The sequence below is a fragment of the Salmonella sp. SJTUF14076 genome (assembly GCF_015534835.1).
In the GTDB taxonomy this organism is placed as follows: domain Bacteria; phylum Pseudomonadota; class Gammaproteobacteria; order Enterobacterales; family Enterobacteriaceae; genus Salmonella; species Salmonella enterica.
Genome location: NZ_CP064676.1, coordinates 1 through 103,445, shown reverse-complemented (window position 1 = coordinate 103,445; position 103,445 = coordinate 1). Strand labels below are relative to the sequence as shown.

Genomic DNA, 103,445 nt, shown 5'->3' with positions numbered 1-103,445 from the left:
ATCACACCTTTAATCACTGATTGGGCTTTATCTGCTGCCCGGCATTCTCTGTTTAAGCACAACCATTTCCTGACGGCATAACACAGCAATAGCGGTCCTGACTCCAATTTGCTTACCAACCAGGTATTGCTTTACCTTGCGGCGACTCACGCCATCAAGAAGCATCTTTAACGCTTCAAGGGACAATTTGTTGTATTTGCGTGCCATTAATCTACTCCGCAGAACCATACAATCTACGTAACGTGTCGGCGACAGAAGATACAGATATCTCGCCAGTCGCAGCGCCTACAGTAAGGTCTGCCAGTTCAGGTGAATCAAATACCTGCACCCCGTTACGGCGTAGAAATAGCAGCGCACTGTTTAGCGCGGTACGCTTATTGGCATCATTGAATATATGCCCTCTCGCTGTAGCCACCAGGTAGGTGGCGGAGACTTCGAAAAGGTCGGTGATCTCTTCGTAGGCAACTCTGGCCTGAACTCTCCCGATAATGGCCTCTGCCCTACCCGGATCAGACATTCCCGGCAGGCCGCCGTAGCGGCTTATATTCGCATCATGAAGCGCAATAAGTTCTTCCGGTGATATATGCCTCATTATCGGTTAACCAGTTCCTTGTTGGTGGAGTCCAGGGTGTCAAACAGGGATGCAAATTCAGCATCCAGCGCCGCTTTTTTGTAGGCTTCGAAAGTAGCCTTGCTGACAATTACTGCTGGCTCACGGCCTCTGCGGGTGATTTCAACCTCTTCCCCGGCTTCAACATTGTTGAGCACTTCAGAAAGGTTGCCACGCGCGGTACGGAAGTTAATGGATTGCATAAACACCTCGTGTACTCGTTATGTGTACACAATTATAAACTTCACAGGCATAAAGCACCAGCACTTTGCAGCTTAAATAACCGGACAATCATCAAATTCCCCACTTCGGGCATCATTGATGACATGAGTGATCACACCAAAAACAGCATTACTGCCCGTGTATCCATCGTCATCTACTGGTAACGCCTCTTTCTTCCCGGTGCTTAAATCCTCCAGGTGCTGGCGCGGATACTTCCTGTATCTCTTTATGCGATATTCACCCTCCATAGCGCACACAAGCAGAGAACCATCAACCGGAGTAAGCGAGGAATCAACCACCAGCAAAGCACCCTGCAATATTCCCTCACGGTGATGGCTATCAGCTGCCCGCATGAAGTAGGTTGCTGATGGATGCCTGATTAGTTGCTGATCAAGAGAAATTCGGCTTTCAACATAATCCGCCGCAGGAGAAGGGAAGCCCATAGCGTTTTCACCTCAATAATACTGTTCATTTATACAGTATACATTAAAGAGACACCTTTGGTGCAAACGCGTTACGTACATCAACCACCGCTGATGATTTTGTGCTCTTTGCTACTATTCATCACCAACGGATCAGCGTAACCTCGTTGCCAATCAGTTAATAAGGAATTAGCTATGCCTAATCGCATTCCTCTCGATCCTGTATTGCCCAAAAATTTTGACTGCACTCCTAACGAGAAACGCTCTAAAGCTCAGCTGGACGCCTGGTGGGACCATCCATATGGGGTTACACAACCTGACGGGAAAATTGTAGTTTATTGTCTGAATGGTGGGGCGTGGGACCGTCCATCCGTGCTTTGTTTGGCAGATAACTATGATGAAGCCTGTGAACTTGCCGAAAGACAGCAGGCAAGCTGGGTAAAAACACGGTCTGAACCGACATTCATGTTTTCAAAAGAACCGCCATTTATACTGGCGAGGATGCCGCAGCGACCGGATCATCAACAAGAAATTGTTGCTGAATTTTCCTCAAGGGATGAGATAAATCTCTTCTCATTAAAGCAGGAAGAAAGGGATCGCGTCGAAGTGTCTCCAACTCTCGACCACAACCGGATGAACCTGGCCCAGCTCGCCTGGTACAGCAAAGAATTAGAGATGTCTATTGCCCGGCTTGAAAACGAAAAAGCCGCTATCCAAGTCCAGCACGAAGTAGTTCTGAACCGGATTAGAGAAATGCAAAACGATAACAGGGGATTTTGAATGGCTAAAATCGAGTACCATCGTGATCGCGGTAATTACCTGGAAATATACGATCATGAATCTCTTAACGATATCAACGATGCGTTATATGAATACTGTGAAAAAACGAGCATCACAGATGCACCTGATGCATTTGTCGAGCTGCCGGTATATCTCCGCGACATCTATGCAATACGAACACCGCCCGTATCGGTGATTCACATTGGCTATGTCCGCCTGTCCATCGAAGAAGATGAAGATCGTTATATCGTGCGCCACTATACATTGGACAGAAAAGAACTTCCTAATGAATGGAACATGAGTAATTTCTACAACGGTGAATATGGCTTAAAATCCGCTAATAATTTACGGTCATAATCTATACAGGCATGTATAACAACAACGAGCCTATTAGCTGTCAACAACGTTATTTCCTCAAATAAGAAAAAGCAGAAAACAAATTGTTTAAGGTCACAAATTGTGGCCTTGATGGAGGAGGGAGGCTTATTGGCTATGGCTAAAAATCAAATTAGACACTTCATGTTGCTGTAGCTCATCAAGATCCGAGGCCACAAAACCTTTTCCGAAAAACTTCACAAGTAACTCACTAGCCGCATCATTGTCACCTATTACACGAAAGTCATACGGCAACGTCGCAAGTTGACGATGTAATCCTGCTGAGAAAGTCGAATCTAACAGCACCCAGAATTCCCACCGCAGGATAATACTCGCCTCTTAATACTGTATATATGTTGTTACGATATGTTTTTCTGTCTCTAAAAAAAGATGTTAATAGAATGCTAACCATTGAAGGGGATAGAAATATACAATTCCAACAAACGTTATTTTTAACAATTTTTTTCTTTGCGTTGACTTTCCCGGACACCTTGTCTGACCGAAGGTGCGCGAAAGCCACTTTTTCCTTCCTGAGTTATCCACAAAGTTATGCACTTGCAAGAGGGCCATTTTCTACATATTGTGGTGGCTAACAGATGAAATGAATGTAGATTAATTGAAGATAAGGAGAAAATTTGAGATGCAATCATGACGTTAATAGATAGGGTCTGCATTACAGACCCCACCCGCATCAAGGAATTAGCCGTTCCCTGATGTTTTTCCGAAAACATGTGCCGTAAGCTCACGTTAACGACTTTCATTCACCGAATCCAACTATATAGGGGTTGGGTTTCTACGTCAACGTGAGCAAGTGCACCTTTACATTTGACAAGGAACCACCTGAATGAACGCTTTTTTTCAGTTCCTGAGTGCATTTTTAGATGCGCCTATTATTAGCCAGATTCTGGCTATTATCCTCATCATCGTTTTGATTTTGCTTTTAAGGTCAGTAAAAAATGGAATTATGCACTGGCTTACTTAATGTTTCAGTGAAACATTAAAATCTCCTTGATGTGGAAACAATCATTTTCTGTATGTGCTGGTGGGCACCTGTAGTTCAGCTTTCGTTGGCATTTAACTTCGTCTTTGCTTTCTCCACCAGCAACTTCCAGATGCCTATTTCATTAGCAGCCGCCTTGATGGCGGCATAAAAAGCATCTTGCTGATCGTAACGCTGGATCTGTTTTTTCAGTTTTGCCTCCACCAATTTAATTTCATTACGTGCTTTCTGAAGCCGCATCACCGCCCGGTTACGTCTGTTCTTGTATAGCGTGTTAATCTCTGACAATTGCTTTAATTTACCAGCCTGACTGCGGATTATCGCCTCCCTGGCTTCTGCCGTGCGTCTCATCTGATCTCTTAAGAGTTCACCGTTTTCGATAATTCTTTCAAGGTGTTTGATGTGATCTGCAACTCTCATACTTCACCCTCGCTTGTATCACCAGCGTCCACCAACGACAATAAAGCCATGGCCATCTTATGAACCAACAGTGCATCAATAATGCCAAGCGTATGCCCCGGCTTAATGTTTAATGCTGCCTCAAGATGACACCTTTCCAGACCGCTTTTCTCGGCTTGTTTATGATGATATGGCGTAATAACGTCGCCCAAAACACGGCTAATTCTTTCTCGTAATTGCTGGGTGCCAGCACACTTGATCGCTGTATCGTGGAGACGGTTAACCAGTTCGCGATAAACATGCGGCTTAATGCGGATACGTTCACCGGTGACGCCCTTTCCTGGCGCTGGCACCGAACTATCCGGAATATCCGGATAGTTGCCAGCCTCGTAAGCTACCCGCAGCCAGTGCATGAATGTTTCAGTGGACACACAACCACAGTCCACATCGATTTTCCCGCGTTGCTGTTCCAGCCATTGCCCAAAATCCAACCTGTAAGTCTTACTTTCAAGTTCATCACCATTGAACTCGACTTTCTGCGACGCTATGAGAGCTGATTCGTATTGTTCGCGAGTGACAACTGACTGGTATTCATCGCTATCAAGGTCACCAATTGGAAGCTCAATATCACAACAAAAATTGCGCCCAAAGAAAGTGTCTTTTTTGTGGTCTGAGCCAAAAGCAAAAGTCGCGCATGGTGCCATTAAATTGACACTGGGTAGGTAACAATAACTCATTCCATCAGGCCACCCGCCGCACTTAGGCAGCTCCTTCACTAACAAGTCGATAAACTTCATTTTTTTATCATCTTTGCAAGCCGCCAAAACCATTTGGGCAAGTGCCAATACTTCATCTGCCGTATATCCAGCACCGTGACCATACATTTCGATACGGGAAATAATCTCTGATATACGCTCTTCAGTGATTCTGGTCATTTCTTTTTGCGCCATTTCTTTTCACATTCCTTAGTCCATTTTTCAATGTTCATTTTGGCAATATCAGTCATTCCATCACCTAAGAAATACTTTCTCCGGTACGTCTTGCACTTAAACCACACTACAACAGCCACCAGCCAGAAAATAAAAGGCCATACAGCAATACCAACGACAGCCGCGATAAAGCCCAATAGCCATAAATGAAGCTCTCCAACTTCTGTTTCCGGCAATATTCTTAAAGAATTAAACAGCAGGCTGAACGAATGGTCGTATGCATTGGCAGTATAAGACATGCAATCCATATAATTAAAGTCATAGCCTGCGGCTGCCGCCCATAATGGGCGGTCAAGAAAATGTTTTAGTGTCATCATATAAATTTAAGGTTCAGACCAGTTATCTTCAATAGCAATGCTTAATCTTTGTAGCCATTCTGCTAATTTCAGCATTGCTTCTCTTTCGCTTAAACCACGAGGAAAATCATCAAGCGAAATTGTTGGCTTGAAGCCACCGTAATTATCCATTTCAACAGTCAGATTTTGCTCCAGCACGGTATTCCTTACGCGGCTATTGTGCCGAAGCAAATATACTGAACGTGATTTATTGGTTTTATGGTCAAACTGATATTCGGTAAGTATCATCTGGCTTTTGCCATGACTATTACCTCTCCACATACTTACCTCACTTAATAAAACAACTCCATGCGTAGTTGATGATTTTTTCCCACGCAATATAAATCTGCACTCCGGCAGTAAAACCAAAGCCAACAATTGCTGAAAAAATCAAAACATTTACTTTTGACATTATAAATTTTCTCTCGGTGTCGTAGGTGATAGCACCATAATTGATAATTTAGTGAGTTAGCAGTTCCATTTTTTTGATGATTTCCGCATGAGCATCATCGTTATCAACACTTAGCTCGTTTAATGCTTCTCGCACTACATCAACTTCTTCAGGCTGAAAGAAGTCGTCGCGGTAATCACCAAATAGAACCGAAACCAGCCTGCCACCAGCAACATCAAGATTGGCGCTAACAGGTGGCTCTTTGCCATCCTCAAATTCGACAACAAAAGTTAATTTTCCCATCGTTACCCCCAGAAGATAAAAATAGCGGCAATCGCCATAGCTACGCCTACAATCGCAAATGCTTCAGGCCAGCTCATTACCGCACCTCAAGTCTCCATACCGCCTGACCAATCCGGCTGGCATGGGTATCTTTGGATACTGTTCCGTCTTTAGCCAGCTCCATAAGAATTTTGCGCAAATCTGCCGAGCGCCATTCTTCATCAGGAAATTCCTTCTCCATTGCCAACCGCAGATTCCAGGTTGCTATCGTGAATGGATATTCACCGCCGAGAGCTTTCTCTTGTAGGGCAGCACGGGAACGCATCACCTGCAAAACCTTCTCTTTTACATCCATCATTTCGCCTCCTGCGGCGGTTCTGGTAGCGGCATCCAGTGTGATGGAATCCACGACGCACCAGGTATTACCCACCCATCATTAGCGTCAGGATGCCCCGGGATGTAAGTCGCCCATTTCATTCGCCAGTCACCTTTCCTGTCAAACTCCCTGGCAACAAGAACGGCTGTTTTGGTATCCGGCATTCGCTCACTACAGCTTATCCAACCATCCGGAGTTACCGGAACTTGCGGAATGGCTGTCTGCTCTCGAACGTCATTAGGCGCTATAGGTTCTGCTGCCAACTGACTGGCATATTTGTTAATGGTAACGATAAGCTCTTGCTCAGCCTCATCCAGACAATCACCGATACCTCGCCTGTCACCGTCAAAATCATCGAAATCGGCACGAATCTTGGCAACCTTCAAGATTGCGGACAACACCTCACTAGGAATTACCGGATAGTTGGTTGACGTTTCCGCGATTTCCCGAAAATTATTGGTTGACGAATTCTTGTTTTCCCGAAAGTTTCCGGACTGAAGCATGGCGGCGCGGCAGGCGTTCCAGCCATCAACATAATCAAACGTATTGCTATCGTCTGGCTCGATTTCATCCGGCACTACCGGCTCTGGTTGGATAGTGACGTTGGCAAAGGCAGCACGCAAACCGGCCTTAATTTCCTCTACTTCATCAGCGCCTAGCGATGAATCTGACAATGCGTGATGGAATGCGTAAGCCATGTCGTCGTTTACTGCAACCGGTTCGGCTTCCAGTGATGCCAGCGCAATTCGTGCCAGTTCCATTTGTTCGCCACGGGTAAGCCCGTTATCAAGCGGATTTTTAATGAATAATTCGATACGTTCTTTGGTTATAGCGCTCATATCACTCTCCTTTGATGCGAATGCCAGCGTCAGACATCATATGCAGATACTCACCTGCATCCTGAACCCATTGACCTCCAACCCCGTAATAGCGATGCGTAATGATGTCGATAGTTACTAACGGGTCTTGTTCGATTAACTGCCGCAGAAACTCTTCCAGGTCACCAGTGCAGTGCTTGATAACAGGAGTCTTCCCAGGATGGCGAACAACAAGAAACTGGTTTCCGTCTTCACGGACTTCGTTGCTTTCCAGTTTAGCAATACGCTTACTCCCATCCGAGATAACACCTTCGTAATACTCACGCTGCTCGTTGAGTTTTGATTTTGCTGTTTCAAGCTCAACACGCAGTTTCCCTACTGTTAGCGCAATATCCTCGTTCTCCTGGTCGCGGCGTTTGATGTATTGCTGGTTTCTTTCCCGTTCATCCAGCAGCGCCAAGACGGTAGCCGGATTGGCTGCAGCGATGAATTCAGCATTGGCCTGCTGTTCCATTTGGAAATCTTCATCGAAACCGCTTTCTGGATGCGCTCCTTCAATTCTGCAAATGGGAATATATCCAGCAACTTCACGATGAATTAGCGCATCATCACCATCAAATCGGCTCTCTCCATATTCGAGCGACCACTCACCACACGTTGCTTTCTCTGCCTTTTCACGCAGTGCCTGATAGTCAATTGTCATTCTCGCCATCCTTCACAGTTGTAATCACTACAGCCTTCAAAATCATATGGGCTGTACTGCCAGGTTATTTTTCCGCAATGCGGACAATTCCAACGCACCTTCCCGCTTCGCGACTTCTTTCTTCTGTTCTGCTCTTTCAACCAGTCAGGCATGACCAAACCTGCGCCCTGAACCATTGTTCTGCGGTTAAAGTTATTGATATTGAACGTCCGACGCTTTGCTGCATCAGCAATGGAAAATGGCAACCAAACTATTCCTGGTTCGTTTTTGTTGGCGACGCTAAAGATGGTCGCTTTACTGAAGTCATCTGTTGGCAATCCACCGTGTTGAAGCCAGTAAACATCGTTGCCGTTCCAGCTACCTTTTTTGTAGGCCACATACGCAGTGCAATCTGACTCAATCAGGCTTTCTGTGGGGATGTACTGGCAATCAACGTGCCACACAGCCATTGCATCCACGCTATCAGCGCAAACAGGCTGATCGATATCTCGTCCACAATTCCAGGCTTTTTGGGCTTCTTCCAGCGTGTAAACATGAGCGCGATCGATATCAGAACTGTAACCATTGCCGTTATGGCAATGGAATGAGGCGTTATTACCCACAGTTTCACGCAAGCACATCATGTAAAAGCGGTTATTCACTGGTTGCCTCCGCTTCCCACGTTTTCAGACTTTCACCACAGAACGGGCAAAATGAAACTCGAATAGGCGATTTAGAAAATTCACCAGACCGCAGCATGATCAGGTCTTGTGAATGAATTAATTCATGGTTATAGATTTTGTATTTCAGCAGACCTTTTCGCGTCGTGTATTCAGCGTCATGCTCCAGGGATTGTGCCAACGCCGCGCACGGTTCTATCTTGTTGCCATTAATTTGGCATTTTGACTCACTCACTGGTTGCCCCCTGAATACGCTCAAACTCTATTACCCACACCCAAGGATTAGCGTTCCAACTATCTTCGCCATAAATTGATTTCCATAGGCTACGGAAACCTGGGTAATGCTTATCGCCAATGAGGGTCGATTCTGTTGGTGCGCCCTCAGCCCTTGCATCGCATTCGCTGATATCGTTCAACCGCTCAACGCGCACGTTGGTAATTTCCAGAAGAATGCGCGATGCCCAGCGCGGCATGTGAATTGATGGCGTCCACTTTTCTGATACTGGTTTATTACAAACCTCGACCGGAACCCGGTGCGTTTGTTCTGTCCAGGAGTTACGCACGCTTGCGCGATAAACCAGCGTTGCGACGTCCGTCGCTTTGCCATGTACCCGGTAGGTTTCGCGAACCCAAATACGATCGCCCGGTTGACCATATGGACAATGCTTGGCAAGCAACTCTGCGGCCACTGCCCGTCCATAGAATTTTTCTTCAACAATCCTGCGAGTCTGTGTTTTATTCCCGCCAAGAATTGCCCGGACCATCTCATCGTTAAAAATCATGCCGCGCTCTTTCACTTCGCCTTTCATGCATCCCCCTTACCCATGTGCGACGATGCCGCCAAAAGTGATAGAGAACAGCCAGAAATAGATCGCGGCCATAATGATTTTGAATGCCGTGTTCATATTTTCAGCTCCTGTGATTGATTGGATACATGCCGCGCCTTGCGGCATGTTTTTATTTTCACTTCCTCTGTTTTAAAAATCAATATTTATTAGAGCAATTATTGTTGATGGAGAAGCGCGTTTTCATACTCCCTGACCATTAACGTAAGCACGCCGTGCCTCCTGAAAACACGCGCCACTTCAATCTTATCTTCCAGCGCGAACGCGATTTTACTTAGACCAATTTTCTTAAGGAGATCAATCTTTGCTGGGCCGTCATTTCTGTCATCGGTGGCAGGACGCATAGATAGCAAAGGCTCTGCCCCGTTTGTTACGTACTTCCGCAGCCAGGCTCGTGTTTTATCCCTTGCGATCTCACAGCGCCCGGTTACAAACCAGACCGTGTAAACGTTAAATAACTGGCGCACCATATCAATAACTGGAGTGATGGGAGTATCGGTGTCACAGGCGAGATTAAACTCGTTCCAGTCCTTTGTTAATGCACCTTTACCTGGTGGCGGAAGCAAATGCAGTCTGTCTTCAGTTGCCTCTGATATTGTTCCATCAATATCAACTATGACGATATACGGACGTTCCTGGTGTGCGTGTTTATTGAAAATACTCAAATGCCCTCCTCATTGGACGAAAAAAATGCTGGTGGGCGCACTCCACCAGCATTAAAAGTGACACTGTAACTGTCAGCGAACGTAAATAGTGCCGCCGTTCTCTTTTTCCCATGCATCGCTACGTGCATAGCAAACATCGAGAAGTCTTCTTGCCGCTGTTTCCTCTAAACCCAATTCGACAACCAACTGCTCATGACGGCGGGTAACCACATCAAACAGGGTATGCAGCCCTTTAGCTGCCAGATCATCAATAAATTCCGGTTCGAACGGCAGCTCTGCATCTGCCAACATAACCTCTTGCGCCCACTCGACACGGCGGACCAGTTCCGGGCGGCGGCTTTCCATCTCTTTACAGATCAATTCATGGAAGAACTCTACCCAACCTTCCGGCTGGAACTCGCGGAAAATGGCCAGCGGCTGGAAGTTTGGCATCAACCATTCGTTGATTCGGATATCAATGGCATAGCCCATGTCGCAGCAGAACTGATAAGCAAAGTCCAGCTTAGAAACGATATAAGGACGCTCGTTATTGAACTCTTTAGGCGATGAGATCCCATAAGCCAGGAGGCGCGGGAAGAAGGAGATTTGCCCTAACGTCGGATGAAGTTTGCTTGCAGGGAAACGGCGCTCAGTAATGCCATACATTTCCTTCTTGAGCGTCGCAAATTTGGCATTCTCATTAACCAGCGCGGTAACCTCTGCTTTTTTATTAGCAAATGCCACGCGCGCTTCGCTTGCATCTTTAATAGTTTTTTTGAGCTGTTGGTTAAGGTCGGCGACCTGCTTACGCAGTTCCTGTCGCTCGCTTTTAGCTTTGTTATAGCGTTTCTCAAGGTTAAAAGGATCAAGTTTCATGATCTCTTTATATTGAGATTTTAGCGTTGAAATCTGTGAGTTCCGCAGTTCAACCATCGCGGTCATTTCATTGAGTTTTGTTTCCAGCTCAATGCTTATACGTTCGGCATTATCAGCACGCTGGTTGGCGTCATGCGTCGCATCGTCGATCGCGTCCTGTTGCTGGCGTTTCAAATGTTCAATTTGCAGCTGAAGCTCTTCAATTTCTTTACCCTTCAGACCGAGATCCAACTGCATATTTTCAGCTGCATCTACCAGGGAGTTATGGCTATCAGCTTCTGCGTTATAAACATCAATAAGCTGTGCGTGAAGCATCTCCGCTGACTGAACCGCATTATCAAAAAAACGTGCTGTGAGGTCATCACAACTAACGCGGCGTTGCGCGGCCCGGATGTTCTGGATAATGGCCGGGATACCGGCATTCAGGACATCAGGGATAGATACATTTTCGATTGATTGGTTTTGTGCTGAAGTGCTCATTTCAAAGTTCCGTATTAGCTTGTGCTTCGGTCATTTTTCCTAAGTATGAAGGAGGAAGGACTACGCAATTTGTATCCAGTCCCTCACCTATGGCAGCCTGTAAAATTCTGGCTAAGGTGAGTCTCTTGTTGCGATACCTGGTGATGACATGCCTGATACCGCCGGTCGGCGTAACAAAGGCGATCAGCCAGTAGTGATATTTCCGTCGGAATGGCCACATAGTGCACCTTGTAGATTGCTCTAATAAAAAACGTGATGAGTGTACATCACGTTTTAAAAATATGGAATTATTAGAGCAATATTATTCTGATTCTCGCTCAAAAAACGAGCTGATAAGGGGAAGCCAATCCTCTGACACTTCGCGAGGTCGCGGTTTGCCGTGGAAAAAGATTATTCGGCAGTCTTTTGGTAATGCCCCATTCCCCCTGGAGTAACGCGCGCTCGCATATTTTGAACCAGGTTCCACAACATCGGCCTTGTAACTTACAAACCATCCTGGATACAGATCCTGAAATGCTGGTGTATCATCGCCCATAACCTTTCGTAAGAACCCCTGGTCACCCCAGCACTCAGTAGTGACACAACGAGAAATCCAACCTTCCGGATCTTGCCAGAATGAACTCCAGATATGCGCTTTAACACTATTTGGTATCCACAGGGCACCGCTGCCACGATATTGTGGATGGTAAAAATCCCTAAGCATGGTGAAGCTGGTTGGTGGATGCTCTAGGATTGGGCGTATATCACCGGCAATAACCGTGTCCAAATCCAGATAGAACAGATCATCGGTTATATCCGGTCGGAACAACTCGATTTTCGCCCACCAGCCACGGCACTTTTGCCACTGGTTGATCAATGGGACAACTTTGACGCCAGGTACATGTAAACGCTTCAGGTCTGTCAGGCAAATAATTTCATAGCCTTTTGGCAGTTGATTAACCAGCCACTGCACATCGGAAGCGTTATAGTCACCACCAGAGCGAAAAACTAAAGCAATCTTCATGCTGCACCATCACCTTTCACTTTCATCAATGTCAGGTTTCCGCAAAATACGGCACCAGTGTCGATATACTGCTGATTCCAGAATGTCTTCGGGCTTTTCACCGGAGTGTGACCAAAGATAAAACGATCTGCGCCCGAAATTTCGCCACCAATATCATCCATCGAATCACTGATACGCTCGCGCGCCCAGACAACGTTGAAAAGCGGCACCTCCTTACCGAATTGGTATTCATTATCCGGATAGTCGGCATGGGCTATAACGATAGTTTCTTGCCCGGTGTTCAACTCAATGATATAGGGCAGACGCTTTACCAGCTCCACCAGCGCCCAAGCTAATATTTCCTGATCAGTGTCCAGCATGAAGAACCATTGTCCGCCATTCATTAGCCAGTTATTCACGTTGCCATCTGGACTTAACGCATCAATCATCAGCCGCTCATGGTTCCCCATCACTGCCCTGAACCAGGGCATCTGCAATAGTTCCAGACATTCGACATTTTCAGTACCGCGATCGATAAGGTCGCCGACCGATATCAGTAAATCCTGCGCCGGGTCAAAATCCACACGATGGAGTTCGGACATCAGTCTGGTGTAGCAACCATGCAGATCACCAACAACCCAGACATTCCTGTATTTGGTACCGTCGATACGGTGATAAATTGTGGGTGCCATCATGTATTCTTCAGCCATTCTTTAAGAGTCATCTGCGGAATACCTCCCATTTTCCCGCATGAAACAACGTCAATCCGTTCACGCGCAGACTGGAATAACAAAGGCAGGTGACTTAGATTTTTTGGCGTGCCGCCGGAGTGAACGCGTGGTTCTTGTGTAGCGTCAACGCCCACCAGGGCGACATGTTTGAATCCGATATGGAAAGCCAGGTTCAGAGCACCATATGCACTATTGCCGCTGGCAATTTCATTCTCATCTTCGCAAAGTCCGAAATGTGCGGACCAGCGCCACGCCCACCACTCGGGAGAATTCGTATTGTTTGGCTCCATGCCGCGTTCAGCCACACGACGGAAGCACAGAACGCCATCTCTGACTTCACGTTCTTTAACATCGGGTAGTGCCATGCAATAACAAACACCACGGCGACGGCGGCCACGACCAACGCGCCGCATATTGTCTGGCGATGGATCAAGTGTGAAAAAATAAGAAGCGCGGTTCAGCCAGTCGATGGCCCCATTGACCGCTATAATCGGCACTCCGCGCGGCGCAACAAAGTTTGCGGCGCTTGGGCCACTGCCGACGATAATAACGCGATCACTGCCTCTAAATTTATTCTTGGGAAACATTGAATTGCACTGCTCCTACTTGCATTCAAAATATGTAAATCTGCGTGTTTTTTGCGGGTATCCAGGAACTGCTGTTGCCATTTTGAAATAGACACCTGCGTTGGATTCCGTAGGGCTTGAGGGTGCGCGCCATGCCAATGAAGGCCGTTTTGCAGAGAACAGTCATAGCCGACTAATACCACTACTTCAGCCCCTGATTCAGCAGCCAGACTGATAGCCTGCGCGCCGCTATTTACCCCTTCCGCCGGTCCACAATATCGCCTGTACTCCAACGAAAATGATTTCGCCGCCGCCAGGTTGGCTGTCACTTTGCGGAATCTCCCTCCCGGTATGGTGGATCCGTATTGCTTCCACCATGACAAATCACCGGCGTATAAGGCATAAATGTCATCGAACATCTGCCAGGAATTGTTAACCGCGATGATTGAACAGCCAGTTTTTTCTATAGCAGCACAGTCCTCACGAGTGAGTGACGGACCGCTACCGACACAAAAAACAGTCCTAGTCGCCCTGGGTGGTATGTTCATTCTCAGCTGCAAATTCAGCCTCCAGGCGAGCATTCATTTCAGCGATTACAGGGTCCACTACAGCATCTGTTTCCTGTTCATTACGCGGCATGACCGATGCCAGCGACTCATAATTAACCTTGGATGACACGATTATTCTCCCGATGTTAAAGTGCACTACCACAAAGAGTGTACATGCACTAATTAATTTATTATTTTAAGCGACAGACAACCACTTATCGCCGTTCAATACATGCTCAATAGCCTCACCCTTTTTAAGGCTTATGTATTCCAGGATGGCGGTAATCGCTTGTTCTGCACCATACGCAAGAACAACGTAGTAGCCTTCCTCTCTAAGCCTGCGCATCCAGGCGATCTGCTCTTTCGTCGGGGCTTTACCATTTGGTTCTTTAAGCTCAATTCGCATGCCGTGATAAATACCGCATGCTTTATCGAGACTCATGTCCGGATAACCTTTTTTCTGCCCTTCAGCCTTCATTTTCCCAGCGGTTGCTTTTGAACGCTTCCCTCCGTTAGGCGTTGCATGCAACAGATCATAGATGTCAGGGTGCTTGCGTTCGAAGTAATCAAAAATGAAAACCTGCTCGAAGTGCTCGCAATTTCCGTCGCGCAGGTCTGGGTTCTTTGCCAGTGCTGCAAGTGCCTTCGCATGTGGAGAAACTTCTTTTACCGGCGCAAGCGATAAGAATGGATCCTTTTTGGTTTTTGGCCTGGACCGCCCCTTATTTCGACGCTCACTAAAAGCCTGAAACTCTTCCTCAGTAAAGCGCAACATAATCAGTCAAATCCTGCCGGTCGCATGCCATATTTACGCTGTTTTGCGGCCTGCTCTTCCCTGTGCCATTGTGCACACTCAGCGTCACAATAGATGCCTGATTCAATCGGTTCATTGCAGTAACGACACTTCCCTGTAAATACCTGACTCACGACCTGTGCCTGCTTTCTGATGTTATCGATGGCCATGTCTTTGAGAGCTTCTAACTGATTCATGCTCAGCTCTGCATCATCAACACGTTCTGCCAATTTTGTTTCCTCGTGAAGAACCTACTTAAGGGCAGAATGATACATTTCACAACCAAAATTGCACTAATAATTTTCTTTTATTGAGTTAAATAATCAACAAATGACTAGCAGTAGAATCACCATCATCTATTTCTGGCAGGCTGACTATGGCTACATCAATCACTACAACCCAAAGCACCCGGCAATATCCTCTGTCGCGGTATGACGACCGCAACATAGCCGATCCAATACTCAGGGCAGAGCTGCGCAAAGAGGTGATGCTTATGTGTGAATCGAACGACAAGAATCTGACGATTTATTACGTTCTTCCCGATGAGCAATATCGCCCGGATTTGCTGGCTTACCGTATGTGGGGCATAGCAGAGCTACGCTGGGTTGTGACGCTCGCCGCCGGGCTTGAGGATGAGTCTCAGGGTATGACTGTTGGCAAAAAATTAAAACTCCCACCTGCCACCTGGATCCGCGAAATGATTCGCCATTTCCAATACGACGGCCAGGTAATAGGGACATTATCCATTGCGTAAGGGAATTGAATGCCAACTGAATATGCTCGCGACAACCTTGGTCGCTATCAGACTGATGGATTAAGTGCAAAAGACTTTAACAAGGTCTTCGATCTTATCCGTAAACAGCAGCGTCAGAATCGGCGAAACGCGCGACGTACACTCACCCCAAGGATTATGGGGATGCGTAACCGCGAACTTGAGGCATTCCTCAGCCTTGGGAAAAAGAAAGATGGCACCTACTTTACGCCCGAAGATATACGCAGTTTCAACACCTCAAGGCAGGCTCATAAAACCAAATTCAAGAGCACGGTACCCGGCATTACCTATGCTCAGCTGGTGGCGCAGTCCACCAGCATTGATATAAAACGCGCTAACAACAAGGTTTCTGATGGCACAGGGATCAAAGCCGCGACATTCCTCGGGCTAAAACACAACCTTGCATTGATATCTGTTAATGCCTCGGATGAGTCGGTCCACCAGCATCACCGTGTCAGAATTCGATTTGAGGAATGGGATAAAGCCGTTGAGGAAATTGCTGAAGACGGTGCGAAAAAAGCCCGAATCGCTGCCGATCTCTGCAAGGGCCGGGTATCTTTCGACTGTGATTGTGGACGCCATCAATACTGGTATCGTTATATGGCCACTGCTGGTAACTATGCTGTCGCGCCGCCAAAAGAGTATGCATTCCCCAAAATCCGCAACCCTGATCTGACTGGTGTAGCCTGCAAACATGTGTTGCACGCTATGACGCGTTTTCAGTCTCCCACATGGCACAAGGCCATCATTATTGCCCTGGAAAAAGCAGCTGAACAGGTGGCCTTCGGCGATGACAAGCGGAAGACAACAACCTATTTCAAAGGCGAACTGGCTAAATCGCTCGCGCGCAACCGGACAACAACGACGGATCAGGCTAAAGCGGCGCGTGAGTATGAGTTATATCTGAAATCTCAGGATGCATTAGGCAAAAAACTACGCGCCAAAGATAGCGCCACGGACAACGTTCGCCGGTTGTTAAAAAAAGCTCGCACCACGGCAAACAGGAAGAATGCCGAACTAAAAGCCTCGCTGGTGAGGGAAGCCCAGGCTCGCGCTGAAGCCGACGCTCTCAAAAAAGCCCTGCAAACGCAGGCGAACAACCTCATAAAGTTTTTCATGAGTCAGGGAATGGACAAGGCCGCTGCCACCGCGCAGGCGCGAAGCATTCTTGAGACACAAATTAACGAAGCCCGTAAACGGAAAGGATAATCGATGGCTGGTTTCTTTGATGACATGTTTGAGGACACAGAACCATCACAACAAGTGACTGGTGATAACCTCCCGGACACCGAATCGGATCCGGATATTCCAGGCGAAGGTTCTGAACTGATTGAAGAGGAAGATATTGATGCTGAAATCGAAACCGATGGTGTTAACGTTGGTAATATTGTTGATCCTGTGGAGGACAATCACCTTCCCAATCTGGATCACGGCCTGCTTAGTGATTCTGGTGTGCGCCACCGTTATCAAGGTCATGCAGTTTTTAATAACCTTGTGCGGATGGACTGGCTCAAAGCAATCAAGCTAGACCCTGACTCATTCGATGCAGTTCTGTATCGCGCAATACCTTACAGAAACAAAAATGCACCTGAAACGGCACCTGAAATAATAGAACCGAACCAACGCATATATGACTATCAGGATCCAGAACTGATAACGGCCCTCGACTGCCCGGATGAGATGGACGCCTTCTACGCGCTATACGACGGCAGTGATAATACGGGAATTAGCGACAGTGCTTTAATCCTTCGGTTAGCCGCCGTCAATGTGCCAGTGGGTTCTATGCTCGAATGGCTGGAACAGCTGTCAGACGGCACAACCATTCGCCGCTTCTGGTACATCCATAAAATATTCAATTACGGCACTGCCAGGGTAGGCAGTTTGTTTTATTGCGTGCCTTCACGCGCCTTTGAAGGGAATTTCATCGGTGATTCTGAATAATCAGGAATGGCTACTGGCCATCTTTAAGAAAAAAGGTCTTACTCCAACTGGTAAGCTGGAATTTGCCACTATTGATGGCATTGATTCGGCGCTCGCACAGGCTTTAAACGAAGCGTTCGACTCACAAGTTGTCAGCTTTAATGATCGCATTAACCAGTCGTTCCGGGAGTTCCTGAAACGCACACCAAGAGATCGCATAACGCTCGGCACTTTTAGTGATGTGAAGGAGTGGTTGTCGTCATTTGAAGCCGATCGCGCCGGGCGCAAAGATACAGCCTCTGCTGGCCCGGTAAATAAGCTGGCAATGCCGCTTGTGAATCTGTCTCGTTCTCCCGCATTTTCAATTTATGAAGGTGAACTGTGCCGGGATAATTACGATGAAGGGCATGTCACCAATGAAAATGATGAGATTGAAGCCCTGGTATCGACTATCCCTTTCTCACTGGAATATTCGCTATGGATAGCCAGTGACGAGAAGGAATCTCTTGGGATGGTTACAACTGCATTAGCATTCTGGCTACGAATGTATGCCAGCCTCGGGCAGGCATCTTTCACTCACACTGCCAATGTCGGCGGTTATGAGATACCGGTTACCTGTTACATAGAAGGGCAAAAATCAATCGCATTTCAGGATCTGACCACCGGCACCGCCGACAACAGGCTGTTCGCGGTTGGATTGAACCTCACAGTAGTGGCGGAGCTTCCTATCCTGGCTTATATGCAGCAAACCACCGGCACCATAACGGTAAAAGCGAAAATTCTGGAGGAATGAGATGGCCACAAAGACCACCACAGCCCCGGAAACTGATTCAAAACGCACTCAGCTATTCCTGCAATCTGTTTCAATTGGGCAGAACGAAATCCCTCGCGAAATGATCGTAGGATGTACCTATGTCGAACCCGGGGAGCTATCTGGTCCCCAGCTTATGCTCATGGTCAGGGATTCAACGGCTTACGTGGTCAATAAGCTGGGGGTGAAATTTGGGACAATACTGACCGTTTCACTTGGTGATCCGGAAGGTCATGGCGGCATCCTCTTCTCGGAAGAGTTCTTTGTTCTTAAAGCGCCGCGCAAGGACGATACTGTACTGATTTACGCGTTTAGTAACCCGGTGCGGTTATTAAAAGTTCCGTCCACCAGCGCACAGTATTTTGTTGATAAGCCCCCATCAGCCGTAGTTTCCTCTCTTGCCCCTGGTCTGAAGGTAAATGCTGACTCATTCAGAAAAACATCCACATACCACCTAAATGTTGGAGAAAAACCGACCAAGGTATTGCAGGAGATAGCCAGGGATACCGGTTCTATGTGCTGGGCATCCAGGGGGACGATCAATTTTAAAAGTATGGAAAAAATGGCAAACGCCGCTCCATCGCTTACTTATGAGTCCGCCAATCCCAACACATCCGGATTTACAATTAGTCAGTTCAACATCCTGAATGCCGATTATGAATACCAGCGCCGCCATAATTACAGAATGGCCAGTTATGACATGACCAAAGGTGTGGTTTACTCAGGTAACCAGGAAGACCCCATTAAATTTACGAGCAATCCCGATCCTACCGCGCTGGCGAACTACAACAAATTCATTCTCCCCCGCCTCGATATGCTGGTGGAAGGAAATGCCGTGCTAACTCCGGGTACGACGCTGAAAATTGTCGTGCATAACACGGCAGGTGACGGAGAACTCGATGAATCTATCCCTGACAAAATGATAGTGATGTCCGTGACTCATTTCGAAGACCGCTTCCGTTTTGTCAGCCGTGCACAGTTAGGAGTGGTGAATGGGTAGTTTGACAGGGAAGTATCGGGCTGTAGTGGTAAGCGTCGATGACCCTAAAGGTCTGATGCGTACGCAAATACGCGTTGTCGGCATGATGGATGGGCTACCAGATGCCTCATTGCCGTGGGCAGAAGCCATATTGTCCAATGCAAACACGTTTTCACCATTTCTGCCCGGCGATAAAGTATGGGTAGAATTTCCCTACAATGGGGATTCGCGATGGCCATTGATAATCGGTTATGCACAGGATGCATCCGGTGGCGCTCCCAATGTGCCGCCTGAAGCGTCAGGACAAGGTGAAGGCTATGTACCGCCTGAAGTTGAAGGTGCACCAGCACAACCATCAACCAGCGCCAAAAAAGACTTTATTTCGTCGCGGAACGGACTAATGGAGATCCGGACGGCGGGCGGAGCCTGGGCCGTTACGCACTTGAAAAGTGGAACAACAATCGGGTTCAACGAGGCCGGGGAGTTATATGCCATTTCTCAAGGTCCGGCATTCATCTCTTCCGCAGGAAATCTCGATATAAAGTCAGGCGCGGATGTCGCCCTGAAGGCGGGGGGAAGTATGGCGATAGAGGCCAGCGGGAATCTATCCATAAAAGCCGCTCAAGTCTCTGTTGACAAGGCTTAAGAAAAGCCCGGCGTTCGGGCTTTTCTGTTATGACGGGTTCAATTTTTTATCCGTTACCGCACGACGGTTTCTGCGTGATAAACGTCTCAAGCATCTTTTCCGCAATTGCCGACCAGGTGTGACACTGGACCTTTTCAGCATTTTTCACGCGATCAACGCGAGCAATAACCTCATCCCAATCAATCCGCGACTTGATAACCATATGGTTCACCAAAGCCAAGCGATCTGGCGGAAGGCAATCGGGAGGCGTTAATACCAACGCCCCGCACATTGCCGCCTCAAGTACAGTTAATCCAAGGCTTTCGGGATGCGTAACGATAAACACGTCACTCTTACGCAATTCAGCTGCAAATTCGGTTGCTGGTACCGGCGTCCGTCTGTATGGGGTTACCGATATATTCCCCGGATCAATGGTAATCAATCCGTCATCGGTCAACGTTCTGGCCTCATACGGAACGGTCAGACGCTGAAGGTTCATAAGGATACTTAAGGAGTGATCAAACCCACTAACATCAAATGCAGCGTGGTCTACAAAAATACGCAGAACATCGTCTGTTTTGGTTTCCAGATGGAACAGATCCTGATTCGCTGCCCATCCAACATGTTTGTTAAAGCGATTATGACGCTCTAACCTGCCTGGATTATCCAGGTACCGCCAGGTATCATCGCGGACAGTAAAAGTAATATCGACTGGTGCCGAATCCAGCATAGAACCGTCGTATACCTGGGCTACCCATCCAGTGAATCGACGACGCAGTTGCACGCCTATTTCCCTGGGCACCGTAGTAAAATACCGCAATCCTGGCGCTAAAATGGCTTTCGCAGAACACGAGGTCGCAGCGGTCAACACAGCTTCAACATAATCCTCCGGGCTTTCGACGCCGGGGGAATATGGACGATGGTATTGCAATGTTACCCCTGCCTCACTAAAGGCGCAGGCCAGGTTGTAAGCCCACATTTCCGTATATGTTTTCACATCACTGATAGCTTCAAATTTTCGCCCAATGATCAGGATGTTCATCGGCTTTTCCTCATTCCATTGCATTAATAATCCTCTTGCCAGTCAGCACCAGCATAGTTATCAAACCGTGAGTATTGGCCGTTAAAAGCCAATCTCACCGTGCCAATTGGGCCATTTCGTTGCTTTCCGATAATTACCTCGGCAATGCCCTTCATTTCGCTATCCGGGTGATAAACTTCGTCGCGATACAAAAACATGATCAGGTCTGCGTCCTGCTCAATTGCTCCTGATTCACGTAAATCTGAATTTACCGGTCGTTTGTCCGCACGCTGTTCAAGCGATCGATTAAGTTGTGACAATGCCACCACCGGTACTTGTAATTCCTTCGCCAACGCCTTCAGTGAGCGAGAAATCTCGGCAATTTCCAGCGTTCGGTTATCTTGCAGCTCCGGGACGCGCATAAGTTGCAGGTAGTCGATCATAATCATGCTCAAACCACCATTTTCTTTATAAACACGACGAGCGCGGGAACGTAGCTCTGTCGGCGTCAGGGCGCTTGAGTCATCAATAAAAATATTCTGCTTGTCCAACAGAATACCCATTGCGCCAGAAACCCGCGCCCAATCCTCGTCGTTAAGTTGCCCTGTTCGAATACGAGTCTGATCAACGCGTGCAAGAGAAGCCAGTGAGCGCATCATCAGCTGGTGGCTCGGCATCTCAAGGCTAAAAACCAATACGGGCTTATCGTTACGAACTGCGGCATTTTCGACGAGATTCATCGCAAACGTGGTCTTCCCCATAGATGGGCGGGCGGCGACAATGATGAGATCGGACGACTGAAGCCCTGCCGTCTTCTTATTGAGATCGGTAAATCCGGTATCAAGTCCCGTTACACCATCATGCGGTCGCTGAAACAACTCTTCTATGCGAGATACCGTTGCATCGAGAATGCTGGCGATATCTTTTGGACCACTACCGCTCTTTTGTCGTTTTTCAGCTATTTCAAAAACGCGGCGTTCGGCCATATCCAGCAATTCATTGCTGCCCCGGCCATCCTGCGCATATCCAGCTTCAGCTATTTCATTTGCGACGGAAATCATTTCACGAACAACCGCGCGTTCACGAACGATATCCGCATAAGCACAAATATTTGCCGCGCTGGGCGTGTTCTTTGACATCTCCGCAAGGTACGCAAAACCACCGGCGCGTTCTAATTTACCGTTCTGTTCAAGTGCTTCAGCAAGTGTTATCAAATCAATCGGTTTGCCATGACTTAATAACCTCTCCATCTCACTGAAAATTTCACGATGAGCATTGGTATAAAAATCATCAGCAACTATACGATCTGCCACTTCATCCCAGCGGCAGTTATCAAGCATTAAGCCACCAAGTACAGCTTGTTCTGCACTAAGGGAATTTGGCATGGATTCAAGAGGGGATGCAGACATTAGCACTCCACCCAGGCGTGCTGAATGTCAGATATAATCGGCATACTCAAATCACTCCTAACGATATGAGTCATCACCAGAAAATCAGGATTAATTCGCCGGACTCTTCCCGGCTGTCACACCGAATCGCCAAGATGGTGAATCCGCAGTCCGACGCTATGAACGGGGCTTGCACATTCCGGCTACCTGGTTTGTTGCCTGAGCTAGGGGAAAAGGTAACCCCTTTAACGTCACCAGACCGCTAACGACGCATGTGCCAGACGCCGTGTTACAACCAAATATGGTGGCCCCTACCGGACTTGAACCGGTGACCGTGCGATTATGAGTCGCCAGCTCTAACCACTGAGCTAAAGGGCCGGATTACTGTTTCCTAAGTGCTTCAATGGCGCTAACAATACCGCCTACAACTATGGCAACAATGATAATGAGAACAATTGGATACTTATCTGCAAAATCCCAGAAGCTCATCACTGATCCTTCGAGGCTGGTTTAAATATCGGCCATACCAATGTTACAGCTACTGCTACCAACGCCCCGTCGGATAAAACCGACAGGATTGTGCTGGTGAAATCCACCAGCACAGATAGCACGAGAAAAACCAAAGCCAGAATTAGACGTGCTTTTATAACCATCAGATATACTGTTCCAGTGGCAATTGAAGAGCCTGGGCAATTTTCTTCAATTGCTCCTGCTCTTCTGCCCCAATGCCATCCTGGTCAGCAATATCAATGCATAGGCACAGAACATCTACCGCATCATTAGTTCCAGACACGTCAGCCAGTTCACGTAAAGCCTGGGCATTCGCTCGGCGCGGCGAGGCTTCATATTGAGCGCGAATATTGGCGCTCATCTGGGCAATTTCACCGGAGAACGGCGCAAAGGCAGGAAGTGCTGCAATGGTTTTTTCCAATACTGCAATTTCTTTCGCATCGCAGGTGCCGTCAGAGTATGCAATGGAATATGCGCCCCAGACAGTCGCTTCCACCGCATCACGGTTTTCCATCTTCTTGACTCCGCCAGCCGCTTTGCGGAATTTCTTTTTGAGAATGCCGAGCATTTATTAACCTCATTACTGGTTGGGAAATAAGGTTGCGGTGCCGGGTGCCTCCCGGTGTCCTTTGGCTGGTTATCCACCGTGGACGTGGAAACAAGGAGAAATAATGGACAGATATAACCATTTCCCCGCGTGCGCTTAGCCGCATTCACCGCAACGGAAAGAGCATTCTTGGTGGACCTGTAGATTGGGATATGACCCCGTTACGCCAGTGTTCTCAACGTTGTAGTGCCGGTTACGGTTCCGGCCAGGCCTCTTCCTCAACGGGGTGTTCTCCATACGGACTACCGTTTATTGGTCGTTCCTGCGGTTTATGTTGTGAAGCCAGATGCTTATCTTCTGGTTGCTTCAAAGAGCTGCACTTCATCACAACGGTAAGGGTACTTCGTAGGGATTCGAACCCTCTGCCAAGCTCGGCGATCTCCGACGTCGCAAAATACCCTTACCTGTTGTGCTGGTGCCGATTAACGGACTCGAACCGCTGACATCCTGCTTACAAGGCAGGCGCTCTACCAACTGAGCTAAACCGGCATTGGCGATGGTGGATGGATTTGAACCATCGACCCGTTGATTAACAGTCAACCGCTCTAACCGCTGAGCTACACCATCACTTGCCGGGTACGTCTCCGGCGAGGGCTTCCACCTCCGTATGCTTTTCGGCGCACCGCGCCCTGACTGCAATTCGGTAACAGGGGATGCATAACCCTGGCTTCCAGCGTGATTAGCGCCTTCAGCATGACGGGATATACCCGTAGCAAGACGAAATTCCTGAATTGCTAAAAGCAATTGCTGTTACGCCGAATGAAAAAGGACGTAACAGGTAAGGACGCTGACCAAAAAGATGGCCCCTTCTCGCTCATCTGGTTAATCGAACCAGCGCCCTTGCCTGTTATGCCTCCCCGTTCCCTAATACACAGACGGGGACACTCTGCGGTCGATTTTTTGACGGGGGACGACTCATACCCCGTGGCGTCTGGCTTCTTAGGCCGCTACCATCATCAGATCATCGTTTGCATTTACTTTAATGGTCAGTTTCTAAACCGCCGCAAAGTCGCTAACCATGACGAAAACCCTGAAAAAAAACGCCCACCCGAAGATGGGCAAACTGGAAGCTCGTAACGCACTTCGGAGTTGCCACTTAGGCGCATGGTCAACCTGGCAACTCGGTGGTTTGTCTGGGAGGACTAGGCCCAGCCATGCTTACCGCCGCGCCTGTCGCGGCTAACAGCTAAATCGCTCTATAAATCACGATTCATTGAGGCTATATTACACTAATAAATTTATTAGAGCAATATACCTAGAACGTCATGAGCTACACCTCGAGTGTCCCCCTTACAAGACACAGAACGTCTGGCAAAAAGAGGTTCCACTCTGAAGCCACTGTCATGATAAAGCTCTCTGATATTTGGCGCGCCACTGTTAGTAATTAGAACCTTTGCACCTCGGCGATGTGCATCCGTCAACAGAGACACCAGGCGTTTTTGCTCTTCAAACTTAAAGTCATGACCGGAATAGTTCGTGAATCCCTCTGTATTTGGAAGCGGTTCATATGGCGGATCGCAAAAAATGACATCTCCTTCTCCGGCAGCTTCAATCACCGCAGCAAAATCACCACATACAAACTCAGAACGCCCTTCCGCACCAAGGAAGGCTTCCATCTCCTGCAATGGGAAATACGGAGTTTTATACTTCCCATAACCGACATTGAACTCACCGGCCTGGTTGTAACGCGTCAATCCGTTAAAACAATGTCGGTTCAGGAACAAAAACGCCGCTGCGCGATGTAAATCATCATAGACTTGTTTGTTAAACGCATTCCGTACTGCCAGGTATCCTTCCTGTGTGTTGTAGTCCTGGAAAAACCGATGTGCCAGTGTGATAAGTGAATGCGCCTCGCGTTGCAGAGTCTTGTAAAAGTTAATCAGGTCAGCATTCACATCATTTAGCAGATTTTCCTGGTATCCGGCATTCATGAAGACAGCTCCGCCACCGACGAAAGGTTCAATCAGGCGCTTCCCTTCTGGCAAATAGCGAAAGATTTGTTCCAGAACACCAAATTTTCCACCAGCCCATTTGAATATGGACCGTTCGAATTCTGCCGCTGGTTTAACTTTTCGCTCTTTTGTTTCATTCCCTTCATTCTGCCGACATGCAGCCTTGGTAATCCGATCGCCAATCCAGCGCATTACTGGTATCGCCATACTATTGCCGATCGCTTTGTAACGCGGTCCGTCAGTTGCAAGCATCGCGGCCTCTTCTTCGCTTAAATCTGGATAGTGATTGCGAAGATATGCCAGTTCATCTGAATTAACTTTTTTACGCTTTTCCGTCGGGATCAACGTATGCCCATCAGGAAAACCTTGCAGCCTTTCACATTCGATAGGGGTAAGACGGCGAACACTCATCATATGAGGTAAGTAACCATTATCACCTAATTCGCCTTTTTCAATACTTTTCTGCCCCCCAAAAGATAACGCAACGGCGTCAGCTGTAGCGCGGGAATCAAGAGTAAAACTTATCTCTTTTTGCCACCCTTTACCCTGCGGTCCAGCATCATCTTTTCGCCCAATTTGTGCATGTTGTAGCGAATACGCAACAGCTGGTGGGCATCCCGCGTTTTGATTGCTATTAGCAGAGTTACCAGCTCGTAAAGTTGGGGAAATCTCAACACCCGCATCCTGCCCATAATTTTTGCTTGTAAACGCAATAGTTTTCTTGCAAGAAAACACAATTGGAGCTTCATGATTACAAGTAAGAGTAGGTGATGTCCCATCATTTTTTATTTCTGCCCCCCCTTGCCCATGCGCCATGCAATACACAAGTCCGCTGCCTCGCTGCGCAAAAATCTCCTGGTTACTTGCACCGATCCCACCAGTATTGTGTGACTGGTTAAGTGTCGGGTGAGGATTTACAGGGTTATCCCAATGGCTCCCGCTTTTAATGCCATTTCCAACATTTCCGGCAACTTCCTTCCCCTCGCCTCTGCTCGGCGCAATATTCCGGCGCACGCCTTCGAACTCAAAAAGTACCGTTGCGGGATCGAGGTCTGTTCGAGCACTTGCGACAACAAACACGCGTCGGCGTCGTTGTGCCACTCCGAAGTATTGGGCATCAAGGATTCTCCAGGCCACCTTTCGCTGCGGTCCATAAATACAACCACACTGCGGCCACTTTGGAACATGGCAACCGGTTTTGCCATCCCACCGCCAGAACGCGTTGCTTTTTCCTGATTCAGGTCGATCACCTGGTTCAAATGGCACATCTTCTCCAGCCAATCCAGCAAGGAAACATCCGAAGGCGTTATCTGCCGATGACAAGACTCCTGGGACATTTTCCCAGACGATAACTGTCGGTTTGAGGAAGGACTCAGACCGTTTGTCGTCAATTGCATTTGCAAGCTCCACATACTTCAAAGTTAGCGCGCCGCGTTCATCATCAAGCCCACCACGTAAGCCCGCGATACTGAATGCCTGACAAGGCGTACCCCCGACGAGCACATCAGGGGATTCGATTTCCCCAGCCAGGACTTTTTTGGCAAGTTTTGTCATGTCGCCAAGGTTGGCGACATGGGGCCAGCGGTGCGCAAGAACGGCAGATGGAAAAGACTCGATTTCAGCAAACCACACCGGACGCATACCCAACGGTTCCCAGGCAATACTCGCGGCTTCAATTCCACTGCAAACAGATCCATAGCACAGCTCTTTCACTGCTTAGCCTCTCCACCAAGGGCATTTACCAGAGCATCAACCAGGCACGAAATTTCACTGGTCAACAGGAAGAAATCTGCGTCCAGTCGCTGCGCAACATCTTCACTATCAATATCAGAATTCTGCTCAAGCAATTCATCCGCAAATTTGACGCTGGTAAGGCTGAAGTTATGGTCCAGTGTAAATTTAATGCGGTTCTGCCAGTCGAGTGCCAACTTAGTGACGAGCTTGCCAGCTTCCAGGTGTGTGGATATTTCATCACTTCCCAAGTCCTGCTTTTTCACTCGGGCAATACCGCCATCCTCAAGCACTGCCTTAAGTTCTGCCGCATCCCCCATTTGAAATCCCTGTGGAGCACTACCATCACGTACCCAGTCGGTCAGCGTTAATTCAATGGGATTTTCAACACTCAGGGGAACAACAGGAAGAGAACCCAGAGACTTACGCATAAGCGCGAGCATATCCTCTGCCTGCCGCGCGCTGGCATTGATATAGATACGTTTAGTTGAACCGTCGTAGATCGCCTGGATAACAGAAAACTTTGAAAAAGCCCGTGGCAGAAGAGAATGCAGAACTTCGTCTTTCAGGGAGTCCTTCTCTGTTTTCTTCAGTTTACGCGCTTGTTCTTGCTCAAGTTTTTCAATTTTTTCTTGAATAGCTCGCTGGATAACCGGCGGGGGAAGAATTTTTGTTTCGCGCTTTGCTTCAACAAGGATAAAACCATTTCCATGCATAGCGATAACTTCGGAATTATCACCAAATGGAGATACAAAACCGAACTTGGCCATATCCTGACTACCGCATGGCGTGAAAAGGATCATTTTCTTTTTATCTTCTAAGTCGGTCAGATCCGCCTCACGAGAAAGTTTATAAATAGTAATGTTTTTCCAGTGCTTAAACATGTTGTAACCCTTGAATATCAACCACAGAAAGCTCGTCTTTGTAGAAAAAGGCCAGGTTGTGGCACCCCCTCGTTTGAGCGTATGAGCTGGGACCAATTTCGTTCTTCCAGACAAATGGCTTCAAATCCGTACGGCGAAGCATAAAAACGCGATTTGTTCCGCTCTGATTCCCAATGAGGCAAAAGCCTTCTTTCACCTTGATCGCCTGCAAGTTGTCGAGTTCACCGCTGGTTACACGGCTATCGAACTCCTTGCGGCTTATTAGCTCCATCTGCATCTGACGACTCCAAACAAATGCCCATTGAAGGGCGATGGCTGAATGGTACCGAAAACACGACATAAAAAACAATATTTATTAGAGCAATTTTGCAATAAGTAAACGCCACACAGACCACAAATAACCTAAGTTAAAATAACGAAAATCAGAGCAAATCATTGGTGATGACGTGGCAAGTATTGCAACAAAAGACAGCATTTGTTCGGGGCACGGAGGATTCCCATCCAGGCCTCCCGTAGAGAGCGAACCACTACTTAAAGTCAACGGAGTCGAAGTGTTAGTTGATGGTAAGCAATATGCACAGCATACCGATGGGAACAGCACGCACGGCGGGCAAGCTATATCAACCAGGGCATGGTTTACCGTCAACGGGAAAGGGATCGTATGCGTTGGTGATCCTGTTTCATGCGGCTCTACCGTTGCAGCCGGAGACGGCCTGGTTCAGGTAAGTTAGGAGATATCATGCTGGAAAAAGACTACCAGTTATCCGCATATAAAAAATTGGCCGCCGCCGGTGGGATGAAAACACCTGGTGCCATAACATCGGCACGAAACAGTGCTAACACAGCAAAACTGCTTGCAGAAGAATTGACCGGATTAATTCTGGATACAATTGTCTATCCCGACACTATTACCAGCTATGTTTCAACGATCAGAACAACCGCAACCGGTTTAACGAATATTGGAGGGCTGGCAACTCAGCACGCGGACCTGTTGGCTGGTTATGCTGATCTGTCAATGCTCCTTCAACTCGATATTGGTTGGGATGTTTACTGTCGTGCTAATGAGCGAGAAGTTTCAGAACTGCCGATCTCTATTGCCATTGGTGATGTGACTATTACTAAATCGCTTGAGGACGCTGTAAACGCGCTTAATACATCAAGTTTAGTCGCGGCTATGGGGGAGATTAACCAGACCCTTAACACTGGCTCAGGAAGCTCGTCAGGCTCTGGTTCAGGCGGCGGCACTGCCACTCCCCCACCAGCACTAACAGAAGAGCAAATTGAATCTCTGAAAGTAGCAACTGAACAGTTTGGGGTTGTTTTCAACCAGACAACAGCACCCACAACTGCGTTACAACAGCAGTATGAACGAGCGAATGAAAGCGCCAACGTAGCCATAACTGCTTATAACCATGCTATCGGTACCGCGCTTGCGGAAGCATCAGCAAATAAGGCCAGCACAGCCAGCGCAATCGCCGCTTTGGTTCCTGATTCTGTTCTTGATGAATTAAACAAAGCGACACAGTAACAAAGGACTTCATTGATAATTTTTCTTCAGGAGGAAGACATGTCATTCTTTTCTACATTAAAAACAGCTTTGTCTTTGAAGGAGAAACTTGCTGCTACTGGTGTTCTTGTTCTGATTTGCGCACTTGTTGGTGCTGGGTTTGCGTGGGAACGTCATCAGCTAAAGCAAGCCATGGAGAAAATTGGCAGTCTTGATCAGGCTGTTAAGGAACGTGATAAGTCAATAATGGATCTTAACCAGACCATTGAGACGATGAACAAAGCAGAGCAACATTTTCACAGCCAGGAAGTGAAAAATGAATCAGAACAAGCCAAGTATGCTGACAGGCAAATGGAACGAAAAGCTGAAGTTCAGAAACAACTTGTTGCGGCGGGTAATGTTCGCCAGCGTATTCCTGCTGACACTCAGCGGTTGCTCCGGGAGTCGATCAGCGAATTTAACGCCGACGCCGACAAAGGTTAACCACCCTGCCCCAAAAAGTGCATTTATGTGCAGGATGCCAGAGTTTAGCAGTGAATATTTTGATGATCTGCCAGCGTATATCCTCGATACAGAAACGATGCTGATGGGGATTAACAGGAAGAATCGCAACGTTAATGATTACAACCGCGCTATCAGCGGTAACTAAAAGGGATTTTTATGTCTGATAAAGTAACAGTAAAGCAAACTATCAACAAAGCGACTTCAATCTACAAAATTGAGCACATCACTGTTGGCAAGCCAGGATCTGAACAATACCGTCATGCTTTCGAGCTTGCCGATCAGCTTGGTTTAAAACACCCGGATTGCATCGAGCATGTATTTCCGACCTATGCTGATGAGCAATGTACTCATGTTCTTACCGAAGAGGATTTTTTCAGCACTGAAGAACGAGAAGGCGTTGATCGCTGCATTGGTGTGATTTGTTCTTCGGTAAGTGATGAGTTATTCCCTAATGTGCCTGAATATGGTGGTATTGGATACCAGTTCCTGTATGAAGGCGATGAGCTTAAATGCTATGAACATGGTCTTCTTATCGAAAGCGTAGAATAATACGGCTTCCTTCCAACCGGCTTTATTGGCCGGTTTATTCAACTTATCCACAGCATAGATCCAATAAACAGATCCTAAAGAGAACCTAGGAAGATCCAAAGAAGATCCCGGATCGCTGTAAGCCGCGCCATTTCTGGCCTGAAATGGGATCAACATTGACTATACGCGATTTTATGTTGACTGTGCACGATTTATTGTTGACTGCACGCGATTTATTGTTGACTATACGCGACAGAAACATTGACTGTACGCGATTTTAGAGCCTGACTATTCACAGTTGTTGATAACTGCAATCCAGATGACGCCAGGCCGCGCCACATATGGAGAAACCACGATGCCGGAAGAAAATAAAGGCTTCCTTAGCGTTGAAGAAGTTGCTGGAAATACAGGAGAAATCCACAGCCTGAAACCCAATAACAATAGCACTATACAACCCATCGCTTTGTTGCGCTTAGGTGTGTTTGTGCCAACCTTAAAATCTACCAATGTGGCACTACGTCGCGGATCGTCAGTTACTACAAACACAACGAACGCAACCGAAGAACTATCAAGCCTCAAAATTGTTGAGCAGGAAGGCTATGAGGGAATTGAAATTCATGGTCCACGCCTGGATATGGATACTGATTTTAAGGTGTGGGTGGGCATAACCTCCGCGTTGTTTGACTACGCACCTGATGATGACGGTATAATCACCCTGCCATTCTCCGAGTTTGCCGATCGATGCGGCTATCCACGTAAGCGCCTTTCAAAGGCGTTCCGTAAAAGTATTGATGATTCTCTGACACGCATTCAGCAGACAGTTGTCAAATTCCGCTTCCCGGCGGCAAAAGGTCATCTCAATAACATTAACGTCAACTTGTTGGCATATAGCAGCCTGAATACCGAGCTTGATGTTATCGAGATCCAGCCGCAGAAACAGCTATCTGAACTTTACTATGTTGACTATAAGCGAATCCTGAAGCTGAAGATGCTGGATAAACTAGGGCGCAAAGAGACGGCCAAGGTACTGTATACATTCTTTGAGGCTCTACCCGCCAACCCGGCACCTGTCAGCATTGAGCGCCTTAGAGCGAGGCTTAATCTCAAATCATCCGTTAGCGTGCAAAATAGCGTTATCAGAAAAGCCATGAAAGATTTGGAAGCTATTGAATATCTTAAATTTTCAGAGATAAAAAACGGCAGGAAAATCGGCTTCCAGATCCATAAGCGCAATCCATAATATTGACTATATGCGATAGCGAGAAGTTGACTATAGGCGACATTCGTTGACGCTGGTGGATTTTTGCTGGCGTCAATATTCTGCAAGTCGCTATTGAGATGGCTTTTAGGGGCATTTCATCGCGTATAGTCAACGTTTCTCCCGACAATATCTTACATAGTCGATCTTTGGTGGAGTTAAATCGACTACAGTCAACTTTTGACTGTAGTCACATCGCGCATAGTCAACTATTCACATTAACCTTCGCGCATAGTCAACATTTGCGCGGTTCTCATCAAGCAGTGGTATTGATATGCAAGAAGAGAAACAACACTACCTCTACGTTCTGGTGCCAGAGAACGGAGATACTTTTAAAATCGGCATTTCATGTGGTCCATTGGCACGGTTTAAAGGGCTACAAGTGAGTCCCGATTTTGCGCTTTCACGGGTCTATCGTGGTACGCGTTTGGCAATGGTTAATCTTGAGCGGGCTTTACACGCAACCTTTTTCCCCTGGAATGCGCCGTGGGAGAAAAGCGTCGGTGGCGGGCATACTGAATGGTTTACACGAGAGTGTCTTGATAAGGTTTTGGCTCATATCGAATATCTAAATGATATGTGGGGAGGGATTCTCGAGCGCATTAAGTCGAATGATTTACTTCAGCGTCCAGTAGATGCTGCTTGCTCTTTCGAAAAAGAGCTGGATGTTACTTCTATCGTGACTTTCAAAGATGACGCAGGAATGAGGGACGTGGCTTATGTCTCCATATCTGGCTATGAACCGGACGCGATCCGCGCTCAATGTGAATTGCTGAAAGCAATGTTTATGCTTCGGACTAAATATCCCTGGGATACAGGGCGGGTGTGCTTCCCTATGGAAGAGTTAACCGCCACCATTGATTCCCAGCTTTACCACGATAATCCAGAGAAGTTTTTTAGCCTTTTAGCCGGTAATGGGCTTAACTGTGTGTCCGGGCTGGGGCGAAGTAGAATCTAACATGCCTCGCTCTTCGGTCCCTTCTTTTACGATCGACACGGGTACTTTGAGGCTGAACTTCCGGCGCTTACGCGTGCTATAGATACTATCGATTTCGAACGATTATTCGCTGCTCTTAGCAAATAACACTGATGCCCCTGAACGGGGCTTTTTTGTGCCCTCCTTGTAACTCTCAATCGTGCAAAATGAACCAAACATGCAGAGAATGCTATGTACAAGCATCTACGCATACATTATTATTTTATGCAGCATTTTTAATTAAATTCAAAAATACAGCATAAAGGATGACTTTCGATGAGTGATTCCAGCCAGCTTCACAAGGTTGCTCAAAGAGCAAATAGAATGCTCAATGTTCTGACTGAACAAGTACAGTTGCAAAAGGATGAGCTACACGCGAACGAGTTTTACCAGGTCTATGCGAAAGCGGCACTGGCAAAATTGCCTCTACTGACTCGTGCGAACGTTGACTATGCCGTAAGTGAAATGGAAGAAAAGGGTTATGTTTTCGATAAACGCCCTGCTGGCTCTTCAATGAAATATGCGATGTCAATTCAGAACATCATTGACATATATGAACATCGCGGAGTGCCAAAATACCGGGATCGCTACAGCGAAGCGTATGTGATTTTCATCTCTAATCTTAAAGGCGGTGTGTCAAAAACTGTATCGACGGTTTCTCTGGCGCATGCAATGCGTGCTCACCCTCATCTTCTGATGGAAGATTTAAGGATTCTGGTTATTGACCTTGATCCGCAATCTTCAGCAACGATGTTTTTAAGCCATAAACACTCTATTGGTATCGTAAACGCAACATCTGCACAGGCTATGTTGCAGAATGTAAGCCGTGAAGAGCTGTTAGAGGAGTTTATTGTTCCTTCTGTTGTACCTGGGGTTGACGTTATGCCTGCGTCGATTGACGATGCCTTTATTGCATCCGATTGGAGAGAGCTGTGCAATGAGCATCTACCGGGTCAGAACATCCATGCAGTCCTGAAAGAAAATGTGATTGATAAGCTGAAGAGCGATTATGACTTTATCCTCGTTGATAGTGGTCCTCACCTTGACGCCTTCCTGAAAAATGCTTTGGCCTCGGCCAATATACTGTTTACACCTCTGCCGCCTGCAACGGTTGATTTCCACTCATCGCTTAAATACGTTGCCCGCCTTCCTGAGTTGGTGAAACTCATTTCGGATGAAGGCTGCGAGTGTCAGCTTGCAACTAACATTGGTTTTATGTCCAAGTTGAGTAACAAGGCAGACCATAAGTATTGCCATAGCCTGGCTAAAGAAGTGTTCGGTGGGGATATGCTTGATGTTGTCCTCCCTCGCCTTGACGGTTTTGAACGCTGCGGCGAGTCTTTTGACACTGTTATTTCAGCTAACCCGGCAACGTATGTTGGTAGTGCTGATGCATTGAAGAACGCGCGAATTGCTGCGGAAGATTTTGCTAAAGCAGTTTTTGACCGTATTGAATTTATCAGATCTAACTGAGGAGTAAGAAACCCCCATGTCAAAGAAAAACAGACCAACAATTGGGCGAACCCTTAATCCTTCAATATTAAGCGGATTTGATAGTTCTTCAGCCTCTGGCGATCGAGTCGAGCAGGTATTCAAGTTATCAACTGGTCGCCAGGCCACATTTATTGAAGAGGTAATACCTCCGAACCAGGTAGAAAGCGATACCTTTGTTGATCAGCATAACAACGGGCGTGACCAGGCATCTCTTACGCCAAAATCATTAAAAAGTATCCGAAGCACTATTAAGCATCAGCAATTTTACCCTGCAATAGGTGTTAGACGGGCTACAGGGAAAATTGAAATTTTGGATGGTTCCCGGCGTCGAGCTTCTGCCATCTTAGAGAACGTAGGGTTGCGGGTTTTAGTCACGGACCAGGAGATCAGCGTTCAGGAAGCGCAAAATTTAGCGAAAGACGTTCAGACAGCATTGCAGCACAGCATTCGAGAAATAGGTCTGCGTTTGATGCGAATGAAAAATGATGGGATGAGTCAGAAGGATATTGCAGCCAAAGAAGGGCTGTCTCAGGCGAAGGTCACGCGTGCTCTCCAGGCAGCGAGTGCTCCGGAAGAATTAGTCGCCCTTTTCCCTGTGCAGTCGGAATTAACCTTTTCGGACTACAAAACGCTTTGTGCTGTTGGCGACGAAATGGGGAACAAGAATTTAGAGTTTGATCAGCTTATTCAAAACATATCCCCGGAAATAAACGACATCTTATCCATTGAAGAAATGGCCGAAGATGAAGTTAAAAATAAAATCCTGCGCTTGATAACAAAGGAAGCCTCACTACTCACGGATAAAGATTCTAAAGATAAGTCCGTAGTTACTGAATTATGGAAATTTGAGGACAAGGATCGCTTTGCAAGGAAGCGCGTGAAAGGCCGTGCATTTTCTTATGAGTTTAATCGACTTTCAAAAGAGCTACAGGAAGAACTCGACAGGATGATTGGGCATATCCTTAGAAAGAGCCTCGATAAAAAGCCGAAGCCTTAAACTTTCGCCATTCAAATTTCACTATTAACCTACTGTTTTTAAAGTAAATCCCTCTAAAATTTCAAGGTGAAATCGCCACGATTCCACCTTGGATTTTACCTTCCTCCCCTACTCCCGAAAAAAATAAAAAAATTGCTTGTCACGAGAAAGTCAACAAGTGACTTTCAATAAAATCTCTTCCGAAAAGGGATTCACACAAGTGCCTTGTGTTTAAGGAAGAGTAAATTGAGTAACTTACGCGAATACCAGAATCGTATTGCAGATATCGCAAAACGCTCTAAAGCTGTGCTTGGCTGGGCAAGCACTGCGCAGTTCGGTACTGATAACCAATTCATTAAAGATGATGCCGCGCGTGCCGCATCTATCCTTGAAGCTGCACGTAAAGACCCGGTTTTTGCGGGTATCTCTGATAATGCCACCGCTCAAATCGCTACAGCGTGGGCAAGTGCACTGGCTGACTACGCCGCAGCACATAAATCTATGCCGCGTCCGGAAATTCTGGCCTCCTGCCACCAGACGCTGGAAAACTGCCTGATTGAGTCCACCCGCAATAGCATGGATGCCACTAATAAAGCGATGCTGGAATCCGTCGCAGCAGAGATGATGAGCGTTTCTGACGGTGTTATGCGTCTGCCTTTATTCCTCGCGATGATCCTGCCTGTTCAGTTGGGGGCAGCTACCGCTGATGCGTGTACCTTCATTCCGGTTACGCGTGACCAGTCCGACATCTATGAAGTCTTTAACGTGGCAGGTTCCTCTTTTGGTTCTTATGCTGCTGGTGATGTTCTGGACATGCAATCCGTCGGTGTGTACAGCCAGTTACGTCGCCGCTATGTGCTGGTGGCAAGCTCCGATGGCACCAGCAAAACCGCAACCTTCAAGATGGAAGACTTCGAAGGCCAGAATGTACCAATCCGAAAAGGTCGCACTAACATCTACGTTAACCGTATTAAGTCTGTTGTTGATAACGGTTCCGGCAGCCTACTTCACTCGTTTACTAATGCTGCTGGTGAGCAAATCACTGTTACCTGCTCTCTGAACTACAACATTGGTCAGATTGCCCTGTCGTTCTCCAAAGCGCCGGATAAAGGCACTGAGATCGCAATTGAGACGGAAATCAATATTGAAGCCGCTCCTGAGCTGATCCCGCTGATCAACCACGAAATGAAGAAATACACCCTGTTCCCAAGTCAGTTCGTTATCGCGGCTGAGCACACGGTACAGGCGGCGTATGAAGCACAGCGTGAATTTGGTCTGGACCTGGGGTCCCTACAGTTCCGCACCCTGAAGGAATACCTGTCTCATGAACAGGATATGCTGCGTCTTCGCATCATGATCTGGCGCACTCTTGCGACCGACACCTTTGACATCGCTCTGCCGGTTAACCAGTCCTTTGATGTATGGGCAACCATCATTCGTGGCAAATTCCAGACTGTATATCGCGACATTATTGAGCGCGTTAAATCTTCTGGTGCGATGGGGATGTTTGCTGGTGCTGATGCAGCATCTTTCTTCAAACAGTTGCCGAAGGATTTCTTCCAGCCAGCCGAAGACTATATCCAGACTCCGTATGTTCACTACATCGGTACCCTGTTCGGTAACGTGAAAGTGTACGAAGTACCTGCTGGTATTTGTAAGAACTTAACGACAGAGAACATTCAGTTCAGCTCGATGGATGTGCTGTGCTACGTCCGTGATGAAAATCCGGGTAAAGCAGGCTTCGTGACTGGTGATGCTGTCCCGGCCATCCCGTTCCAGCATCCGACCACTCCGGCGCTGGTCAATCGTACCACGCTGTGGGGTTCGGCTATCAATGATATGCACCCACGCAACGGCGCTGATTACTTCACTCGTGTAACGCTGACAATGGCCAAAAAAGGCGGGCTTAACTTCATTAGCGGCGACACGATTGATGCCGGTGACTCTGAGTAATCAGGGGAAGTTCTCCGTTTAACATAGCGCCCCCGTGCGGGGCGCATAACAGGGAAAGTTATGTCTCAATATTCAATTCAACAGTCATTAGGTAATGCATCCGGCGTCGCGGTTAGCCCGATCAATGCCGATGCGACGTTATCTACCGGTGTTGCATTAAATAGCAGCTTGTGGGCTGGTATTGGCGTATTTGCGCGTGGCAAGCCGTTTACTGTTCTTGCGGTTACTGAGTCCAATTACGAAGATGTTCTCGGCGAACCGCTGAAGCCGTCTTCCGGCTCACAGTTCGAACCAATTCGCCATGTATACGAAGCTATTCAGCAAACATCTGGTTATGTTGTTCGCGCTGTTCCGGATGATGCGAAGTTCCCGATTATTATGTTCGATGAATCAGGCGAACCGGCTTACAGTGCGTTGCCATACGGTTCTGAAATTGAACTTGATAGTGGCGAAGCCTTTGCTATCTACGTTGATGATGGTGATCCGTGTATTTCACCTACCCGTGAGTTAACCATCGAAACAGCAACAGCGGACAGCGCGGGTAATGAACGCTTCCTCTTAAAACTGACCCAGACGACTTCGCTCGGCGTGGTAACGACCCTGGAGACACACACTGTGTCTTTGGCGGAAGAAGCGAAAGATGACATGGGCCGCTTGTGTTATCTGCCTACGGCTCTGGAAGCCCGTTCTAAATATCTGCGCGCGGTTGTTAATGAAGAGCTGATTTCGACAGCGAAAGTAACAAACAAAAAATCGTTGGCGTTCACTGGCGGTACCAACGGCGATCAGTCGAAAATCTCAACCGCTGCGTACCTGCGTGCGGTGAAAGTGCTGAACAATGCGCCGTACATGTACACCGCTGTTCTCGGCCTGGGGTGCTATGACAATGCGGCGATCACTGCGTTAGGTAATATCTGTTCTGATCGCCTGATTGATGGCTTCTTTGATGTCAAACCGACATTGACGTACACGGAAGCGATCTCTGCTGTTGAAGATACCGGTTTACTTGGTACCGATTATGTAAGCTGTTCTGTCTATCACTACCCGTTCTCCTGCAAAGACAAATGGACCCAATCCCGTGTGGTCTTCGGTCTGTCTGGCGCGGCGTATGCGGCGAAAGCTCGTGGCGTCAAGAAAAACTCTGATGTCGGCGGTTGGCATTACTCACCGGCTGGTGAAGAACGTGCCGTCATTGCTCGTGCGTCAATTCAACCGCTGTATCCGGAAGATACCCCGGACGAAGAAGCAATGGTCAAGGGCCGTCTCAATAAAGTATCTGTTGGCACCTCTGGCCAGATGATCATCGACGATGCTTTAACTTGCTGCACGCAGGATAACTATCTGCACTTCCAGCACGTCCCATCCCTGATGAATGCAATCAGTCGTTTCTTTGTCCAGTTAGCCCGACAGATGAAGCATAGCCCGGACGGTATTACTGCGGCTGGCCTGACTAAAGGGATGACCAAACTTTTAGATCGCTTTGTCGCCTCCGGCGCTCTGGTGGCTCCTCGTGATCCTGATGCTGACGGTACAGAACCGTATGTGCTGAAAGTTACGCAGGCGGAATTCGATAAATGGGAAGTAGTCTGGGCCTGCTGCCCGACTGGCGTAGCCCGTCGTATCCAGGGCGTACCGCTGCTTATTAAGTAAGGGAATACAATGAGCAAAAACTTTTTTCAATCCGGGGCATTTTTGGGGAATGGACTGTCTCGTTTCGCTTTGAACTCTGATCCTGTGCAGCTGATGGAGTCTGCCCGAGCAAGCGCCGAACCGCCAACAGATCCGGTTATTAATAATAATCCGGAACCGGCGGCACAGACTAACGATAACATTCCATCTGCCCCGGCTCCTGAGCAAATCCTGGAAGGGAAAGACGGTAAAGAATGGACCGTCGAACAGGCGCACCAGATGATTCTGGAAGCTGCAAATCGAAGTGCTATGCAGAATGCGTTGAGTGATGCGGCCGACGCCGTTTTCGCCTGGGCTGATAGCGGTGATCTGACTTTCGACTCCCTTGATGGTTTCGTTCAGGCTATCGCTGGTATCTCTGATGACGACGACTCCGAAGTTACAGAAGAACAGGACGATGCCTATAACGAAGCATGGGCAAATGTTGCTGACTTCCTCGCAGCATGCGGTGTAGATGATGACCTGATCGAAGCACTGGCTGACGATGAAGACGACGACGCAGCTGCTGATGTTGGTGCCTCTATCGCTGGTTTAGATAGCGACGACCGCGACGAACTGGAAGCGGCGTTTGTTGTTGCTGGCACTTCTGATGAAATGCTGACTGAAGCATTTAAGAAGGTTGTTCGTAACGGTGAGATCAAACTCATCCGTAAACGCCTGCGTAAAAAACGTCTGACTGCGGCTCAAAAATCGGCGCTGAAAAAAGCGCGTCGAAAAGCCCAGACCGGCGCGGCAAAACTTGCCCGCAAAAAGTCAATGAAACTGCGCCGTAAGCGCCTTGGCTAAAGGAGGAGGCCGGGGAACTCCGGCCTTTAACTTGAATGGCTCCTATAGCTTATGGGGTTTACAGCCAGGCTGACGGTGTATCGCCATATCTGAAAGTTACTTTAACGAACTCTCAGTACCAGGTTACCGGATATATCAGCCAGGGAGCGGCAATGAACATGGCCCAGAATTGGGAAGCGCCGTTTACCGGTATGTCCATGGGATCTGTTTCTGGTGCTCTGGGTGGTTTTGTGCAAGTAGGTACTGAAACAACGTCGGTTGCCCGTTGGAATAGCTTAATGGTTTGGGAAGGGGGGACACCGCCGACGTTCACGCTGCCCGTAATTTTCATTGCTTTGAACAATCCATTCATTGAAGTTTCAGGCGCTATCGCCGCGTTGACAGCCATGATTAGCCCGGAACTAAAAGCGGCCAATGTTGGTGGTCGAATCCCGGAGCGTGTGACGCTAAACATTGGTCGCCGGATCAACATCACCGATGTCGCTATCCAGGACTTAAGTTTTGATCTCGATGCGCCAAGGGACAGTAATGGATATTTCCTGAAAAACACCGTCAACCTCCAGTTGACCGGTTCTTCGATATATAACAGCTCCGATATTGTTCGGGCGTTCCAGTAAAAGGATTTTATATGGGGCACAATAACACTAAGGGAAACCGTAAATTTATTAAGGGCCGCTATACTGCCAACGCGGCCAAAGGCGAACGACTGGTATCTTCTGAATTCCAGCTCACTTTTGCAGGCCATGAAGATATCAGTGTACTGGTTCGTACGTCGCAAATCCCTGAAATGACTCGCGAGGATGTGGAGGACTATGGTCCGAATGGTGTGAAGTTCAACCAGCACGGACCAATTCGAAACTCTGGGGAAATCCAGGTCCAGTGCGTGGAGACTATCGAAGGCGATATTCTTCAGTTCATTAAGGATCGCATTGCGGCGAAGGACTATGTTGATATCACGATGGCTGCTACCCCTGAATCCAAATCTTCCGGGGTTAACGCTGTGACAAAAGCTGCTACAACAATTGAAATGTTGGACTGCAAAATCTACAGTGATGCAATCGACTTTAGTACCGAAGATGTGACTGCCGCTGTGCGCCCGTCACTTCGTATCGTCTACAACTGGATTGAGTGGGATTAAGAGTCATCCCTTGTATTTTAAAGCTCCTTCGGGAGCTTTTTTTATAACCTTTTTATATAAAAATGCATCGATAACATTGTCTGGAGTTTTATGTTAGATTATTAATGTTCTAATAAACTACAATTATTGAGGTAGATGTTTGTGCCTGTACTGTTAAAGGGGGACTCTAAAATGGCTGTGATTCCAATGTCGTACTCCCCGGGTACTGTCGCTCGTCGATTTTCGATCCTGGACGGAGTTACCATCCAGGGTGTGCTTTACCAGGTTATATGGGATTCCAAAACCCCATTTGCTGCCGTAATAGAGGCTGCTCCTTCTGTTATCGATGGTGATATGCGCCATAAGGTTGTCGCTACTCTTGAACTTCAACGTCGCCCACAGCTTGAAGGCGTACTGGTGAGGAAGTTCTGGGAAGATAACGATGTTGCCCAGATTGAAGGTATCGTGGTTGATGGAATCGTCCGGGATGTCGGTTTAGCCACTTTTGTTTATGAAACCGTAGCTTCAAAAGCCGGAGTTGTTTTGCTAAGTGACAATGAGCAATACGAAGGCGGAAAGGCTCTTTGGCAGCACATCGCTCGTCGTTCTTCTGAACTAAAAGTTTTTATCCTGGACACCGATACTGCTCAGTATTACCCATTTGATGGCGAACGTGTTTGCTATGACGGGAAAAGTATTCCTGAATCCGAGATATGGAGTGAACATCCGGATCGAAGTAAGCATGGGGTTGTTCTTGTCGCAGAATCCATAACTGGAAAGGCGGCATAGCAGTAAAAAATTCCTTGCTCCTTGACAGAGGAGAGGATTAATCTAAGTACGCTAAGCATAGGTATGGCCCCGGTTAATGTTAAGCGTTGTGCGGGACGCATAATGTTTACTGGGGCTTTCTTTTATCTATTTTGGGATAATCCTGAATTCCGTAGTATTTGGCATCGGCTGCGGCTACATCAGCGTTTGACTCTATTTCTATAGAAATCACCTGGAAGGGTGAATATCCACATCAGAAGAAACGTTGCAGCAAACATGATCCCTAATGGCCAGAATATGCCAAAAAAAATCATTATCCAAAAACGATCCCACCAGGCCATTTCTGCATTAGCTCGCAAAATATATCGACTTAATGCGTATATCAGTCCACCAATTAGTATATAGATGGGAATAGATACCAGGATAGTCATAGCGTTAGTCTCAATGAACATAACGAATATCACCAGAGCAAAGTATAAATCCCTCTGCGTAGGGCAGAGGGACTAAATAGTTAAAATCGGTAACCGACACCAAGCATCCAAATGCTATTGCTTAGATCACCTGGTTTAGAACGTTCATACGAGAGATCAACTGCAAACTGCGGAGATGGGTTAAATTGAAGCCCAAGTCCATAAGCAAAATCGGTTCCAAAGCCAGCATATGACTGTCCATTCAGTTTTGCTGTTGCATCCGCATGGCTTAAACCCACCAAGCCGTATGCACTCATTAATTCATTGAATCTGTATGACGGACCAAAAGTAAATGAGGCATACTCAACCTTGGCTTTGGCGGCATTCCATAGGTTTGTGTTTGACTTTTCGTAAGTGACCGAAGCTAATCCACCCCACGTAGAATCCATTTCGTAGCGATATTTAATATTCACGCCTTTTGGATCTTTTATATCTCCGCCTTTAACCGTTGCGCTTCCTTGGGCAAAGTCTAAGGAGAGTGTGTGCTGATATGCGGAGGCAGTCCCAGCAACCCCCAAGGCACATGCCAGAAGGGCCGTTAAAACTACTTTTTTCATGGAAAAAGTTACCTATAAAAACGTTAAAAATAATACTGGTGACAAAATAGTGTGTATTGAGCGTTAAATACACGTAAAGATTCTATCATTCGCGATCATCCGCGAAAACCAGTTGGAATATAAAATTCCTTTTCTTTTCTTGTAGATAGGACCATATCCAGAGCTTCGTTTACCGTCATGCAATGCGGCAGATTATCGAAGTTTGATATCCCGCCAATATCAGGAGAACGCTTGCTCTTCAGGTAAGCATATTTCCGGGCCGCTGCCTCAACTTTCTGCTGGAACTCATGTTTTTGAGCGCGTTTTTTGGATAACCGCAGATTGTCGGCCTTTGCTTTTGCACCAGCGATCCATGAAGTCAATTTTTTGAGTTTGGTCGTTCCGGCAGCGCCGGAAACTGATCTTTTTGTTTTTTTAACTTGTGACTTCTTATTCTTTATTGCCACGTCATCCTGACAGGGGGAGGGGGTATCATTTTGACATGGGGGTGTGGATAAAAAATTAAATAAAGTCAATGTCTTAGCGAGAACAGCTTTAACCTTGGTTGCCGCTGAAGAGATCTTTAATTTGCTTTCAATCAGCGCATTTTTGGCTTGTTGTGCGAAGGCCAAAAAGGATGGTGTAAACCGGTACAGGTTAGCGCGACGTTCACGGTGATCGCCGATAACAATCTCTACAGACAGGATTCCTTTGTTTACAGCTTCACGGAATGCACGAACGACGGTTGATTGGCTATAACCAGTTTCTGCCGCGATCAGGCGGTGAGGCTTGTGAATGAAGTATTCACTGGTTGTTGCCGCGAGATTTGCACATTGCGACAGGATATGCCCGGCGCTACGGGATAGACCGGAGTGTGTTACAAAGCAGGCCAATTCATAGCCAGAAAAAGTAAAATCGCTCATCGTTATACAGCTCAGGAAAGTGACTTTAGCCAGCATTACAATGCTGGTGGTTCTTACTACGTCTGTTAGCGCGTTGCCGCGACAGGTACCAGCACACCAGCATCAAGCAATCGCTTCATCAGCCACTGCTGACCTTTGCCGGTTATACGAGTCGTGAAAGAAATCCTGCTTCCGTTGCTTGTGTCGATCACGGTTTCTTTGAGGGTGAAGTACCCACGGGATATGTATTCTTGTTTGGGGACGTTCCTGCGTTCACCGGTTGCGATCAGAATTCCGTTATCACGCAACCAGGTGAAGAGATAGTTTTGGCCCAGGCCGAGCACTTTGGCATAGTTGCCGATTAGAACCCCGCTGGCGGTAGCAACGCGTTCGGCGAATTCGACTTTAGGTGCATCCATAAGCATTTTTTGCTCCAGCCGTTGCTTTTGCTCTGCCAGGTCGGCAGCCAAACGGAGAGCTTCAGGGAGACTCTGCGGAATAGCAGGTTGTAATCTTCCGGCTCGATAGTCGATAAATGTCTGGTTTACCTTCAGCCGAAATGCGGGAGAAATCCAGCCTGCGTACTCCACAGCGAGCAATTCATGGGCAAAAGTGCCGCCGCCACGGCCTTCGAACGAAACTATGCAATTCTGCATAGTTTCTTTTTCAAGCTCTTCGATGAGCTGTTTGGCTGACAGCGTTCTTAGCCATTGAGCTGGCGCTTTATGGGCACCGAGTCCGCTCGCTCTGTGTAGAGCATTAAGGTTGTAACGGCCAGCGCGGTCGGTCGTAATTTCAACACCACAAATAACGGGCAGAGTGGTTGAAGGATCGACATTTTGATGAAGGTTTGATATATTCATATCCGCATTGAATGTTTGTTGCATTTTTTCTCCAAATTTGCATCAACCTTCAATCACCAGCTCGAAATGGTGATTCTTTGCACTTAGAAAACGAAATTTATTAGAGCAAATTTTTCTGACTCGATCCAGATCGGGTTGGTCGATCTGCTCAGAAACCTGCCAGTTTGCTGGCAGGTTTTTTTCTTTTGTTAACCTATTGCTACTGGTTTTAACAAACCAGCATCAAGTAGCTTGCGAGTTAACCACTGCTGGCCTTTACCCGTTAATTGGGGCGTCAGCCGTATCTGGTAGCCATTTTCATCATCCAGCACCACTTCTTTCACCGTGAAATACCCGGCGTTAATGTACTGCTGGCGCGGTACGTTTTTGCGCGCACCAAAAGCCATGAGAATGCCGTTCTGGCGCAACCATGAGAAAAGGGCGTTTTGCTTAAGTCCAACGACCTTTGCAAAGTTCCCGATCAGGATTCCATTGGCCACTGATACCCGGTCGGCAAACTCGACTTTAGGGGCTGCGGCCACCAGCTGTTGTTCCAACTGCATTTTCTGCTCTGCCAACTCGGCAGCCAGGCGTAGAGCTTCTGGTAATGTTTGGGGGATCGATGGGGCAGGGGAGTTTGCCTGCTGCAATTCTTCCAGTTTGTCGATCAGCGAACGGCGGACCGCTTTCGATTCGCGAGCAGCAACGCGCAGGGCTTGTTTGTATGTCATTACTATAACTACCTGATCCGCTCCACCTTTTTTCTTATCCATAGGGGTTACGAAGATTTCGTAACCCTCCCCATCAAGCTCATCCTTAACTCTGGCAATGAAATCATTGTTGCGAACTGGTTTTTCGCTACATAATTTCCGTGCCTCATTGACCATCTTTAACAGTGTCAGGCTGTCGATTGTGTCTCCGGTGTTGGGGATAATATTCACGGCTGGTGCTGGCGTAGCTGACGTAACAGGTGCTGGTTTTTCAACATTCAAATTATTACCGGTCATTCTATGTGCCTCCTTTCTCATTTCTGCTGCCACTGTTGCGTAACGTAGACGTCCTTGTTCAATCAAATAATCCCTGATCTCGGCTATCAGTAGCCTGTTGATCACAGCCTTATCTGTTCGGGTATAAAAACGCCTGGTTATCATGAAATAGTTAGCAATTGCGCCGGGGATCTCCCGTGTCGGCATACAGGCAGTATGCAGGGCGATCGCTTCGGCTATGTCATTACGGGTGACGAGAGGTTTTTTCATAAACCCCCCTGAACGTCGGCAGAGAAGGGGAGGCTCCAGTAACTAAGTGAATTGCGCGAGTTAGTTGAAAAACGGGCAGTAAAAATGCAGGGGCCATCAGGCAATTGAGAGCGTGCTTCGTCTTCTGTTGCAGCGATAACGAAGTGATAGTGGTGTTTTTTACAGGAATAGAAACGCCAGATGAATTCTTGGCGTGCGCAAGGATTGGCATTAACCATAGTTACGGCCTCGTAAGTTGATAAACAACCTGCGACCCGCTGCTAAACAGGTGGCAGGACGTGACGGGGTTAGCAGACTGGCACTTACGAAACCAGCAGGCCGAAGCCTCCCCATCACGCCCCACCATAATTCGGGCGTAACGTGGTTTACGGACACAAAAATACCGCAATATCGGAAATCTGCGGTTGTCCGCGTAAGTATTCAGGCTGCTAAACCCGGTCGCAGAATTTGCTACGACGGCGGAACTATAAGCCTGAACGATTAAAAGGTCAATATGATGCGAAAAGATAGCATTCGCGACTTAAAAATACAAATTTATTAGAGCAGTTTAGTGTAGTGCAATAGATATATTATTTGTGATGAAAAATAATGCAGAGGGATATTGTAACTTTAAGATGGATATCAATAGTCGATACATAAATTAAGTTAGCAATAAACTATTAACTTAAGAAATAATGCAGATGGTGAACTTGTCTCTGACTTTTCAGCTATACACAATAAGTTAGGGATAGCTTATAAAAAGTTGATTAATTGATATAAGTCAATGGGAGTATTCTTGTTTACTTTCCGTTCTCGTGGTAACTTCTCGCCGGTTTTTGTTTTTCTGGGATGATTCTTATGTCTAAAAAGTATACTTTATGCGCTCTTGTTGTATCTGCAATTCTTCTTTCTGGGTGTCAATCTAGCGGTGCTGATTATGCTGCCGATGTTTATGATACCGCTCAATTGAATTCGAAGCAGGAAACAAAGACAGTCAATATTATCTCTGTGCTTCCAGCTAAAGTGAAAGTTGATAATAAAGCTAATAAAGAAGCGGCACAGACATTTGGTGCGGTACTGGGAGCTGTTGCTGGGGGCGTTGCCGGTTATAATGTTAAAGGCACATCGACACTGGGTGCTGTAGCTGGCGGTACTGGTGGTGCGGCTCTTGGTGCAGCGGCTGGTTCTTTGGTTAGTGATAAAACAATTGTTGAAGGTGTTTCACTGACTTATAAAGAAGGAACTAAGGTGTTCACTTCAACTCAAGTTGGTAAAGCATGCCAGTTTACAACGGGGCTTGCTGTGCTTATTTCAACTAAAGATAATGAAACTCGAATTCAGCCAAATGCTACTTGTCCAGAAAAGAAATAATTTATGAATAAAATTATTTTATTTCTAATCTTTTCTACGTTTAGTGTAGGCACTGCCTTGGCTAACTCGTTGCAAAGTCAAATTGCTGCTATTGCTCAAGCGGAAAATGAAGGGCGAGCTAAAGAGCAGCAAGCTGAGGATGCCAGAAAAGAACTTATTCGCCAACAAGCACAAGCTGAACGTATTAGAAGAGAAAAAGCAGCATCTGCCGCTGCTGCACGCGAAAAACAGCGTGTTGCTGCAGAAAATGAACGTAGAGCGAAACGAGAAGCCGAGCTAGCAAATGACAAGAAGCGAGATCAAGCTTATGAGGATGAGCTTCGCAAGCTGCAACTCGAAAGTATGAAACTCGAACTGCAAGCAAAAGCGGCTCGTGTCCAGCGAGAAAACGATTTTATAGAGCAGGAGTTGAAGGAGAGAGCAGCTAAGACAGATGTAATTCAGTCTGAGGCTGATGCAAATAGAAATATTTCTACAGGAAGTAAAGATTTACTGCAAAGCGAAGGAAAAGCTAGAGAGAAGAAAGCTAGCAGTTGGTGGTAGTAATCACTACGATTGCGAGCATACTGTCACAAATGACAACTCGTAGAATCTGTTAACAAACTAGATTCTACGAGGTTTCAATGACACCACGACAATTACTCGAAGACGTCAAATCCCGCTTCACACCTTTGATTGCGGATGAACCTGCCTTACTGGAATCCCTGCTAAGAAAAGCATTGGGAACCTACCAGGATAGGGCGGGACACATCAAGCGGATACGCTTCACTGATCAGACCTGTAAATCACTTGCTTGCCCTGCTGATTTTCTTGCGCTCGTATCGGTTACGGATCATACCGGGGATCTTGTCTACTCCGATGTTTACGATGGGAATATCGGGCTTGAAGATACTCATCGAGCGGTATACCCGCTGAATGTGTCATATCTGGCTAATTTACGTGATATGGATCTGGATAATGGGGAAGTGCCACCTGAAATCATTGGGTTACTTTCTGACTATCTGGAAGTGTTAATCGCGATACCTAACACTGATCGCCTGCGAAGAATATCTATCGCGGGGAAACTCGATGCCAGCAATTTATCCGATGAGAACACGCTGTATCAGCGAAAGCTGGATCTGGAAGAGAAAATGAGCGCAACAAGGGCAATTATCCCGGGAATTGTTCTTTTCTCATCCATGTTGAAGTGAGGGAGCTGATATGGGGCTTAATGTTGCTTCAGTAAAGTCTTATGTATCTTCGGCATTAACGACGACATTATTTGGCTCCGGCGTTGGTGAGCGGGAAGTTGGTAAGCTGACGTCAATCATCATGAACAAAATGCTGTTCGCGCAAGGATGGCAGTTCTCTGTCGAAGTTGATGGTCTGGAGGGGGCAGACTTCTTTGCTAAAGACATTACCTACCACGATTACAGCATCGAATATGAAACGATTAAAATCGGCGGAGGGAATATCCTTCAGCCAACGGAGCGTTCGCCTGGGCAGATAACAATGATGGTCAGGGATACCGTTGATGGCCTCGTTTTGGACTGGTTTAATACGGCAAAAAGTCGGGTGATCAATCCGGACGGTACCGGGAATATACCGTCTAAATATTTGCTCAATGTGCGTATTTATCGGTTGCTGTCCTCCGGTTTAACCAAACTGGAAAATGAGATGACGGTATTCCCGGTCACTACCGGCGATGTCACCTATGCGCGGGATCAGGTTACGGAATTTAAGTCATTCCCAATGACCTTCGCATTGCACAGCACGTTTAACCAATCCTCAAGTTCTTTGGCTTCCCTTCTGGGCTTTAGCTTTTCTCTTTGAATTAAGGAGCAAGGATGCTTTTACCTCTTTTCCCGCTACCATCGCGGCCAACTGAATTGATCCAGTTCCGTCAGCCAAATATTGCTGATGCGATGCGTTTCAACTCGATAACACCGGAGGAACAAGAACAACAGACAACGGCGTATTTAAAAGCCTTGCTGGCTGAACCCGCGAAATATGATCCCCTGACATGGACGGCGCAGGACCGGATTACCGCGTTATGGTGGATATTTACCGGCTCCCGTGAAACACCGGTCGAGACATTCACCTACACCTGTAAACATTGCGGTAAAGAGCATTATTACGATTGCGATATGAATGCTCTGGCTGAAGATATCCAAGTCCTGGAAGTGGAACCTTTCATTGACGATATTGAGGTGTCTGTAGAGGGAGTACCTTATCAATGGCGTATCGTGCCGCTTGATGGTTGGGCAATGGAAATGCTGGAGATGCGCCGTGCAGCATTGCCACCTGAAGACGACGCGGAATTCAAAGAAGCGATCGTTGATTTGCGTTTTTGGGAATTCGCTTATCAGTGTGAGCTTTATAACGATGTTAGCGGTACTCGTGAAGATCAGGCTGAGCGTCGTTATGAAACGATTAAACGGATGGCCATTGATACTGAATTTATGAAGCTGGCGGCACACATCCGACTGGCTCATGAAAAGCTCGAACATGGTTTACCGTGCTACATCGATAAAGGTGAAATGCGTCTTCGTCTCCCGCCGCATAAATGCCCAAATCAGGATAAAAAGGAGTCCACAGAGGGTGCATATACCCGTCTGTGGGTGCCCTTTCGGGCTACCGACTTCATTCCACAGGTGGGGATTGAAAAGCTATCAGACCTTAGTGTCCAACCTGGTTTTGTATGGGGGTATACCGATTCAGGACGCTGAAAGGCTTACTGAATCCTATGCGTTTTTCCTGTTGGAGAAACTGGAAGAAAAACTTAAACCGAAGCGGTAGGCGATAAGATCATGGAAAGAAAAAACGCCAACATTGACGATGTGATAAGGACGGTTGAAACCGCCAGCGCAAAAGAGCTGGAAGAGCTTGCAGGTATTCGGGAAGCCGTTGAAGATTTGAAAGGTGGGCGAGTTGCTACAGTTGATCCTGTCTCTCGCAGTGTGTCGGCATTAAATCGCACAATCGAAAATTCCCGGCCAGACTTTGTGGCCAATGCGCCATCAGTGGACCCTATTGTTGAGGCAATGAAACGGCTTAATTTAGGGGACGTTTCTCGTGTAGTTCAGGAGGATGTTGCTCTACAGGAACCGCAGGCCAAATCAACTACGCGAAAGGGTAAAAAACGACGCAAGAAGGCTATAACAGAAGATGTAAAGGCGCAACGGACCGAAGCAGCCGAACACGCTCGCGAAATGTTCGGTCAAAAAGGCGGTGCGCAAAAAAGCCAAAACCAACGCGATGCGCGTGGTCGTTTTATTGGAAAGTCAGGGAGTAAGGCCGCAGCGGAAGATGCCCGTGCTGAACGTGCTGAAAAGGCCAGGCTCAAAGAGGATGATGAGCGTCTAAATGCTGAATCAGGTTTATTAAAAAAACTGTCAAAAGTAGCTGAAGGCATAGGTAACCCTTCAGAGACTCGTGCCGTCGATGCGTTAGGTTATGCCGTTGCTGGTCCATTGTGGGCAGCAGGAAAGGAGCTTGGCGGAATATCAAAAGAAGTTGGCGGTTCGCTTAATGGTGCCAGAAAGTCAATTGCCGATGTGATTCGTGGCAATGACGATAACAGCCGTAGAAAAGGTTTTTTTAGGCGTAAATCGCAAAGTAGTGCCGATGTCGTTCAGGTTAACACCCAAAAACGGACGGTTCAGGAACTTCAGGATCAGACCAGCGAAATTAAAGAGGGCAATGACAAGATTCTCAGCGCCCTTGATCAGATAGCCAAAAACACCGGGAAAAAGAAGGGCGGCTTGCTATCCAAATTATTTAGCCTGTTAGGGAAGGGGGCCGGTGGTATTGCTTCCCTTATCTTTGGCCGTGGGGCACTAAAGAAAGTTGGCTCGATGGCACTAGGCGCTTTAGGTATAAAAAAAGTTGCAAGCTTATTGGGCTTTGGTGGGAAAAAAGCTGCTGCCAAAGAAGCTGGCGAATTGGCTACTCGCGGTGCCGGAAAACTTGCAACTAAGGGATTGGAGAAACTAGGTGTTAAGGCTTTTGCAAAGGGGGCTTTACGCGCAATTCCGCTAGTCGGCACGGTGGCTGGAGGTATCTATGATGCGGTAACCGGTTGGAATGATACAGAAGCACAACGTCGGACCTTTGGGCTTAAGGATGGGGAAGATCCATCTTTTCAGCAAAAAGCGGCTTATACACTGGCTAACGTTCTCGATATGGGAGGACTGGTATCTGGTATTAGCAGTGCTATTGGTGGCGTTCTCAAATCACTTGGATTTGAGGATATCGGCAATATGTTGCAATCATTTTCGACGGAAAGTATTGCCCAGGCCATTGATAGTGGGATTACCAATTTAGAAACATATATTTCTAACCTTGGTGACACCATATCCACAACATTCAACGATTACACAGCCAAGATTGGCGATGCTATTTCAGCCTGGTTCAGTGACACAACCAAGAGTCTGAACGAAAAATTAGACGCCATCAAAGACTTCTTTACTGTCGATAACCTGAAAAAGGTTTTCAGTGATGCAATTGATAGTGCAATTGATTTCATTAAGAACCCGGGAAAATACATTAAAGAGGCTGGTAGTAATCTATGGAATGCCGCAAAAGAGCTTCCTGGTAAGGTTGCCGATGCCGCTGTTCAGAGCACCCCTGTGGCCTGGGTTGCATCAAAGCTAGTCAACAAAGCGGATGCGAAAGAGGTTACACCTGAATTAAAAACACCAGCTAAAGAAAGTCAGGAGGACAATGCTCCTAAGACTGAATATACCCCTAAAAAGGCTAATATTGTCACTCGTGTTGTAAATGCATCCCTAGAGACGGCGAAAGATAGCAATAAAACAGTTAAAGAAACTGCCAATCAGATTATCAATGCAAATGCCGTAGAAACGGGCAATCGCGCGTTGCAGAAAATTGATAATGCTATTGGTCAAAATAGCTCATCATCATCGTCGCTTAATACTACTGGCACTAGGAATGACATTCAGAAAGCTGCGGATACCTACAACAATGGCAACTTAGATGTAAAAGTCGGAAGCCTTGGCGCTGAAGGTAAGGCAAATCTCGATAAGCTGGCTCCGTATTTTGCTGAACTAGAGAATAAATATGGCCTTCCTGAAGGCACTCTTCATTCTATTGCAGCTACTGAATCTAATGGCAATCCGTATGCAAAATCCAAAACTGGTGCGCTAGGAATGTTTCAGTTTACGGACATTGCTCGTAAGGAAACTGGATTATCCCGGGAAGATTCTTTTAATCCGGAAAAATCGGCAGAAGCTGCGGCTCTTCTAATGAGCAAGTATTTGAAACAAGCCAAGGGAGATTGGAACGAGGCCATCACCGCATATAACGCTGGTTTCAGAACTATTAACAACTGGAAAAAAGGCACAGGTGACTTATCGAAGGAAAATCGCGAGTATGCGATCAGGGTCAATACTCATCGTGCTCGCTATTTAGGTGGTGAAATATATACACCTAGAGCAGGAACACAAGGGGGAAGACCGCAACAAAGTGGCCAATCACCAAGAATGGATAACCTTCCTGAAAACGCCTTTGTTGATCAGTCTACGGGCCTGGCGTTTACCCCTGGCGAAAACCCGTTTGAAAAAGGGGGATTAGTAGACCGGATTGGTGAACTTACGGGGGTGAACGATCTGGCCAGCAAATTCCTGAATGGCCGGGGGATGCGTCGGGAAGTCGTCCAGGGAACCCTCGAAGAACGTGCACGAGGAAGGGGAACCGCAACGGCAGCTGGCAATGTGTATGTTGATACACCTATGCCAGTTGAAGAGGCACGTCCGGTGGCCAACAACTCAAGTTACTTTGACCAGCTCGGCGCACAAATGGGGATTGATGGACTGTATGACAAACTCATTAATGCCCGGGGAATGCGCTCAAATAATTCTCCTCAACCAGCTTCCACGTCCCAGATGACGACTGCCGCCAACGATTTGCAGCAACCAACCGGTCGTATGCAGATAGACGGACAGGTTATTAGTGACCTTGGCGGCTCCGGTGCCAAGCCGACAATGCAGTTGGCTGATAATACCGTTTCACTTGATGGTGAAACGAAGCGGCTGTTTGCGCAGATGACCTCATTGCTTGCCAGGATTGAAGAGCACACTAAAGACTCGGCGAAAGGCCAGGGAACTGTCGTAAAGGTCAGCACGCCTCAACCGGGCGTTATGCGCACGGTACCACTGTCAATTGATGATCCGTTGATGAATGACTACGCGAGAGTTGATTGATGGCCAACAATAACGAAATTGATCCTTTGCTGACGCTGGAGTTATCCGGCGTAAAAACGTATGAGTCCCAGGAGGAGGCCTGGGGCGCTCGTTTATATGAGTGGCTAAACACTTATCAGGGTGAGGTATACGGAGATCCGTCATGGGGCAATGTTTTACCGCAGTTTAAACACGAACCGACCAACTTGTCGCATGTTCAAATTGCGGTTGAGGCAATGCTTTTGCAAAAACTGACGGTAGATTTACCCGACATACCGATTTCTGGCTTGTCAGTAGCCGAGGGAGATGCTTTTGATAAGTTGAAAATATCCATTCGTATCAGGGATATAACTATCACACAGGACGTGGTGCTATGAGTAAAACAACACCGACTAAAGACAGTATTCGTGCAGAGTTTGAAGAGCTTGTCGAGAAAGATTCATTCTGGTCGAAGTTTGTCGGCTCTCAATTTGTCTCGATGCTGACATTGTTTATTACCCAGATTGTCTACAGGTGCTTTCAGTATGCCGATGCGGCGCTGGCTGAAGGCTTTATATCGACCGCGACGCGGCGTTCCTCTATCCTGGCTGCGGCAGAAACGAACAGTTATGTTGGTACCAAGCCAACACCGTCATCGGGGATGATTGAGATCACCGCCACAAGTGAAGATGCCCCAGCGGTAATCCCCAAAAATATGCCTTTAATATCTGACGACCAGTACCCTTACATGACTATGGATGTATGCAGGTTGGTTGACGGCACCGGTACGGTAGAAGTGGCACAGTTGGAAATCCAGGAGGTGACATATACCGTTACGGCAGCCAAAGAATTTCTGGAAGTCGTGTTATCAAAGGCTCTCACTGCTGTCTGCTATAAGCTGGAAGTATTCGTGACGACCGATGGTAAGACCACGCAGTGGTCTTCCAGCACTATGTTCCGGTTAGCCGGTAGTAAAAGCCAGGTCTACGTTGAGTTTTATAAGCCATCCGAGCAGTTGGGGGTTCGATTCGGTGATGGGCTAATTGGGCAAATACCGCCAGAAGGCTCGACCATTACACTTAAGGTATGGTGCACCAACGGAGATATAACCCTGGTTGCTGGCCAAAACCTGACTCCTGTCGATTCTGCGGCTAATTTAGCTAATTTGATTTCAGTTAAGACAACGACACCCATAACCGCAGGTACCGATGCCGAAACAACGGAGATCACACGTAATCGTGCACAATATTACCTTGCCTATGATGATCAGGTCGTATGGGGCGGGGACTATACGTATTTTCTGGTGCGTAACATCCCGGGACTGTCCTGGGTAAAGGCATGGGGCGAAGGCCAGCAAGAGAAATTAGATGGTGCTTATAATGTTCGGAATATCAATAAGATATTTATTTCAGGATGGCATCCAAACAAAAGCCAGTCAGAGCTTGAAGAAATGATCCTGGCTGCCTTTAAGAAGGTGCCGAATGAGTTGAACAAGAAATTCTCGTATAAAGAGGTCAGAAAACTACCCTTTAAGATCACCATCACTGGGCGGATATCGGCAAGCCTGACCATTGAGAACGTGACTGATGAGCTGAAGTCGGCACTGGAAACAAAATTTGGGCGTGACTCAACTTTCTTTGATCCGAACCGTGTCGGCAAGTACATCCTAATCAAGAAAAAAGACGTTTGGGCATTTATCGAAACGCTGGGTTATTTCCGCGACTTTTATCTGGAATTTGTCGAGTGGAATGAGTCCAACGGCTTTTACGATTTCGTTTATCTGGATACAGAAAACTCCACCTTTAATATTTCGTATGAGGAGGAGTGATGCAGCGTTCCTGGTTTAATAACCGGCTTACATCAGCTAAGCAAAAGTCATTACTTTATAAATCATTGGCTGATTTGGTTCAGTCAATGATGGACACCTTTGTTGACCCATGGTTGGAGCGAATTACCAACCGGAAGTCTATTTTCTCCATGAGCAAGGAGGATCTGGAGACTAGGACAAATGAACTTGGCCAGTTTTTTACTATCAGAACGTCGAATTCATCTTCCGTTCCGATGTTGTTACAACAGCGGTTTGATGAGATCCATTTTAAGGGTACTGAACGCCCTATAAACCAGACAATTTATCGCGAATTTAACGGTATATCGGTTTTATGGGATCCCATATATGCTCCGGTGGACTTTGAACGTCATCCCTATGGCACGGTCCTGATTCCAGAAAGCACACTGGAAACCACCGGCGGCACATTCGGCGAGATGTTTCTGACTTCCAGAGGAATGATCAGTATTCCCATAAACGACCTGGCCCGGACAATGGGTATTACTGGAACGATAGATCAGTCCGCAATTACAGAAGAAATTCTCAGAAAGTTTAATCAGTTCGTAAAGCCTCTACTGCCACTGCATATAGTGTTTGATGGGCTTACGCTCTATTTGTCGGTTGTTGTAAATGAACAGGCCGACATGATCACTTTGAATGAGATTTCTGATACCGAAAAAGCATTCTGCTGGTTTGAAACTTCGGATACAACTTCGCTTACTGAAGTTACGTCGATTAACGCCCCGATCACTGCAACGCCGGGCGGCACTATTGTGAAAGCAACGCCTACGTTTGATCGCACCCGCGCAGATGATTTGCTGTTGGATAGCGATGCGTGACAATCACCCCGTCCGCAGGGCGGGGTGACAAGTTACTTATCTTACAATGAGGCTTCACAACATTGATTAGGGAAAATCATGTCTGACGTCTCAACAAACCTCTATAAGAGTCAGTTGTTGGACTATTACTATCAGCGGCGCGCTGAATCGTCCATTAACAAAGGCTCTCGATTTTTAATCAGCAAGGCCGTTTTCGGTACCAGTTCACTGGTTACTAAGAAAGGAGATGGCACTTATGAGATTGGAGAACTGCCAAAGGCTTTCGATCTGGCAGAACTGACCAGTCAATTTTGCACCATCAACCTCGTCCCAACCTACTCAGGCGGGATAATTACTGTCCGAATGGACCTTGATCAAAGTCAGTTGCAGGAAGGGAAAAACTACCCATTCAACACTCTGGTTGTTCTGGATAACGAGAATAAGCCAATCGCCATTATTTGTGTCCAAGAAGACTCGCTGTATGTGGGCAAAACATATACCGCAGTTATGGCCATAAACACGACAACAGCATAAGGATATGCTTGATGAATGACGTTACAGTTGTTACATCAGTTACTTACCCATCACCCGAGTCGTTGGCTCTGGTGGCTGATGTGCAATACCACGAACCATATCTGTCAGCCGCGCTAAACCGAAAATTCAGGGGGATTGTTGACCCGGGATTTTATGCCGGTTTCTTACCTAAGCCTGGCGGTGGGATGAACCTGTTAATCACCTCAGTGGATGGTGATAAAACCGCAGGCGCGGCGTCGGTGGATATTGGTGAATTCTACCAGGTAACTATTCAGCAACGTAAGGATATTTCTCTTGCACTTAGTGCAGGCAAGAAATATGCAATTGTGCTGAAGGGAAGATACCTCCTTGGAGAAGATACCTATCAGGTGAATACCGCGTCACATATTCATGCGGCTGAATTTGTTGCCAGAACCTATACCGATTCATATCAGTTAGGAGATGGAGAGCTGCTTGTTTGTACGGTGAATATCCCTGCTGGCGTATCAGCCATTACCCAGGAGATGATTGATACATCCGAGCGTATTAACCGCACGATCGGCATTGATATTTCAGACTCTGTAACCAGTAGCAGAAGTGATGTTGCTGCAAGTTCGCTGGCAGTTAAAAAAGCCTACGATCTGGCGAAAAGCAAGTATACGGCGCAGGATGCAAGCACAACGCAAAAGGGATTAGTTCAGCTCAGTAGCGAAACTAACAGCGACAGCGAAACAATGGCGGCTACCCCTAAAGCCGTTAAGTCTGTAAAAGATCTTGCTGATACCAAAGCGCCAATAGAAAGCCCGAGTCTGACAGGAACGCCAAGCGCGCCGACGGCAGCGCAAGGTACAAACAGCACGCAGATAGCAAATACAGCCTTTGTTAAGGCAGCTATAACTGCACTTATCAACGGTGCACCTGGCACACTGGATACACTTAAAGAAATAGCTGCTGCGATCAATAACGACCCGAATTTCAGCACAACTATCAACAATGCCCTGGCTCTCAAAGCGCCTTTGGCAAGCCCTGCATTAACGGGTGTCCCTACTGCGCCGACCGCCGCACAGGGCACAAATAATACGCAGATTGCTACGACCGCTTATGTAAGAGCTGCCATATCCGCATTGGTTGGTTCATCACCAGAAGCTCTTGATACCCTGAATGAGCTTGCCGCAGCACTTGGCAATGACCCGAACTTTGCGACAACAATGACAAATGCGCTGGCAGGCAAACAGCCTCTGGATGCAACTTTAACCGCGCTCGCTGGCCTTGCGACTGGTGCAAACAAACTGCCTTATTTCACTGGTAAGGATACGGTAGCTCAGACTGATTTAACGTCAGTCGGTCGCGATATTCTGGCTAAAACAAGCACACTGGCCGTTATCCAATACCTTGGTTTAGGAGAAACGATAAATCTCGCTGCGGGTGCACTGCAAAAATCGCAGAATGGCGGCGATATTCCGGACAAAAAACAATTTGCGAGAACTATCGGCGCGGTAACATCGACTACCATTACACTTGGTGAATCAGGCTGGTTCAAAATCGCCACGGTTGTAATGCCGCAGGCTACATCAACAGCGGTGATTAAACTGTACGGTGGGGCGGGGTTTAACGCTGGTTCACCTGAACAGGCGGCAATCAGCGAACTGGTATTGCGTGCCGGTAATGGCTCACCTGTTGGAATAACTGCCACGTTGTGGAGACGCTCGCCTGCTGCGGCTAACGAGGTCGCATGGGTTAATACATCAGGCGACACCTACGATATTTATATTAATATCGGCCAGTATGCGTACTGGTTAATTGCGCAATATGACTACACCGGTAATGCAAATGTCACGTTGCACAGTACGCCTGAATATTCATCAGTACAGCCGGGAAACTCAACCAGCGGTCAGACATATACAATTTACAGTAGTCTGATGAAACCAACAGCCGGTGATGTGGGTGCATTGCCGATTACAGGGGGACAGCTAAACGGTCCGTTAAGCATTGGTACTGACAATGCACTGGGCGGTAATTCAATTGTACTCGGTGATAACGATACCGGTTTTAAACAGAACGGTGACGGGATACTGGATACATACGCGAACAACCAGCACACCGTTCGTGTCGCTCCCGGTGAAATGATGGTTCTGGGAGCTATTCGCGCAGGCAAAGAAAAAAAACTGTCACTAACGAGTAATAATAATTCGACAATGACAGCCACGTTTAAATTATGGGGCGACGCAAACAGGCCCACTGTAATTGAACTGGATGATGATCAGGGATGGCAGTTATACAGCCAGCGAAACCCTGATGGTTCAGTCCTGTTTACGGTCAATGGCGATATCACCGCTAACGTACTGCGTGCAGGCGGGGCCATCTATCAGAATAACGGTGATATCTTTGGTTCGCTATGGGGAAATGGCTGGTTAAGTACCTGGATTAATAATAATCTCGTCTTAGATGTTCAGTTAGGGGCCGGCACATCAGTGACTACCTGGAACAATGCAGGGTCATGGCCTAACACTCCCGGATATGTAGTTACCTCCGTCTGGAAAGATTATCAGGGCGAAAATATTGATGGTATTAATTATGCGCCTTTGCAAAAACGAGTCGGGAATCAGTGGTATACCGTACAAGGGGGAACGGTATAATGAAAAAATATCAGAATATCAAAAATTTCAGACTGACTGACGCGCCTGTAAACAGGGGGAAAACTCAGGCCGAAATAAATATAGGTGCATATTTTCTGAAGTCAGACGACGGACAGGACTGGTATGAGTGTCAGTCATTATTTTCTGATGATACTGCAAAAATAATGTACGACCATGAAGGGGTTATCTGGGGTGTTGTTAATAAGCCAGTCCCGCAACGTGGCAACACATATTCTGTATCAATGTTGTGGCCGGTTAATATGTCTGTTGCGGAAATAGACGCTGCTGACTGTCCTGATGATTGCCGTGGTGATGGCTCATGGTTGTACAGGGATGGTAAGGTTTTACCCGTTCCGGTGGATTATCAGGCTAAGGCCGAAACCACCCGACAGAAACTACTGGATGCCGCTAACAGCGCCATTGCCGACTGGCGAACCGAACTGGCGTTGGGTGAAATAAGTGACGACGATAAGGCCAGCCTGACTAAATGGATGGCGTATATCAGGGCGCTTAAAACGCTGGATTTGAGCGGCGTGAAAGACTCAGCCACCTTCACGGAAATCAGGTGGCCTGAATTACCACAATAACGACTACTGGCTGGCTGGCTTATCCGGCCAGTCAGGATTTGAGGTATCCACCCGGTTTACCAGTACACTGTAGAGCTCCCAGGCGTCCAGCCGTTTAATCTCTTCATCTGTGGCAATTTTTAGTTTTACTGCCCGTGCCAGTGGCGCAATGACTGACTCTGCTCCGGCAAGGAGTTCCGCTTTTCTGGATTCAGCCTGTGCAACCAGTTCTTCAGGCGTATATTCGCGATGTTCAACCAGTACTGGGCCTCCTTTCCTGTGCTCAATATATTTTCCGTCCACCTGACCCTGCATAAGTTCATGGTAGTGTTCATCAGTCAGAGGAATTAGATCAGTCGGGCAATCTCCCGATTCGGTATCCGGCTTGTAGAAAAAACCTTTCTCTTTAAAGCTGTAATAATAATCGCTCATTTTATCTCCCAATCGCAAACCAGGCTACAGGGTAGTTATTTATATGATTACTGCTCGATGAATCTTTTGTAGCGGCAAAAAACTGGCTTTTACTCACCGGATATCCAAACGCGTTATCCACCGCCCCCCCCTGCTGATTATTGTTGGTGACAAATACAGCAAAGCAGGATGCCGGAAACTCTCGCGGGAAATTGTAGGTTCCGTTTGAGCTACCAAGTGTCCCCCATTGCATTATAAACCCGGTGCTTTCGTCACGAACCCATCCATAATCACCCAGACTGGCAGTATTTTTGCGGTTGTAATTGTTATTAAGGAAGTCATTCAGCCAGCCACCCCACACATCACCATATAAATTACCATCAGGAGCAACACGGCTTTTACCGCTCAATAAAATTTCTGTAGCTGTAATCCTGCCCGGCGCGCGAAATTCTCCGGTTGCAACATCAAATACCCATATTTTATCGTTAACATCAAAGTCTGTTTTCGCGTGAATTGCAATTTGTGGGAAATTAGTATTCCCACTAGTTAATATTCCGAAAGAGGCGGCTACAGGATAGCCAGACTCCAGTGAGACCTTTCCTTTCAGGAGCGGGAAAAAATTATTATCATTATTCTGACGGTGAACCATTGGTACACTAAACGGTGCTTCACTGCTTAACTGACCAGAAAATCCCCCCGCCCCCTCCGGCCAGTTATTATCAACAAGAGCCTGAAAATTTTTAGTCAGCATCTTTTTACTGTGCTGCAATTCATTTTCATTAAAATATCCTGCCAGCACGTTGTTAGCCATAAATGCCAGATTACCGTCGCCGTTCCCTTTGAGCCCGGTATCGTTATCACCGATAGCGATGGAACTACCGCCCAGTGTGTTATTAGTATTCACGCCGAAGGAAGATGTCTGTGGCAGGGTTAACTTCCCGTTCATCTCATCGCCAGTTTTCTGGACTGCGCCCGCAGCCAGATTTATCGTTTCGCCTAAACCAAGGTTTTTGCGAATTGCCTCCGTGTCGTCTGAACGATATTTTTTCCCGCTTTTAGCAACAATCGCTGGTGATAAAGTATGCAATATGGTTATGCGAGAGTGTCAACTTTTGACCAAAATTTAGAATTACAACTGGAGGCGCTCAGGAGTTCAGGATGTGACCGGATTTTTGAAGATAAAATATCCGGTGCGAAGTCAAAACGACCAGGGCTTGATAAGCTGATAAAAGTGTTGCGGCCTGGCGATACGGTTGTTGTCTGGAAACTGGACCGAATGGGACGTTCTCTGATTCATCTTGTTGAGTTACTGAACTTTTTTTTATCAAACAACATTGAGTTTATTTCGGTTACAGAAGGGATAAAAATTAGCACATCAATTGGCCGCTTTGCTTACACGATGCTGAGTGCGGCTGCAGAGCTGGAGCGGGAAAATATTATTGAAAGAACGCGTGCAGGATTGGCTGTGGCAAGGGCTAACGGCAGGATAGGAGGACGCCGTTCAAAACTGACACCAGAGCAATGGGAGCAGGCCGGACGTTTATTAGCGCAAGGAGTCCCCCGCAAGCAGGTCGCATTGATCTACGATGTGGCTCTGTCAACTTTGTATAAAAAACACCCCGCCAAACGAACGTGCATAGAAAGTAACGCTCAAACCAATTGAATCGGTCGGCAACACAGATTGATTGTGCCCCAATAGCCACACTCAACCCACGATGTTTTTTTCGATAGTGGCGAATTGATGTAAAGGAGGTGAGATGAAATCAATTCGCTGTAAGACCTCATTTTCCAACATCACAACCAAGTAACGCTGCTGCCCGCAAAATGATCTAACGCCCATACGACCAGGGTGTCACCTCTGGAAAGCATACGCAAAACCTTTTTTAGCCCTGGGCGTTCAGCCTTTTTGCCGCTCGCCTTGTCCTCAAAAATCAGCTCACATCCTGCGCTTTCAAGGGCATTTCGTTGCAAAGCAGTGTTTTGTTCATTTGTTGATACGCGTACATAGCCTATTAGCATATTTTCTGCTCACTATCGTTATTTATAGCAAGCTGCGGATTTTAATTAACAAAAACCAGTATGTGTGGAAATCACAAAGTACATACCGTTCCCCAATGACGAACAACTCAAAATTGGCAAGGTTTTTATGTCTGACTTAACAATTTTATTTTTATCTATCTTTGGCGGAGTGCATTCGTTTCTGAATGGGGTTCGTGAAAAACGTTACGAAGCGTCATGCAGGCAATTGCTGGCCGAGTGTATTGCTGCCGTACTTGCAGGCTTTATTGGCATGTATTTCGCGGAATATAAGGGCATGGATGAAAGCCTTCAGCATTGCGTGACTATTATTTGCAGCATCAATAACAGGCTCATTCTTGAAAAGTCACAAAGGATTATCGATTCGTACATCAATAGAAATGCCTCTTAAGCAACAAATGACCGGTTGAGAAGTTACTTTGCATACCATTACCTCCTGACAACGTAGGAGGGAACTTGTGCTTGACACACAGGAATTAGCTCCAGTTGCTATTGCGCTCCTGCTTTCAGTAATTGGTGGGATAGGCACGTTCCTGATGGATGTCCGAGACGGTCGCCAGTCTGGCAATTTGTTGGGATTGGTTACGGAGATCTTTGTTGCAGTGACAGCTGGCGCGGTGGCGTACCTATTGGGGCAACACGAGGGCTGGGAGTTATCAATTACGTACTTAATGGTAACGATAGCCAGCAATAACGGTCATGAGGTGATTTCAGGGATGAAACGAGTGAATATCGATAGCATTCTGAATGTTCTTACAAGTTTGGTGAAAAAGGGAGGCGGGAAATGATTGGCTGGGGTGTATGCGTTCTTGCGTTAGCCTTAGCCGATCGCTATTTGCTAAAACGCAAGGACATCACGCATTTAGAACTTGGTGATGTGGAAATTAAACCGGGTTTCATCCGGGTGCCGTTCAAATACCGGTCTAAATTCCCGTTTTTGCGCGGCGCAACGGTCAGATATTGGATCCGCGATGTTCAGAAGCCGACGACAGTGATTGAAGGCGAACAACGTTGTTTGACGTCGGCTGAACAGGGCGAAAACAGTGAATGGTTGTACATACCCACTGAATATATGGGTAAAGGAGAGCGACTGTGGCATTTCAACGTCATGGTTACGCATGGCGACTCGTTCATTAACCCGTTGTATCGGATTTTCCCTGTTACTCAGCAAATCCGCAGAAGTTACGTAATAAATCTCGCACAGGATGTGTCAGATGACGAAAAATAAGTATGCAACGGTCGATTTTGACCAGGTTAATGAAAAGGGGCTGAAATCCCTTATCGCGGCGATCAATAAAACCGGTGTTACGGTAATTGAGGTTGACTCCAGCAACCGCGCAACAACGAAAGATGGCGTTAAAGTTAAAACCGCAAAGCTGGTTCTTAACGACGGACAAATTCTTGCCATACAGGTAAACGATACTGGCGATATATCGTCTGTGAGGCTGAATGGAAAAGCTATTCCTAACGCTCAGTCGCCGGATATCAAGACGCTTGGTACCGTCATGGGGCAAGCGGCCCGCAAAAACTCCGCAAAATTCCAGAAATCACTGATCGCCAAAGCGAAGCGTGTTGCCAATCCGGTAGACAAGAAACCGGCAGTTAAATCCAACTTTCAGCGTCTGCAAGAAGCAAAACTGCGGAATGCTCAGGTGGTTGCCGCTTATAAGTCCGCGCAGAATTCGGTGTCTTTCAATCAACAGCAGATCACTGATTTGCGGGCGAAGCTGGATAAGGAGACAGGCCGACTCAATAACGAAAAGGCCCGAAATGGCGAACTCAAACGCCGTCTTAAGCAACTGAAAGCAGGAAATTAACATGGAACAGTTCAATATCAATAAAGGGGTGACGATCAAGCCTGGGCTTGACGTGCTTCCCCCGCCAGTGACTGATGATGAATATCGCGCATTAATGGCCGGTGAGGACCGCTATCTGATGACGGAATCCAACACCCTGGAGGAAATCGAGGCTACGTTCTTCTATGACACGCCGATCCACTGGTGTGCTACGGATTTACTGGAGGCGATTAGTTCTACTCGTTTGCAGTTACACCGGACCATGCAGGCATTTGTCCGGGCATTGAACCAGAAGCTGAATGGTACCGGAATCTCTGCGGGGAGTGATAAAACGGGGGATGTGGCCCAGAGCGGCGCGCGCGCGATCGGCGGCGCTGAAATTGGCCGGGCACGTAACGTTAACGGGCTGCCGGTCTTGCCAGCCATTATTCCGCTCAGTGATGGTCAGACTATCAGCATTCTGTTTCATAGCCCGACAGCGGAAAACCGGATCACCAATAGCGATACGCTGGTTGCTTTCCAGTTCTTACTGAATAAAAAAGACGTTACTCACACCGTTGCTCCGATGAGTGGACGTGATATGACGCTGGCGCAGGTCACCATGAAACTTGCCAACCTTGCAGAGAAAAACTCGGCAAAATTCCAGCGTGCGCAGAAGAAGAAAAAAGCCCTTGTTGATGAAATAACCCAACTACAGGCTGACAGTGACCAGAAAGAGGATGCCATGAGCGACCTCGCGGATCAGGTGGCAGCGGTAGAAGGGCAGAAGGCAGATCTGGAGCAGAAAATTAACGCTGTTGCATCGGAAGCGGATTCTCTTTATGAAGAGAATGAGCGTTTGCAGACGGAGATTGATCAGCTCAATCGCACTGGTGGGCGCGATACCATTGCTCCAGCGGGGATGACTGGTGGGCACTCTCGCGCGCTGACGGATCGCCTTGCCAGTATCAAAAATCGTATGCATATGAACGGGGAAGTGACGCTCAGTAATGGTGCATCAATGAAGCAATTCATTGAGGACGGCGAAGGGTATATCCAGTTAAGCGATTCGGATGGCAGCGTGTACATGATCAAGGCTAAATCCATACAGGGTGTGGACATGGCAGATGCGATCGGCAAGCTGTTTAAAGCCTATAAAGCGGGTAATGTATCGGAATACCTGGTCCAACCAGAAGAACATAAACCGGAAAACGTCGAACCTGAACCAGCGGAGGATACCGGTAGCTCTTCGCCTGAACCAGAAGTCTCTGTAGGTGCATATCGATATGCCCTGCAAATGCGTCCGGCGGCCCCTGGCGCAATACCTGAAGGTAACAAAGCAATTCTGCCGCGCCCTGATGAAGGTGACCCGTATTATGAATATGCACGCTACGGCATTGCTACTTACGATACCCCGCTTTCTGATCAGCAAATGAGTGAGTACGACCTGAAGTTATTGCCTCACGAGGATTCTTTCGACTTCCTGGCGAAGACACTTACTAATGGTCCGTTTGGCAAATATGCACAAAAAGCTCTGGAGCTGGCCACCAGCTCACCAGACGAGTTCCGCGTAATGCTGAAAACTCAGTTTCAAAAAACTTTCCCCAATATTGCGTTTCCGGGGGGCGCTGGCACCGAGAAAATGGTGCAGAGCATGATCAATGCATTGCAGGCCGAAGTCGGTGAGATTACTCAGCCAGAACCTGCCCCGGCACAGCCTGATGAAACGGTTAGCGAAGCAGATGCAGCGGCTAATAAAGCCATTGAATATCTCAATAACGTGATGGATATGCAAAGCACTGACATGGCGGAGATCCGTAACGCCCGGGGTAATGTCCGGGAAGCGATTGCAGCCCTTCAGGCTGCCGGGCGTTTTGAGGAAAACGAAGAGCTAGTTAATGGCGCTGCTCGCCACCTGGCTGATCTGCTGGTAGCAATCCAGAAAGCGGGGGTAGCGGCATGACACTATCAGCTATTGAGTTAATGGATCTCAGCGATAAGTTGGATGCTCTGATGTCCAAAGCGGCTACCGCGCGTGGCATGGAGTTGCTGGATATCAGCGATGAAATTGACCAGATCATGCAACAGATGGGGTACGGTGTGTCCGGCGGCAGTAGTGGCGAGGAAAAACAACCTTCGGTACATGATGGCGTGCCAAAACTGGTTGCTGATTTCCTGGCTGATAAATTCGTCGATCAGAGCACCGATGCATTTATCGGTACCTTGCAGGATTTGAGTCAATATGTTGGCACATACATCGACCTGGACCAGGTTAAACAGCACACGGCGGCATGGATAGCCGCCAACATTAAAGAGGCAGCGTGACATCCTCCACGCCCTTCGGGGTGTGGATTCCTGCTATGTTCAGGCTGTCGCCTGAATCATTTCGGAGGGTTCCTGCTTCAACGGGCGGTCTGACTGCACCATCCCTCCACAGGCAAGCACGGCGTGCCCCGCCGCTAAAATGTTACGAGCGCCGTTTACATCGGCGTTCGCTGTATATCCACAATCCCGACACACGAATTTACTTTGTGACAGGCGGTTTTCTTTCGCTGTATGGCCACAGCACGCGCAACGCTGGCTTGTGTACGCTGGCGGCACTGCCAGTACCTGACCGCCACGCCAGAGCTGCTTGTACTCAAGCTGGCGGCGCATTTCATACCAGCCCTGATCCAGTATCGAACGGTTTAAACCTGATTTTGCCCGGACATTGCGCCCCGGCTGACTTATCGTACCCGCCGCTGACTTTGACATGTATTTAACCTTCAAATCCTCAATGACAATCATTGCGTGGTTTTTGCTGATGATCGTTGTGATTTTATGAAGGTAGTCTCTGCGGATGTTTGCGATACGAAAATGCAGTCGCTGTATTTTGCGTTTCTGCATCTGCCAGTTGTTGCTGAATCTGACCTTGCGGCTTAACTGTCGCTGAAGTCTCGCCAGCTTCTTCTGGTTTTTCTGAAAACTATTTACAGGTTCAAAGACTGTGCCATCTGACAGCGTGGCGAGTTTAGCCACGCCAGCATCCAGTCCGACCATTGATGCTGAAGGGTGAACAGGAGTGGATACCTCTCTTTCTGTCTGAATACTGATGTACCACTTACCGCAGGACTGGCTGACAGTGACATTTTTCACAACACCCGTGACCTGACGGCTATTCCGGTAGCGCATCCAGCCAAGTTTCGGCAGAAAAATACGGCTGTTTTCCTGATCGAGCTTAACGCCCTGCGGGTAGCGGAATGCATCATTCTGTCCCCGCTTTTTGAATCGGGGAAAAGCAGCCCGATTCTGGAAGAAGTTTTTGTAAGCCCGCTCAAGGTCTTTCAGTGACTGTTGCAATGGCTGTGAGGGAGAATCTTTAAGCCATTCGGTTTCAGTGTCTTTTTTCCACTCAACCAACCAGGAAGCCATTTTCGTGTAAGGGATGTATTTTTTACCGGCCTCATGATTCTCATTCTGAAGCGCCAGAGCACGATTGAAAACGAAACGACATGCGCCTGCGAAGCGCCTCATTTCACGCTCCTGTTGACCATCTGGTCTTAATCGGAATTTGAATGACACCTGTTGTTTCATGTCACTATTTTAAGCAAAAATAGCCGGGAGGAAAACTGTGCCTTATATCCCCACTATGAGGCGCGTGGGGAGCGGCACATTGGATAAGGCGTAACAGGGATGAGCTTAAGCGATCAGGTGGTTATGGCCACCAGCATAGAAACGCTGATCGAGCTGCTAAAGAACCTGCCCGATTACGGGCGGGTTTCGTATGTGGTGACAGCGAAGGGAGACGAGGTAAAAACGGCGTTTGATATCGTCGATGCCTCAGCTCTTTTGGTATCCAATACTCTGGATGGGAAAATTAATCCAGACTATCCCCAGGAACTTCAGCCGCGCGACCGGACCCGCGCATCCAGCCTTCTTCAGGTCAACCAGATATCCAAGGATTTGCGTCCTGCCCAGCTTACCGATTCCGGTTTATCCAGCCATGGCGCGCCGATAATTGGTGAGGACAATGCCGTTGAGTCAGGTAATGGGCGGACCATGGGGATCATCAAAGCCTATCAGGACGGCAATGCGGATCGGTATCGTGAGTACCTGATTGAACATGCGACCGAATTCGGCATACGACCTGAAAAGGTTGAATCAATGACGGCTCCGGTACTGGTGCGCCGCCGGTTAACTAAGGTTGACCGCGTTCAGTTTGCCAAGGACTCAAATATTTCTGATCTTCAGGAAATGGCAGCCAGTGAAAAGGCTTTTGTTGATGCCGACAGCATAACACCGGCGATGATGGCGCTTTTTAACCCGTCAGAAAGCGGAGATCTGCTTAGCCGCAGTAATGACGCGTTTATTCGCGGATTTATGACGCAAGTTGGTGCCACACAGGCGGCTGGCCTTGTAACTGAAGATGGGCGACCAACACGGCAACTTGTAGACCGTATACAAAACGCGATCTTTGCCAAGGCATATAAGGATGCGCGCCTGGTAAGAATGGTTGCAGAAGAACCTGATCCGGATATGCGTAATGTTCTGACGGCGCTTAATGCGGCAGCCAATGATTTTGTCCAGATGCAGGCTTTATCAGGAGAAGCGCACAAGCAGGCTGTGACAACTATTGTTGATGGTATTGAGACAGCGGATAGTCTCGATAAAAAGGCGCTGGCGGCATTGAAAGATGCGGTAGACCTGGTAAGGCAATCGAAGGAGTCAGGCCAACATATTACCGATGTTATTGCTCAGGGGGATATGTTCAGCGAAACAGCCCCGGAAGTGAAAGCTCTCGCGTTGTTCATCGTCGCGAATAACCGTAGCGCGAAGCGTATGGCCACCGCCTTTAAATTGATGGCTCAACGTATCAATGATGAGTTACAGCACCAGGGCCAGGCGCTGGGGGATATGTTTGGCGGTGGTGATGTGTCGTTACAGGATATCCTTCGCCAGGTGTCTCAGGAACTGGAAAACGAAGGCATGCAAGGGATATCCGGCGGTCTTTTCGAGTCCGTTTCCGGCGGTAGTTACAACGGTGTTGCTCCATATACCAGTTTGCTATTACATCGGGCATCCGGCATCAAAGACATTATTCATCTGATCAGGCTGCTTTCCCGTACAGATCCCCAGGATGAACAGCTTGTACAAGTGCTTGCGCATTTTGTTCGAATGCCTGTTGCCGACGTGAATAAATGGTGCCGATTATTCGGTATCAGCAATTCGTTACTTCGCGGATTGTTAAATCACGCATCCTCCCTTGGGCGCGACGGCTTTGATGAGATAGCGCAGGCGATAAAAAACGGAGATATGCCACCAGCTATTGACTGGTTTTCCATTCGCCCAACCAGGGTGAAAGCATTCCTTAGCGCGGCGCATTCGGCATCACCATTGGCAGAAATGATTCAGAGGTTGTCGCTCATATTCACAGACCATACCGCGTTGGGTGATCTGACTCTGGACGAGATGAAAGAAGCCTCCATTCAGTGGGCCGATCAACAAAATGAGGTTAACTCAGACTTCTTGCCAGCATTCAGGAAGGCCGTTAGTAAAGCGGATGATGCCCGTGGAATTCTGAAGGCATTTAAGGCATTGCAAAGTCGGGTTAATAAACATGTCGGTGATATCGATGGGGTAACGGCGGAAGGCAGGGATATCCTTAAAGAGCACGGCATAACGCCAGAGTTTATTGATGAGATCAGGACGGATATGCAGCGTGAGGTCGTATCGTCCCTGCAAATCGTAGCCAGAGCGTTGGCGGATGCTAATCCGAAGAGTGCGGCCATTGTTAACCGGGTTATTGGTGATATTGAAGCATCGGAGGGCATGGGGGCGCTGAAACTCTTCCTTTCGCGAGCGTTTAATCCTAACGGCAATATTCTCCCTGGCATTATTGGTGAGGCTAAAAAGTATGTCAGTGAAGAAGAACTTGAGCAGCTTGACCAACTACTTAAGCGATTCTCATATAACCCGCAGATACGCTGGCAAATGAATCAGCGAAGTATGGGTTCGGTCCACGAGAAAGTGTTATCTGCCATGAACAGTGCGATCGCAAACTCATCCGTATCTGAAGAAAAAGCTCTTGAGTGGGCCGACTCTTTTATCACAGAAGAAGTGGAAGAAGCCCGCGCTGGACAGAATGGTGGGATAGACCTGCGCAAGGAACTTGCTGATATTTATCGCCTGACCGGCGGGAAAATATCGACCTTATCAAAGGTAGTTCACCACCAGGGAAGGGCATATGCAAATCTTAATGGTGTTGTTGCTGTCAATTTGAACGATGAAAATGCAAGTGCACTGTGGCACGAGCTGGGTCATCATCTTGAGTACAGTAACCCTGGTTTGTTAGAGAAAGCCCGGTCATTCCTGAAGGCCAATGTTGAAGGGGATAAGCCATCTTTCGTCAATATCGGTGGGCGTGGCAAGCCTGAATGGTGCTTCAGATCTCGATTGAGTAATATTTATATGGCGAAGGTATACCCGCCAGCCTCAGTAAGTAACACCGGGAAAATTCGGCAGAAATCACCGACTATTTCCAAAACGTCAGCAACGGAAGTATTCTCTATGGCTCTTCAGTTGTATCATGACAAAGAGGCCGCTGCCGCATCACTGATGAATGGTGACGGATTGCTGGAACTGTTATTAGGTGTGGCAAAGGAGCTAAATAATGCAGATTAAAATCGCAGCGCCATTAGGTGGAGATGCCATTATCGAATTTGATGATAATGAAGAAGTTTCCGGGCGTTTAAGCATTATCTCCGGTGACATTACCGAGGACATGATCGCTGAAGCCATAGCTGGGGCAAATCCCAATAGCTATATGGGATTCGTTAACACCCTTGATGCTCCCGCAAGTGATGTTCTCCGAACGCTGCATCTTTACGCTGGCTGGTTTGTTGATTGGCCAGCAGTAGATGGTGGCGATGAGGACGACGACGACGATGATTTTGGTGATCATGTAGACCAGATCGTATATTGAAGAAATCCCGCCAGTCGGCGGGATTTTTTTTAATCGCTTTCCACTTCTTCCGTGGTGTTTTCTTGCAGTTCTGTTAATGCAGCACGACATAGGTTCCGGGCATTGGCTATAGCCACACTTTTGACTTCATCCGTCATCGTGCAGGTAATGTACTGATCGAGTTCTTCAGCGCGGATGATGCTTTTGCCAATCAGAAACTGTATTTGCCAGAGCAGATCGGCATCCATAATCAGAATTTCTGCCGGGCCTTCAGGGCCAGCCGGGAAGGAAACATAAGACTGTTTGCCCAGGCCGACAACTCGACAACTTGCTTCAAGAATTGCGCGCTTGAGGTCTGACTTTATAACGGAAACAGGTTGATTTTCACCAGTGATTACGCCGTTGACATGGAAAGGCATGTAGCTTGAAATACGCTCCACTTTCCACACGCCAGCAAGCGATCCTTCATGCAGCACAATGGGGGTAACCGCGAGTTTCATCTCACCATATAGCTGCTGGCAGATAGCTGGATTGCTGAATACATCTAAAGGCTCACATTCAAACAGCGGCGCAATCTGCATGAGGTCCATCATGGTCATCCCTGGGGTACGAGCAGTAATGAATCTGCGCATACCAGTATCCATTGCGCTCCAGATTGCTACACCATGCTTTTTGCTCACTTCTTCAGTAAAGCCAAGGTGGCACATGATGGTTTTTTCGATAGCCAGATCAGAGATCGAAACCTTTTCGCCAGGCACACCATCATTATTGATGGTCACTTCGACACTCTGACCATTACGCAGGCGGTATTGAATTGCTTTAGTATTTTCCACGTTAAATCACTCCACTACAAACCAGTCACATGCCAGTAAGTCGCCTACAGAAGGAACCCACGGAACAACTACACCTTGTGCATTTTTTAAGGCGAAATAAGCACCATACGGAACGAGGTCGCCGGGGAAATATCCCTTAATGGCTTCCATTCGTGCCGGGTACTGTCCTTCAGGAACCAGCCAGCAGAATTGGTTTTCGCCGTTCCACCCGCGTCGGGCAACTTTCTTGCCATCCTTCAGCCACATCAGCGCGTCAGAAAAGTCGGCTGCTTCAAGGTCGATTTCTTCTTGTAGAGTAGCGATACCGCCAGCAGAAATAGTTACGTCCCTGGCTGTAATGAATGTCACCCCATTGTGACCTTCAATGCTGAGCGATACCCCATTTTCGAAGAAGTCGTTAGTCCGACTAAAGCCTTCTTCAAATGTTTTTTCTGGTGAATAGGACAGAGAACCGTCCTCATAAGCGACCAGATATCCGCCAATTTCTGGTCGGTGTTTTTGCAAAAATATTTTATCAACATGGACTTTTACCCCTTCTGGCTCAACGACTTCGATGTTGCAAAAAAGGACCACATCCATTAGGGCGATAATTTCGATATCTTTGATTTTTGAGGCGCGAACTGTTTTATGGCTTTTGTATTTTGGAAGTGCCGTAAAAAGCTCTTTCGTTGTCATGTTATTCATAGTCTTTCCTCTGCTTAAAACCTGATGTATTGCGCCTTCAGGTGGGTCAGGAATGTTTTCCCACCAGCGAACGCAATATCTCGGGGTGTTCTTTTCGTGAAAAGCGCGTGCCATTGCCAACTTTGGCGTTTGTTTGCGAGTTCGTGCTTTTGTCGGCGTCTGGACCACCGCTTTTCTTTCAGTCGTTTTTTACACATTCAAAACGGAATATCGTCGTCAAAGTCCATTGGAGGTTCGTTATTGGCGTTGCTCTGAGGTTTACCGCCACCACTGTATTGCTGGTGGTTTTGAGGTTGGTTTGATTGCCCCCAGCCATTTGAGGACTGTGAATCGTCACGGCGAGCGCCGATCATTTGCATGGTGCCGCCCTGGCTGACGATAATTTCCGTCGTGTAACGTTCTACACCGGCGTCATCTGTCCACTTACGGGTTTTAAGTTTCCCTTCGATGTAGACCTGAGAACCTTTTCGTAAATACTCACTCGCAATTTCAGCAAGTTTTCCGAACAAAACGACTTTATGCCATTCTGTTTGCTCTTTCTGTTGGCCCGTTTGCTTGTCGCGCCATGATTCATTCGTTGCGATGCTGAGTCTTCCGACCGCTCCGCCATTTGGTATATACCTGATCTCCGGGTCTTGCCCCAGGGTACCAATCAGGATGACTTTGTTTACACCGCGTTGTGCCACTTATCTTACCTAATAAAATAAATTAATTAGAGCAATAATGTATATCTTTGAAACGTAGCTAACAAGTGATTTGCATTATCCTGTGCCTTCTAAAGGGATCGAGTCAGTCGGTATTGGCTGTGAATGGGTGTTTGTCCTGGAGCGTAAAAAATTCGCTTATGAGGTCTTTATGAAGGGAAAAACAGCCGCAGGAGGCGGTGCAATTTGCGCTATCGCGGTGATGATTACCATCGTGATGGGTAATGGCAATGTGCGAACCAACCAGGCGGGGCTTGAGCTGATTGGTAACGCTGAAGGTTGCCGACGTGATCCATACATGTGCCCGGCAGGGGTATGGACTGACGGGATCGGTAATACACACGGGGTAACGCCGGGTGTGCGAAAAACAGACCAGCAAATCGCCGCTGATTGGGAAAAGAATATCCTGATCGCTGAACGCTGTATTAATCAGCACTTCCGGGGCAAAGACATGCCCGATAATGCCTTCAGTGCAATGACAAGCGCGGCATTCAATATGGGATGCAATAGTTTACGGACCTACTACAGCAAAGCGCGAGGCATGCGAGTCGAAACGTCCATCCACAAGTGGGCGCAGAAAGGGGAATGGGTGAATATGTGTAACCATCTCCCTGATTTCGTGAACAGTAACGGCGTGCCCTTGCGAGGTTTAAAGATTCGCCGTGAAAAAGAACGCCAGCTTTGCCTGACGGGGCTGGTCAATGAATAAACTCAGGCTGCTCCGCCGACTTTCGACAATGAAGTTATCGCTGGCGGCGATAGTTTTCGACTCGATTTTCATGGCGGTATATGTGCTCAATGAGACGTGGCCACTGGAACCGCTATTGTATGCCGGGCTTCGGCTGTGCCTGACATTTTTGAGCATGGCTGCAAGATTGATGCAGCAGAAAGAAACAGCTTCAGATTGTCCAGGCCGCGCGGTGCGCAAATATATGGCACGCAGGCGAAGGTGATAATAGTTAACGAGAACCCCGGCAGCTGCCGGGGTTATTTTTGGTGGTTATTTGAACGGATTGATTGAATTATTAAACGTGATGATGCTTGTCTCACGCGGTGCCTGGACGTTAGCCGCTTGCGGAACCTCCTTAATTTTCCTGGTGACAGGCAAGTTGCGTGCGCCAACTTTGATCAGAGATTCGAAAAGTGTGGCAACGATTTTTGCATCACCAGGTTCTTTGAGGCGGAATGCGTCTTTTTGGGCGGCGGAGACGAAGATCGGGAGGTTATCCAGTTCGTCTTGCATTGCTGCCAGCACATCGTCGCGGATACCCGCTGTTTCCTCCAGCAAAGCGATTCGCGCTTCAGCATCTGCGATCTTGGCCATTGCTTCGAGGTGGCGGCCCTGGCTTTCGAGTAGTGCGGTTTCCAGTTCTGCCGTACGCTCTGTCGCCTCCACCATCATTTCCAGTTCAGCCATTTTACTGTAATGGGATATAACGGCCTGCACTGACTCGTCAGAGTATCCATGCGCCGCCAGGGACTCTGCCAGTAGAGATTTAGAATCCGCGCTTTCAAACATTCCGGCGCTGGCAGGATGATCCAGACTGATATAGTTCGGCGTTGTCACATAATCCACACCATGGAAGCTGGTGGTTACAGCGATTTTCCCGGACTCGCGCCCGCCAGTGGCCCAGCTCCAGCCACCAGCTCGGCTTTCGATCATCGCGGCGACAATTTTACCCGGCTCTGTGTTAAGAATTTCCTGTGTATGGGTAACGATGCCGTTGTCGTCAACAGATATAGCCACTGTGCGGCACGCTGGAACATTGTCGATTACGACCGGGCGACCTTCCACCATGATCACGCTGGTTTCTGGTACTTCCAGTTTGCCAGTCAGCTGTCGGCGACCGTGGCCGTAGTAGCCGAAAAGCTCACCAAGGCGTAAACCTTCCTGAGTTTCCTTGCTTTCAAGCATGGCCTTTACCGCGCTTAATACATACTGTCGCCCGTTCTGGCGACCTTTTCGAGCATTGCTATAGAGACAAAAGCGGTCAGTGACCGTTTTCAAAACATCAGTCATTATCGTTTCCCTCTTTAAAGACCGATTCAAGGATTTGCGCCAGTTCCTGTGGCGGTGTTTTGATGATGGAATCCATCAGGTGATCGTCGTCCTCGCTTTTCGCTTTCAGTTCGTTCACCAGTGCTTCGGAGATTTTTTCGTCAATTTCCAGCACATCGCTAAACAGGTAACGTTTGAATGCATCGGAATTGGCGAGGACGCTGTTATTGCTGACGGCATCGAGGATTTGCGTAACGATAGTGGCGTAGTTCGCCTGCGAGTCGCGGTTATCGTTGTGCTCTTGTTGCAGAGCGGTATTAACGGAGTGGAATTCGATTTTGTACGGGCGATCACCTTCCGGGTATACCTTGCCGTACTTGAAAGCAAGATGAATATCGATAGCCCGCAGAATGAACTCATCTACGCCCTGCTGGATCCATGAGGCGCGCATGGCGGCCTGAATTGCCGTGCGCAGGAATCCACCTTCACCAAGCCCGCCGGACATTTGATCTGCCCACCCCAGGAGGGTGTAATCGAGGCCAAGTGCTGCCGCCAGCTGGCGCATATAGGTGAGAATGTCTTCAATGCCGTTGATGTCAGCCTGGATGGTCTGAGTATCAATAGTCATCTGTCCCTTGCCGTCGCCCATAATAGGCAGCAAGGTATTGGTCACCGTAGGCATGTTATTCGCGCCGCGTGCGCGCTTTTCCATCAGGTCAGCTGCTCGTTTAAGCGTCTGAGTAATGGTGCGCGAATAATCGGCTGCTTTTACCGGATCCAGACTATTCATCGCCAGGCCGATGATTCGGTCAATTTTCGACGCATTAAAACGCGTTGCCTTCAGTGAGCGGATCGCCGAACGCAGATTCATGTACGGCTCGTAGGCGTATTCGAGCAAGCTGGTCCCGTAATTCTGGGTTTCAATCGGTGTGCGCTCTTCCGGATTATCCAGCAGGCTGTAAGCCTTATGGCCAGTGTGCACAGGCATAAGGTTTGACTTAGGCCGCCAGTAGGGGATTTTCATAGGGATAATGGCCCACGGATCGGCGAAAACCATTTTCCCTGACGCGTCCTTCAGATAATCGCCGCTAAATCCCGCCAGGTTACCGCTGACCTCGAACTCTTTGATGAAGCCCGGAAGGGTGTAATAGGAGCACTCAAAAGACGTGATCCCTATGCCTTCTTTGGCGTATGGCCTGACATAAGCCACCCCAAATACAGACATGATAAATGCCCACCCGGCGACCTCTTTGTTGATGGTTCGCCCGATGTCGTTCATCAGCTCGTCACACAACCCCTGCGCGGCGTCATAGTCACTATCGTTTCCGTTGTGTACCGGCACGATAGAGAAGGTTTGTCCGGTCTTCTTATCGAAAGAGAGCGCGTGCGTAATATGGATATTCAGAGCGGTGGCGATCGTGCTGTAAACCGCCATTTCTTCGAGTAGCGGATAGCGTTGCAAGCGGTCTTCCGGCAGTTGAACTTCATCAAAGATAAAGCGACTCCCATCCACCAGCCCATCACCAGCCATGCCACTATCGCCCGGTTTGCCGCCTAAGAAGCCGGACAGTTGTACCGGTGCCCCTGCGCGAGAAAACAAATACCCACTTCCGCCGTGCACAGCCAGCGCGGACAGGAGGATGTTGTCCCGTTCTCCGTTGTCTTTAAAAACCCCCGCCAGCGCCTTCCTGACCGAGGATAGCGTGATTTTATTGTCTGCCAAGATTGCACCTTAATTAGAATAATTCGCATCGTGTTTGAACGGAATTTAACACTAGTCACTTGTTAAGGATTACCAATGAACAAGCTATCTATGGGTGTGTTTCGCTGTTCAAGTGTCAGCGAAATATTGAAATACATTAGGACAATAACATCTCACCGAGCGCCGATTAAATACGGCGTGGAAAAGGTGGAAGGCAAAAGCTATGACCGACTGCGCCGGGAGGCGAATCAGAAGGCGATAGATTTGCTTAATTCGCTGGTGGACGGCGCGACACTGACAGATGAACAGCGCCAGATCCTGGCCGGGTACACTGGTGAAGGCGGCATTGGCGGGTCCGTCTCCGAATATTACACACCAAAGCCTATCGCTGAAGGTGTCTGGGAGATCATGAAGCTCTACGGCGCGGACGTAGGTAACACTCTGGAACCATCGGCGGGAACCGGCGTTTTTAATGAGACAAAACCGGTTGGTACGGTGATGACCGCGACTGAGATCAGCAGTGTTTCCGGTCGTATAAACCAGTTGTTACACCCGGAAGACAGCGTACAGATTTCCCCGTTCGAACAGCTGGCTGTAAGCACGCCTAACGATTCATTCGACCATGTTGTGGGTAACGTTCCGTTCGGCGGTCGTGATAACACACGCAACATCGATAAGCCTTACGCAGAAGAAACGGACATGGGTTCTTACTTCATGCTCCGCATGCTGGACAAGATAAAGCCTGGCGGATTCATGTGTGTGATTGTGCCGCCGTCCATTGTTTCAGGTTCAAACATGAAGCGGTTACGCCTGCGCCTATCACGGAAAGCTGAATTTCTTGGCGCTCACCGCTTGCCTACCGGTACTTTTGACGCAAACGGGACCAGTACAGTCGTTGATGTGGTGCTGATGCGCAAACATCCGGCAGAGATGGCTGAGAAAATCCCCTTGGTGGATGAAAGCACTCTTGAATCGGCAAATGTGCTTTGGCCAACGTTTATTTATGGCAAGTGGTTTGAAAAGGATGGCCGCCGGTTTGTTCATGGTACCCAGGAAAAGGGCTTCCAGGGGCGTATTGAGGTTCGTGCCGACGGGCAGATTGATAACCAGGCTCTTAAAGCGAAGCTGATTCATCGTTTCGAAAGTCGTATCGACTGGTCTTTGCTCAATATGGCTGAACCGTCACCGACCGCAGACGTTGTTGATGAAGGGGAAATGCGCCTGATTAATGGCGTATGGCAAAAATATGCTGGTGGTCGCTGGATTGAATCTGATGCAGGGAAGGAGCTGAAGATTGATGTTGCCAGTTATGGCGCGGACAGCTGGGAGGCTCTTCAGCGTAACCTGACTACAACAGAAGGCCGTCTCGGTATGACATTTACCCAGATGGCAAATGTCCGCGATAAATACACCACATCAATCAGCGACGATATGGTGCAGCTGGTGGACTGGATTAACAGCCAGCCTGAAAAATACCGTGAACGCTTGTATCGCGGGGCGATGATTGGCCGGATGTTAATTGAATATCAGGACATGAAGGCCGCCGGGCATAGTGCTGAACAAATCGAACAGCAGCGCCTTTCTCTGGTATCCCGTTTGCAGGCAGAGATTGACCGTTTTGGTAACCCCGGTCGCGGTCCGATAGCGAAATTATCGGGGAGCGGTGCGCGCGCCTGGTTTGCTTTCCGTGGTGCAATTAAGCTGGATGGCACTATTTCTGACGAGCTGACAGGAAAACTGGTTACGCATGATTCCAGCGCCAGTTATGACTCCACCAGCTATCAGGACACCCTGCGTTATCTCTACAGTGATCTCACTCGCGATCCAATCCAGCTCGATGATTTCCGCCTTGCGTTTACCGGCGAACTGCCAGCCAGTGATGACGAGTTGCTTAATTTATTGGCCAGCACCCCTGGCATTGCGGTTTCACCGTATGGCGGGATTGTTCCGTTCGCCCGCGCCACCAGCGGCGACATTAACGAGATAGTGGCACCAAAACAGGAATTCCTTGCCACACTCCCCGACGGTCCAGTAAAGAACAACGTCCTTAATCAGCTGGCAGCGATCGAAGAGAAGCGCATCAAGACGCCAGCAGAGAATATCCGCTTTAAGCTCAATAGCCGTTGGTTCGACCGTTCCGTCATTCTGGAATTTTTGCAGGAAAACGGCTATCCGGATCTTCGCTATGTGCAGTCAGTGCAGCTGGAAGGCGACGAAATGGTTTCTGACACCTATCACGGTGGTGATGGTCTGTTCGTCGGGCACCGATACGGTGTCGTCCAGCGCAAGGATAAAGAAACAGGCGAGATCCGCTACGAGTGGGACCGTAAATCAGGTGAAAACGCGACCGGGTTCCCGGCACAGCTGGAAAAGTATCTCAATGGTGCGCGTATCGGTGGCAAAGATAGCGCGACGGCGAACGGCTACCGCGAGCAGATGGCACTGCTTGAGGACCAGTTCAATAAGTGGATCAAGACGCACGATCGCTACGATGAGCTGGTTGCCAAATACAACGATGTGTTCAATAGCAATATCCCGTATGAACACTCTGGCGATCCGCTTGGGTTGAAGGGATTAAGCGGTAAGCGCCAGCCATTTGATTACCAGAATAGCGAGGTGCGCCGACTGTCCGAAGATGGGCGCGGCATCCTGGGCTTCGGCACCGGGCTGGGTAAAACCACGACCGCGCTGGCGCTTGAGGCGTTCAACTATGAGAACGGTCGCTCCACCCGTACTGCGTATGTAGTGCCTAAATCAGTGCTGGAAAACTGGTATTACGAAGCAAAAGAATTCCTGAGTGAAGAGGCATTCAGTAACTACCTGTTCGTCGGTCTTGATGTGCTGATGGATGGCGATCAGATTCGCCAGGTGCAGGTGCTCGATGAGAACGGTAAACCTGTTCTTGGTACTGATGGCACTCCAGTTATGCGCGATGCTCTTAAGCTGGCAGATGAAGCCACTATCACGGCGCGGATGAACGCGATCCCGCACTCAAATTACCGTGCAGTCGTGTTTACCAAAGAACAATACGCCCGCATTCCGCTACGTGATGACACCGTAGATGAGCATGCACAGGATATGCTTTATGACTTCGTTGCCGCCGGACGCGTAGCCAGCGCAATGGACTCCGACTCCCACCGCAAAGAGGCCGCGCGTCGCCGGGTATTGTCGGAGTATTCAGATACCGGCACCGAAAAAGCAGAGAAGTATCCGTACTTTGAGGATATGGGCTTCGATAGTGTGATCGCTGACGAAGGTCACAACTACCGCAATAGCTATAAAAATGGTCGCGAAGCGTCACAACTGGCCTATCTGCCCACCAGCGCGGTGGCGCAATCGGCGCGAGATATGGCAATTAAAAACGCGTACCTGATGAAAAAGAATGGTGGGCGCGGGCCGGTTCTCCTGACTGCAACGCCAGTCGTTAACACCCCGATCGATGCATACAACATGCTTTCTCATGTTCTGCCGAAGGAATACTGGCAGAACATGGGGATCTACGGTCCTGATGACTTCGTTAAATTCTTCGGCAAGACCAGGCTGGAAACGGTACAGAAAATTAGCGGTGAAGTTGAAGAAAAAATGGCGCTGGTGGGCTTTGAAAACCTTGATGCGCTGCGCGGTATATTCCATCGCTGGGTAACGCTTAAAACGGCGGAAGACGTTAAGGATACCGTGGAGATCCCGGAGCTGGACGAACACCAGCAGGATGCACCACTTACTGAAGAACAACTGGCGGCGTATGAAGAATTGCGTCAGCAGGCGGAAGCGGCGGCCAAAGCCAACAATGGCGTAACGACCTCGGTCAATGAAGACGGCGTGATTGAGCACGAGAAAGCCCGTCCGATCTTCTCAATAATCAGGGATATGGACCGCGTATGTACTGACATGGACCTGTACTATCGCCGGATCACCTATCGTTTCCTGCCGGAGTACGCCGATGCGGTGCAGCAGCTGGCGGACAGTTTGCCTAAACAAGCCACCAGCGAAGACGACGACAGTGATGATTCAATCACGCAGCAATCGCAATACTCCCTGATAGATAAGGGCGAGTTTATTCAGTTGCAGGTTCCGGAAGCGTTCGAGCAGGAAGTGAATAAGCGCCTGGCCAGGTTTGGCATTGACGAACAGACCGTAACTCACCCCGTTACGCCCAAATACGCGAAGCTGATTGCCACGCTGAAGGAGTTTTTCCCGGAAGGTAAGCAAATCATCTTCACCGATGAAAAAACGCAGCACCAGAAGCTCAAGCGCATTATCTGCAATGCTCTTAACCTTGAACCTTCAAAGGTGGGGATACTGAATGCTCAGACGGTTGCCGAGGCAGGTAAAACCGGTAAGAAACTGAAAGCGGTTAAACCGCCGAAAGAGTTACCGGATGAACCAACAGATGCACAGATAGCGAAATACAACGAGCAAATGGCTCTGTATGACGCCTATATCGCGCAGCAAAATGAAATGTCGCTGGGCGGGCTGGAAAAGATTGCTGCCGACTTCCAGGAGGGACGGACTCCGATCATCATCTGCAACAAAAAGGCAGAGGTGGGTATCAACCTGCATCGAGGAACGACTGACATCCATCATCTGACGTAGCCATGGACACCAGCCAGTATCGCACAGCGTAACGGTCGCGGTGCCCGAGTTGGCTCCAACCGTGCAAGCGTTCGCGTTCACTACTACTGCGGCAAGGGTTCTTTCGATGAATACCGACTGAAGACGCTGAAGCGTAAAGCAGGCTGGATCTCCGATATCCTCCGTTCAGATAAGTCAGAAATGGAGAACGCCGACGCCAACGATATGATCGAAATGCAGATGTATACCGCTAAGGATGATGGCGAACGTCTGGCAATGATGCAGGTTCAAATGGATAAGGCGAAAGCCGCGCAACGCGCTCGCCAGAAAGAACAGGCTACTATCGACCTTCAGAACTACATCAAGGCGCAGCACGCAGCTGGCGAGGATGTGGAGGTACTTACCGCTGAATTAGAGCGAAGCAAAGCGGAACTTGAAAAGACCACCGCCGAGGTAGCTAAATTCAAACAGGCGGTAATGGCCAAAGCAGCTGATAACGCAGACTGGAAAGCCCGCTGGGGTAGCGTCCATCACACAGACCGTATGTTGTTAGCACAGTATCGCGCGTCGTTGAAAAGCGCCATTCAACGCAAGGCTAATATCTCTCAAGCCATCTCCCGCTATGAGAAATTATTGAACCGTACTCAGAAGGCCGCGACGGATATCAAACGCCTGCGCCCGCTGGTGGAGGATGCAATAAATAAAGGCATTCTGGATGTAGATCCTGACCTGGTTAACCATGCGAGTGAGTTCCTTGTTATCGGCGATCGCTCATGGCGTGTAGGCCAATACTACGATTGTGCCGGTGATATCGTTCGCATTAAGTCGCTGGACTTCGACAGCCAGCGCGCAGACGTGGAGATTATCTTTACCTTCAAAGGTACCAAATCGGGTAACTGGGATGTGAAGACGCTGGATAAACAGGTTGATGTAACTCCCGATGAAGATGCTGTTATGCAGAAAATCAGTGGCGGCGTCTCCATCGCCGGGATTAACGACATCATTTCCTGTGACGATTTCTACCGTTTCCAGCAGCGCGGCATGATCAAAATCACTGACTCATACGGCGTTCAGACTACAGAGTCAGGCTATAGCATTGATTTTGTTGGTACCTATACGGACCCACTGAAGCATGCGGTTTACCCGGATCGCCGTGACGGCGCGCTGAAGTCGTCAATTGCAAAATGGGTGCTTGGTATGATGTCGGAAGGGAATAACCGCCAGATCCGTTCGGCAGAAACATTCCTGGTTGAATTGTTTGGCTCCAATTATGGCGATGTAATCGCGTCATACGGAGATACGCTATCCCCTGAAGCAATTCAGGAGAAAATAGCGGATGCGATCGCCAGAATGCCGGAAAAAACAAGCCAGGGGGCTACTCGTAACGGGGATTCTGAACTTGAAGTCACCAATGCCATTTTCGGTACCAATGAGTTCCGGGCGTCAGATTATGAGATCACCACAGCACAGTTTGGCACCATTGGCATTTACAGCAATAAAGCCGAGATCAAGCAGGCAATGGACTCAGCAAGCGCGCGCATCGCAGCAGAACGGGAAGCCAATCTGAATCATGCAGTCGCCGCGCTGACTCAATCGTGGGTAACAGCAATCAGGGAGGCCGCCACCACAGGGAAAATCACACCTGCAATAGCGGATGTCGTAAACGACGGCTCTAAATTTATGGATGCCTATCAAATGGATGCGGTGAAGTTGCCATCAGCCTATGGTCAACTCAGCTATCGCATGACCTACAACCTGGTATCAATGTTTTCCGACCTTGCCATCCTTGGGCTGGTGGATCTTAACGAGGTTACGCCGGAATTGCTCAGCATGCGCAAGAATCATGTGGAGATATTGCAGAGAATTAACACGGTTCTTGCTGGGCGCACCGATGAAGAGAAACAGGCCGACGCTGATCGGATAAACCTAGCCCTTGGCAACATCACGGAGGAAGAGATTGCCGCCAGAAACGAGAAACAAGAAGAGTTATCATCAATACAGGGTGATGCCACCAGCATAGCTCAGTCTCTTGGTCTGAATTATCGCGTATCCACCGCCGACCTGAAGATGATGTACGCACCAAAATTCGCCGCTGGCGAGGTATTTGGGCTTCAGGAAGCCTCAGGCATGAAAGGCGTTCTTTTCCGTGCGAAAGACGCAATCAAGGCGAAATTCGGCGCTCGCTGGCTGCCAGCGAAGGCGAAGAACAGCGATTTCCCGGGTAACTGGTGGATTATCGAGACAAAACACAACGTGGCGGACGTTCTGGCCGTCATCCAACAATACGCATAACAGGAGCGCCCGGTTCGCCGGGCGTCGCATAATATGGCCACACTATCTGATACAATAAAACCGAATAAAACATATCTTGAGGCGGTACTCCGTACAGCGTTGTTAGGAAAGACAGAAGACGAATACGTTGATTTCTTCCTGTCAGGGCTACGCGGGCGATTACTGAAAAATCCCCGCCTGTACCGCAGCTATGGTCCATACTGGCCGGAAATTAAAAAATTATTACTGGAGCGCGGTTATGGTAATTTCGGTCGTCTCGTTGACCGTGACGTTCGCAAAATTTACCGTTATGACCGCCCGGCGCTAACACTCATAGCCGCGACGCTCTACAGCCAGGAGCGTTTTGATAATGGTCAGATATACTCAGCCTGGCATTTACTGCCAGTGCCTGAAGAAGTTGACGACCAGGACTATGAGTTTGAGTCTTACGATTTGGAAGTTGAAGCCTTGGCACAGGCTGGAGAGAAAACTTGAAAAAGCGATACTACACAGTAAAGCATGGGACGCTACGAGCATTACAAGAGTTTGCTGATAAGCATAACGTTGAGGTGCGCAGGGAAGGGGGAAGTAAAGCTCTGCGCATGTACCGTCCGGACGGGAAATGGCGTACGGTCGTCGATTTCAAAACTAACAGCGTTCCCCAGGGCGTCCGCGACCGGGCATTCGAAGAATGGGAGCAGATCATCATAGATAACGCATTGCTCCTGAATGCTGATTAAATCTTTGGCTATGCCTGGCTAAGCCAGGCATAGGAATTTACACAGTATCAATGTGTCTGCTAAGGAATCTCCCGAACTGATTTGTTGACCCAAAATAGTTAGGATAAGCCTTTTTAAGAGATTTAATGTTGTTAGTGGCAAGCAGCACCGCAATTAATACTTCAGGATCCGCATCATCCTTATTAAGTTCCTGGAGGGCTTGTTCCGATTCTTTTTTCCTAAAAGGTTTCACAGAAACAAGAAACTTTCCAGTATCCTTGCCATTTTTTGTTATGGCGTTTCTCATCCTCACCAAAAAGAATCCATTATGGTTTTTGGGCAGGCTTTTCTTTAGGTTTGCATCTGATGTCAGCTTCATTGCAAATGTATATGTACTTAATTTTGAGCGAACAGATAAAGCCTCCTCCAATGTTTTAAGCTCTGTTTGATAATTTTTGATGGTTTCATCATCAAGAATACAGGCACCTTCATCATGAGCAACTAGGCATCCAGAAAGATAAAAAAATCTTCTCCACTCAGGGTGACCTTCATTAGAAGTTTTCAGCTTAATATTTTCAAGTGTATCTATTATCTCCAGACTTGTTGCCCAAGCATGTTGGAGTTCTGTTCTTAGTTGTACTTCGATTTTAGTTTTACTCCACGGATTGTTACCGTTTTCTTCATCAAAACAACTATATGCAAGGTGAATGCCACTATATCCGCTTGGCTTTGGAGTTAAATAGTCATATTCCTTTAAGATTTTATGCTTGGAGCGACTTTTAACTAGTCGGTCTTTTAGTTTCTTTAGTTGTTCGATGTTTCTAACTATAGCTCTACATCCGCCAATATCCTGCATTCTAGTAAGGGCTATTGCATTATTTGTTGCGCCGCCGTCAAGACTTGGACGCTCCAGTTTATCAATTATTGTGCTAAGTCTTTTTAGGCGTCTTGCAACAATAATCTTATTCTCTTTATCAACTTTTTTTGCAGCCCTATCAAGATGATTTTTCATTAGCATCAATGGATATAAATGAAGCTCGCGGAAATTTTGAATCATTTTAATTGCTTCTTCTCGCTCTGCGCCCTCACAACCATGTCTAATTTTTCTGGCTGCTTTTTCTATTTGAGATTTCGAATATTTAAGCTCGCATTTTTGGCTTTGATATACTTCACTGCCCATTACTAACATCCAGTTCAAATGATTAATGTGTTGTTACATATAATAACAAATCAAGCTAGAAATCAATGGGTATGAAAATGAAACATACCCATAATGTTACCTAACGTAACTATTATAAATAGTTCTGTTTACCTGTTAATTCTCCTTGCGGCACTTGTTTTTGCGTTAGTGTTTGAGTTCCGCGAATTATGTTAATCAGGGGACTTAGTAATGATGGTTCCTGATGGGCCTCAACTTCTCCAGCCATTGCCCTGATGTAGTCGGCGCTGGCAACGTTGTTGTATTCCGTCGCAAAGCAACATAGTAACGTCAGAACATGTTCTGTCGTTATTTCGCTCCAGTTGATGTTGAAAAATTCATCGCCTTTTTTATCGTGTTCGGAATCGAAGATGCTTTGGTGAAGGATGTATTTGCCGGATTCCTTGCGCGGTAACTTGATCGCTTTCTGGCGTTCCAATTCCTTGTAAATCTGCATTGCTTCAATCAGTACCGGTCTGCCGTTCATGAAGGGATCACGCAACCTTACACGCTGGCCAACTCGACCGGTAATAAAGCTGTTTTCCTCTTCCACCAGCACGATAAAACCCTTTTCCTCTTTTTCTCGCAATTCGCGCAGCAGCTGGAGTTCCATATCGCGGCGGCGTTCAGGGTAGCTGGTCCGCTCAGCCATTATCAGCTCATTGTTGATCCATGCAGCAGTCATTGACGCCGGTTTGCCGACGCTCATTGAAACAACGCATATTTTCTTATCCATAGCGCCCCTACAAAAAAGAAAAGCCACCAGCGGCGGCTTAGCAATACAACTGAAGGTAGCGCCCGGTACTCAGACTGTGCCGTCCATGGAATATTTGAAAAGGGATCCATCCGTACCGGGCGTGTGATGATTCTGACTCAAGTCACTTGTCAGTTGTCAATCATTTAAGATTAAAAATAATATATTTATTAGTGCATGATGTTTGCCATTTCATAGGGGAGCCCGCAGAATTCGGAAAAAATCGTACGCTAAGGTTTTCCGGGCATCCGTAAGGGCCGAAACTTCCCGTCTTCCAGTCTGCGGCTCTGCCGCCAGACGTAATCGCCGGTTAGGTTGATGTGCTCCCAGCCCAGCGGCGACAGGAATTGCAGCAGCTCGCCGTCCACCGGCTTGCCGGCCTCGACCAACCCCTGGGTGGCGCGTTCCAGGTACACCGTGTTCCACAGCACGATAGCCGCCGTCACCAGGTTGAGGCCGCTGGCCCGGTAGCGCTGCTGCTCGAAGCTCCGATCCCTGATTTCCCCAAGGCGGTTGAAGAACACCGCCCTGGCCAGCGAGTTGCGCGCCTCACCTTTGTTCAGGCCGGCATGCACGCGGCGGCGCAGTTCAACACTTTGCAGCCAGTCCAGGATGAACAGCGTGCGCTCGATCCGGCCCAGCTCGCGCAGGGCCACGGCCAGTCCGTTCTGGCGCGGGTAGCTGCCGAGCTTGCGCAGCATCAGCGAGGCGGTGACGGTGCCCTGCTTGATCGAGCTGGCCAGGCGCAGGATGTCGTCCCAGTGGGCACGCACGTGCTTGATGTTCAGGGTGCCGCCGATCAGCGGGCGCAACGTCGGGTAGGCTTGCACGCCCTGCGGCACGTACAGCTTGGTTTCGCCGAGGTCGCGGATGCGCGGCGCGAAGCGGAAGCCTAGCAGGTGCATCAGGGCAAAGACGTGATCGGTGAAGCCGGCCGTGTCGGTGTAGTGCTCCTCGATCCGCAGGTCGGACTCGTGGTACAGCAGGCCGTCGAGCACATAGGTGGAATCGCGGACGCCGACATTCACCACGCGGGTGCTGAACGGCGCGTACTGGTCGGAGATATGGGTATAGAACAGCCGTCCCGGCTCGCTACCGTACTTCGGGTTGACGTGCCCGGTGCTCTCGCCCCGGCCACCCGCGCGGAAGCGCTGGCCATCGGAGGATGAGGTCGTGCCGTCGCCCCAGTGGGCGGCAAAGGCGTGGCGATACTGGTGGTTGACCAGCTCGGCCAAGGCCGCCGAATAGGTTTCGTCGCGGATGTGCCAGGCTTGCAGCCAGGACAGCTTGGCGTAGGTCAGGCCGGGGCTCGACTCGGCCATCTTGGTCAGCCCGAGGTTGATCGCATCACCGAGGATTGCGGACAGCAGCAACGTCCTGTCTTTGGCCTCGGCCCCGTCCTTCAAGTGGGTGAAGTGGCGGCTGAAGCCCGTCCAGTCGTCCACGTCCATCAGCAGTTCGGTGATCTTGATGCGCGGCAGTAACTGGCTGGTTTGGTCGATCAGCGCCTGCGCCCGATCCGGCACCGCCGCATCCAGCGGGGTGATTTTCAGCCCTGACTCGGTGAGGATGGCATCGGGCAGCTCGTTGTCCTTGGCCAGGCGGGTGACGGTGGCCAACTGCTCGTCCAGCAGCTGCAAACGCTCTTCCAGGTACTGGTCGCTGTTCGGGTTGATCGCCAGGGGCAGGGCCTGCTCGCGCTTGAGTGCGGCGAACTTCTCGGCCGGCAGCAGGTAGTCGTCGAAGTCGCGGAACTGCCGCGAGCCCTTGACCCAGATGTCGCCGGAGCGCAGGGCGTTCTTCAGCTCGGACAGGGCGCAGATTTCGTAGAATTTCCGGTCGAGGCCTTCCGGGGTGATCACCAGCGGCTTCCAGCGCGGCTTGATGAAGGCCGTGGGTGCATCGGCCGGCACCTTGCGCAGGTTGTCGGCGTTCATCTCACGCAGGGTCTGCACGGCTGCCAGCACGCCTTGCGCGGCCGGCGCGGCGCGCAGTTCCAGCACCTCCAGCAAGGCCGGCGTGTAACGGCGCAGGGTGGCGAAGTTCTCGCCGACCAGGTGCAGGTGGTCGAAGCCTTCCGGCCGGGCCAGCAGCTCGGCCTCGCTGACGCTCTCGGTGAACTCGTCCCAGGGAATCACCGCCTCGATGGCGGCATAGGGGTCGCTGCCGCTTTCCTTCGCTTCCAGCAGCGCCTGGCCGATCCTGGAGTACAGGCGCACCTTGTCGTTGATCGCCTTGCCCTGCTTCTGGAACTGCTGCTGATGCTTGTGCTTCGCGCCGCTGAACAGCTTGACCAGGATGCGGTCATGCAGATCGACCAGCTCATCGATCACGGTCGCGGTGCTCTCCAGCACCACGGCGGCCAGGGTCGCGTAGCGGCGCTGCGGCTCGAACTTACCGAGGTCTTTGGGCGTCATCTGCCCACCCTCGCGGGCCAGCTTGAGCAGGCGGTTCTGGTGGATGTGCCGGCCCAGGCCTTCGGGCAAGTCCACCAACTGAAATGTCTTCAGCCGCTCGATGTGTTCCAGCATGTGCCGAGAGTTGGGTTTCAGCGGTGCCTGGCGCAGCCAGGTCAACCAGGTGATGCTGCTGCCGGCCTTGAGCTTCAACAGCTCGTCCAGCTTGGCCCGATGCGAGTCCGTGAGTGGTTCGACCAGGGCGCGGTAGACCCGCCGATTGGCTCGCGCAATGGCTTCCGAGCAGGCCCGGTCAATCACGCTCAGCGCCGGCAGGATGCGTCGTTTCTGCCGTAGGCTCTCCAGGGCCTGACCGGCCAGCAGCAAGCCTTTGTCGGTCTGCTGGGCCAGCTCGGTTAGCTCGCGCACCAGGGCGCGGAAGTCGGACAGGCCGAACGGGGCCAGTTGCAGGTAGGTGCGCAGTTCCTGGGCATGCTCGCGACGGGTCACGTCGCGCTCGCCGTACTTTGCCCAGCTCGCCGGCTCGGCCTGGACTTGCTTCGCCACCCACAGGATGACCGGCTCGGGCAGCTCGCTGTCGGTTCCCAGCGCGTAACCGGGGTAGCGCAGCAGGCAGAGCTGCACGGCGAAGCCGAGGCGGTTGGCGTCGCCGCGTCGCTGGCGGATCAGCGACAGGTCGGAGTCGTTGAAGGTGTAGTAGCGGATCAGGTCATCCTGGCTTTCCGGCAGCGCAAGCAGGGTGTCCCGCTCCGTGGCCGAGAGGATCAAGCGACGCGGCATGTGTCAGTCGTCCGTGCGGAGGTACTGGTAGAGGGTTTCCCGGCTGATGTTGAACTCGCGGGCAAGCTGCGCCTTGGGCTCGCCGGCCGTCGCTCGCTGCCGCAGGGTAGCAGCCTGCTCATCGGACAGGGCTTTCTTGCGGCCCCGGTACGCGCCACGCTGCTTGGCCAAGGCGATGCCCTCACGCTGCCGCTCGCGGATCAGGGCGCGCTCGAACTCAGCGAAGGCCCCCATCACCGACAGCATCAGGTTGGCCATCGGCGAGTCCTCGCCAGTGAACACCAGGCCCTCCTTCAGGAACTCGATGCGCACGCCGCGCTGAGTCAGCTTCTGTACCAAGCGACGCAGGTCATCGAGGTTGCGGGCCAGCCGATCCATGCTGTGCACCACCACTGTATCGCCTTCGCGGACGAAGCTCAGCAGCGCTTCGAGCTGGGGGCGCTGGGTGTCCTTGCCCGATGCCTTGTCGGTGAACACCTTGCTCACCTGGGTTTGTTCCAGCTGGCGTTCCGGGTTCTGGTCAAAGCTGCTGACCCGGACGTAGCCGATGCGGTGCCCCTGCACGATGTCTCCTTGGTTGAAGGCGGCTTAAGTGCACTTTCTGTTCCGTTGTGCCTCAAAGCCCATTTCTGTCAGGCTGAAATCTATAACCTTCGCGGGCATGTGTCAAAAAATGGGAAAGCAGACTCTATTCTGACGAAGCGGCGCGGCCCTGCCTGACATCAAGTTAGGGTATAGCCTAGATTGACATGCGCGATGCAACCCTTAACTTGCTTGCACCTATCGTTTCCATGCTAGCTTTATCGTAACGCTCAAGAAATTGGGCTTAATGCCGAAAACAATAAAATAAAACAGCCAACCCTTGAGGTTCTTATGCGCCAGAATTTACCAGTGACGGGTCGAAACTTAGAACTCCCAAAAGATGCCAATATTCTTTCGACTACCTCCCCTCAAAGCCATATCACGTACGTTAATCCTGACTTCATTAAAATCAGTGGTTTCACTGAGGAAGAACTATTAGGCCAGCCTCACAACATCGTAAGACACCCAGATATGCCGCCTGCTGCATTTGAGCATATGTGGAGTACATTAAAATCTGGCCGCTCATGGATGGGGCTAGTAAAAAATCGCTGTAAAAATGGCGACCACTATTGGGTAAGTGCTTATGTAACGCCAATAGCTAAGAATGGTTCGATTGTTGAATACCAGTCTGTAAGGACCAAGCCTGAACCTGAGCAGGTTTTGGCTGCGGAAAAATTATATGCTCAATTGAGAAGCGGGAAGGCCGCGAGGCCGAAATTGGCTGCTAGCTTTTCCGTGAAAATACTCTTGCTCATGTGGGGTAGTATTATATCAAGCGCAATGGCTGCCGGCATGCTTACTGATACATCAATAAGCAGCTTATTGTTACCAGGAATCAACGCCTTTACCCGCTGCCGGAGCCTCACCTCAATAGCACTCTCCGGCAGCCGTATTGTTACAGCGAATCAAACTGATAGCTGACCGATAGCCCAACGCCATAGTTACGGCCCGGCGCCGGTTCATAATAGCGTCCGTTGCTCTCGTTGACGATAACAGAGCCGACGTAGCGCTTATCAAACAGGTTATCAACGCGCGTATAGAGGTCGACGGTCCAGTTATCTAGCACATATTTATAGCCGGTATTCAGTGCCGTCACCGTATAGGCTGGAGCCTGCTCGCTATTGGCATCGTTGACCTGAATATCGCTCATATAGCGGACTTCAGCGCCAGCGTACCATCCCTCTTCCGGCACCCAGCCAAAGGAGGCATAGGCGCTATTACGTGCAATCCCCGGGATCCGATTGCCGCTCTGAATAGCATCGCCGGCGTTTTCACGGTAGGTCGCATCCAGCAGCGTCCACGCCAGTTTGGCGCGCCAGGCGGGCGCAAATTGCTGATCCCATCCCAGTTCGACCCCGCGGCGGCGCGTCTTGCCCGCGTTCTGATAGGACGTACGGCCATTGTCGCTGGCGGCAACGACAATTTCATTTTTCGTGTCCGTATTGAAGACGCTCAGGCTCGCCATCCCGGTGCCCACCTGCCATTTACTGCCTGCTTCAACGGTGGTGTTAGTGGCCGGTTGCAGAGCAAAGTTAAGCCCGGACTGACCATCGGGACGATAGGACAGCTCGTTAATGGTCGGCGTTTCAAATCCCCTCCCGGCAGAGAGGTAAACGTTCCACTGCGGCGTCATGGCATACTTCAGCGCTGCCGCCGGAAGCCACTTGTGATAGCTCGCTTCGCCGCTATCATCACCATTTTTACCTACAACATAACGATCGTTGGAATCAAACCATACCGAGCTATAGCGCGCCCCGGCGTCCAGCCCCAGGGCTGAGGTGAGCTGCCAGTGCGTTTGAATGTAGGGATCGAGGTTCCACATCAGGTTACGTTCGTTACGTCGCATATCACCTTTGGTGCCGAGATCGTAAACGCCGTTCTGATAAACAAAGTTCTCATAGCCTTTGCGCTGTTCGGTCATCGCCTCGTAATCAAGGCCGGTGGTGATGGCGTAAGGGATAAAACCGCTGTCATCGTGGTGTGTCCAGCGCGTGGCTTTGTTGAATAAATCAGATTTCGGGTAAGTCTCCCCCGTAGCGGGTTGTGTTTTCAGGCAATACGCACGCTTTCAGGCATACCTGCTTTCGTCATTTTGTTCAGCGCTCGTACCAGGGCCATAGCCTCCGCAACCTGACCATCGTAGTCACGCAGCGTCAGTGAACCCCCGAACAGCTGTTTTACCCGGTACATCGCCGTTTCCGCTATCGAGCGACGGTTGTAATCTGTTGTCCATTTCCACCGCGCATTACTCCCGGTCATTCGCTGATTAGCCACTGCACGGTTACGGTCTGCATATTCACCGGGCCAGTAACCCGCACCTTTTCGGGGCGGGATAAGCGCGCTGATTTTCTTACGCCGCAGTTCATCGTGACAGAGCCGGGTATCGTAAGCTCCATCGGCGGCGGCTGACCTGATTTTCCGGTGGGTTTGCCGGATTAACCCGGGGAAGGCCTCTGAGTCCGTAACGTTGTTCAGCGACAGGTCAGCGCAGATGATTTCATGTGTTTTACTGTCAACTGCCAGATGCAGCTTACGCCATATACGACGGCGTTCCTGGCCATGCTTTTTGACTTTCCACTCGCCTTCACCGAAGACCTTCAGCCCGGTGGAATCAATTACCAGGTGTGCGATTTCACCCCGGGTGGGCGTTTTGAAACTGATATTAACCGACTTTGCCCGCCTGCTGACACAGCTGTAATCCGGGCAGCGTAGCGGAACGTTCATCAGAGAAAAAATGGAATCAATAAAGCCCTGCGCAGCGCGCAGGGTCAGCCTGAATACGCGTTTAATGACCAGCACAGTCGTGATGGCAAGGTCAGAATAGCGCTGAGGTCTGCCTCGTGAAGAAGGTGTTGCTGACTCATACCAGGCCTGAATAGCTTCATCATCCAGCCAGAAAGTTATGGAGCCACGGTTGATGAGGGCTTTATTGTAGGTGGGCCAGTTGGTGATTTTGAACTTTTGCTTTGCCACGGAACGGTCTGCGTTGTCGGGAAGATACGTGATCTGATCCTTCAACTCAGCAAAAGTTCGATTTATTCAACAAAACCAGTTACAGCCCTTCGGCGATGATTCTCGCCGCTGAAGCCAGCACATCGCGGCGGCTCTCTGCGTTCTGTTGCGGCTGGGTAAAATAGGTCACCAGAACCAGCGGCGCACGACCCTGCGGCCAGATCACCGCAATATCATTGGTGGTGCCGTAGCCGCCGCTGCCGGTCTTATCACCCACAGTCCACGACGTCGGTAAGCCGGCCCGAATGCTGGCTGCGCCGGTCGTATTGCCTTTGAGCCACGTCACCAACTGCGCCCGCTGGGTTTCGCCCAGCGCATGACCCAGCGTAAGCTGACGCAACGTCTGCGCCATCGCCCGCGGCGTGGTGGTGTCTCTCGGGTCGCCGGGAATGGCGGTATTCAGCGTAGGTTCAGTGCGATCCAGACGAAACGTCTCATCGCCGATCGCGCGGGCAAAAGCCGTCACGCCTCCCGGGCCACCGAGCTGGGCAATCAATTTGTTCATGGCGGTATTGTCGCTGTACTGCAACGCGGCCGCGCTCAGTTCTGCCAGCGTCATTGTGCCGTTGACGTGTTTTTCGGCAATCGGATTGTAGTTAACCAGATCGGCAGGCTTGATCTCGACAGGCTGATTAAGCAGCTGCTTTTGCGTTTCACTCTGCTTAAGCACCGCCGCGGCCGCCATAACTTTACTGGTACTGCACATTGGAAAGCGTTCATCACCGCGATAAAGCACCTGCGTATTATCTGCGGTATCGATGAGCGCGACGCCCAGCCGCCCTCCGCTGCTTTTCTCCAGCGCCGCCAGCTTTTGCTGCACCGCACTCGTCTGCGCATAAAGCGGCGCGCTGCCCAGCAGCAGCGGAATGCACGCCGCCGCCGCGAACATCATCCGTTGCACTCTCTTTGTCACCATCTCAAACTCCCAATACGGTCAATCCGTGTTACATCAGTATTCCCTAAATTCCACGTGTGTTTTTTATTAGCTTCAAAAATCACTATTTCACGAAGAATTTAGACTGCTTCTCACACATTGTAACATTATTTACAACCACCTTTCAATCATTTTTGATAAATCATTGATTTCATCTTTGCTGCAATGATACTTAATAAACTCTGCAAGTTATCCACAGAGCAACACTCAATTTTATTGATGATATTCTTATTATACCAGACATTTTTCATACACTCCCTTGTACGGATAGTTTTCCGACAACTTCATGATTACATATCTTGCGGTTTTGATTATTTTTGCTGCAAGAAATACATACTTCAAACGAAAGGTCTTTATTTGCTGTCTGTATTCTGAAGAGTCCAAGGAATCAAACTTGAACAACAAAAATAGGTTATATGAAAGCATCATCATTTGAAACACGGCTTCATTCGCCCAAAATGACTTTAGCAAGAGATGACCCACCGCCATGTCGTATTTGGCTTCTTTGATATAGTTTTCAGCATTACCACGCTTTTCATAGTATATAACTACTTCGGATATTCAAAGCATGATCAGCGCTCTACAAGAGCGAGCGCAATCCGCTGTTACAGTCATGGAGCAAAGTAGTCGGCAAGCGCACACGAGTGTAGCTCACGCAGAGGAAGCAGCTACAGCTCTTGATGGAATTGGCCAACGCGTTAACGAAATTACCGACATGAACGCGCAAATAGCGACTGCGGTCGAGCAGCAGGGAGCAGTAAGTGAAGACATAAACCGCAGTATTATCAATATACGCGATGCTGCTGATACCAATGTACAGACCGGGCAGAATAATTTGCAAAGTGCGAAATCTGTCGCTCAGTTAACTAGCGCTCTGAGCGAACTGGCAAAACAGTTTTGGGAAAAACGAGGATAACGCTTTTCAGTATCTCGACAGGGATAACTTACTTTACCATCGGTTATCCCTTTTAGCCGCACAAATTTTAGCCATGGCTTTTCAGGAAGTCAGGGCTATCAGAATGGCCTTAGAAAGCCTAGTCAAAGAGCTGTCACGAGAACACCGTTAGCTTAGCGTACGATTTTTTCCGAATTCTGCGGTTCCCCCTTCATAGGCGTCAGCCAGCAACTCCATCTCTGACTTGTTCAACAAGGTGAATTCTTTCTTGCCTCCTACCACGCCATCTGCATGAACAGGGACCAGCCAAGGGTATTTTTCTCTTACTTCAGCCGGTGCTGCATGCTGGTGGTGCCATCTGCAAAGGGGCAATTGCTTTTTGTGACAACCCGGCGCGGTACGACCGGAGATATGGTGCAGAGACACCTCTTCAGATATTACTCCATGCATGTAGCAGGCAATGCAGGGGAGAGTGCCAAGAGCATTGGCGATGGTCCGTTCCTCCGCCGTCGGTGTTCGCCCCTTCAAGCCACGAGATTTTATTTTTACCGCACTTTTCCGCGTTTTGCTGGCTGGTGGGCGCTCTTTCTGTTTAGCGATACGGCGGTCGATAGAATCCCGCATTTTCTGATATTGCGATTCTCGCCAGGCGGGGTCAGCCAACTTTTCCCGTTGCCGAGCGATCGCTCGTTCTCTGGCTGCCTTCTGCCACTCGCGGCGCTGTTCAAGTTTTTGTTCGATTGTTTTCATATGGCAAAAAAAAGGCGGCCTAATGGCCGCCAATGATGTCAAGGAGTGAAGTAATGGCAACGTCTTCGTAGTTGACAAAAACTGCGGCTAAATTATAGCAATCAATTAGAGCAATGGTAGATATTTTGTTTATCGCGAATCACATTTTTTCACTTCAGTACCTGTGTGCTATACTCCTTCTTGATTGATTGGATGCGGAATACAAACCCGCTCTTTTGTGCAGCCTGGCTCCTTGCCAGGCTTTTTTTTATTTCATCATGGAAGCTGTTAACGCTTTGGACCTTGCTGAACTGATTGAAAGGGCATTGTTTACCTTACCCAGGAGTTCGCCAAATTCCCCCATCACTCTAGTAAGCCCGCGCCGCGCTTCCTCCTCCGTTGCATTCATCACAAAATGTTCAGCACTCCGCATGCTTTTAACGGGGAACGCAACAGATATCGAGTCGATATCAGGCATCCTATCGCTCAACTTTACGGTGACAATGACAGATGGTGACAGAATATTAGTGCTTACAGACAGCACTACATATTTTCCGTCGATGTTGAAATCCTTTCTCATATGTCACCATAAATATCAAAGAATTAGAGCAATCATTTACGCGTTAATGGCTAATCGCCATCTTCCAGCAGGCGCACCATTGCCCCTGTTTCACTATCCAGGTTACGGATATAGTTCATGACAATATTTACATTGGTCCAGCCACCAGCTTGCATGATCTCCGGTATTGAAACTCCAGCGCGGGCCATATCTCGCGCGGCTCCGACACGGGCACTGTGTCCAGACCAGGCCAGGTATCTCTGACCAGAGTCATCCTTAGCGCCGTAAATCAATCGATGAGTTGCTTCAAAAATCCCTTCCAGGGCGCGAGTTGATAGCTGGCTGGTGGCAGATGGCGCGGCAACACCATTTTTTCTGACCCGGCAAAACAGGTAGTTATTAGGATCATCAGCTACACCAGAGACAGAAATCCATCGCTCGACCAGTTTAGTTACCCCCAGGCTAAGTGCCTTCTCTACACCTGCGGCGCTAACCAGCGTTTTCGTTCTGCCAATATGGATTAACATTCTCCCACCGTCAGTACGTGAGATATCTTTAACCCTGATCCTGGCAATTTCTGCTATACGTAGCAGGGTATTATAAGCAATCCCAAGAAATGCCAGATTACGTATATCCTGGCAGCGATCGCTATTTTCCATGAGTGAACGAACCTGGTCGAAATCAGTGCGTTCGAACGCCAATGCCTGTTTTGCACGCTCACCGGCATCAACGTTTTCTTTTCGGATCCGTCGCATGACCAGTGAAACAGCATTGCTGTCACTTGGTCGTGGCAGCCCGGACCGACGATGAAGCATATTTAGCTGGCCCAAATGTTGCTGGATAGTTTTTACTGCCAGACCGCGCGCCTGAAGATATAGAAGATAATCGCGAACATCTTCAGGTTCTGCGGGAAACCATTTCCGGTTATTCAACTTGCACCATGCCGCCCACGACCGGCAAACGGACAGAAGCATTTTCCAGGTATGCTCAGAAAACGCCTGGCGATCCCTGAACATGTCCATCAGGTTCTTGCGAACCTCATCACTCGTTGCATCGACCGGTAATGCAGGCAAATTTTGGTGTACGGTCAGTAAATTGGACATTTAACACTCAGATAATGGTTTTAAGTAAAGTGTACAGGATCGGCTCTGCCTTTACCTGTTTATGGTTCTCGTCATAGAAACGCCAGCGACCGCGCGTGCGTTCTATTTTCTCTTCACCGCGCGATAATGACAGTTGACAACTATCACGATCAAACCCTTTTGCCCGCCAGTAACCACGGTTTTTCTCAAGCTCAAGATGAGTGGACACTTTAGCAGCTGAATATCCCATTTTTCACCTCTGATTGATTGGTGGTGCTAAGTGCGCTACGCGAAATCTGGAGCACAAACACTGCCAACATTTCACAGATTTTACGTAGCGCAACCTTGATCAAATGATCAAGTGATCACTATTTGACCTGATAAGGTATTGAACTGTATGGATTTACAGGTAAATTGATCATGTTCAATAACCCTTAAGATAACTTCGTATAATGTATGCTATACGAAGTTATTAGGTCTGAAGAGGAGTTTACGTCCAGCTGCGCATAAAAATCAAGAATTATTAGAGCAATAAATTTTGAGAGAAAAATCCCACTCCACCAGCCAAAAACTGGATTGTTTTTCATAGTTGTTTGACAATTGCTCTAATAAATTATAGTTTTGCCGCCGTTTCGTAATACGACTTTGGATTCACTATTTAATGTGTCTTCAGCGTTGTAGAGCGGCTCAGAAGGAAATGAGCAAACAGGGAAACCTTATACAACGGCATTACAGCTATGCATTGCTCATCTTACACACAGCGCAATGTTGTTAGATTACCCCAGCATGGATCATGGGTGAAACAGTAGGTCAGAGCTTCAGGCTCTGTGTTGTCAATACAGTGAGGCATAATTATGGCTTTCATTCCACCAACCATCGACGACGTTAGACATTGCTCTAACGCTTTATCTGTAGACCCCGCCGAAACCGACGCTGCCCGCGCCATTGCTGAACACTACTCAAAGATATCCAATCAGGAGTACCGCATCACCCAAGACGACCTGGATGATCTCACTGACACAATCGAATATCTCATGGCCACTAACCAGCCAGACTCACAATAAATGCACTAATAAATCTATTATTTTCGTTGGATCCTTCTATAATGGTGGCCAACAACTCCCAGTGTAATCCGCTGTGAGTTGTTGGCCATGTCAATTCTGGAGGAGGATCAATGATAAATTATGTCTACGGCGAACAACTGTACCAGGAGTTCGTCAGCTTCAGGGATCTCTTTCTAAAAAAAGCTGTTGCACGCGCCCAACACGTTGATGCCGCCAGCGACGGTCGTCCTGTTCGCCCGGTTGTCGTTCTGCCGTTCAAAGAAACGGACAGCATTCAGGCTGAAATTGATAAATGGACTTTAATGGCGCGGGAACTGGAACAGTACCCAGACCTCAATATCCCAAAGACTATTTTATATCCAGTGCCTAACATCCTTCGCGGTGTGCGTAAGGTTACGACTTATCAGACAGAAGCTGTGAACAGCGTCAACATGACCGCTGGCCGCATTATTCATCTGATTGATAAGGACATTCGCATCCAGAAAAGCGCGGGGATCAATGAGCACAGTGCGAAATACATAGAGAACCTGGAAGCAACAAAAGAGCTAATGAAGCAGTACCCGGAGGATGAAAAATTCCGTATGCGTGTACACGGCTTTAGCGAAACAATGCTGCGCGTCCACTACATTTCCAGTAGCCCTAACTACAATGATGGTAAATCAGTTAGTTACCATGTGCCGCTGTGTGGTGTGTTTATCTGCGATGAAACTCTCCGTGATGGAATCATCATCAACGGTGAATTCGAGAAAGCAAAATTTAGCCTTTATGACTCTATAGAACCGATCATCTGCGACCGCTGGCCGCAGGCAAAAATATATCGCCTGGCAGATATTGAAAATGTAAAAAAACAAATTGCCATCACTCGCGAAGAGAAAAAGGTCAAATCAGCCGCATCAGTTACGCGCAGCCGTAACACTAAGAAGGGGCAGCCAGTAAACGACAACCCCGAAAGCGCGCAATAGTTTCTATCCGGCATGGTCAATGAGTTATTCATTAAGCCATGCCAGAGCTTCATCAACCTGCGCTTCGTCTTCGACGCTAAGCACTTCATCCTGGGGAACATAATCAGCCAGCATAGCGAAACAATATGTATCCCAATGGTCTGGTGAGTGCAGGTTGAGTTTTTTCTTCATATCCTCCTTACTCATCACCTTCCATTGACCTGCGGAGTTAATCCCTACAGGGATTTTCGACGCTTCCTCAATAGTTTCATTACCCTTATCCAGTCTCATACGACCAGATTTTACGGCCTCTGCGGCTTGAACGTTGGCATAAGCACGTTTATCAAAGTACAGGCTCTTATCTTCACGGCTATGCATCTTTTTACCCCAGCGTATACGCTGTACGGTAATACCATAATACTCGTACATCAGATCCGCCGTTGCTTTACCCAGGCCATCGCCGTCTATCGCTATGGTGATATTGGGGAATCGCTCAGGATTACATTCTGCGAAAATTTTGGCGGCAAGCTGCGTTTCTGTAACGTCTGTGTATTCCAGCATTCGATAGTTGATTACACGGCGTTTATTTCGCTGGCCGGACACCATCATGATATTGATAACGGACTTATCCCGTCCCGTACCACCAGCAACGTCCACACATGCAAGCCAGCCCCATCCTTTTGCAATCTTGACTTTCCGCCGCGTTGCACGTTCAACCTCATCACGCCCAAGAAGGAAGCCATCCTGTGATTTAGGGAATAGGCCGCGTACCTTAATCATGTACATAGGGTTATCACGCCCGCCGTACTCCGCCAGCTTCATTTTGATAAATGCTGGCGTTACCAACGGTGATTCCTCACTGTTAAGCGTGATCGCCGTATAAACGCCATCAGGGTTACCAGGACGCTTGGCCAGTTTATGGTGTGTATCGTAGAAATAGCCGCTTGGGCGTGTAGGCTGTGACAGCAATAAGATGCGGTTATCCTGTCCGGTAAGAGCACCGGTGATGATACCGAAAGCTCTATCACTGACACCGGAGGCTTCATCGATAATATACAGAAGATGATCTGCGTGTTCACCGGCGAGAGCTTCTTCACTTCCCAGACGAAAGCCCTTCGGTACTACAGTCCATACACCTTTACCAGTAATCTCATAGAAAGCGGTTTCTGTCAGAACAAAATAATCAGCAAGCCATGGGAAACGGCTGGTGGCAGTAGCCCAGTTTATCTTGATGTACTTGAATATACCGGTCATTACCTGCTGAATTTTGTTCGCAACGATAATGGCACGGGCACCTGGATACATGATTATGAACAACATGATCATGATAGAAGTCATGTCTGATTTCCCGGTACCGTGACCAGACGAAACAGATGTCTTGCTACCCTGTTCCTGCACAGACTCAATAATCAGATCCTGCTGCCAGGTAGGTGTTTTGCCGAACAAAACATCAGCGGCAGCAATCCAGTCATAACGATATAGCGCCACCAGCTCGCGCCAACGTGGATCCGTTACGCAACTTCTGGCCATTAATCATCATCCCCGTATAGCTTGCGGGTAACTTCTTCGTCTTCCTCCTCGTCTTCGTCCAGGTCTTGTTCCAGCCATGGGTCGTTTGATACACCTTCAGTATCAACATCTCCATAACCGCCTGTATCAACGATATCGGCGATTTCTTCCCTACGCTGCTCAATCCACAATGCGGCATCGGCGCGGCGGTTGGCGGCCCGTTCTCGCGCAACTTTGTCCAGATCTTCAAGAGAAGGGCCACCGACGGCTGTTTGCCTTTCCTCATCATCGGTATTGGTCTTAGGAGCACGCAGATCGGCTTTGATTTGCTCCAGCATCAGGGGCGGTACTTTCCCTCCATGCGCCTCGATGAATTCAGCTGCCTCCAGCACTGACCAGTTGTTTTCACGCTTTCGTTCGTATGCCAGCTTAACAATGCCAGCTTGCCCCATAGACAAAGCGTGCTTTTCCGCCTCCCGGCTTTCTTTTCGATAGTTATTCCGGATGCTGTAAATGGTGTTGATCAGGCTGCTTATCTGCGCGGAACAGCTGTTTAGCATGCTCGCGATACGGTATTCAGGCGGAGTTCCTTCATCATCGTCTTTTTGCTGATCGCGCATTTCCTGAACCAAGCGAATACACGTATCCCTGGCGTTCTCCAGCATAAGGAGATGAGAGAGAGACTTTTCCAGAAGAGTGGTTTCCAGAACATCAGCCCCGGACCGACGCAACATAGCGCGCGCGGCCTTCCGCGCTTCAACGTTATCTATCAGGTAATCGCCAGCTTCGAATTCAAAGCGTTCACCATCATCATCCAGGGTGTCGCGTTCCAGGCGATCACGTAAGGTCCGGTGGGCGCGGGTGATCACGTCATGATCATCAGAACGATCATTTATGCGCTTATTCTGGCGCTTCGCGTTCTCGACTGCGGCACTGACAACAGCATTAACTCTTTGTTTTTCAGCCATTTCAGCCACAATGTGATCACCTGCACGTTGATCATTAGCGTGATCAATGATCATGCTTTTTAGTGGTTTTCTGACAGGCTTATTTGGCTTACGGCTGTCCGCTGTTCCGGTGTCTTCTTTGAATGCACGGAGATAACGACGTGCGGTGTTTGGGTTGAGATTAAACTCGGCGGCATATTGTGCGATGGTGTAACCACCATCTCGCGCCAGGCGAGCAAAATTCTTCTTGTGATCGTCCCAGGTCACTTATGCTTCCTTTCGTATAAAACTCTTTTTGACGCGAGGGTAACGAAAGTCACATGTCAAAAGGCCCGGAACGGGCAAGCAATCAATCAGATACGTGCGGATGTGGCATTACCGTAATGACGGTGCTGACGGACCACCTTATTGAAAAGTTGACGCGCCATCACCCAAGGCTGGTGCTCCCGGCGTTCCTTTTCGTCCTGCGTCATATAGAGTTCGTTCTGGAGTTTTTCATCAAACCGGCGCGGAGCGCGGCTGCGGCGAAAGAATTCAGGATTCAGAGAGTGGATCTGAAATCTACGTGGGCGTGTACTGTCATCAATCAAAACAGACGAATACTTAGACACAGCGATAGCCTTTAAGCGCAGATAAACATCGCGCTTATCGACATCCAGATGCGGGTATTCCTTTTCAAGAATTGCTGCGAGTTCTTTCGCTGATAGAAGAGATTTAGTGCGGATCATGTAATCCGCAATCTCGTACGATGTTATTCGTGAGTGATTTATTTCCATGAAGTGGCGTCCCTGCCAGTTAAGTAACATCCTGTCACCTACTGATTAGCCCATGTCAACTAATCAACGTGGAATATAATACCCTCGATTAAAGAAATAGCAATACATTAGAGCAATTTTATCTAACGCTCGACGAGTGACTTGTGATAGCGCCGACTCCAAGCGCGTAATCAAAGAACAATCGTTGATGCATCGCCAGCCTACCGTGCGTCTTCTCCCAATTATCGCGGTCACGCTCAATATCACGCTGGCATGACTGGCACAGAGGAATAGCATAAATGTCATGCGCGCATAATCGACTATGACGAACGATATAAGGCGTAATGTGAGCGCCAGCTCCCGCAGCTCCACAGCCACAGCATGGACGGGAAGCCACAAAGTCCATGTACTCGGGCAATTTTAGCGATTGAAGTTTTGGTATTTTGAAATGCGCCATACCTGGGTCGGAGTCAACATCCACAGGGCATACTTTTGCACGCATCGGCGCGGCGCGTTCTTCCATCATCTGAACATATGCTGTAGCGCGATCGTCATACGGGCGAATATCCGCCTCTTTCAGAGGTCCGCTATCCTGCGGAGTAGCCTTCATCTTATTTATTGATATGCGGCAGACTTCTTCCGGCATCAGGTGCATCATGTTGCGCATGAAAGCCCACCAGCACAGCTCCTGAATACTTAAATCATGGCTATTTGAAAGGCCCATTTCCTGACGGGCGACATCCAGTATCCAGTTAACGCGATTATTGTGCAGCGTTTCTTTCAGCTCATTAAAACCACGCATCCGGTAATGGTTATCGTGATGCCAGCACAACAACACCGCGCTATTGTCTCGTTCAGCGTGGACAATATGGTTGTCACACCAACTACGATCTGCGGCCTGGCATTGACCCTCTTTCCTACGCAACCACGCCACCAGCGCGTCAATTCCACCAATACGGCGAAACAGTTCATCGCTGTTAAAAAACGGCTGCAACGCCTCATTTGTTGCCATGGTTTGCTCGGTAACAACGAGGCCGTCTTCCATGTGCTCGATTAACTCACGCGGCACCGGCTCCATGATAAATTTACGGCCAGCCTCCACCAGTTTTCTGACCTCCTGATCCACTTTGAACGTGGCGAGGCCAAGCTCTTTCTGTACAAAGGGAGTAATTACGGCTTTCAC

General features: G+C 48.6%; 106 protein-coding genes, 3 tRNA genes and 5 pseudogenes. 50 read left to right on the top strand and 64 right to left on the bottom strand.

Annotated features, from left to right (window positions below; genetic code table 11):
- Positions 1–27: 27 nt before the first annotated feature.
- The 4 genes from HU143_RS24360 to HU143_RS24345 form a co-directional block, all read right to left on the bottom strand.
- On the bottom strand, positions 28–207 hold the full coding sequence (locus HU143_RS24360) for a hypothetical protein (protein ID WP_001749393.1): 180 nt from the start codon (positions 205–207) through the stop codon (positions 28–30).
- Positions 208–211: 4 nt separating this feature from the next.
- Positions 212–592: a type II toxin-antitoxin system death-on-curing family toxin gene (locus HU143_RS24355; RefSeq protein WP_001216045.1), complete on the bottom strand. Its 381-nt coding sequence runs from the start codon at positions 590–592 to the stop codon at positions 212–214.
- Positions 592–813: a type II toxin-antitoxin system Phd/YefM family antitoxin gene (locus HU143_RS24350; RefSeq protein ID WP_001190712.1), complete on the bottom strand. Its 222-nt coding sequence runs from the start codon at positions 811–813 to the stop codon at positions 592–594. Before HU143_RS24350 ends, HU143_RS24355 begins: the two co-directional genes overlap by 1 nt.
- A gap of 72 nt (positions 814–885) precedes the next feature.
- Positions 886–1,275, bottom strand: coding sequence for a S24 family peptidase (locus HU143_RS24345; RefSeq protein WP_000506730.1), 390 nt, complete (start codon positions 1,273–1,275; stop codon positions 886–888).
- Between the two features lie 174 nt (positions 1,276–1,449).
- On the opposite strand from HU143_RS24345, the gene HU143_RS24340 reads away from it, so the two are divergent.
- Together HU143_RS24340 and HU143_RS24335 are read left to right on the top strand one after the other, a co-directional pair.
- Complete coding sequence (locus HU143_RS24340; RefSeq protein WP_001749394.1) at positions 1,450–2,034, top strand: hypothetical protein; 585 nt, start codon at positions 1,450–1,452, stop codon at positions 2,032–2,034.
- Positions 2,035–2,391 carry a hypothetical protein gene (locus tag HU143_RS24335; RefSeq protein ID WP_001062545.1) on the top strand — a complete coding sequence of 119 codons (357 nt, stop codon included), beginning with the start codon at positions 2,035–2,037 and terminating at the stop codon, positions 2,389–2,391.
- 1,075 nt (positions 2,392–3,466) lie between these two features.
- Here HU143_RS24335 and HU143_RS24330 read toward each other — a convergent pair.
- The 19 genes from HU143_RS24330 to HU143_RS24240 form a co-directional block, all read right to left on the bottom strand.
- Positions 3,467–3,829, bottom strand: a complete 363-nt coding sequence (locus tag HU143_RS24330) for a hypothetical protein (RefSeq protein WP_001261543.1) — start codon at positions 3,827–3,829, stop codon at positions 3,467–3,469.
- Positions 3,826–4,758, bottom strand: a complete 933-nt coding sequence (locus HU143_RS24325) for a hypothetical protein (RefSeq protein WP_001749396.1) — start codon at positions 4,756–4,758, stop codon at positions 3,826–3,828. The genes HU143_RS24330 and HU143_RS24325 overlap by 4 nt, the downstream gene beginning before the upstream one ends.
- Positions 4,740–5,114, bottom strand: coding sequence for a hypothetical protein (locus tag HU143_RS24320; RefSeq protein ID WP_001749397.1), 375 nt, complete (start codon positions 5,112–5,114; stop codon positions 4,740–4,742). Before HU143_RS24320 ends, HU143_RS24325 begins: the two co-directional genes overlap by 19 nt.
- Before the next feature lie 6 nt (positions 5,115–5,120).
- Positions 5,121–5,414, bottom strand: coding sequence for a hypothetical protein (locus HU143_RS24315; RefSeq protein WP_000269004.1), 294 nt, complete (start codon positions 5,412–5,414; stop codon positions 5,121–5,123).
- A gap of 178 nt (positions 5,415–5,592) precedes the next feature.
- Positions 5,593–5,826, bottom strand: coding sequence for a hypothetical protein (locus HU143_RS24310; RefSeq protein ID WP_000517420.1), 234 nt, complete (start codon positions 5,824–5,826; stop codon positions 5,593–5,595).
- Positions 5,827–5,902: 76 nt separating this feature from the next.
- Positions 5,903–6,163 carry a hypothetical protein gene (locus tag HU143_RS24305; protein ID WP_001554875.1) on the bottom strand — a complete coding sequence of 87 codons (261 nt, stop codon included), beginning with the start codon at positions 6,161–6,163 and terminating at the stop codon, positions 5,903–5,905.
- Complete coding sequence (locus HU143_RS24300) at positions 6,160–7,020, bottom strand: DUF551 domain-containing protein (protein ID WP_001749400.1); 861 nt, start codon at positions 7,018–7,020, stop codon at positions 6,160–6,162. The genes HU143_RS24305 and HU143_RS24300 overlap by 4 nt, the downstream gene beginning before the upstream one ends.
- Position 7,021: 1 nt before the next feature.
- Entirely contained in the window at positions 7,022–7,702 is a 681-nt protein-coding gene (locus HU143_RS24295) for an ead/Ea22-like family protein (protein WP_103398200.1), read from the bottom strand.
- Positions 7,699–8,343 (bottom strand): hypothetical protein, encoded by a 645-nt coding sequence (locus tag HU143_RS24290; RefSeq protein ID WP_001065196.1) that lies wholly within the window; start codon positions 8,341–8,343, stop codon positions 7,699–7,701. Before HU143_RS24290 ends, HU143_RS24295 begins: the two co-directional genes overlap by 4 nt.
- Positions 8,336–8,596, bottom strand: a complete 261-nt coding sequence (locus tag HU143_RS24285; RefSeq protein WP_001471568.1) for a hypothetical protein — start codon at positions 8,594–8,596, stop codon at positions 8,336–8,338. The genes HU143_RS24290 and HU143_RS24285 overlap by 8 nt, the downstream gene beginning before the upstream one ends.
- Positions 8,589–9,170 (bottom strand): hypothetical protein, encoded by a 582-nt coding sequence (locus tag HU143_RS24280; RefSeq protein WP_000675643.1) that lies wholly within the window; start codon positions 9,168–9,170, stop codon positions 8,589–8,591. The genes HU143_RS24285 and HU143_RS24280 overlap by 8 nt, the downstream gene beginning before the upstream one ends.
- Before the next feature lie 194 nt (positions 9,171–9,364).
- On the bottom strand, positions 9,365–9,871 hold the full coding sequence (locus tag HU143_RS24275; protein WP_000021766.1) for a hypothetical protein: 507 nt from the start codon (positions 9,869–9,871) through the stop codon (positions 9,365–9,367).
- 72 nt (positions 9,872–9,943) lie between these two features.
- A complete protein-coding gene (locus HU143_RS24270) occupies positions 9,944–11,206 on the bottom strand; it encodes a hypothetical protein (RefSeq protein WP_000107689.1) in 1,263 nt (420 codons plus the stop codon).
- A 301-nt stretch (positions 11,207–11,507) separates the two neighbouring features.
- Complete coding sequence (locus HU143_RS24265; protein ID WP_000684845.1) at positions 11,508–12,209, bottom strand: hypothetical protein; 702 nt, start codon at positions 12,207–12,209, stop codon at positions 11,508–11,510.
- Positions 12,206–12,883, bottom strand: coding sequence for a metallophosphoesterase (locus tag HU143_RS24260; RefSeq protein WP_001354545.1), 678 nt, complete (start codon positions 12,881–12,883; stop codon positions 12,206–12,208). Before HU143_RS24260 ends, HU143_RS24265 begins: the two co-directional genes overlap by 4 nt.
- Entirely contained in the window at positions 12,880–13,506 is a 627-nt protein-coding gene (locus tag HU143_RS24255) for a hypothetical protein (protein ID WP_001749369.1), read from the bottom strand. Before HU143_RS24255 ends, HU143_RS24260 begins: the two co-directional genes overlap by 4 nt.
- Positions 13,507–14,007: 501 nt before the next feature.
- Positions 14,008–14,163 (bottom strand): hypothetical protein, encoded by a 156-nt coding sequence (locus HU143_RS24250; protein WP_000096174.1) that lies wholly within the window; start codon positions 14,161–14,163, stop codon positions 14,008–14,010.
- A 66-nt stretch (positions 14,164–14,229) separates the two neighbouring features.
- Positions 14,230–14,808 carry a VRR-NUC domain-containing protein gene (locus tag HU143_RS24245; RefSeq protein ID WP_001749370.1) on the bottom strand — a complete coding sequence of 193 codons (579 nt, stop codon included), beginning with the start codon at positions 14,806–14,808 and terminating at the stop codon, positions 14,230–14,232.
- A 2-nt stretch (positions 14,809–14,810) separates the two neighbouring features.
- Complete coding sequence (locus tag HU143_RS24240; protein WP_000840930.1) at positions 14,811–15,056, bottom strand: hypothetical protein; 246 nt, start codon at positions 15,054–15,056, stop codon at positions 14,811–14,813.
- A gap of 146 nt (positions 15,057–15,202) precedes the next feature.
- Between HU143_RS24240 and HU143_RS24235 the strand changes: the two genes are divergently transcribed.
- From HU143_RS24235 to HU143_RS24210, 6 genes are read left to right on the top strand one after another with little or no spacing between them, the layout of a single operon-like run.
- Positions 15,203–15,580 carry a hypothetical protein gene (locus HU143_RS24235; protein ID WP_000235786.1) on the top strand — a complete coding sequence of 126 codons (378 nt, stop codon included), beginning with the start codon at positions 15,203–15,205 and terminating at the stop codon, positions 15,578–15,580.
- 9 nt (positions 15,581–15,589) lie between these two features.
- Positions 15,590–16,807 carry a hypothetical protein gene (locus HU143_RS24230; protein ID WP_001141906.1) on the top strand — a complete coding sequence of 406 codons (1,218 nt, stop codon included), beginning with the start codon at positions 15,590–15,592 and terminating at the stop codon, positions 16,805–16,807.
- 3 nt (positions 16,808–16,810) lie between these two features.
- Positions 16,811–17,539, top strand: coding sequence for a hypothetical protein (locus HU143_RS24225; RefSeq protein ID WP_000896806.1), 729 nt, complete (start codon positions 16,811–16,813; stop codon positions 17,537–17,539).
- Positions 17,526–18,311 carry a hypothetical protein gene (locus HU143_RS24220; RefSeq protein ID WP_000602713.1) on the top strand — a complete coding sequence of 262 codons (786 nt, stop codon included), beginning with the start codon at positions 17,526–17,528 and terminating at the stop codon, positions 18,309–18,311. The genes HU143_RS24225 and HU143_RS24220 overlap by 14 nt, the downstream gene beginning before the upstream one ends.
- 1 nt (position 18,312) lies before the next feature.
- The gene (locus tag HU143_RS24215) at positions 18,313–19,329 is read left to right on the top strand and encodes a hypothetical protein (RefSeq protein WP_000212019.1); all 1,017 of its coding nucleotides are present in this window, start codon (positions 18,313–18,315) and stop codon (positions 19,327–19,329) included.
- Positions 19,322–19,954, top strand: a complete 633-nt coding sequence (locus HU143_RS24210) for a hypothetical protein (RefSeq protein ID WP_000535205.1) — start codon at positions 19,322–19,324, stop codon at positions 19,952–19,954. Before HU143_RS24215 ends, HU143_RS24210 begins: the two co-directional genes overlap by 8 nt.
- Before the next feature lie 46 nt (positions 19,955–20,000).
- On the opposite strand, the gene HU143_RS24205 is transcribed toward HU143_RS24210, so the two are convergent.
- From HU143_RS24205 to HU143_RS24160, 10 genes are all read right to left on the bottom strand, one after another.
- Positions 20,001–20,999 (bottom strand): hypothetical protein, encoded by a 999-nt coding sequence (locus HU143_RS24205; protein WP_001198665.1) that lies wholly within the window; start codon positions 20,997–20,999, stop codon positions 20,001–20,003.
- Positions 20,999–22,363 (bottom strand): replicative DNA helicase, encoded by a 1,365-nt coding sequence (gene dnaB, locus HU143_RS24200; protein ID WP_029365170.1) that lies wholly within the window; start codon positions 22,361–22,363, stop codon positions 20,999–21,001. The genes HU143_RS24205 and dnaB overlap by 1 nt, the downstream gene beginning before the upstream one ends.
- Positions 22,364–22,644: 281 nt before the next feature.
- A tRNA-Ile gene (locus HU143_RS24195) sits at positions 22,645–22,720 on the bottom strand.
- 110 nt (positions 22,721–22,830) lie between these two features.
- Positions 22,831–22,995 carry a DUF3927 family protein gene (locus tag HU143_RS24190; protein ID WP_000234829.1) on the bottom strand — a complete coding sequence of 55 codons (165 nt, stop codon included), beginning with the start codon at positions 22,993–22,995 and terminating at the stop codon, positions 22,831–22,833.
- On the bottom strand, positions 22,995–23,420 hold the full coding sequence (locus HU143_RS24185; protein WP_000900640.1) for a tellurite resistance TerB family protein: 426 nt from the start codon (positions 23,418–23,420) through the stop codon (positions 22,995–22,997). The genes HU143_RS24190 and HU143_RS24185 overlap by 1 nt, the downstream gene beginning before the upstream one ends.
- 452 nt (positions 23,421–23,872) lie before the next feature.
- Positions 23,873–23,948 (bottom strand) — tRNA-Thr (locus HU143_RS24180).
- 2 nt (positions 23,949–23,950) lie between these two features.
- Positions 23,951–24,026: transfer RNA gene (locus HU143_RS24175), tRNA-Asn, on the bottom strand.
- Positions 24,027–24,700: 674 nt separating this feature from the next.
- Positions 24,701–27,124 carry a Dam family site-specific DNA-(adenine-N6)-methyltransferase gene (locus HU143_RS24170; protein ID WP_161400188.1) on the bottom strand — a complete coding sequence of 808 codons (2,424 nt, stop codon included), beginning with the start codon at positions 27,122–27,124 and terminating at the stop codon, positions 24,701–24,703.
- Positions 27,121–28,026 carry a recombination-associated protein RdgC gene (rdgC, locus tag HU143_RS24165; RefSeq protein ID WP_000472529.1) on the bottom strand — a complete coding sequence of 302 codons (906 nt, stop codon included), beginning with the start codon at positions 28,024–28,026 and terminating at the stop codon, positions 27,121–27,123. Before rdgC ends, HU143_RS24170 begins: the two co-directional genes overlap by 4 nt.
- Complete coding sequence (locus HU143_RS24160; RefSeq protein WP_001177860.1) at positions 28,019–28,303, bottom strand: hypothetical protein; 285 nt, start codon at positions 28,301–28,303, stop codon at positions 28,019–28,021. The genes rdgC and HU143_RS24160 overlap by 8 nt, the downstream gene beginning before the upstream one ends.
- A 462-nt stretch (positions 28,304–28,765) precedes the next feature.
- Between HU143_RS24160 and HU143_RS24155 the strand changes: the two genes are divergently transcribed.
- From HU143_RS24155 to HU143_RS24110, 10 genes are all read left to right on the top strand, one after another.
- Positions 28,766–29,554: a hypothetical protein gene (locus HU143_RS24155; RefSeq protein WP_000890199.1), complete on the top strand. Its 789-nt coding sequence runs from the start codon at positions 28,766–28,768 to the stop codon at positions 29,552–29,554.
- Positions 29,555–29,593: 39 nt separating this feature from the next.
- Entirely contained in the window at positions 29,594–30,016 is a 423-nt protein-coding gene (locus HU143_RS24150) for a hypothetical protein (RefSeq protein ID WP_000007769.1), read from the top strand.
- Between the two features lie 177 nt (positions 30,017–30,193).
- A complete protein-coding gene (locus HU143_RS24145) occupies positions 30,194–30,586 on the top strand; it encodes a hypothetical protein (RefSeq protein WP_001281114.1) in 393 nt (130 codons plus the stop codon).
- A 334-nt stretch (positions 30,587–30,920) separates the two neighbouring features.
- Positions 30,921–31,805 carry a RepB family plasmid replication initiator protein gene (locus HU143_RS24140; RefSeq protein WP_001113737.1) on the top strand — a complete coding sequence of 295 codons (885 nt, stop codon included), beginning with the start codon at positions 30,921–30,923 and terminating at the stop codon, positions 31,803–31,805.
- A gap of 292 nt (positions 31,806–32,097) precedes the next feature.
- The gene (locus HU143_RS24135) at positions 32,098–32,781 is read left to right on the top strand and encodes a GIY-YIG nuclease family protein (RefSeq protein WP_224475892.1); all 684 of its coding nucleotides are present in this window, start codon (positions 32,098–32,100) and stop codon (positions 32,779–32,781) included.
- A 294-nt stretch (positions 32,782–33,075) separates the two neighbouring features.
- Positions 33,076–34,272, top strand: a complete 1,197-nt coding sequence (locus HU143_RS24130) for an AAA family ATPase (RefSeq protein ID WP_001285362.1) — start codon at positions 33,076–33,078, stop codon at positions 34,270–34,272.
- Between the two features lie 16 nt (positions 34,273–34,288).
- Positions 34,289–35,290: a ParB family protein gene (locus HU143_RS24125; RefSeq protein WP_089477069.1), complete on the top strand. Its 1,002-nt coding sequence runs from the start codon at positions 34,289–34,291 to the stop codon at positions 35,288–35,290.
- A gap of 225 nt (positions 35,291–35,515) precedes the next feature.
- Positions 35,516–37,222 carry a hypothetical protein gene (locus tag HU143_RS24120; protein ID WP_000067710.1) on the top strand — a complete coding sequence of 569 codons (1,707 nt, stop codon included), beginning with the start codon at positions 35,516–35,518 and terminating at the stop codon, positions 37,220–37,222.
- Positions 37,223–37,282: 60 nt separating this feature from the next.
- Positions 37,283–38,872, top strand: a complete 1,590-nt coding sequence (locus HU143_RS24115) for a hypothetical protein (protein WP_072649176.1) — start codon at positions 37,283–37,285, stop codon at positions 38,870–38,872.
- A gap of 9 nt (positions 38,873–38,881) precedes the next feature.
- A complete protein-coding gene (locus tag HU143_RS24110) occupies positions 38,882–39,697 on the top strand; it encodes a hypothetical protein (protein WP_046659860.1) in 816 nt (271 codons plus the stop codon).
- A gap of 112 nt (positions 39,698–39,809) precedes the next feature.
- Here the strand turns inward: HU143_RS24110 and HU143_RS24885 are convergent, their stop codons facing one another.
- Positions 39,810–40,028, bottom strand: a complete 219-nt coding sequence (locus HU143_RS24885; RefSeq protein ID WP_370651263.1) for a hypothetical protein — start codon at positions 40,026–40,028, stop codon at positions 39,810–39,812.
- A 46-nt stretch (positions 40,029–40,074) separates the two neighbouring features.
- Between HU143_RS24885 and HU143_RS24880 the strand changes: the two genes are divergently transcribed.
- The 3 genes from HU143_RS24880 to HU143_RS24095 all read left to right on the top strand — a co-directional run bounded on the left by HU143_RS24880 (position 40,075) and on the right by HU143_RS24095 (position 41,603).
- On the top strand, positions 40,075–40,314 hold the full coding sequence (locus HU143_RS24880) for a hypothetical protein (RefSeq protein WP_001470211.1): 240 nt from the start codon (positions 40,075–40,077) through the stop codon (positions 40,312–40,314).
- An 11-nt stretch (positions 40,315–40,325) separates the two neighbouring features.
- A complete protein-coding gene (locus HU143_RS24100; protein ID WP_000509939.1) occupies positions 40,326–40,835 on the top strand; it encodes a hypothetical protein in 510 nt (169 codons plus the stop codon).
- A gap of 171 nt (positions 40,836–41,006) precedes the next feature.
- Positions 41,007–41,603: a hypothetical protein gene (locus tag HU143_RS24095; RefSeq protein WP_053896077.1), complete on the top strand. Its 597-nt coding sequence runs from the start codon at positions 41,007–41,009 to the stop codon at positions 41,601–41,603.
- Positions 41,604–42,093: 490 nt separating this feature from the next.
- Here the strand turns inward: HU143_RS24095 and HU143_RS24090 are convergent, their stop codons facing one another.
- The 5 genes from HU143_RS24090 to HU143_RS24070 all read right to left on the bottom strand — a co-directional run bounded on the left by HU143_RS24090 (position 42,094) and on the right by HU143_RS24070 (position 45,806).
- A complete protein-coding gene (locus HU143_RS24090) occupies positions 42,094–42,609 on the bottom strand; it encodes an Ail/Lom family outer membrane beta-barrel protein (RefSeq protein WP_025210472.1) in 516 nt (171 codons plus the stop codon).
- A gap of 95 nt (positions 42,610–42,704) precedes the next feature.
- The gene (locus HU143_RS24085; RefSeq protein WP_072649174.1) at positions 42,705–43,547 is read right to left on the bottom strand and encodes a MarR family transcriptional regulator; all 843 of its coding nucleotides are present in this window, start codon (positions 43,545–43,547) and stop codon (positions 42,705–42,707) included.
- A 29-nt stretch (positions 43,548–43,576) separates the two neighbouring features.
- Positions 43,577–44,377 carry a phage antirepressor KilAC domain-containing protein gene (locus HU143_RS24080; protein WP_001187875.1) on the bottom strand — a complete coding sequence of 267 codons (801 nt, stop codon included), beginning with the start codon at positions 44,375–44,377 and terminating at the stop codon, positions 43,577–43,579.
- Positions 44,378–44,541: 164 nt separating this feature from the next.
- On the bottom strand, positions 44,542–45,588 hold the full coding sequence (locus HU143_RS24075) for a phage antirepressor KilAC domain-containing protein (RefSeq protein WP_103398205.1): 1,047 nt from the start codon (positions 45,586–45,588) through the stop codon (positions 44,542–44,544).
- The gene (locus HU143_RS24070) at positions 45,585–45,806 is read right to left on the bottom strand and encodes a host cell division inhibitor Icd-like protein (protein WP_000245712.1); all 222 of its coding nucleotides are present in this window, start codon (positions 45,804–45,806) and stop codon (positions 45,585–45,587) included. Before HU143_RS24070 ends, HU143_RS24075 begins: the two co-directional genes overlap by 4 nt.
- Positions 45,807–46,425: 619 nt before the next feature.
- On the opposite strand from HU143_RS24070, the gene HU143_RS24065 reads away from it, so the two are divergent.
- From HU143_RS24065 to HU143_RS24010, 12 genes are all read left to right on the top strand, one after another.
- Positions 46,426–46,938, top strand: a complete 513-nt coding sequence (locus HU143_RS24065) for a hypothetical protein (protein WP_000039791.1) — start codon at positions 46,426–46,428, stop codon at positions 46,936–46,938.
- Positions 46,939–46,941: 3 nt separating this feature from the next.
- On the top strand, positions 46,942–47,481 hold the full coding sequence (locus tag HU143_RS24060; protein ID WP_001033469.1) for a DUF5384 family protein: 540 nt from the start codon (positions 46,942–46,944) through the stop codon (positions 47,479–47,481).
- Between the two features lie 80 nt (positions 47,482–47,561).
- Positions 47,562–48,128: a hypothetical protein gene (locus HU143_RS24055; protein ID WP_000188923.1), complete on the top strand. Its 567-nt coding sequence runs from the start codon at positions 47,562–47,564 to the stop codon at positions 48,126–48,128.
- 10 nt (positions 48,129–48,138) lie between these two features.
- The gene (locus HU143_RS24050; protein WP_072646608.1) at positions 48,139–48,750 is read left to right on the top strand and encodes a phage tail protein; all 612 of its coding nucleotides are present in this window, start codon (positions 48,139–48,141) and stop codon (positions 48,748–48,750) included.
- 14 nt (positions 48,751–48,764) lie between these two features.
- Positions 48,765–49,646, top strand: coding sequence for a hypothetical protein (locus tag HU143_RS24045; RefSeq protein WP_000926351.1), 882 nt, complete (start codon positions 48,765–48,767; stop codon positions 49,644–49,646).
- 81 nt (positions 49,647–49,727) lie between these two features.
- Positions 49,728–53,141: a lytic transglycosylase domain-containing protein gene (locus HU143_RS24040; protein ID WP_072649171.1), complete on the top strand. Its 3,414-nt coding sequence runs from the start codon at positions 49,728–49,730 to the stop codon at positions 53,139–53,141.
- Entirely contained in the window at positions 53,141–53,497 is a 357-nt protein-coding gene (locus HU143_RS24035; RefSeq protein ID WP_000002800.1) for a hypothetical protein, read from the top strand. Before HU143_RS24040 ends, HU143_RS24035 begins: the two co-directional genes overlap by 1 nt.
- Entirely contained in the window at positions 53,494–54,927 is a 1,434-nt protein-coding gene (locus tag HU143_RS24030; RefSeq protein WP_000047923.1) for a bleomycin hydrolase, read from the top strand. The genes HU143_RS24035 and HU143_RS24030 overlap by 4 nt, the downstream gene beginning before the upstream one ends.
- The gene (locus tag HU143_RS24025) at positions 54,927–55,763 is read left to right on the top strand and encodes a hypothetical protein (protein ID WP_001189832.1); all 837 of its coding nucleotides are present in this window, start codon (positions 54,927–54,929) and stop codon (positions 55,761–55,763) included. Before HU143_RS24030 ends, HU143_RS24025 begins: the two co-directional genes overlap by 1 nt.
- A gap of 78 nt (positions 55,764–55,841) precedes the next feature.
- Positions 55,842–56,276: a hypothetical protein gene (locus HU143_RS24020; RefSeq protein WP_001286326.1), complete on the top strand. Its 435-nt coding sequence runs from the start codon at positions 55,842–55,844 to the stop codon at positions 56,274–56,276.
- Positions 56,277–56,287: 11 nt separating this feature from the next.
- A complete protein-coding gene (locus HU143_RS24015; RefSeq protein ID WP_185191093.1) occupies positions 56,288–58,891 on the top strand; it encodes a tail fiber protein in 2,604 nt (867 codons plus the stop codon).
- The gene (locus HU143_RS24010; RefSeq protein ID WP_006678265.1) at positions 58,861–59,478 is read left to right on the top strand and encodes a tail fiber assembly protein; all 618 of its coding nucleotides are present in this window, start codon (positions 58,861–58,863) and stop codon (positions 59,476–59,478) included. Before HU143_RS24015 ends, HU143_RS24010 begins: the two co-directional genes overlap by 31 nt.
- Positions 59,479–59,481: 3 nt before the next feature.
- On the opposite strand, the gene HU143_RS24005 is transcribed toward HU143_RS24010, so the two are convergent.
- Positions 59,482–59,889, bottom strand: coding sequence for a tail fiber assembly protein (locus tag HU143_RS24005; protein ID WP_001747940.1), 408 nt, complete (start codon positions 59,887–59,889; stop codon positions 59,482–59,484).
- 1 nt (position 59,890) lies between these two features.
- Positions 59,891–60,934 carry a gp53-like domain-containing protein gene (locus tag HU143_RS24000; RefSeq protein WP_229037458.1) on the bottom strand — a complete coding sequence of 348 codons (1,044 nt, stop codon included), beginning with the start codon at positions 60,932–60,934 and terminating at the stop codon, positions 59,891–59,893.
- Between the two features lie 15 nt (positions 60,935–60,949).
- Between HU143_RS24000 and HU143_RS23990 the strand changes: the two genes are divergently transcribed.
- Positions 60,950–61,531: a recombinase family protein gene (locus HU143_RS23990; protein ID WP_001749380.1), complete on the top strand. Its 582-nt coding sequence runs from the start codon at positions 60,950–60,952 to the stop codon at positions 61,529–61,531.
- A gap of 90 nt (positions 61,532–61,621) precedes the next feature.
- Here HU143_RS23990 and HU143_RS23985 read toward each other — a convergent pair.
- Positions 61,622–61,887 (bottom strand): annotated as a pseudogene (locus HU143_RS23985) (recombinase family protein); the annotation flags it as partial.
- A 127-nt stretch (positions 61,888–62,014) separates the two neighbouring features.
- On the opposite strand from HU143_RS23985, the gene HU143_RS23980 reads away from it, so the two are divergent.
- The 6 genes from HU143_RS23980 to HU143_RS23955 all read left to right on the top strand — a co-directional run bounded on the left by HU143_RS23980 (position 62,015) and on the right by HU143_RS23955 (position 66,005).
- A complete protein-coding gene (locus HU143_RS23980) occupies positions 62,015–62,296 on the top strand; it encodes a phage holin family protein (RefSeq protein WP_024139117.1) in 282 nt (93 codons plus the stop codon).
- A 67-nt stretch (positions 62,297–62,363) separates the two neighbouring features.
- The gene (locus HU143_RS23975; RefSeq protein WP_000887652.1) at positions 62,364–62,693 is read left to right on the top strand and encodes a phage holin family protein; all 330 of its coding nucleotides are present in this window, start codon (positions 62,364–62,366) and stop codon (positions 62,691–62,693) included.
- The gene (locus tag HU143_RS23970) at positions 62,690–63,133 is read left to right on the top strand and encodes a hypothetical protein (protein WP_000580776.1); all 444 of its coding nucleotides are present in this window, start codon (positions 62,690–62,692) and stop codon (positions 63,131–63,133) included. The genes HU143_RS23975 and HU143_RS23970 overlap by 4 nt, the downstream gene beginning before the upstream one ends.
- Positions 63,120–63,722, top strand: a complete 603-nt coding sequence (locus HU143_RS23965) for a hypothetical protein (RefSeq protein WP_001361621.1) — start codon at positions 63,120–63,122, stop codon at positions 63,720–63,722. The genes HU143_RS23970 and HU143_RS23965 overlap by 14 nt, the downstream gene beginning before the upstream one ends.
- Before the next feature lies 1 nt (position 63,723).
- Positions 63,724–65,643 (top strand): hypothetical protein, encoded by a 1,920-nt coding sequence (locus HU143_RS23960; protein ID WP_072649193.1) that lies wholly within the window; start codon positions 63,724–63,726, stop codon positions 65,641–65,643.
- A complete protein-coding gene (locus HU143_RS23955; RefSeq protein ID WP_072649192.1) occupies positions 65,640–66,005 on the top strand; it encodes a ddrA in 366 nt (121 codons plus the stop codon). Before HU143_RS23960 ends, HU143_RS23955 begins: the two co-directional genes overlap by 4 nt.
- Before the next feature lie 39 nt (positions 66,006–66,044).
- Here HU143_RS23955 and HU143_RS23950 read toward each other — a convergent pair whose 3' ends face one another.
- Positions 66,045–67,253: an RNA-guided endonuclease InsQ/TnpB family protein gene (locus tag HU143_RS23950; RefSeq protein WP_072649191.1), complete on the bottom strand. Its 1,209-nt coding sequence runs from the start codon at positions 67,251–67,253 to the stop codon at positions 66,045–66,047.
- A 99-nt stretch (positions 67,254–67,352) separates the two neighbouring features.
- Between HU143_RS23950 and HU143_RS23945 the strand changes: the two genes are divergently transcribed.
- Together HU143_RS23945 and HU143_RS23940 are read left to right on the top strand one after the other, a co-directional pair.
- Positions 67,353–70,340 (top strand): hypothetical protein, encoded by a 2,988-nt coding sequence (locus HU143_RS23945; protein ID WP_062897555.1) that lies wholly within the window; start codon positions 67,353–67,355, stop codon positions 70,338–70,340.
- Positions 70,330–70,641 carry a hypothetical protein gene (locus HU143_RS23940; RefSeq protein ID WP_001165933.1) on the top strand — a complete coding sequence of 104 codons (312 nt, stop codon included), beginning with the start codon at positions 70,330–70,332 and terminating at the stop codon, positions 70,639–70,641. The genes HU143_RS23945 and HU143_RS23940 overlap by 11 nt, the downstream gene beginning before the upstream one ends.
- Positions 70,642–70,670: 29 nt before the next feature.
- Here HU143_RS23940 and HU143_RS23935 read toward each other — a convergent pair whose 3' ends face one another.
- The 3 genes from HU143_RS23935 to HU143_RS23925 form a co-directional block, all read right to left on the bottom strand.
- Positions 70,671–71,453: a hypothetical protein gene (locus tag HU143_RS23935; protein ID WP_000432105.1), complete on the bottom strand. Its 783-nt coding sequence runs from the start codon at positions 71,451–71,453 to the stop codon at positions 70,671–70,673.
- Positions 71,454–71,459: 6 nt separating this feature from the next.
- On the bottom strand, positions 71,460–72,137 hold the full coding sequence (locus HU143_RS23930) for a DUF2829 domain-containing protein (protein WP_001749386.1): 678 nt from the start codon (positions 72,135–72,137) through the stop codon (positions 71,460–71,462).
- A gap of 197 nt (positions 72,138–72,334) precedes the next feature.
- On the bottom strand, positions 72,335–72,823 hold the full coding sequence (locus HU143_RS23925) for a single-stranded DNA-binding protein (RefSeq protein ID WP_000068865.1): 489 nt from the start codon (positions 72,821–72,823) through the stop codon (positions 72,335–72,337).
- Positions 72,824–72,992: 169 nt separating this feature from the next.
- Between HU143_RS23925 and HU143_RS23920 the strand changes: the two genes are divergently transcribed.
- Positions 72,993–73,550 (top strand): lysozyme, encoded by a 558-nt coding sequence (locus HU143_RS23920; RefSeq protein ID WP_001345478.1) that lies wholly within the window; start codon positions 72,993–72,995, stop codon positions 73,548–73,550.
- 291 nt (positions 73,551–73,841) lie between these two features.
- Here the strand turns inward: HU143_RS23920 and HU143_RS23915 are convergent, their stop codons facing one another.
- Positions 73,842–74,861 (bottom strand): head processing protein, encoded by a 1,020-nt coding sequence (locus tag HU143_RS23915; RefSeq protein ID WP_001749388.1) that lies wholly within the window; start codon positions 74,859–74,861, stop codon positions 73,842–73,844.
- Complete coding sequence (locus tag HU143_RS23910) at positions 74,854–76,563, bottom strand: hypothetical protein (RefSeq protein WP_001749389.1); 1,710 nt, start codon at positions 76,561–76,563, stop codon at positions 74,854–74,856. The genes HU143_RS23915 and HU143_RS23910 overlap by 8 nt, the downstream gene beginning before the upstream one ends.
- 75 nt (positions 76,564–76,638) lie before the next feature.
- Here HU143_RS23910 and HU143_RS23905 point away from each other — a divergent pair.
- The 3 genes and pseudogenes from HU143_RS23905 to HU143_RS23895 all read left to right on the top strand — a co-directional run bounded on the left by HU143_RS23905 (position 76,639) and on the right by HU143_RS23895 (position 84,125).
- Positions 76,639–83,406, top strand: a pseudogene (locus HU143_RS23905) (N-6 DNA methylase).
- A 33-nt stretch (positions 83,407–83,439) separates the two neighbouring features.
- Positions 83,440–83,880 (top strand): hypothetical protein, encoded by a 441-nt coding sequence (locus HU143_RS23900; RefSeq protein ID WP_000224043.1) that lies wholly within the window; start codon positions 83,440–83,442, stop codon positions 83,878–83,880.
- Positions 83,877–84,125 carry a hypothetical protein gene (locus tag HU143_RS23895; RefSeq protein WP_000747846.1) on the top strand — a complete coding sequence of 83 codons (249 nt, stop codon included), beginning with the start codon at positions 83,877–83,879 and terminating at the stop codon, positions 84,123–84,125. Before HU143_RS23900 ends, HU143_RS23895 begins: the two co-directional genes overlap by 4 nt.
- 37 nt (positions 84,126–84,162) lie before the next feature.
- Here HU143_RS23895 and HU143_RS23890 read toward each other — a convergent pair whose 3' ends face one another.
- From HU143_RS23890 to HU143_RS23875, 4 genes are all read right to left on the bottom strand, one after another.
- Positions 84,163–85,284 (bottom strand): RelA/SpoT domain-containing protein, encoded by a 1,122-nt coding sequence (locus tag HU143_RS23890; protein WP_001749390.1) that lies wholly within the window; start codon positions 85,282–85,284, stop codon positions 84,163–84,165.
- 112 nt (positions 85,285–85,396) lie between these two features.
- Complete coding sequence (locus tag HU143_RS23885; protein WP_024139118.1) at positions 85,397–86,038, bottom strand: hypothetical protein; 642 nt, start codon at positions 86,036–86,038, stop codon at positions 85,397–85,399.
- Between the two features lie 248 nt (positions 86,039–86,286).
- Positions 86,287–89,253, bottom strand: a complete 2,967-nt coding sequence (locus tag HU143_RS23880; protein ID WP_001138014.1) for a Tn3-like element TnAs1 family transposase — start codon at positions 89,251–89,253, stop codon at positions 86,287–86,289.
- 3 nt (positions 89,254–89,256) lie between these two features.
- A complete protein-coding gene (locus tag HU143_RS23875) occupies positions 89,257–89,817 on the bottom strand; it encodes a recombinase family protein (RefSeq protein WP_001161490.1) in 561 nt (186 codons plus the stop codon).
- A 309-nt stretch (positions 89,818–90,126) separates the two neighbouring features.
- Between HU143_RS23875 and HU143_RS23870 the strand changes: the two are divergent.
- Positions 90,127–90,663: pseudogene (locus HU143_RS23870) on the top strand (PAS domain-containing protein); the annotation flags it as partial.
- Between the two features lie 67 nt (positions 90,664–90,730).
- On the opposite strand, the pseudogene HU143_RS23865 reads toward HU143_RS23870, so the two are convergent.
- The 4 genes and pseudogenes from HU143_RS23865 to HU143_RS23850 all read right to left on the bottom strand — a co-directional run.
- Positions 90,731–91,828, bottom strand: a pseudogene (locus tag HU143_RS23865) (TonB-dependent receptor domain-containing protein); the annotation flags it as partial.
- A 56-nt stretch (positions 91,829–91,884) separates the two neighbouring features.
- Positions 91,885–92,853, bottom strand: a complete 969-nt coding sequence (locus HU143_RS23860) for an IS5-like element IS903B family transposase (RefSeq protein WP_013362812.1) — start codon at positions 92,851–92,853, stop codon at positions 91,885–91,887.
- A 34-nt stretch (positions 92,854–92,887) separates the two neighbouring features.
- A complete protein-coding gene (locus tag HU143_RS23855; RefSeq protein WP_032277257.1) occupies positions 92,888–93,763 on the bottom strand; it encodes an extended-spectrum class A beta-lactamase CTX-M-27 in 876 nt (291 codons plus the stop codon).
- A 249-nt stretch (positions 93,764–94,012) separates the two neighbouring features.
- Positions 94,013–94,336: pseudogene (locus HU143_RS23850) on the bottom strand (transposase); the annotation flags it as partial.
- A gap of 13 nt (positions 94,337–94,349) precedes the next feature.
- Here HU143_RS23850 and HU143_RS23845 point away from each other — a divergent pair.
- Positions 94,350–94,697, top strand: coding sequence for a hypothetical protein (locus HU143_RS23845; RefSeq protein WP_058914894.1), 348 nt, complete (start codon positions 94,350–94,352; stop codon positions 94,695–94,697).
- A 147-nt stretch (positions 94,698–94,844) separates the two neighbouring features.
- Here the strand turns inward: HU143_RS23845 and HU143_RS23840 are convergent, their stop codons facing one another.
- The 4 genes from HU143_RS23840 to HU143_RS23825 form a co-directional block, all read right to left on the bottom strand.
- Positions 94,845–95,426: a Ref family protein gene (locus HU143_RS23840; protein WP_161400187.1), complete on the bottom strand. Its 582-nt coding sequence runs from the start codon at positions 95,424–95,426 to the stop codon at positions 94,845–94,847.
- Positions 95,427–95,673: 247 nt separating this feature from the next.
- On the bottom strand, positions 95,674–95,985 hold the full coding sequence (locus HU143_RS23835) for a hypothetical protein (RefSeq protein WP_001749391.1): 312 nt from the start codon (positions 95,983–95,985) through the stop codon (positions 95,674–95,676).
- Between the two features lie 50 nt (positions 95,986–96,035).
- On the bottom strand, positions 96,036–97,067 hold the full coding sequence (locus tag HU143_RS23830) for a site-specific integrase (protein ID WP_001749392.1): 1,032 nt from the start codon (positions 97,065–97,067) through the stop codon (positions 96,036–96,038).
- Positions 97,068–97,074: 7 nt separating this feature from the next.
- Positions 97,075–97,296, bottom strand: a complete 222-nt coding sequence (locus HU143_RS23825) for a hypothetical protein (protein WP_000542336.1) — start codon at positions 97,294–97,296, stop codon at positions 97,075–97,077.
- Between the two features lie 604 nt (positions 97,297–97,900).
- On the opposite strand from HU143_RS23825, the gene HU143_RS23820 reads away from it, so the two are divergent.
- Positions 97,901–98,110, top strand: coding sequence for a hypothetical protein (locus tag HU143_RS23820; RefSeq protein WP_000874154.1), 210 nt, complete (start codon positions 97,901–97,903; stop codon positions 98,108–98,110).
- Between the two features lie 110 nt (positions 98,111–98,220).
- Positions 98,221–99,072 carry a phage repressor protein C1 gene (locus HU143_RS23815; RefSeq protein ID WP_001377383.1) on the top strand — a complete coding sequence of 284 codons (852 nt, stop codon included), beginning with the start codon at positions 98,221–98,223 and terminating at the stop codon, positions 99,070–99,072.
- Positions 99,073–99,096: 24 nt separating this feature from the next.
- Here the strand turns inward: HU143_RS23815 and HU143_RS23810 are convergent, their stop codons facing one another.
- From HU143_RS23810 to HU143_RS23795, 4 genes are all read right to left on the bottom strand, one after another.
- Positions 99,097–100,581 carry a hypothetical protein gene (locus HU143_RS23810; protein WP_000124155.1) on the bottom strand — a complete coding sequence of 495 codons (1,485 nt, stop codon included), beginning with the start codon at positions 100,579–100,581 and terminating at the stop codon, positions 99,097–99,099.
- Positions 100,581–101,774: a terminase gene (locus HU143_RS23805; protein ID WP_000219604.1), complete on the bottom strand. Its 1,194-nt coding sequence runs from the start codon at positions 101,772–101,774 to the stop codon at positions 100,581–100,583. Before HU143_RS23805 ends, HU143_RS23810 begins: the two co-directional genes overlap by 1 nt.
- An 86-nt stretch (positions 101,775–101,860) precedes the next feature.
- Positions 101,861–102,313 (bottom strand): late promoter-activating protein (Gp10), encoded by a 453-nt coding sequence (locus tag HU143_RS23800; protein WP_001312282.1) that lies wholly within the window; start codon positions 102,311–102,313, stop codon positions 101,861–101,863.
- 88 nt (positions 102,314–102,401) lie between these two features.
- Complete coding sequence (locus HU143_RS23795) at positions 102,402–103,445, bottom strand: DUF968 domain-containing protein (RefSeq protein ID WP_000648827.1); 1,044 nt, start codon at positions 103,443–103,445, stop codon at positions 102,402–102,404.

Coding starts and splice junctions, on each gene's coding strand:
- HU143_RS24215 (WP_000212019.1), top strand. CDS start 18,313: ATGGCCACAAAGACCACCACAGCCCCGGAAACTGATTCAAAACGCACT.
- HU143_RS24340 (WP_001749394.1), top strand. CDS start 1,450: ATGCCTAATCGCATTCCTCTCGATCCTGTATTGCCCAAAAATTTTGAC.
- HU143_RS24055 (WP_000188923.1), top strand. CDS start 47,562: ATGACACCACGACAATTACTCGAAGACGTCAAATCCCGCTTCACACCT.
- HU143_RS24025 (WP_001189832.1), top strand. CDS start 54,927: ATGCAGCGTTCCTGGTTTAATAACCGGCTTACATCAGCTAAGCAAAAG.
- HU143_RS24330 (WP_001261543.1), bottom strand. CDS start 3,829: ATGAGAGTTGCAGATCACATCAAACACCTTGAAAGAATTATCGAAAAC.
- HU143_RS24350 (WP_001190712.1), bottom strand. CDS start 813: ATGCAATCCATTAACTTCCGTACCGCGCGTGGCAACCTTTCTGAAGTG.
- HU143_RS24205 (WP_001198665.1), bottom strand. CDS start 20,999: ATGCAATGGAATGAGGAAAAGCCGATGAACATCCTGATCATTGGGCGA.
- HU143_RS24095 (WP_053896077.1), top strand. CDS start 41,007: ATGGCTGTGATTCCAATGTCGTACTCCCCGGGTACTGTCGCTCGTCGA.
- HU143_RS23800 (WP_001312282.1), bottom strand. CDS start 102,313: ATGTTACTTAACTGGCAGGGACGCCACTTCATGGAAATAAATCACTCA.
- HU143_RS24115 (WP_072649176.1), top strand. CDS start 37,283: ATGTCTCAATATTCAATTCAACAGTCATTAGGTAATGCATCCGGCGTC.
- HU143_RS23835 (WP_001749391.1), bottom strand. CDS start 95,985: ATGAGAAAGGATTTCAACATCGACGGAAAATATGTAGTGCTGTCTGTA.
- HU143_RS24235 (WP_000235786.1), top strand. CDS start 15,203: ATGGCTACATCAATCACTACAACCCAAAGCACCCGGCAATATCCTCTG.
- HU143_RS24230 (WP_001141906.1), top strand. CDS start 15,590: ATGCCAACTGAATATGCTCGCGACAACCTTGGTCGCTATCAGACTGAT.
- HU143_RS24270 (WP_000107689.1), bottom strand. CDS start 11,206: ATGAGCACTTCAGCACAAAACCAATCAATCGAAAATGTATCTATCCCT.
- HU143_RS23915 (WP_001749388.1), bottom strand. CDS start 74,861: ATGACTGATGTTTTGAAAACGGTCACTGACCGCTTTTGTCTCTATAGC.
- HU143_RS23940 (WP_001165933.1), top strand. CDS start 70,330: ATGCAGATTAAAATCGCAGCGCCATTAGGTGGAGATGCCATTATCGAA.
- HU143_RS23845 (WP_058914894.1), top strand. CDS start 94,350: ATGATCAGCGCTCTACAAGAGCGAGCGCAATCCGCTGTTACAGTCATG.
- HU143_RS23920 (WP_001345478.1), top strand. CDS start 72,993: ATGAAGGGAAAAACAGCCGCAGGAGGCGGTGCAATTTGCGCTATCGCG.
- HU143_RS24305 (WP_001554875.1), bottom strand. CDS start 6,163: ATGATGGATGTAAAAGAGAAGGTTTTGCAGGTGATGCGTTCCCGTGCT.
- HU143_RS24060 (WP_001033469.1), top strand. CDS start 46,942: ATGAATAAAATTATTTTATTTCTAATCTTTTCTACGTTTAGTGTAGGC.
- HU143_RS24075 (WP_103398205.1), bottom strand. CDS start 45,588: ATGAAAAAACCTCTCGTCACCCGTAATGACATAGCCGAAGCGATCGCC.
- HU143_RS24225 (WP_000896806.1), top strand. CDS start 16,811: ATGGCTGGTTTCTTTGATGACATGTTTGAGGACACAGAACCATCACAA.
- HU143_RS24210 (WP_000535205.1), top strand. CDS start 19,322: ATGGGTAGTTTGACAGGGAAGTATCGGGCTGTAGTGGTAAGCGTCGAT.
- HU143_RS23950 (WP_072649191.1), bottom strand. CDS start 67,253: ATGAAACAACAGGTGTCATTCAAATTCCGATTAAGACCAGATGGTCAA.
- HU143_RS24245 (WP_001749370.1), bottom strand. CDS start 14,808: ATGTTGCGCTTTACTGAGGAAGAGTTTCAGGCTTTTAGTGAGCGTCGA.
- HU143_RS24150 (WP_000007769.1), top strand. CDS start 29,594: ATGTCATTCTTTTCTACATTAAAAACAGCTTTGTCTTTGAAGGAGAAA.
- HU143_RS23840 (WP_161400187.1), bottom strand. CDS start 95,426: ATGAAAACAATCGAACAAAAACTTGAACAGCGCCGCGAGTGGCAGAAG.
- HU143_RS24325 (WP_001749396.1), bottom strand. CDS start 4,758: ATGGCGCAAAAAGAAATGACCAGAATCACTGAAGAGCGTATATCAGAG.
- HU143_RS24050 (WP_072646608.1), top strand. CDS start 48,139: ATGGGGCTTAATGTTGCTTCAGTAAAGTCTTATGTATCTTCGGCATTA.
- HU143_RS24140 (WP_001113737.1), top strand. CDS start 30,921: ATGCCGGAAGAAAATAAAGGCTTCCTTAGCGTTGAAGAAGTTGCTGGA.
- HU143_RS24145 (WP_001281114.1), top strand. CDS start 30,194: ATGTCTGATAAAGTAACAGTAAAGCAAACTATCAACAAAGCGACTTCA.
- HU143_RS23945 (WP_062897555.1), top strand. CDS start 67,353: ATGAGCTTAAGCGATCAGGTGGTTATGGCCACCAGCATAGAAACGCTG.
- HU143_RS24155 (WP_000890199.1), top strand. CDS start 28,766: ATGCTGGAAAAAGACTACCAGTTATCCGCATATAAAAAATTGGCCGCC.
- HU143_RS24130 (WP_001285362.1), top strand. CDS start 33,076: ATGAGTGATTCCAGCCAGCTTCACAAGGTTGCTCAAAGAGCAAATAGA.
- HU143_RS24090 (WP_025210472.1), bottom strand. CDS start 42,609: ATGAAAAAAGTAGTTTTAACGGCCCTTCTGGCATGTGCCTTGGGGGTT.
- HU143_RS24255 (WP_001749369.1), bottom strand. CDS start 13,506: ATGTTTCCCAAGAATAAATTTAGAGGCAGTGATCGCGTTATTATCGTC.
- HU143_RS24190 (WP_000234829.1), bottom strand. CDS start 22,995: ATGGTTATAAAAGCACGTCTAATTCTGGCTTTGGTTTTTCTCGTGCTA.
- HU143_RS23820 (WP_000874154.1), top strand. CDS start 97,901: ATGGCTTTCATTCCACCAACCATCGACGACGTTAGACATTGCTCTAAC.
- HU143_RS24020 (WP_001286326.1), top strand. CDS start 55,842: ATGTCTGACGTCTCAACAAACCTCTATAAGAGTCAGTTGTTGGACTAT.
- HU143_RS24125 (WP_089477069.1), top strand. CDS start 34,289: ATGTCAAAGAAAAACAGACCAACAATTGGGCGAACCCTTAATCCTTCA.
- HU143_RS23960 (WP_072649193.1), top strand. CDS start 63,724: ATGGAACAGTTCAATATCAATAAAGGGGTGACGATCAAGCCTGGGCTT.
- HU143_RS24310 (WP_000517420.1), bottom strand. CDS start 5,826: ATGGGAAAATTAACTTTTGTTGTCGAATTTGAGGATGGCAAAGAGCCA.
- HU143_RS24110 (WP_046659860.1), top strand. CDS start 38,882: ATGAGCAAAAACTTTTTTCAATCCGGGGCATTTTTGGGGAATGGACTG.
- dnaB (WP_029365170.1), bottom strand. CDS start 22,363: ATGTCTGCATCCCCTCTTGAATCCATGCCAAATTCCCTTAGTGCAGAA.
- rdgC (WP_000472529.1), bottom strand. CDS start 28,026: ATGTTTAAGCACTGGAAAAACATTACTATTTATAAACTTTCTCGTGAG.
- HU143_RS23990 (WP_001749380.1), top strand. CDS start 60,950: ATGCAATATGGTTATGCGAGAGTGTCAACTTTTGACCAAAATTTAGAA.
- HU143_RS24040 (WP_072649171.1), top strand. CDS start 49,728: ATGGAAAGAAAAAACGCCAACATTGACGATGTGATAAGGACGGTTGAA.
- HU143_RS23810 (WP_000124155.1), bottom strand. CDS start 100,581: ATGGCCAGAAGTTGCGTAACGGATCCACGTTGGCGCGAGCTGGTGGCG.
- HU143_RS23980 (WP_024139117.1), top strand. CDS start 62,015: ATGTCTGACTTAACAATTTTATTTTTATCTATCTTTGGCGGAGTGCAT.
- HU143_RS24260 (WP_001354545.1), bottom strand. CDS start 12,883: ATGATGGCACCCACAATTTATCACCGTATCGACGGTACCAAATACAGG.
- HU143_RS24100 (WP_000509939.1), top strand. CDS start 40,326: ATGGGGCACAATAACACTAAGGGAAACCGTAAATTTATTAAGGGCCGC.
- HU143_RS24070 (WP_000245712.1), bottom strand. CDS start 45,806: ATGGTTAATGCCAATCCTTGCGCACGCCAAGAATTCATCTGGCGTTTC.
- HU143_RS24345 (WP_000506730.1), bottom strand. CDS start 1,275: ATGGGCTTCCCTTCTCCTGCGGCGGATTATGTTGAAAGCCGAATTTCT.
- HU143_RS24300 (WP_001749400.1), bottom strand. CDS start 7,020: ATGAGCGCTATAACCAAAGAACGTATCGAATTATTCATTAAAAATCCG.
- HU143_RS23890 (WP_001749390.1), bottom strand. CDS start 85,284: ATGGGCAGTGAAGTATATCAAAGCCAAAAATGCGAGCTTAAATATTCG.
- HU143_RS23965 (WP_001361621.1), top strand. CDS start 63,120: ATGACGAAAAATAAGTATGCAACGGTCGATTTTGACCAGGTTAATGAA.
- HU143_RS23825 (WP_000542336.1), bottom strand. CDS start 97,296: ATGGGATATTCAGCTGCTAAAGTGTCCACTCATCTTGAGCTTGAGAAA.
- HU143_RS23815 (WP_001377383.1), top strand. CDS start 98,221: ATGATAAATTATGTCTACGGCGAACAACTGTACCAGGAGTTCGTCAGC.
- HU143_RS24135 (WP_224475892.1), top strand. CDS start 32,098: ATGCAAGAAGAGAAACAACACTACCTCTACGTTCTGGTGCCAGAGAAC.
- HU143_RS23885 (WP_024139118.1), bottom strand. CDS start 86,038: ATGGATAAGAAAATATGCGTTGTTTCAATGAGCGTCGGCAAACCGGCG.
- HU143_RS24085 (WP_072649174.1), bottom strand. CDS start 43,547: ATGCTGGCTAAAGTCACTTTCCTGAGCTGTATAACGATGAGCGATTTT.
- HU143_RS24280 (WP_000675643.1), bottom strand. CDS start 9,170: ATGAAAGGCGAAGTGAAAGAGCGCGGCATGATTTTTAACGATGAGATG.
- HU143_RS24335 (WP_001062545.1), top strand. CDS start 2,035: ATGGCTAAAATCGAGTACCATCGTGATCGCGGTAATTACCTGGAAATA.
- HU143_RS24035 (WP_000002800.1), top strand. CDS start 53,141: ATGGCCAACAATAACGAAATTGATCCTTTGCTGACGCTGGAGTTATCC.
- HU143_RS24045 (WP_000926351.1), top strand. CDS start 48,765: ATGCTTTTACCTCTTTTCCCGCTACCATCGCGGCCAACTGAATTGATC.
- HU143_RS24030 (WP_000047923.1), top strand. CDS start 53,494: ATGAGTAAAACAACACCGACTAAAGACAGTATTCGTGCAGAGTTTGAA.
- HU143_RS24185 (WP_000900640.1), bottom strand. CDS start 23,420: ATGCTCGGCATTCTCAAAAAGAAATTCCGCAAAGCGGCTGGCGGAGTC.
- HU143_RS24015 (WP_185191093.1), top strand. CDS start 56,288: ATGAATGACGTTACAGTTGTTACATCAGTTACTTACCCATCACCCGAG.
- HU143_RS24360 (WP_001749393.1), bottom strand. CDS start 207: ATGGCACGCAAATACAACAAATTGTCCCTTGAAGCGTTAAAGATGCTT.
- HU143_RS24355 (WP_001216045.1), bottom strand. CDS start 592: ATGAGGCATATATCACCGGAAGAACTTATTGCGCTTCATGATGCGAAT.
- HU143_RS24265 (WP_000684845.1), bottom strand. CDS start 12,209: ATGAAGATTGCTTTAGTTTTTCGCTCTGGTGGTGACTATAACGCTTCC.
- HU143_RS23955 (WP_072649192.1), top strand. CDS start 65,640: ATGACACTATCAGCTATTGAGTTAATGGATCTCAGCGATAAGTTGGAT.
- HU143_RS24885 (WP_370651263.1), bottom strand. CDS start 40,028: ATGAAAATTACGGGCAGCGTGAACGTCGGCGGTGTCCCCCCTTCCCAA.
- HU143_RS23880 (WP_001138014.1), bottom strand. CDS start 89,253: ATGCCGCGTCGCTTGATCCTCTCGGCCACGGAGCGGGACACCCTGCTT.
- HU143_RS24295 (WP_103398200.1), bottom strand. CDS start 7,702: ATGACAATTGACTATCAGGCACTGCGTGAAAAGGCAGAGAAAGCAACG.
- HU143_RS23900 (WP_000224043.1), top strand. CDS start 83,440: ATGGCCACACTATCTGATACAATAAAACCGAATAAAACATATCTTGAG.
- HU143_RS24080 (WP_001187875.1), bottom strand. CDS start 44,377: ATGCAACAAACATTCAATGCGGATATGAATATATCAAACCTTCATCAA.
- HU143_RS23855 (WP_032277257.1), bottom strand. CDS start 93,763: ATGGTGACAAAGAGAGTGCAACGGATGATGTTCGCGGCGGCGGCGTGC.
- HU143_RS23830 (WP_001749392.1), bottom strand. CDS start 97,067: ATGTCCAATTTACTGACCGTACACCAAAATTTGCCTGCATTACCGGTC.
- HU143_RS24005 (WP_001747940.1), bottom strand. CDS start 59,889: ATGAGCGATTATTATTACAGCTTTAAAGAGAAAGGTTTTTTCTACAAG.
- HU143_RS23930 (WP_001749386.1), bottom strand. CDS start 72,137: ATGAATAACATGACAACGAAAGAGCTTTTTACGGCACTTCCAAAATAC.
- HU143_RS24065 (WP_000039791.1), top strand. CDS start 46,426: ATGTCTAAAAAGTATACTTTATGCGCTCTTGTTGTATCTGCAATTCTT.
- HU143_RS24160 (WP_001177860.1), bottom strand. CDS start 28,303: ATGCAGATGGAGCTAATAAGCCGCAAGGAGTTCGATAGCCGTGTAACC.
- HU143_RS23970 (WP_000580776.1), top strand. CDS start 62,690: ATGATTGGCTGGGGTGTATGCGTTCTTGCGTTAGCCTTAGCCGATCGC.
- HU143_RS24320 (WP_001749397.1), bottom strand. CDS start 5,114: ATGATGACACTAAAACATTTTCTTGACCGCCCATTATGGGCGGCAGCC.
- HU143_RS24315 (WP_000269004.1), bottom strand. CDS start 5,414: ATGTGGAGAGGTAATAGTCATGGCAAAAGCCAGATGATACTTACCGAA.